This is a genomic window from Stieleria varia (assembly GCF_038443385.1).
GTDB classification, from domain to species: Bacteria; Planctomycetota; Planctomycetia; order Pirellulales; family Pirellulaceae; genus Stieleria; species Stieleria varia.
Window position 1 is genome coordinate 1,268,774 of the sequence record NZ_CP151726.1, and the last position, 115,343, is coordinate 1,384,116.

Sequence of the window (115,343 nt, forward strand, 5' to 3'; positions counted from 1 at the left end):
GCGTAGCTTGGGGGGCCCCACTGGCCGGTTGCGATCTGCAGGAATCGTCCTGCCGGCGTACCATCGGGCAGCCTTTGAGCGATCAGCCAGCCTGCGCGAACACCTCCGTTGTCCATCCCATGGTGCAATTCCGGGGAGGGTCGAGGATGCGTTTCCGCAGTCACTAGCAACGACAGCTCTTCGGAAGGGTTCGAAAATGGCCATTCGGGCCGGCCACCATCAGCGGGATCGCTGCCCGGCGGGTCGTTGCGACCGTGAAACGCGTGAATAATGGGCCCAATACTCGGTTTACCTAACATGGGGCGTTCCTCCAGAATGCTTTGACGGGAATGCTTTGACAGGAATGTTTTGACAGGGGCGTGTCAGCCGTGCGGTGAGGATCGGGGGAGGTGGTGACACGTTTGGTCAAACAGTCGAAAAAGCCCCATTTATTCGAGGAATAGCGGATTCCGCGTGATCGGCTGTCGAGGTCCTCAATTCGCGTCCGGACCGAGATTTCGGCGTGTACAACGCCCGAGGAGACTCGTTCTGAGAGTGTGGACCCGGTTCCTGAAGGAACGAAAGCTTGAAATCCAAGCGTTTTTGGGTCGATAGGTTATGATGAGTGGACGGAAAAATGACTTGCTTCGTCCACGCTGTTTCGATTCGTTCCTGGAATTTCCGCCTTATGACCAGCATGCTTGCCCCTACGACCTACCGCCCCCAGCTTTGGACCCGGCTTTGGAGTCTGAGATTCCCGATCGCCGTGATGGCACTGACGCTGATGCTGTCGGTGAATGGGGTGACGCGACTGAGTGCTGCGGACACTGCTGTTCCCCCGCAAGTCATCTCCATCAACGAGTCCATCGAGCAGAATTGGACGGACTATCAAATCACGCCCGCGCCGGAGGCGGACGATGCGACTTGGTGCCGTCGCGTGCACTTGGACGTGATCGGTCGGATTCCGACGTTGGAGGAGATGGAGGAGTTCATGTCCGATCGCAGTAGTGACAAGCGAGCAAAGCTGGTCGACAAACTGCTGCATGACGATCGATACACCGAAGAGTACGCCGGTCACTGGGCGACCGTTTGGGCCAACCTATTGATCGGGCGCAGCGGTGGAAATGATCGCCGCGATCTGACTAGTCGTGACGGGATGATGAAGTATCTGCGTGACACGTTTGCGTCGAACAAGCCGTACAACAAGATGGTGTTCGACTTGGTGACCGCCGAGGGTGCGTCGGAGCCCGGCAAACCGGGTTTCAACGGCGCGGTGAATTTCTTGATCGGAAAGGTCAACGAAGAGAAAGGTGTTTTGGCGGCCAGCAGTACGTCTCGGATCTTTTTGGGTCAGCAGGTGCAGTGCACGCAGTGCCACAACCACCCCTTTAATGATTGGAAACAGCAAAAGTTTTGGGAGTTCAATTCGTTCTTTCGTCAAACCCGAGCGCTACGTCGCTTTGGTCCCGGTGGCGGACGTGACATCGATTTCGCTGAGTTGGTGAGCGAAGACTTTGCGGGCGAAGCAGGCGATCCCGAAAACGCATTGGTTTACTACGAGATGCGAAACGGTCTCGTGCGAACCGCCTACCCGGTGTTCACCGACGGCACCGCGATTGGGCCGAGCGGCTTTGTCAGCGATGTCAATCGGCGTCAAGAACTGGGACGTTTGATGATGGAGAGCACGGACTTGGACAAGATGGCTGTGAATCGTTTCTGGTCCATGTTCATGGGTTATGGTTTCACCAAACCGATCGATGACATGGGGCCACACAATCCATCGTCCCATCCGGAGTTGCTTGAGAAGCTTGCCAGCGATTTCAGGGCGAGCAGCTACAACGTCAAGGATTTGATCACATGGATCACCCTGAGTCGTCCCTATGGACTGGCCGCTGTCTTGGGTGGTGGAAACAAGGTCGATGATCCATCCATCGGCGAGACCCCCAAGTTCTCGCGATTCTATCTGCGTCAGATGAGTGCCGAACAGCTCTATCAGTCGCTCGTGGCGTCCACTGATGCAACATCCGCCGGAACCTATGAGCAGCAAGAAGAACAGCGGCGCAAGTGGCTGCAACAGTTTGTCGTCGCGTTTGGCACAGACGAAGGCGACGAAGCGACAACGTTTGACGGATCGATTCCGCAAGCATTGATGTTGTTCAACGGGGAATTGACCGGTCGGGCGACCAGCATCGAAAAAGGCAGCTTTATCGACCGCCTGTCGCAGACCGGTAAATCACCGCGAGATCGACTGAACAGCTTGTTCATGGCCGGATTGGCACGTCGGCCGACCAAGGGCGAAATGTCGATGGCCAGCAAGCTGATGGTCGCGAGAAAGAACAATGAGAAGGAGATGCTACAGGATCTGTGGTGGGCAATTCTCAACAGTAATGAATTCATCATGCAGCATTAGTCGAGTTCATTCGGGCCGCACCATGCGTTCTAACGCTAGAGGTGGCTGGGTGTTCACGGCCAACGCTTTTCAACTAACACGCTTTTCACTTTCGAACGATAGGCTTTCAACATGATTTCGACTTGGAAAACTCCTGACGGAATGACACGCCGCCATTTCATGAACCACCTCGCCGGCTCTGCAGCAACGGTTTCCGCTGCGATGACCCTCGGTGGAGCGATTTCTGCCAACGCGGCTGAAATGAAGAAAAACCGCAAGTCGGCGATCATGTTGTGGATGGGAGGCGGTCCGCCAACCATCGATATTTGGGATTTAAAACCCGGCGCAGCAACCGGTGGTCCCTTTCAGCCGATCTCCACCACCGGAAACATGCAAATCAGCGAACACATGCCTTTGACGGCTCAACAGATGCACAATCTGTCGATCGTTCGCAGCATGTCAACTCGCGAAGCCGACCACAACCGCGGTCGCTACTACATGCATACGGGATTCGTTCCCAACCCGAACATCACTCACCCTAGCTACGGCGCGACGATTGCCCACGAGTTGATCGATCAACGACCCGAGCTGGAAATTCCTCCGTTCGTAACGATCGGAGGCGCGGGTGCCGGACCTGGATTCCTGGGTATGGCTTGGTCGCCTTTTGCTGTGACCAGCAACGGTCGCATCCGCAACTTGAACATGAGCATCGAAGACGCTCGACTGAAACAACGCATGTACGCGTTGCAAGAGATCGAAGGCGGCTTTGCCAACCGCACCAAAGACCTGCCCGCTAGCGAGCATGCCAAGGTTCTCAAGAAGACGTTTGACTTGATGACCAGCGAACAGATGAAAGCGTTCAAGGTCGAAACGGAAGACCAAAAGACGAAGGAACGATACGGCGAAAACGGCTTCGGCCAAGGTTGCTTGTTGGCTCGCCGCTTGGTGGAAGCCGGAGTGCCGTTCATCGAAGTCGACTTGGGCGGCTGGGACTTGCACAACAATGTGCACGCCACGCTCAAGGACACCAAGTTGCCGCAACTGGACCAAGCGATGAGCGCCCTGGTAGAGGACCTGGAACAACGTGAGCTGATCAAAGACACCGCGATCATTTGGATGGGCGAGTTCGGTCGCACACCTCGCATCAACCAGAACAGCGGACGCGATCACTGGGCACGCTCCTGGTCATGCGTCGTCGGTGGTGCAGGAATCAAAGGCGGCTTGGCCGTCGGTGAAACAAGCTCCGACGGAACGGCGGTTGAGTCCGAGCCCTTCAGCAGCGAAGACCTGATGACGACGGTTTGCCAAGGATTGGGGATCTCGTCGGAAAAAGTTTATAAGAGCAAGAACGGTCGTCCGATGAAGATCGCCGGGGGCGGAAAGGTCATCACTGAGCTGGTGGCATAAACTCGGTGGCCAAGGGCCAGACGGGTGAGGACTCGATTGGCGAGCCGAACCAAACATCGTCCTACCAAGTTGCCTCTGATTCCACATCGGCAGAATCCCGTTCCGCCGCTGTCCGAATCAGGCAGACGGAGGCGACTGGTTTTGGCGATACCCTGTCTGAGCCTCAGCCAGTTTTGGAACAAGAATTGACGGAAGAGACAAACACGCTCGATGCGGGTGAATTGATTCGCAAACACCAGCGCGGCGTGTGGCGCTATCTGCGTATGCTCGGCTGTGATGCCGCGACCGCAGACGATTTGACGCAGGACACTTTCCTGCGGATCTTGAAACACAAGGACTTCGTACAGCACAACGATGCAGCAACCGCTGGCTATCTGCGTCGCACCGCGTACAACCTTGTTGTTTCTCAACATCGAAAACAGGGACGAGTGCAAACGGTAGCCGAGCCTGCCGTTTTGGATGAAATCTGGAACTTTTGGGCAGGAAAGGACCTCACCGGTGATGCCGCGATCGACGCGCTCTCGGTGTGTCTGTCTCGACTCACCCCAAGGGCACAAATGGCATTGAAGATGCGATTTGGGTCAGAAGCCAGTCGACTGGAAATCGGTGAAGCACTGGGGATCAGCGATCACGGGGCACGCAATCTGATGCAGCGAGCCAAACAACAACTCCGCGATTGCGTGGAAGAAACGCTGCGAAATCTGAAGTGAACATGAATAACAATGAATTGACACCCGAATTCGAACAGGCTCTCGATGCCTTGCTCGCCGAAGTGGTGCCGGACGAAAGCGGCCGCTGTACCACGCCGCCGGACCTCTCCGCGGCCATTCTGGCTCGGTTGTCACAACGAGTTTCTCCCGAACAGCAACGCTCTGCTGAGGTGTTGAAAGCCTCGGAGTCTCGAAAGCCCGTGGTCGCTGTTGCCACTCGCGAGAATCGTTCCGAGTCAACCCGACGCTGGTCTCCTTGGGCAATTGCCGCTTTGGTCGTCGCCGCGTGCGCAGCCGCCGTCATCGTATTGGATCCATTTGAATTGTCCCCGTCAGGTCCTACGACTCCTGAATCGATGGCGAGCAATACAACGCAGAATTCTGATGACTTGGTAATGGGCCGAGATCCGGCAATCGAGTTGCCTACGCAAACGGATCGTCAATTGGTCGCCAACGGAAACGCGGCGATTGATGATGAAAAAAACACGGGGCTCGACGACGAAGCAAACTCGCCCACACGGCCAAGACGTCAGCCGGTTGTGATCGCTCCTCAGTGGTCACCCATCGTTCAGAACGAAGGTTCACAAGAATCCGGCGAACAGCCACGCAGCCTGACTGCCCAACCGGTCACCTTGGTCTCGACGAAACTGGCCAGTACCCAGCAAAGCTACTGGGAGGCCGTTGGAGTTCAACCGACCACTCCGCTGACAGCCCAACAGTGGGCCGAGCGTTTGGAGCAGTCACTCGGGATCCAAGTCAGCCAAGCGTCATTCGACGATTTGGAAAAGCTGCAAGCGGATCTCTCGGGTCCAACGGTCTCGCGTGAAATCGCCAAGCGTCTGCTGACTCAGATCACACGTGGTGGCTTGGCATCTTTGTCCAGTGAGTCACGTGAGCTGCTGATCGATCAGTTGTCAAAGGCCTTGCAAGGTAAGTCGTCCGTGGACGCATTGCTGGTGCGATGGATGACCGGCAGCGATGCGGATGTTTCAAAGGAATCATCAGACGATCCCCAAGTAACGGCGACGGACGCTTTTTATCGTGCCATGAGCGCCGGCGGCAAATCAGCATTGGTCGAAAAGCTGGCTCATTTCACGATGGGTGTCGACTTGCGTTGCACGCGGTGCCATGACGAGCTGGTCGGCAGCGAAGGCAAGCAAGATGATTACTGGGCATTTGCAGGATTTATCGAAGACGGAGTGGTTCGCGGCCAGACGCAGTGGACCGTCTCCTCCAAGCCGGCTTCCAAGCCAAAGTTTTTTGCACTGCCTGATGGCCGTCAGCGTCTTGCTAAACCTGCGGTTCCAACAGCTTGGATGTCTGCCTCCGGCGAAACGGAGCACTCCCCCGCCGACCTCAAAGAATGGGCCAACCTCAAACAATGGAGCAGTGATCTGGCCGGATCATCAACCCTCGCCCACGGGATGGTTGATTCGCTATGGCAATTGGTTCACGGTCGCCCGCTGCGTGCATCGCTGGTGCAACCGGGCAGTGCTCCAGTGGACGATTCACTCACGCAATTGCATTCCGAGCTTGCTGAAGACTTGCGGGCAAGCGGTTTTGACGTTGCTCGCACCCTCGCCTTGATCCTGCAGTCTCCCATGTCCCGTTTGTCGGTTCCCGACGCGTTGCAGCCAGAGAACGCTTTGGTGGTCAGCGAGAGCGATCACAAAGCCGCTCTGGACAAGGTTCATGCCTTTGCCGCCACGCAGCCTGTTCAAGCAGCCATGCCGTCCAAGCAACGTGTCGATCTTGCGATGCGACGCGTCGGCGGGCGATTGGACGCCATGCAAAGCTCACGAGTTCTGGCGCAACCAGCCAGCGATGGCAGCGTCAAGTCCTCGGGCGATCGCGACGACGCCAGGTCAACACCTCTGGTCAGCGGGTTCCCCGAGCGTGTCGAATCGATGCCGGTGCACTGGCTGAAATCGATCGACGACTACGACTCCCAAGTCGAGCACTTGGCGTATCTGTCCGGACGTGATCAAGTGCCCGGTGAGTTCAAAGACACGATCGTAGCGTTGAGGCAACAGGAAACCGATCGCAGCCTGACTTTGCATCGCGTCTGGTGGTTACTGCAACGCTGAGTGCGCCCGCCGCTAGCCTGGATTATTCACGCGACTCATTAGGGTCTGGGTTGTTCAGGCGAATGCGAGGGTGAGGGCTGTCTGCGCAAGTCAATGGTTGGGAATGGCAAAACGCTAGGCGGGGCACGCTATCGACTTGGAAAGTCGAGCGACAATTGTCGTTCGACTTTCCAAGTCGAAAACGAACACCACCATCCGCCCAAACACAAACCTGGGCTAGGTTTGCGGGCACACGACCACTTTCATTTGTTCCGGGTCGCCTTCATAGAGTCGTTTGAACCACTCCGGTGAATCGGCCAGTGAAATCTTTGCCGTGATCAATGGTTCGACATTGATGACACCGCGGGCCATCAAGTCGATGCACTGGGGATACTCGCCGTTGCACCCGCAAGTGCCTTGCAGAGAGATTTCCCGGGTCACAACCGACTGCAGTGGCAATTCGATCTTGGGCGAAACATTGCCCACCAACGTCACGTGGCCGCCTTTGCGGACCGATTCGATCGCCGTGACGATGGTCGGCGTCGCACCAACGACTTCCAGAGCCACGTTGGCGCCTTTGCCATCGGTCAGATCTCGAACGGCTTGCGCGACATCGCATTGGTCACCACGCAGGATATGATCGGCGCCGAGTTCTTTGGCGACACCCAATCGCTTGTCGTTCAGATCGACGGCGATGATTTGTGTGGCACCTGCGGCTCGAGCGGCTTGTAGCGTGAGCAGCCCGATCATCCCGGCGCCCACGACGACGGCGGTGTCGCCGAGTTTGATCGGAGTGACATTGACCGCGTGCACGGCGACCGAAACGGCTTCCACCAACGCTGCGTGCTCAAACGCCAACGTGTCTGGAATCCGATAGACAATTCGGCGTGGCACGCTGATGCGTTCGGCAAACGCACCGTGGCGTCGGTACTCGCCACACGAAACGCCCAGGACCATCCGATTGTCACAGAGGTTTCCGTTTCCTTCGCGGCAAAAGTCGCAGCGACCACAGGAAACCATCGAGTCAAAGGTGACACGATCACCGGGTTGCAGATCGGTCACGTTGTCGCCGGTGGAAACGACCACTCCCGCGGCTTCGTGCCCCATCACCAATGGCGGGATTCGACGTCCGGTACTGCCGTCATAGCCGTGAATGTCACTGCCACAAATCCCACACGCTTGGACTTGAACCAAGACGTCGTCCGCGCCGACTTCCGGCTCCGCGACATCGGTGACTTCCATGGTCTTGTATTCAGTCAGCAACAGGGCCTTCATTGCAAATCTCTTGTGGGGGGCTATCGATTGAGGGACGTAAATCGGCTAAACAGAATCAGAATCGTATTCGCCAGGATCTGAAAGTGTAACACCGGTGGTTTGATTTTGGATGACGAAGAAACTTTGACAGCGTATCACGAGGCGGGACACGCCGTGATCGGCTACGCGCTGGGGGCAACGATCGAGTCGATTCAATTGGGCGGCGAGGCCGATGAGTGGCTGCCCGAGCGATTCGGCGACTGTCGCATCAATTGGGGCCGCGTCGATGCGTCGAGTGATTGGCAACGCCAACGCGAGATCCTGACGATTCTGGCCGGCCCGGCAGCGGAGATGCTCTACTGTGGGGAGAACTTGCACCCCGCCGCCTTTGCTCCCTGGCAACACGACTGGCAACTGGCTTGGCAAATCAGCAAATCCCTGGTCCGCGACCCGATCGGCCGAACCCACGCCCTAGAATCGTGTGTGCTGTGGCTCCACAATCGCCTGGGGACTCAGCCCTGCTGGGCAGCGGTCGCCGCTGTCGCGGATGAATTGTTGGCCCACGAGTATCTCGACCAAGAGCAATTGGCCGACACCCTTAGTTTCTGGATCTGAGTGTTGAAAACTGCGGAAAAGCCTGGTCGACCAACGCTCTCGTTGCGAAAAAAGCTCGCTTTCACCTGCGGCGTCACCTTGGCGTTCTTTTGCATTCTTGAGATAGGCTTGGCAGCAATCGGGTTTCGTGAGCCGGCTACGGTACGCGATCCCCTGGTCGGTTTCTCCGGTCACGTCCCCCTGATGATCCCATCGCAAGACGACCAGGGGCGTCCCGTCATGCGAACGGCACCGGGCAAGCTGACTTGGTTCAACGACCAGCATTTTTTTCTCCCTAAACCACCCGACGTCAAACGCGTGGTCTGCCTCGGAGGCTCAACAACGTACGGCCGTCCCTTTGATGACCACATCTCATTTTCCAACTGGCTGCGGCAGTTGCTGCCGGTGACCGATTCGGATCATCGCTGGGAAGTCATCAATGCGGGCGGCATCAGCTACGCAAGCTATCGCGTGGCTGCGGTGATGGAAGAACTGGCCGAGTATCAACCCGATCTCTACATCGTCTACACCGGACAAAATGAGTTTCTGGAGCAACGCACCTATGCGGGATTGATGAATGCCTCGCAATGGTCTCGCGACAGCCGAGCGTGGATTCAATCGACCCGAACGTGGGGATTGGCGTCCAGCATTGCGAGAGCTTTTCACGACGAGAGTTCCCAGCATGATGCAAGTGGCGACGCGAGCGAAGAATTGCCCGCGGAGGTCGACGAAAGACTCAATCACACCATCGGCCCGCAAGACTATGAGCGTGACGATGCTTGGCACGACAAGGTTTGCCAAGACTACCAGTGGAATCTGCAACGCATGATCGAAATCGCCCGCGCCGCCGACGTGCCGATCGTTTTCGTCATGCCGACGTCCAATGAACTGGACTGTTCGCCCTTCAAGAGCGAGCCGAGCAACGACTTGTCGTCCGGTTTGCAAGTCCAACTCAAGGAAGCTGTTGCGCTCAGTCAGCAATCAGTCGATGCCCGGCAATGGCAGGAAGCATTGGATTCATCACGTCTGGCATTGGAACTGGACGACCGAAATCCCGATGCGTGCTTTCTGGCCGGAATTGCCCTGCATCATTTGGGGCGTCAAGACGAGGCGCTTGCTTCGTTGACCGCCGCAGTGGACAACGACATCTGCCCCCTTCGTGCAACGTCACGACTGCGCGGCATTCTCCGCGAGGTCACACAGCGATACCAAGTTCCCCTGGTAGACTTTGAACGACGGCTTCGACAGACCAGCCAGGACCAATGGGGGCACCCTTGCTTGGGCAGCCGATACTTCTTGGATCATGTTCATCCTGATCCGGCGACCCATCGACGACTTGCAGGATGGATTCTGGAGAGCCTCATTGAAAACTCTTTGGTTCGAGGTGAGTTACCGTCGCAGGAGGACATCGATTCGATCGATGAGCGGATTCAAGCGGAGATCGATACCACCGCCAGGGCCGTTTCGTATCGAAATCTGGCCAAGGTCTTGCATTGGTCGGGAAAATTCCGAGAAGCGTTGCCACGGGCCAGAGATGCCGTTGCCGACATGCCGGATGATTTGGAGAGCCGATACATCGCGGCAAACTGTCTGCAAGAGCTTGGGCAATGGGATGAAGCGGTCCAGGAGTACGACGCACTGTTCGCCCGTGGTGACTTCGATCGAGCCGTCTTGCCGTTCGGAGAGTTGCTCTACCAACGTGGCGAAATGGTGGCAGCCAAAGCTTATGTGATGCAGGCAAGCGTGGTGACTCAAGGCGTGACGCGCGCGCGGGCGTTTTTCTTCCTGGGCAGAATCCATCAGAATCTGGGCGAGAACGAATTTGCGATCGAATCACTCCGCAAATCGGATGAACTGTATCCCAACCATTTGCCGACGCTGCTTGCACTGGCCGGCGTGTTGATGGATTCGAGCCAGTTCAAAGATGCGCTGGCTGTCGTCTCAACTGCCGCTGAGCAGAACCCCGATAGCTTTGAAGCTCATTGGATGCAGGGCCGAATCCACATCGCCCTGGGAGAGACGTCCAAGGCTGCCGCAGCGCTGCGGATCGCCGATCAAATTCGACCGGGCGATCCTGAAATCCAGCAAACGCTGGAGCTGTTGAACTAGAACCGCTGAGTCAACTGATCGTCGGCCAGCAGCGACAGAAGATCATCGTCGTCGTCTTCAGTGGACTGTTCCAAGGCAGCCAACGTCACTCCTGCCGTGGCACGATTTGCCGGACCGTCGACACTGACCAGGGGACTGGTGCGACTGAGGTCCGCAAACACTCCGTCGACTTCAGCGGTCTCCGATTCAACGGGATTGGATGTTGTTACCAGTTCACCGGCCAACAGTGCCTGCTTTCGCTGCTCACGCAAGTAGTTGATCACTTGCAACGCATCGAGAGCCGACGTGCGGTTGTCTCCGTTGACGTCGGTGTACATCACAGCGATCGGTGCACTTTCGCCTTCGAACGATGGTGCTGCCAACTGATTGACCACCGTCAACGCGTCCAACGGAGTCACGTTGCCGTCACCGTTGACGTCTGGTGGCAAAGCTCGGTTGGTGAGCGGTGCGGTGCTGGGGACCAATCGAATGTTGATCAAGTCGTATCGGATATCTTCCACCTCCACTGGCTCATCCCGACCCGAAAGCAAGGTGTCCTGGAATGGGAAGGCATCGGCCGGACCGCCGACAACCTGTGTCGTGGTGACCTGTGCAACCGCCGAGGCGTCAAAGTAAAGCGTTGCCAGGAGGTTTCGAACGGGAGCCACCGTTTCCGGATCGGAAAGCTGCGATCCGAATTCATCAATGATTCCTAAGCGGCCGGCGGTACCGACACCGGAACTGCGATCGAAGGTGGATCCAAAGATGACGTCGAAATCGTATCGAGCATCACTGTCGATGTCGCTGGGCAAGATCACATCGGAGTCATACAAAACATCCAAGAATGCCGCGAACACGTATTCTTGACTGACGGTTCGCAAGTCTTCCGCATAGATCTGGACACCGAATCGGGAACCACTGGTCACCGAATAGGCTCCGCCGGTCAACGCGATCGGGTTGTTGTTCCCGTCCACGACCTCAAAATCCAACGCGACCAAATCGACATCGCCCGCATCAGCACCAATTTGCATGGTGACTTCTGCGGTGCTGCGTACACCATCGTCGGTGACGATCACATAACTGAACCGCTCAAATCCTTGCGTGCCGATGAACGGCGTGTACTCGATGAAGTCATCGTTGAAATTGAGCGGGCTGCCGTTGTCGTTGATGTCGACCGTTCCCAAAGTAGGCGCCGTCGCCAAACCGAACTCGCGGATGATGCCGGTGGATCCCAGGTTGTCGTTTGCCAACACGTCCAAGATGGCAGGATCGTTGTTGAAATCTAGGATCGGGTTACCGTTGGAGTCCACTCCTGTCGGGAACGAATCGTCGATGGCGGCGGTGAAGTTGTCGGACTCAGGTGTGATCGTCAATTCGGTTCGACCGAGCCGCAAGAACTGTGGCGTCAAGGCGACGTTCTGACCCAGCAAGATCGTCTCACTGGTGATGTTGTCTGCCGGGTCGCCCGTGAACACGGCCACACCTGGCGAAACCGCTTCCATCGTGACCGTGAACAATTCCGTCGGGCCGCTGTGGTTCGTCAATTGATTGCCGACGGAAATCGGCTGAACCGCTCCGACCTCATCCAAAATGCCAGGGATCGCTGAACTGCCGCCGGAGAACCCGCTGTTTTCAAACAACTCGCCGAATGTGATGTCGAATGGGAAATCTGGATTGTTGTCGGTATCCATCGTTGCCACCAATTCATCGGTGTACAACAGATCCAAGAACGCCGACGCGACGCCTTCGGGACTATTAAACGGTGGCGGATTGTCTTCGTCGTATCGCAAGTCATCCACGAACACGCGGACGTTGAACTTCTGACCGACCTGAACATTCGTGATCGGCTGATTGTTCAACGTGTCAAAAATGCCGATGGAGAATTCCACCATGTCATCATCGCGTGAACCGGGCAACATGTTGACCGTGACGGTCGCCATGCTGTTCTGGCCCAGTTCGTCGGAGATGTTGTACATGAACTGCTCGGTCCCGGTGAATCCAGGAGCCGGGGTGTACCGCAGAGTTTGTCCGCCGCCGTCGATCGTCACCCGACCGCCTTGATTGCCGCCGCTGACACTCGTGATTCGAATGCCGCCTGCAACACTGGGAACGTCATTGTCCAGCACGTTCAACGCACGATTGCTGGATCCCTGTGGAATTTCGAATGTGTCGTCCAGTGCAATCGGGATAGCAGACTGGAACGTTACATTGACCACCACGGTCGCAGTCACAGGGTTATTGAATTCATCACGAACGATGTTGCCGCTGCCATCGCGAACGGTGTACAGGAAGGCGTCACGACCGACGAAGTTGTTTCGCGGGGTGTAGAGGACCGAACGACCGTCCCCGGCAATTGAAACTTGACCGTCCGTGCCCTCAAGCCCCAACTGAGCAATGGTCAATTGATTTTGAGGCGTCTCAAAGTCGTTTGCCAGGACAAAGAATTGATTCGATTGGGTGTTTCGCGAGACGGTAAAGAAGTCGTCGTTGATCAATTCAGCAGCGTTCTGAATCGTGTAGACGTAATCTTCGACTTCTCCGTCATCCGCATCGCCGCCGATCCCAAGATTCTGCGACGTGCTGTAACGGAAGCGAGCATAAGTCGTTCCCACGACCGCGTCCTCTGGCACCGAAACGGTCAAGCTTTGGGTGCCGGTTCCCAGCAACCGATTGGTGAAGACGCGTTCGCCCGGATCGCTGAAGTCGCCGTCTCCGTTGAAGTCGAACCAGCCTTGCAGGTACGCTCCGACACCGGAGTCATTTCGCGTTGTGAATTCAAACGTTGCATCATCGCCCGGTCCCAGAGGAGACAACTGACGCACGCCGTCTTCGTCCGCTGTTCCGGTCGCGTCATCGCCGTCGGCGTTGACCGTGGGCTGGCCGTTGACTTCGCGGTCGATATTGGCACCCAAGCCAAGTCCCGGCGTGATCCCGTGACTCGGACCGCCATCTGCGGCCAGCGTCAGGTAACTCTCCGGAGCATCGCCCCAGTCGCGTGAGGGCAAGTTGCCGAAGTTGTAATTGTCTGTCAGTGCGATCCCGTTGTACGTGACCACGTGTTCAAAACCAGCGGCTGCATTGGGGAACGTCTGGATGAAGCCCGCCGTCACCACTTCACGAATCGTGTAGGTGCCCGGTCCAGGGAAGTTCAACGAGTAGGTACCGTCTGCTGCGGTGATGCTCGACGGCTCGCCAAGGTCGGGGCGGTTGTCATTGTCCAAGTCCAAGTAGATGTAAACGCCACCGATGCCGGTTTCATTGGCATCGAACAAGCCATTGCCGTTGTTGTCGGCGAACTTCGTTCCCGTCGCATCCGCAATCACTTGCGTGAATCCGAACTCGATCACACCGTCTGCGTCGGCGGCTGCGTCACGAACCACTGGCGTGCTGGCGATGAATTGTGCCGGAGTCACCGCGTAAACATTGACCGCGCCGGTTGCGACCGCCAACGAAAAGCTGCCGTCGGCTGCCGTCACGTCCGTCGGGTCAGTGGGGTCTTGGATGCCGTTGTTGTTCGCGTCAGCGAACACCGTCACGCCCGCCAGTCCCGGATCGTTGAAGGCACGATTGCCGTCGCGGTTGATGTCGTTGAAAACACGTCCACCAATCGACGTGCCCACCCTTCCGGTCGACAGCACGTGCGACAGTGCGGCGGGAACACGCTCGACGCCAAAGAAGCTTCCTTCAGTAGGACTGAATCGATCGTCCACGAACATAGGAACAATGTCATCGGACGAACCAAAAATCCCGTCCGGACCGACACCCTGCGAGTAATCGACAAGGCGTTGCGACCCTTCGTCAATCAAGTTGTCCGTCAGATTATTGCCGTCGGTGTGCCAGATTCCAAATGAGTGTGCCAGTTCGTGTGTGATCGTTCCAGCATACTGTTGTGCAATCGAATCCTGAACGGTTGCCGAAGGAGAGATAGGGTAAGCGTTGCCGGTCGTCGTGTGGGGTTCAATCACCGCCAGAACGACCTCGTTCATGTTGAAGTTACCGACGTCGATCGACTGGGAAATGCCGAACGCACCCGTTCCGATTTCTGAATCAAGCCCCATGAACACGCGGGTGACGATAGGATTATTGAAACCTGGATCCGCATGGTCGCGGCTGTTCAGAATCGTGACGCCATATTGACCGGGAATACCGGTCGCGTCGTAATCGCCATTGGTCCCATTGTCCGCGATCGATTGCATCTGCTGTTCGATCTCGGCCAACATAAAGTCGATGAAACCATTGGGCACATCTGGAGTTGGGTTCACAAAGCCCAATGCAGCGAGGTTCTCGTTGAGGCTGGAGAATCGCACGACACCCGCTGGCAGCACGCCCGGATTGAAGATGCTGGTCGGATAGACTCCTCCGTCAAAATCCAAGTAGACGATCTGCTGCACTCCGATCGGAAGCTGCTCGCTGATCGGTCGATAGGCTCGCAGACCGACGGTGTAGTTGGATGTCGTCGTGCTGGGCGCCAAGTACAGGTAATAACGTCCATCTTCCGGTACAACTTGGGCACCGACTGCATTGCCCAAAGTCTGCAGTGGGGACCCATTCCCATAAAACGTTCCCATGGTCGGATCGGTCGGATCGACCAACGCCGTGTTGACGTCCGTTCCGAACCAAATCCCGCCATTCTCATACATCACCGTCAGGTTGGCACCGGAGCCCAAAACGGCGAGGTCCAGAATGTCCCCAGCTCTTAAGTCGAATGCGTAGACATCAATGTCGGTCTGGATATTGAAGTTCGCACCGACGACCAAGCCCATGCTGCCGGTGAGATCGATCGTATCCTCCTGATTCGCTCCCGTTCCCAGTGGCAGAAGCTGCGCTGTCTGGAACGTGTCATTGACGCCGCGAACACCAGCAGCCTCGTTGTCGAGGAACACGGCAGCGGGAACCGTCCCGATATTGCGGGGAATTCTTGCATCGAAAATCGTCGGATCGATCAAGGAACTCGCATCGAGCATCTGACGATCTTCCAAGCTTTGTATCGTCAACTGACGACGACGCTGCCTGTCCTGTTTCTTTCTCTCAGCCGACATCTTGCGGCGCGTGTTCGATTCCGAATCAGTGCGTTTGATCATCGAGGGTCTCTACCAAACGGGCAGGCTGTTGGCCGGGGAGCCAGGGGATTTCGCGTTTTCTATGCTTCTACAAGTGACATCGTCGCGGTCGCCGATCGACATTCATTTTGGCCACGTCGATGATGCACTCATCGGTACCATCGGCCAAAATCGTCGAAAAACGTTGTAAATCGGGAACCGCCCGCCCAATCCGAAGGTTGGGGATCTGCGTAGGATATTGCGAATGGACAAGTTACGACTGCGATTCTAATTGGACCCCTCATGGTGTCAACGAAACGCGGATTCTGAGACGCTTTGTTCAAGTCAAAGTTCCCCAGCACCCCTTCGAATCCCTCCCAATCCACCGAAAACCCCCTCTACGGAGCCGTTTCAACTGCGGCGCCGGGATCAATCTTCAATCGGCCGTGTATCGTTGGTTCCCCAGTCAGGGCCGCTATGGCCTTTGTCAGTCGGTCGATTTCGGCGGAACATTTCATCGAGCTTTTTCTTCGCCAGTTCACTGCTGCTCAGATCCTCTGAGGAACGCTGATCCTCTGAGGAACGCTGATCCTCTGAGGAACGCTGCAGGTCATCGCCCTCGCCGGGCCGCCCAGCACCTCGCCGAAGTTCCACCGCCAGCTCGTCGGACAATTCAGGAGTGCGCTCGATTTTCGCCGCGGTCCTTTCGAGGTCATATTCGATGCGGCGAAACGTCAGATGGTTCCCATTCAGGATCACATAGCTGGCACGCGGGTCACCATCGCGTGGCTTACCGACCGAACCAACGTTGATCAAGTGCTTGCCCGGCCCAAGGGAATATTCATACTCCACTTCCTCCGGCGATCTGTATTCCAGTTCCTCCGTGAAGATACCAGGAATACCGGTGTGCCCCATGAAGCAAATCCTTTTGGTCGTCTGAAAGCATCGCTCTACTTTCCGTTGATTATAGATATCCTCAGGCCATACGTATTCGTTCGTCGGGTCTCGCGGAGAGGCATGCACGAACAAGATGTCGCCAAAGGAGAGTTTTCGAGGCATCTCCCCAAAGAAATCCCATCGAGAGTGTTGGAGCGTCGTCTCCACTTGCTCGTTTTCCATCATTGCTCGCGTCCAAAACGTGGCCTGCCGGCATATCGGGTCGAAGCCATCGGGATCGAACAGAGTCCCCTGTTCAAAGTCTCCCAGGACATGGGCATCAAACGTCATCGCCACAGCAATGCATTCACCAGGGTTGGGGCCGACACCGACGCTGTCGCCCAAGCAACAGATTTGCTGAATGCCGCGGGCTCGGATATCCGTGAGCACCGCGTCGAGCGCTTCGAGATTGCCATGAATATCGCTGAGGATGGCGACCGGCTGCGCTAGGTCAATCTTGTTGCCGCCGCGAAGCGATACGCTGACACCATTGACGGACGCTTGGTGTTTGGTCGATCCCAGCAGAATACGGATTGCCGTATCCAGCTCGACACCGGTGAATTGTTCCGAGATGACCGCTTTGGACTCCTTGGCGGATGATTCGATCGACACGCCGTGGATCGATTCGAGTTGCCGAAGTGCGTCTCCGAGAGTTGTCTCGTTTGTTTGAGACATGACCCGAGAACGGAATCGTTCCGCCCCGCCATCGGGTTCGTCCCATTCAAAAGCGATGAATCCTTCCAGGCTCGGAACCGCTTTGATGGGACCGTCGTGGTAACGCTTTAACAGAGCGACCATGCTCGCGATCGCAGGACTCGAACTGGAGGCTAGCTTGCGAATGATGGACGAGTGTTCTACGGTCTTAGGCGGCGGGGCTTCTCCGTCGGGAAGGAACAAGCGAGTCGACTCCAGGGCCGGAAGATCGATAGGATCGAATTCCGACGCCAGGATCAGGAGGTAGATCAGGATGGCAGAAAAGTTGTCGATTTCCAGGGATAGGGTCGTGTGTCGGTCTCGTTCTGGATGTTGATATTGATCGACACCACGTTCCACGGTTGGTAGGCCCTCCAGGCTAGGAACGTACATGCTGTCGTAATCGATCAGCTTCAATTCGCTTTCGGGCGTCACGATAATGTTCATTGGTTGCAGATCACCGTGCGCGATCTGCTTTTCCCTCAGATCGCCCATGAGCCGACGCCACCGTTCAGCCATCAGTGTGCACGCTTCGGAACCGGCTGTGGTCTCAAATTGAGACAGAAGCCATCGGTCGAGTGTCTTTCCTTCAACCCAATCCAGAACCATGACAGGAGATCTGCGTCCGTCGGCCAGACGTAGTCCCTGCTCCAGAAACTGAAAGTCGACCAAGCCGTCTGGTCGGGATACTTCGTTGAAGTGACGAGTGATTCGCTTGTAACGTTCGGGCAACTCGTTGCGTTGATGAGTAAAGAAACGGAGCGTGATGAGCCGCCCATCGGCATGCCGAGCCTTGAACACTACTGAAAACGACCCGTGGTGCCCGATGGGCTTGCCAGAATCGCTCTTTTCCAGCAGCTCGCATTGCAACGCAGGTTCATCGCCGAACGCTGACTCTAGGTCCTGCAATGCGTCCGAGATGTCACTCATGTCTGCCCATTTTTGCTGCCCACCGTCGGACTCCGCTGACGACGAATGTTTCATCAGCGTTTGTGGCGCCGGCAAGACAACATCGCCCACGATCAGTGGTTTGGACTTTGAGCTGAGTGTGTCAAAGAATCGAGCAGCCAATGCGGTCCGTCCTTGGCGTAGCTCGCTGATCCCGGCCGAGTAGATGACGATGTCTTCCTGCGATTGCAGCGGTTCAGACAATTCCTGAGCGATTTCGGCAACGGCCACGATCTCGTCTCCGGGAGATTGCAGATCGGTTGCCAGTGCACTGGCCAATTGCCGAGCCGCCTCGGCCGGATCGATGTACGCTAGCGCCGTCCAGCGTTGAGCGAGCAAGAAACTGCGAAACTCACGATCGCACTTGACGGTCCATTGTTGATCGACAAAACCGAGCATCAGCGCTGCGATGGACTCCAAACGCGTCTTGCCAAACTCCGCATCGTTGCGAAGCTCAAAGATCAGCAGCTCGCGAATCGATGATCTCATCTGAAAAAAACCACCTCCCACATCGCGACACAGTGGCGATAGCAATAGGTCTGATTCCGCCACGCGTGGCAACGAGTGGAGAAAGTTGTGGCGTATCAAATGCAGCAGTTCGGGGGTCAGCCCGAGCGGGACGGCCGCATGCATGCACAGCGAAACGGTGTCCTCGCCGAATCGGCGTGAGAACGAGAGCACCTCATCCAATGCACTTTCTCGATCGTCCTCGGACGCGAGATCCAATCCTGGAGTCATGTGATGCTACGCCCCCTCAGCACGTTCATCGCATCGTAAAGCTCCATTCGTTCCAGGGAAAACATCTTCACACCGGCCGCTGCGGAAATCGATTCTGCTGTGCTGAACTCCCAGCGAACCGTTGGAACGGGATTGATCCATGCCACACGGGCGCGGTGGCTGTAGCTGCGGACAAACGCGATCGAATCATCGACCCGAATGCGATCAAATCCACCTCTCGCGGCTCCCGCATCGGACACCACCATGATGCCGGTGCCAGGCAACCTGCGGACGATGTCCTGCAGATCAACCGGCGCGGTGAGCGATCGATCCTGAAAAACGAAATCCGTTGGCGTATCGCTAAAGAACAGAACAGTGACCGAGGCGAGCCCGCTTTGACGCGCGGCCTGGACCAACTCATTGGTCCACATCCGAAACGGAGTCATCGATTCGCTCTGGTCCATCAGGATGACGATGTTGGCCAGATTGCGGCGACGCGGAACCAGGATCGGTTGTAGAAAGACTCCATCACGATGAATTTGCCTGATCGTCTTAGGGATGTCTGCCTCGGTCGATGGTCCCACACGCGCCATTCGACGAAAATAACGCCAAGATCGTTTCGCGTGACGACGAAAAATCGGCACTTCCCCAGCGAGGTCGATAAACGCGGTTCGCGGCTGAACCGGATTTTGCGGAGCCTTGACGGGTTTGGTCGCCACCTGATCGGTGCTGGGCAACGCATTGAGTGATACCTGTTGCTCAACGGCCGGCTCGTTGGATGCCTTGGGAGCAGCTGACGACTGAGGAGACGAAGGTTGCCGCTGGCGGTTTCTGGAACGGTTCTCAGGCGTCGGATCAGAGGCTCTCTGTTGTCGCATCTGCGCGATCGTTTCGGAAGTCAATCTTGCCGGCAATGTGACATGCAACGCTTTTTCGATGGCACGTTGTTCTTCCCTGCTGCTTCCCCACAGAGCTTGACATGCCAGGATCAGGTCGTCGCGCGAGCCGACTTCGCACGTCGTCGCCAGGAGCCGCAGACCGTCGAGGAACTCGGCGACACCGATCTCGAGATTTCGAACCCTCAGTTCCAGGAAGACCGACAAGAGCGGGTGTGATCCGACCGTCTGACCCGCAATGCCCGCTGACCGTTGAGAGATTTGTTCAGGCATCACGATCACGTTGCATGGATTGCAGGTCCGCTTGATGCTTAAAGAGCAATTCAAAGTGGGGGATGCTGCTAAGGTGTTGATCGGCGCGCAGTTCCTCCACGGGAACATCCCAGTGATGCAGGATATGAACCCAGTCCAATAACTCGCTGGTCCCGGGCTCTTTTCGAAACTGGCCGGCGTCGCGAATCTTTTCAAAACACGCTACGGCCGATCGGATCAGTCCCTGCGCGACATCGAGTTGCTGAGTATGGGTCTCCAGAATCTGTGTCAACTGATCGGCGTCGGGGAAGTCGATGTAGTGAAACAGGCACCGTCTCAGAAACGCGTTGGGCAACTCTTTTTCGTCGTTGCTGGTGATGATCACGATCGGCGGAACGGTCGCTTGATAACTGCGGGCGAAACCTTGGGCCGCCGCATCAGCTTCATCCAATTCTTCGATGGTAAATGCCATCTGGTCGAGTTCTCGCAACAGATCGTTGGGGAAATCGATGTCTGCTTTGTCGATTTCATCGATCAACAGAACGGCCGGCTTGCCGCATTGCAGGGCTTCACCCAGCGGTCCAAATCTCAAATACGGCACGATCGACTGGGCTTGAGGGTTGTTGGTCTGAGCGTCTTGCAGACGCCGCAGGGCATCAATGCTGTACAAGCCGTCCTTGGCTTGCGAGGTCGACTTGACGTACCAGTCGTATTTGGGGATGCCCAGTTCGTGGCTGACGGCGGAGGCCAGTTCCGTTTTTCCGCAGCCTGGAGGTCCTTTGACCAACAGCGGTCGACCGAGCACCATCGCCATGTTCACGACCTTGACGAGTCGCTCATTGGCCAAATAGGGATAGCGATGCTGAGCAGAACCGGCGGGCCCGATGCCATCGCCGCTGAATCTGCTTGGAAATCCGTTTTCTGTCATGTGATCTTTACTCTCGGGGTCTCAAATACTTTGAATGGTCCAAAGGCTGGGGTCTGCCAGACGCTCACGCACAAATGTTCGTCGCCCCTCTGTTTCTTCGGTCAACGCCAATGCGATTTCGTAGGCGTCTTCCTCGCTCTTGAACCTCCGCAACCACGTGGCGATTTCACTCGTCGTCAAAGGTGTCAGGATAGGCAGCTCGATCAGTTTTCCTGGATCCAGTGTTTCTTCGTCGCCCGGCACCGGAGGCTCTTGGAGCAAGGTTTTCCAGGGCTCACCGCTCGACTCTTTGTGCTCCAGTCCGATCAACGTCAAGAGCCGTCGTTTGTGTCGGCCGTGTAGTTGTCGGATCAGCGGTTGCAACATGTTCTGAACAAACCCATCCAGAGACCCCGCAAATCGCTGCACCATCTGAACTTCCAACAGCACGTCCACCGAGTCCAGCACCTTGGAAAGATGAAACGCGACCGTTTCGATGTTGTTGCAGTCGTCAACCGCCAGCTCGCGTCCGATCAGGGAGCACACTGCCGCACAATGGTCCTCCCGCCAAGCCACACCCAACGGCACGCGGACTCGTCGAATGGTTCGTGTCACCTGACTGAGTCGATGCCAAATTCGTTCCATCAGATCTTGATGTCCGTAGCCGACTCGACCATGAATCAGCCATGCGGTTTGCTTGGCGACATGCGGCGATGCGATCAACTCAAGGCTTTGCTCGAAGGCAAAAAACTGCCTCGAACATCCCAAGAACATGTACTCCGACGGATTCGGTCCTCTCGCGTTGCGGCGATCAGCGGCCACCATCGCGCGCAAGCCGCCCCCCTGCCAGGAACGCACCGTGTCAATCGCTCGGGACACCAAATGCCCGGGGTCCTTGAACTCGAGGCATCCAAGGGATTCTCTACGAACACGATCTAAGAATTGCTTTTGCTCGTTCGCTTCGCGTTCCGATTGACTGCCAGCTCGTCTTCTCAATTCGTCAGCAAACTTGGTCGTGGCGTTGGGCACAAACACCGCCAGCGTCTTGCCCGTCTCATTGGCCCAGTCGTATTCGGCTTCCGTGATCGAGCGCCGTGTCGGCTCCAGGACACTGGGCACCCATCCTCGCCGGTATCCAAACAGGCCCAGGAAGTGTGTGCTTTGAACGCAAATCATTTGGTAGCACAGATCCACCACCGACTGTTCGTCATCGTCCGAGTCCATCACCCAGTGATCCATCTCGACAGCCGATGCGTTGTCGCGAACCACGTTGAGCACCCACTCGCGACAATCCTGATCCATGTCGCCCCGCGTGCTGCTCAAGAACACTTTTACCTGCATCGTCACTGCTTCGATTGAAAGACATTCCCGAGGACGGTGATCAGCCCTCAACACATATTCTACGATAATCAATCGGTCGCATTTGGTGATGTCACGGAGAATTCTGCAAGCTGGACTTCCGGTGCTCCCATGCCTATCAATCATTGTTGATCTCAAGGAACAATTTGGGACGGTACACTTTGTCAATTCGCTGACCAAGTGCTCAGGTCCCATCTGAGACTTCACGTAGCAGCGTCTCTCGGAATGTGAAATGTATTGCTGACGTCTTTGATTACCCAGCTGTAAGGGTACTGATTCGTGAGAGCGAAATTGGATCCCGCAAGGGATCGCAGAAGGTAGCCACGGGTCGCCGAAGGCGCACCCGTGGTGCGCGACGACCATGTTGATTCGACCCCGCAGGGTGTCGCAGACTACTCGGAACCTGGGCTCCGACCGCCTTCGGGGTCGGTTCTCGCGAGACCGAATCGACCGGCGATGATCGCTGCGCTCTATCGCCGGCTACCGTCTGAGACCGCCTCACGGTCATTTGCAGCAACAATTTTTTTCACATTCCCCGAGACGCTCACCTCAGCGAGCAGCCCGCGATGGTGTCCAGGCTTCAGCCGCTCAGCACCACACTCATCACCACACCTTAAATCCATTGCCCCCCTTCTCCCCAAACCCTGGCGAGCCTGCAGCGAGCCAGGATCTGGGGGAGAAGGGCTGGGCACGAAACCCAATACGCCACGTCACGTAGAAGCATCTCTCCGAGACGCTAACCCCAACGAGCGCAGCGAGGTAACCAACCGTCCCGCGCCACCCAGTTCCAATCTACAGGCAAGAAGAATCGAAGGCAGGAAGACAACGATCCTGGGGACACGGCACTTTGCCATGTCGACCAAACGTATCGCTTGATGTTGTCCATGGAACATGAAAACTTCCTCTGCGCGTGACCGCCCCCAGCTGCGTAAGCAGCGACAGCATAAAGCGTGGGGCGTCAGCCCCACGTCCGACCGACAATCACCCCATCAAGCTGCGGAGGCAGCGACAGATACTGCTGAATTCGGTAGATGGGACTCCCTCCAGGTCCGATTCGGGCATCCTGAGATTGCCCTCCGGCATTGCCATCCGCTCCGGAACACTCGCTTGCACTTCACTCTGCTCCGCGTTCCGCTCATTGAGTCGATCCAGCGGACTGACCACTTTCTTTTCAGGGTCATTCAAGCAGTGCAGGTAGATCATCGTGGTGCTGATGTCCTCATGCAAATGGTGATGATGCATCCTGCGGTCACGCGGATTTCGCGAATGCCGGTAATGCACCGATCTTCCCACCACGGCTCCCTTACTCCCACGGATCTTGGCGAGCTTCCAGCGAGTCAGGATCTGGGGGAGAAGGGCTGGGGATGAGGGGGCACGAACCCCATCACACACTTCACGTAGCAGCGTCTCTTGGGACGGCAGGTGCTATTTTCGTTTCAGAGGGACCTAATCGATTCCGTCCCGAAGGGACATGACAAAATAGAGCGCAGCGTCGCCCTGGGTAACAGTGCGTCATTACCTCACCAAGCCCCGAAGTGGGCGTTGCCATCCTTGTCACCGGCTGTCCGCAGCCCGAAAGAATCCTTAGCCAATTGCCGAGCGTCGTGCCCCATCCCCAAACCTCCCAAACCAAGTCATCGCACCAGAGAAGTGTCTCGATCCGCCAAGAAATGGGGAGAGACCGGATCTTCAAAACCATTTGGCGGGGAATCTCCCCACCAGAACTTGCCATCGGCGCTCGATGTGGGGATAATCCAGAAAAGCCCCGCAAGACTTTGCGGCAAATATCCCCCATCCCTGTTCTTGTCCCCGTATCATGCGGTGATAAACAAGTTCTGTCGTCGCAGTGTTCGATGGTCGCATCGAATCAACCTGATCAACGAATCCAACGAGTTGGATGATCTTGGGGCCGACAATCTTACGTTGATTTCGGCGAAGCGATCTCTCGCTGATCTGTTGCGAGGTCGATTCAGTACTCGATCATTTGACGCCATTGGATCGCGTGTGACGGTCCGGCTTCGGCATTCGACTTCGGCCACATCGTCGGCGGGGCAGAATCAGGAGCGGAATCCAAGACTCGATTTGCACTGACGTCTCAGCGGACGATACAATCCATCGGTCGCATCCGCGCGGATCGGTTCCGCCATCGGAAGACGAAAGAACCATGCGATGGTACGGAGCGTCGGTGGTCAGCAATTTGACATGGATGCCCATCTCCCGACGCCCGCACATCGCGGGCGTTCCACGAGTTCGCATCACATGAAAACAGTCCGCTGGATCGTGGTCGCAGCTGGGGGTGCCCTCCTTCTCGCTTGGATGTCCGGAGTTGTTGGGTTTCACTACACACGTGTAGTTGACGACGAGCCGCTGCAAAATCCAGTCGAAGTAATCGGAGTTGTTGAAAACCAACTCTACCTTTCAGACTTGCGAGTTATCAAACTTCAGACCGGCTCGCACGAGCAGCTGCTGGAAGCAATCACTCAGTCTGCCTACCAAGTTGATATTCAGGGAACTGAGCCGTATGTTACCCTATACGCCCGCACGAACCGCTGGGTTTGCGGCACACCTTGGGCTCAACCGATTCGAATTCCACTTATACCCGAGACGGTCTACCGAAATCGCCGTGAGATGATAGGGTATGGCGAGTTCGTTGAGCAAAAGTGAGTGCTTGCTGCATAGCTTCGACACTTACTCGCCCCAGCTTGATTTCTGCAACGCGGAACAATCGGATGCACGACGAGTCGCCGAGTCGTGGTTATTGAAATGGAGGATCGCTCGCGGCGACCGCGTGATCCGTGCCGTTACCCGACAGGACTAGTCATGAACATTCGAGCTGGAATACTCGTTGTCCTTCAGTTGATTGCCACGGTCACTACCGGGGATGACGTTACTCCACTGGACATTGGGAGCGAGTCCAGGGACGGAATATTGCGATATAGCGGTCCATTTAGCAACGACTTCCCTGGATCGGAATTGCAATTCGAACTCTCTTTCGGTCATGCCGAATTTTCGACTCGGAATGTCTTTTTCTTGGCAAGCGATTTTCAGCGTCACCCATTTTGGATTGACGTCGACGGACTTGAGAAACTATCTGCACTGGAGAAGGTTGTGGCTGCCTACAGTGCAGGGAAGAGAACGCCACCACCGGAAGTATTGAAGAGTCTAAACGGTTCATTTGCTGTATTTGCGTTCCGCACTACTTCCGGAACCGTAGGTAAGATGTGGCCGGGAGCTTCTTGGGTTTTAGTTGTAAAATCAGCTGAACCTGATGCAGCAAAAGTCTTACTGGATCGCATAGATGATGATCGTCCGCCTGAAGCAAGGGTATTCAAGTCAATTAAGAAACTTGATTCGTCAATGCACCCACTGGGCGGATAAGCAAGGCATGAACACGGAGTCGCCGATCACGTGTTTTCGAATGGACCATTTACCTCGGCGCCCCGGTTATGCCCAACGTTGAACTTAATCGGGTCTCTGTTGGTTGAGTTTGTGAAGAGTCTGGCAGTGGATTGCTGATCGTTCTTCGGGGCAATTGACGGCTATCTTCTATGACCGACTTCGCGGTCGGGGGAGTCGTGTTGTATGAACGGCGTCTTTGCTGTGCTGATGCTGATGGGTTGGGCGATGGTTTTCGGTTGTGTCGGCGGATTCGCCTACGCCTGCGGCTGTGCGTTAAACGAGATTGGCGGATGGCGGCGTGACTGCTCGCTGCGCTCGTTGGGGTAGCGTCTCGGAGAGACGCTGCTACGTGCTAGCCGGTCAGTCGATTCACCACCGGCACGGCCGATGGAGTCTGTTCCATCGTTGCCAGAGTGCGTGTACTGCGGGAGCATCGAGCTAAGCTTGCTGCGTGAGACGCCCAAGCCGACATGGAAAGAGCTGTTCTGGCGGGAGAGTGAGACGTGTCCGGAGTGGTACGCGGAGCGTCAGCGGGAGTCGCACCGCGAGTTCTGGACGGCCCACTACGGTTCGGATGATTACGACTGGTACCTGGAAACGCAGGTAGAAGTCGCAAAGGAAACGGGGCCGGAACCGGCAAAAGCGATGCAGATGTACCTGCCTGGTTTGACACCGGGAGTGTCGTTTGAGATAGAATCTTTTTGAGGCGGATTGGACGCTCCGATCCAAGTCCTACGGGACGTCAACCTCCGACAAAGCTCAACGCCCGATCTATGCATGCACGTCCTGTGCCTGCATAGATCGCAATTCGTTCAATTCGTTACCCGACTGAACTTATGCTCTCTCTGCGTTTCGCCTTGATTGCCGTCGCGTACACTGCCCTCTCGGTTGCGGCGATGAATCTGCAAACGCGCCCTTGGGTATCAGGGCTTTCGCTCGCGACGACGCTTTACATTCTTTATGGCTTTGCAGCCGCCATCCTCGGCCCAGTTATTGGCCGCCCTTTCTGGATCGGCTTCACTGCCTTTGCGTTCGGCTGGTTCTACTTGCACCACGGGCATCCGGGACGTGAATTCTATTCAGCACCCGCCACCGCTACGGAATACCTCGCAGGCCCGGATGACGTATACTTTGACCGGAGTTCGTACGAAGACCCAAATTACGATGGCTATTCCGGTGCGACATACCCTGAACGTCGCCGCACAGCAAACCGAAAGCGTTTGCGATACATTGCTAATTGCATCGCGTCCGTCACTTTTGGCGTTGCTGGTGGCATGTTAGGCGTTTCGCTTGATCGGCGGCGTCGACTCGGTCACGCACTTCAAGAGGGCGGGTAACCATGCCAATCGGGATAGGGGCCCGGTTGCCCGGGACCCCTCCCACAACACCTAGCATGCGGGTCCGCACTAGATCGATGAATACAGTGCGTTTCGCCTCAAGGATGCAAGCGATAGCCAGCACTCTTCAAGAATAAACAAGCCCTCAGCGGCCAGATACTCGTTGGATAAAGCTCACTGGACACCTGACGTCGTGGAAAGACGCTCTGCCTGCCAACCAACACGAGCCCTTGCCGCTCATCGCAAAGCCACGAGCGACACGATAAGACACGCCCAACGACATCAGTTTCTTCAGACGGGTCTTCGATTTCCGCCACTGTTTCCAGTAACAGGCGCGTACCCGACGGCCTGCGTTGATCAGTTTTGGGGCATTTGTCCAAGTTGGTGAACGTTGTCTTCATTTGATCCAACGCGAAGTACCCTAACCAGCCCCGTGCGTAGGATGCGAAAGCCTTGTAACGCAATTCCATCGAGACGCCTCGGTTTCTACTTAAGATCTCCGAGGCACGCTCTTTGAATGCCTTCAGCTTCTTACCACTGACCCGTATTTGGCCGCCGTAGCCACGAAACTCATAGCCCACGTACTCAAGCCCATCCGTTTTGCGGATGTTGCTCTTGTCGTGGTTGACGGTCAACTTCAATCGGTCGGTCAAGAAGCGTTCAACGCTCGCGTACACACGTTGCGACGCCGCTTCCGTCTTCGTGAAAATCACGAAGTCGTCCGCATAGCTGTTACCATTCGTTCGATTTGACCAGACTCCAACCGGCCTCGTGCCGGTGGTGAATCCGACTGACTGGCTACGACACCGCAGGCCAATCGAACCCCATCTCCCCACTGGCCTCGTGCCAGTGGCAACGGGATGAACGCGACTTGAGATGGCCAGTGATCGTCCTGCTTCCACCGGCACGAGTCCGGAGGGGAGCCAAGAGAATCGACCGCTTCTTTGTAGCACATCAGTCTTGCTTCCACCGGGCCAAGCCCGGGTGCAGAGCGTGGAAGCAAGTCATTCGTGAGGACTGTCCCCATTCGTTCCAACTCTTCCCAGAGGGAGAGTTGTTGCGTTGGGTCGTCTTGGCGTGAATGCGTCTGGAGACGAATTGCGTTGAACCTTGTCCGAATCAGCGGGATTGCCCCTATGACCCGGACGGTTCTCGGCGGCTATCCAGCTTGACGCTCGAATTCGCAGGCTTCCTCCCCACGGTTTGTCACCTTGTGCGCAGTTGCCGGGCATCTTGGAGACAGGGCCGTGCATTATCATCCGCCCAAAGGATTAGAGTATTGGAAACGGAAGGCCGATGCGATCGAACCAGGAATGACTGAATTCGCATTGCGGCGTCACATTCCACAAACCACTTGCTTGACGAATTCATCTCAATAAATGTGGAACTCTCGAAAGTTCTTTCACTCAGAATCTTGTCATGACCGACCGCATTCGCATTGACAAAATGCGGTTCAGTGGCGAGAACGAACCGTGACATACACGTGCGGACTGGCAAGGTTTGATTGACGCGCGGAGGGCGATCCCGCTTGGGCAACTGGCAGCCACAGGGTAGTAAAGAGTGTTGCAGCGGCCTGGGTTCTTGAGGCTTATCGTGCTTTTTGAGGCATGCATGCTTTCTTTGCTGGGATGCGGTGCAGTCCTCTGCGACCGCCTTTGGGGTCGGTCGGTGTGGAGCTGACCGTCGGTGCGCTGTCGCGACCGACGGCTATCGTCTTTGACTGGCTTCGCGGTGAGGTTAGCAGACGTTGCTTCATTGCTTGTACAATAATGCCTGTACAATACTGGTCACTGAAAACCGGGCTGGTCACTGAAATGTCGGCTTGTACCACGTCTCCTATCATGCTGCCGTGAAAACTGCCTTGCTCATTGTCATTCAGCTTGTTGGCTTGGGTGCTTCATCTCTTTTTGCCCAAGACCGCGGAGCGCACGAAAGTGTTCCTTGGATCGCCCCGATGAGCGAGTTGCCAAGCGAGACCGGTGAGCATGCTCTGATTCTCTTGCTGTTGACTGACGATGCCAACCAAGAACAAACGCTCGAGCCTGCGTGGAAGTCGGCGTGGTGTGGTTTGGCCATCGAGGACACGGTTGCCAAACTTTTGAAGCGGCGTCCCGATCTGAAAGACCGCTTTGTGATCCAGCATGCCCGACTGGGGTTGACCACCGAACTGATCGGCGGTCTCGCTCCGCCCCCGGGGCGGCGCGTGTTGCTGGTGATGCTGGACAGGGAACATCGGCTGTTGGGATTTACTCTCGGTGTTCCGGAACTAGAAACGCTGCACGCATTGGTCGAGGATGCCGAGGAAGTATCACAGCAGATCTCGCTCTCAACTCGTCAAGGAAGTGAAAACGTTTTGCCGATGGATCCCGCAACGGCGCTGACAGAACTGCTGATGGACCGCGCGAATTCTCGCTTGAACCGCAGTTGGCAAACCGCATTGGCGAGTGCCAAGCAAACGCTCAAGAATCCGTTTGGAGCGGAGCCGGAACCCATCGAGGATGAGGACAATGCAAAACCGGGCGAACAATCGTTCAAACGAAAACACTTGTCCGATGTCGTCTCTTTCTTTCGTCCCGTCTACCAAATCGACCTGACGTTGCGGTTTGGTCCCAGCGTTACTGCCGAACCCGTCCGCCAGATTCAAGTCGAACAGCATACTGAAACCGCCCAACTGTTCTGCGATTCCTTGCTGCCTTTTCTTGCCGGGGCGGACATGAACGCACTGTTCGTCGATTTTGCTTCGGTCATGTGGAGTCAGCCCGTCGTGACCAAAGAATCCGACACTGAGGATTGGGGAACATGGTGGATGGAACAACCTGAGGGAGAAATGGTGGTCATCACGATCGTTCCTGATCTGGGAATGCAGAAAAAAGCTTTACTTGCCGATTCCGCGACCGCTACATTGAAGGGTCGGGGAATCGGCTGGACGGAATTGCAAAAACTGTTAGAGCAGGACGGATCATTTCAGAGCATTTCGATCAGTGGTTTGGCAACATTGTTGCGAGACCAAAACTTAGCACCCATTCAGCTGACCGTACCCTCCTTTGCACGATACTTGGTTTTCAAAGACAAAACGGCTGAGCCGGTGGTGATTCGCGAGGGCGACTTGCCCGCAAAACATTTCACGCGAATCAAACGCTGGCAACGCACCGAGCCTCCACTTCAACGGGAAATCCCATGAAATTCTCCGTGACTACTGTCACTTGCTCGGTCTTCGTCGCTCTGACCCTAACAATGGCAGGGTCCGCAATGTCCGTTTCACCAGACGCCGTTGCATCGGGAAAATTGCTCTTTGAAAAGCAATGGACATCTGGGAATCCATCATTGGGCCATGATGGATTGGGGCCTCTCTTCAACGCCGCATCTTGCGCCGACTGTCATCATCAAGGGGGAACGGGAGGTTCGGGTGACGCGACCCGCAATGCGGTCACCGTCGGAATCGAGAAACTGCGAATCACCGGCGGTCCGATAGACGATGATGTGATCAGCAACATGGTGAAACTGTTTCATCCAGGTTTCATTCAGCCAGACGGTTTGATGGTGAACACGCTTGCTCTGCATCATCACGGCGGAACACCTAGCTTTCAACAAGCACGAGAGCTATTTCTCTCAGCATCCGACGCGGTGTACTCCAACAATGGCGGACCAGCCGATGCGCCCGAAGTCCGCATGGCTGTGATGAATCCGATTCACTTTAAACAAGAGATGGGAGGGTTCGCCCTTGAAGTCAACGCAAGAGTATTCTCGCGAAACACGCCGGCATTGTTTGGGTCAGGTCTGATCGATCAAGTGCCGGACAAATTGCTCAAGAGTCAAGTCAACGCGCAGAAACGCCATCCTGAGATCAGCGGTCGCTTGGCGACGCTGCCCGATGGTCGAATCGGCAAGTTTGGTTGGCGCGGGAACATTGCCACGTTGTTGGATTTCAATGACCAAGCGTGCGCGGCAGAGCTGGGATTGAAGACGAAACGAAAGGAACAACCGCTCGATCCGACGTTGCCCCATTATCGCAATCCAACGGTGGACATCGATGACAACGGAATTCGCTCCTTGACTGCGTTTGTCTCCGCCCTTCCCACGCCGACTCGCATGATTCCGCGCGAGTCAGAGCATCAAGCAAACGCACTCAGGGGAGAGCAACAGTTTGCCGCCGTCGGCTGCGCGATCTGCCACGTACCGCAGATGGGCCCGGCGCAGGGAATCTATTCTGATCTCTTGTTGCACGACATGGGGCCGTATCTGTACGACTTGAATCACGCCGAACCAGAAATCATTCGCATCACTCCAGTCACCGAGGTCATTCAAGCAAGCTCGTTCGCAGAAGTGTCGACTGCGACCGGTTCCTACGGCGGCCAAACCACCGCCATCACGCTCAGTACTGAAACAAGAACGACGCGAACGCCATCACGACCTCGCGAGTTCCTGTTCGTCGCTCCCAGTTCGATAAGCGAAAGCATGAGAATCGTGCCATTGGGTACTAAGAAACTTTCTGACGACGCCAATGATCCCGTCCTGCAAAAGCATGCCAGAATTCATCTACAACCGACCCTTTTCAACCAAGAATGGCGGACACCTCCATTGTGGGGACTAAGAGATTCAGCACCCTACATGCATGACGGACGCGCCGAGACGGTGCTGGAAGCCATCGCGATGCACGATGGCGAAGCTGCGGGCACACGCGATCGATTCCTCAGCCTACCTTTGCCCGATCGACAAGCCATCCTGGCGTTTTTGGACACCTTCGTCGCTCAAGCCCCAAACCCGATTGACAACTAAACCGCTAGTGCTGCGGGAACGAATTAATGTGGCTTGAAGATTCCCTAACCCGATGCGTCAGCGAGGGATAACGGGAAAATCCCTCGCTGACGCGTCGGGTTATGAATTCTCCAGGCTAGTGCATCGTCCGGTCTTGATTTTGGGGTTAGCCGTTTTGGTGATAGCCACGGTTGTGTCACGAAAACCGTGGCTATCGCCAAAACGGCTCATCTACCGAACCCACGTTCCAAGACTGGACGATGCACTAGCCTCCAGTATGGTCGGAACACGTTGTGGCTGAGAATAGCCAGCATGGGCAAAAAGATGCTTGGGCAAAAAGATACAGGACCAGAATGGTTTCGCACTACCGACAGGCGTCCAACCTGTTTTTTTCAGCAAGGCTGCAAGTTTCACATCGATCATTCTATCCGTTACTGAACTTCCATCGCTCCGGTCAATTCAACCGGTCAATCCAACCGGTCAATCCAACCCCGCAGACGCCTCATTGATTGGCAACGCTTTTTGGCGTTTGTTGAATGCCTTGAGCAAAGGTGATGGGAGTGGTTCCAGACGTCCGTCATGGTAGCTTGGATGAGACGGTCCTTGATTCTTCGATTCTTCAAGCAGCGTCTATTCCCCGTCATCTCTTATTCCGTCTGTTCACTGATCCTGGACATCTCGGTGCAGCCATTGGGCGACTTGGGGTGCCCAGTAAGTCAGCACGCCGTCGGCACCGGCGCGTTTGAACGCCAGCAGGCTTTCCAGCACCGTCGCTTCCTTGTCCAACCAACCTCGCTCGGCCGCCGCGGCCAGCATCGCGTACTCACCGCTGACTTGGTAGGCAAACGTGGGGACACCGAACGTGGACTTCACTCGTGCGACGATGTCCAAGTAGGGCATCCCGGGTTTGACCATCACACTATCGGCACCTTCCGCTAGATCCAACGCGACCTCGTGCAACGCTTCATCGGTCTGCGACGGCGACTGTTGATAAGTCTTCTTGCTGGCACCGGCGAGATTCCCCTTGCTGCCCACTGCATCGCGAAACGGCCCGTAGAACGCACTGGCGTATTTGGCCGCGTACGACATGATGTGGACGTTGGTATGTCCGTTGGATTCCAAAGCTTGGCGGATCGCACCGATCCGCCCGTCCATCATGTCACTGGGTGCAATGATGTCGCATCCCGCATCGGCTTGCACCACCGCTTGTTGTTTCAGGACCTCTACCGTTTCATCATTGACCACATCCCCATCACGAACGATTCCGTCGTGGCCGTGAATGCTGTAGGGATCCAAGGCAACATCGCAGATGACCCCCAGCGAGTCGCCCACGGCGGCTTTGATCTTACGCACGGTACGGCAAACCAAGTTTTGGGGATTGACCGCTTCGCGGGCTTCCTCTGTTTTCAATTCGGCCGGTGTCGCGGGAAAAATAGCGATCGCTGGAATGCCCCAACCGCACGCTTGCTCGGCCGCCCGACAAACACCATCGACGCTCAGTCGCTGCACTCCCGGCAGGCTCTCCACGTCGATCGGTTGTTGACCGTCATGTACGAACAACGGCCAAATCAGATCGTTCACGCCCAACGCGTGTTCGGCGACCAATCGCCTCGACCAATCGTGCCGACGAATCCGACGCATTCGAGTCATCGGGTACGGCGATCTGGCAAAGTCAAACATTTCAAAGGATTCCGGATGCTTGCGGTTTGGTTGGTGTTGGCCAGGAAGCGACGTCGACACAGTGAATTGGGGTGCCAAAAAGCCAAACTGACGCGGTTCAACGAACCGCGTCATCCTACGGAAGATTAAAAAACAGCGACAGACGGCGTCGGTGGGCACCTGATCACGCGACGCCTCATGGTAAACTATGCCGCACCGCCAATCCGTATTCCCTCCCCACATTACCACTCCCACGGATACGATGAATCGAGTCTCGACGACGCACCTGTCCTTTCCCTTCGTTTTTTTCCTGACTTTGCTGATCAGCCCTTTTGCCGGAAGTGTGCTAGGTGCAGAAACGGAGAAAACGCCGATCAAGACGCTCATTATCGATGGGCAGAACAATCACAAGTGGCAGACCACGACGCCACTGATTCAGCAAACGTTGGTCGGCACCGGGTTGTTTCAAGTCGATGTGGCAACAACCCCCGGCAAAGGTGGCGACATGAATTCATTTGCCCCGAACTTCGCGGACTACGACCTCGTTGTTTCCAACTACAACGGCGAACCCTGGAGCGAGGAAACGCAAGCGGCCTTTGAGCAGTTCGTCGCCGAGGGAGGCGGTTTCGTTTGTGTTCACGCAGCCGACAACGCTTTCTCGAATTGGCGGGCGTACAACCGCATGATCGGTCTGGGAGGTTGGGGTGGCCGAAATGAAAAGAGCGGTCCCTACGTTCGTTGGAACGATGACAAGAAAACGTTTGTGCGAAACACCGAACCAGGTCGCGGCGGTTCTCACGGCAAACGCACGCCGTTCATGATCGTCGTTCGAGACAGCCAGCATCCGATCACGGCCGGTTTGCCAAGTTCGTGGATGCAAACGGAAGACGAATTGTACGCACTACTACGAGGTCCTGCGGAGAACATGCATGTGCTGGCCACCGCGCAGAGCGACACATCGACCGGCGGCAGTGGAAACCACGAACCCATCCTGATGACGATTCAATATGGCGGCGGCCGATGTTTTCACACCACCCTGGGCCACGATGTAACGGCCATGCAAGGGCTCGCGTTTCAGGTCTCTCTCGCTCGTGGAGCCGAATGGGCGGCCACGGGCACCGTGACTCAAGGCCCGGTCAGCGAATCGATGCTCACCAGCGAAACACCCGCCGTGCGAGACCCCGCAGCACCGGCATCCTCCAGTGAGCCATCGGACGACGATACAGCGGATGCCGACGCACAAACAGATGTCCCCGGCGACGAGAAAATCCCCGACATCACCGCCGCTGGTTGGACGCCACTGTTCAACAGCACGGACCTCACCGGTTGGACACAAAAGAACGGCACGGCAACCTTTCGAGTCCAAGACGGCGTGATCGTCGGAAAGACCGCGATCGGTAGCCCGAATTCCTTTCTATGCACGGAAAAAAACTTCGGCGATTTTGAGTTGACCTTTGAGGTCAAAGTCGACGAGGGACTCAACAGTGGCGTGCAGATTCGTTCACAGAGCAAACCCGATTACAAGTCCGGCCGCGTTCACGGTCCGCAAGTGGAAATCGAAAACGCACCTGGGGAATCGGGGTATCTCTACAGCGAGGGCACGGGGCGAAACTGGATCACAAAAGAGCATCCTGTGCTGGATGCGTTTCGCAACGGCCAATGGAATCGTTACACCGTCCGAGCCCGTGGAACTCGTTTACAAACTTGGGTCAACGATGTCCCCATTGCCGACATTCGCGACCCAGACTCCAGCCTGAGCGGTTTCCTGGGTCTACAGGTCCATGGCATCAAAGAAGGTGAGGGCCCCTACGAAGTCCGTTGGCGTGACCTGCGTGTCCGTGAATTGAAATCGCAGCCCTGAGTGGAGACGACCGAGTGGTAGTAGCGACTTGGTTTGCGTTGAAAGTGGGCGTTACAATTTGATACATCAGCCGGAACGCGATAGCGTTCGGTTCCAGCGTCCATGCGAAAGAACCGGACGCTATCGCGTGGCGGCTAATTTGGTCAGACTGGTTTCGGCACCAATCCGCGCAAGCCGTTTCGTGCAAACGCATTGCGAAGACTATCGTGAGTTGCGTGAATATTCCGGGTGCTAGCACACTCCGGTTGATGCGAATCCGGCCTAGATACTAGCGAACCCTGTCTGCGGAAAGTAACGTTCATATGTGTGGGATCACAGGCAGTGTTTGGCGGCGCGATGAACTAGCGATTGGCGAAAGCCAGTTGCAGCGAATGACCGATGCGATCACGCATCGCGGACCGGATGAACACGGGCAATGGTTGTGCCCCAATCATCGTGATGCTTACGGCCAAAATGTCGGTATCGCACTCGGTTTCCGTCGTCTTTCGATCATCGATGTACAAGGAGCCCACCAGCCGTTATCCAGTGAAAACGGCAATGTCCGTGTGGTCTTCAATGGTGAGATCTACAACTACCAGACTCTGCGCCGTCGCTTGGAAGGCACCGGGCACCAATTCACGACCTCTGGCGACGGTGAGTCGATCGTCCACCTCTACGAAGACATCGGGACGGATTGTTTCGCACAGCTCAACGGCATGTTTGCGATCGCCATTTGGGACGCGAAACGAAATCGTTTGGTTCTGGCCCGTGACCGAATCGGGCAAAAACCGCTCTTCTACGCCGCGACCAGTGACCGCATTGTTTTTGGCAGCGAACTGAAATCGTTGCACGCCGTCCCCGGTGTTTGCAATGAAATCGATCCGGGTGCCATCGACGAGTTCCTGACGTACCAGTACATCCCGCACCCGGGGACCATTTGGAAAGGCGTTCGCAAGCTCTCTCCAGGTCACTTCTTGATCTACCAGGACGGGAAAGTCACTGTTGAGCGATACTGGGATTTTGACCCCGCGTATGAAAAAGAAATCTCTGCCGCCCAAGCACGCGAACGTCTTTCGGAACTGCTCACCGACTCCGTTCGATTGCGTCTGCAAAGCGACGTGCCGCTGGGATCATTTTTGTCGGGCGGCATCGATTCTTCATTGATCACCGCCATCGCACAATCACTGCGTGACGAACCCGTTCGCACATTCAGCATCGGATTCCCCGTCGCGGATTTTGATGAAACGGCCTACGCCGCGAAAGTCGCCTCACACTTGGGGACCGAGCATCAACGGTTCGAGGTGCAACCGCATGGCGTTGAGATCATCGACAAATTGGTGTGGCACTACGACGAACCGTTTGGTGATTCCTCAGCCGTTCCGACTTGGTATCTGTCCGAACTGACGCGAAAGCAGGTGACCGTGGCATTGTCGGGCGACGGTGGGGATGAATTGTTTGCCGGCTACGAACGCTATCGCGCCCTTTGGCTCAGCCAGCGAATGCAACGTTGGTTTCCCGTTCACAAGATCCCGGGGGCGAGCCTCTTGCAGCGTTTGCCGGACAGCAACAAACGGCGTTCGATCATTCGACGCGGGAAACGATTCCTTGAAGCAATGGGAGAGACCGCGCCACGACGCTACATGAATTGGCTACAGATTTTTCCCGAGTCTTTGCGTGCAGATTTGTACACGGACGAATTCGTGCAAACCTTGCCGGGCGACGATCCATTTGATTTCTTGCAATCCGCTTGGGCACGTTCCAACAAACGAGATGACGTCACCCGAGCCAGCATCTCCGACATCCTGACTTACTTGCCATGTGACCTGTGTACCAAAGTGGACATCGCATCAATGGCTCACGGACTGGAGGTTCGCCAACCGATGCTGGATCATCGAGTGGTGGAGTTCGCCGCATCATTGCCTGTGCATCACAAATTCCGTGGCAAACGTGGCAAGTTGATCCTGCAAGATACCTTCGGGTCGATGATCCCTTCATCCATTTTCACTCGCAAAAAGATGGGATTTGGCATCCCGATTGCGAATTGGTTTCGGAGCGAACTCAAGCCGATGGTGCACGACACGTTGCTTGCCGACGATGCAAAGATTTCGCCGTTCCTGCGGATCGACGCGGTTCGCGAGATGGTCCGTCAACATGAACAAAGCGAGCAGAACCACGGCTATCGTTTGTGGAACCTGCTCATTCTGGAAAAGTGGCTTCGTCACTGGACGTGACCTACGAGCGGCTCTTGGCTTGAAAATTCGCGATGGCCGAGTTGAGATGCTCGATGAACAGCTCACGGTCTTTGGGCGAAACCAAATGAAATCGCGAAGGCGTACTGACTTTCACTCGCCGTAGCGAGAGGGCGGGACCGCTGAGCCAACTGCCCGACAATTCGACCGATTGAATCTTTTCGAATGGGACACGATAGAACAGGATGCCACAGCGAATCGTCAACGAGTCCGACAGAATCGTGTAGCGACAAGGCACCGTAAACATCCCCGTTAATAGGATGGACCCCGTCCCGACGAACAAGACCGTGATCGCGTCTTGCGTCTTACCTTGTGAAAGCAGAAGGCCTGCCGAACCGAGACAAATCAACGGTGCAGCCAACAAGACCGGCCAGACCCACCAGTCCACTGCCGACTCATAAACTTGATTGGTCCGATGGTTCGTTTGGGTCACGTTCAAACCGGCTGGTCAGGAGTGCTCGTGATGGTCGGACGAATGTCGTCTTCGTCATCTCCCCCGTCGTTGCTCAGCTCGGCGACTGCCTCTGCCATCGCGGTTGCAAAGTCTGTGATTTCTTCTCGCTGTGCATCGGTGATGCTCATGTGGCGAAAGATCGGCGATTCGTTCTTCTGAACATTGCCATCTTTGACGGTCAGTGTGATACCGATCGCAGACAAAAAGTCGTTGCTCTCGCATGTCGGACACTCCGCCATTCGCAACTCGACGTAGCTGGACGTGTTGTGTGTTGAAATCTGCAATTTCTTTAACGCGTCCAAATTCCCCATGCGAACTTGCTGCCACGCGGGGTCAGCCGTCGAAACGGGCAGCACCGCCAGTTCCTGAGTCTCATCCGTCCAGCGATTGCAGATTTCGCAGAACGGACGATCGCCGTATGCCGCGGAGCGAGCGACCCATGCCGTCCCGAAGATGACGGCCGCCTCGAACAACCAAATCGCAACGGCACCGAATCCGCTCACCGCGTTGCCGCCGTTGCCCATTCCCCACAATCCTTGGGTGTAAATGAATTCCATCCAACCGAGGATCATTTGAGGCAGGAAACCCACGATCGCCGCTACGATCACATCAGAGTTGAACCCTTCGTCCATCGAGATCACCAACGCCGGGTGAACCGCCCACGCGGAATAGTAGCTGACGAAAGCGAACGCCAGCCCCATCAGCATGACGACCAAGTTGTTTCGGAACTTGAGCTGATACGCAAGCCAACCGGCGATCGCTCCCAGTGCCCCACCGTACAACAACGTGATCAGCCCCCGCAGCTTGATGAACGGCAGATAGACAACGGCGGCGGAGTACACGACGCCCATCAAGATGGCCAGCGGGACCAAGATGCATGCGGCAAGGACCATCGAGCCGACGGGCACTTTCCCGCTGTGCTTGTACAGGACAGGAGCACTCAACGGGTTGACCGATGGGGACGCGACGGGAGCCGTGTAGGGGTTCTCGAAGGAGTCACTCATGCAATCGGTCCTAGATTAGAAAAGTGCTGGAGAAGAAAGGGGTGCCTTTGCCCGACTATATCCGACGCAAAACCTCGGCGGGGTGTGGGCGCATAAAAAAACGTGCGAACGTTGATATGCACTCATGATTTGCTGCGCTAAATCTTAGGGTAGCGAAACTCGTCAAGAGTTCCGGCCGTCAGCAGAAAGCGGCGAAAGTCACGCACGACTTTCGCTATGGCCGCACCCCATAATCCTGAACTGTCAAAAAGCGAGGGTTGTGGACTCGGTTTGCGCAAGGTTTTTCTTGCTTCCGCCGGTCTTGCTCTGGGCTTGCTCTGGGCTTGTCCCAGGCAAGCCCTGGGCTGTTCAAAATCTGGCGTTGACATTGATTTTTCAGTCCATATTTTTGTCCCATGCATCGCAATCAGAGTGAGCCTCAGGCGCTAGCCGTGGGCCGGCACCACAATCCGCCTCAGGCCCACGGCTAGCGTCTGAGGCTCACTGGGGGCCACCAGCTGCGTCGGGAGAGGTGACAGAAACTTGCGGAGCGCCATAGTGCCACAACACCAACCCTTTGATCAGCCCAGGCTCATCCCAAAAACAAGACTGGGCGAGTGCCTTAAAGTTCCAGGAACAATCGTGCGGGGTCTTCGATCACTTCTTTGATGGTTTTCAAGAATCCCACAGCTTCGCGGCCGTCCACGATTCGGTGATCGTAAGTCAACGCGACGTACATCATCGGCCGGATCTCGACTTTGCCGTCGATCGCGACCGGGCGATCTTGGATGCTGTGCAAACCAAGGATGCCGCTTTGTGGCGGGTTGACGATGGGTGTGCTCAACAGTGATCCGTAGATACCACCGTTGCTGATGGTGAACGTGCCGCCGATCAGGTCTTCGGGTTGCAGACGGTTCTCGCCTGCTTGCTGAGCGAAGTCACCGATCGACCATTCGACTTCGGCAAACGACATCCGTTCGACGTTTCGCAAGATCGGAACGACGAGCCCTTTGCCACCACCGATCGCGATCCCGATGTCCTGATAGTTGCGAAAGATCGCGTTGTCTTCACGAATCTCGGCGTTCACCGCTGGATAACGACGCAGCGCCTCCACGGAGGCTTTGGCAAAGAACGACATGAAGCCCAACTTGACGCCATGCTTCTTGAGAAACGCGTCCTTGTATTTTTGACGAATCTCCATGACGGGTTTCATGTCGATTTCATTGAACGTCGTCAACAACGCGGCGTTCTGCTGAGCTTGAACCAAGCGAGCGGCGATCGTTCGACGCAGCATGCTCAGCGGCTTGACTTCCTCACTGCGGTGCGGCGGGTCGCTGGTGACCAAGGAGGTTGGTCGCGGCGGCCCACTGGGCTTTGCAGGAGCAGCGGCAGCAGGTTTTGGAGCCGTGAGCCCGGCGGCGGCAGGGGCGGAGGGCGCCGACTTGCTCAAGTGAGCCTCGACATCTTCCTTCAACAGCCGTCCTCCTGGGCCCGTCGCTTTGATGTCCCCAGCATTGAGGCCGTACTCGGTCAACAAACGCTGGGCGGCGGGCATGATGATGGACGCGCCGGCGGATGAAGATGCACCGGTGGAAGATGCACCGGATGCAGTAGCGCCACTTGAGGGGCTGGATTCGGCCGGTGCCGAGCCGGCAGTCTCACCACCGTCACCGCCACCGGGACTCGGGGCGACTCGGATCTTGGCGATGACTTCGCCGACCTTGGCAAACTCCTCGGATTGCTTGGTGATGCTCTCCAAGAATCCGTCGGCGGGCGAAGGCAATTGAACGGACGCCTTTTCGGTTTCAATTTCCAGCAGGTCTTCCCCCGACGCGACCCAGTCGCCTTCGGATTTCAACCACGTTCCCAGTTGGACTTCCGTGATCGACTCACCCACGGTGGGAATCTCAACGTTGACTTCTTTGCTCACGATCCAGGCTTTTCAGAAAGGCGAAATAAGTGGGAATTCGGCATCTCCGGCAAAGTGCACCGGCAGTGCACCGTTTCTTTACACCGGTTCTGTGCCGATAGGATACGACGCAAGGGTAGGAATCGGCAATTCCGGCAAGGCCTTCGTGAGAGGAATCGTCCCGGATTTTAACTTCTCCGCAGCACGGGGTCGTAACGACGATTCAAGTCATCCGGTCGGTCATCGCCGCCAGAGCCGCAAAATGGGCCAATGAACTGTCTTTCGGCGATTGGTCGGATCGATCTCTAGAGGATGACCCCCGAAGCTCTTTTTTTGACTCAGGATTCCATCTTTAAAACCTCATGGGTGACGAAACACGCTCCAGTCGTCTACCGAGCACTCTGATCGTGCTTGCGCTCGTCGGTGGCGGGTTCTATTTCCTCAGTCGCTATCAAGTCACCGGACTGGACGCGATCTCGGTCCGACCTCGCGCCAACGTGCAAGATGCGGATCACAACGACGACGGCTACGGCAACCCCTTGGGGGATTCGACCATGTTTGTGGGGATCACCCGCGAACCGGGCCTGGACTCGTTCGACAATCCCTTCGACGCACCGTTGATTCGCAACGACGCCGTACTGGCCGATCTGGCACCCTCTGCCGCTGACGAACTGGTCACGTCCCGCATCCGACGCATTCGGAATCTGCGAATCGGCTCATGGGCTCTTAACGGATTCGGCCCGTCTAAACTCAATAACGACCTCGCCCGCCGAAACATTGTCCGCATCGCACACCAATTCGACGTGCTGGCATTGCAAGAAATCAGCACCCCGGAACGCGACATCATCCCTCGCTTGGTCGATACTCTCAACGAAGGCGGCCGAAGTTACGAATACGTGCTGGGTGAAACGACGGGACCGCACGGCTATCCGGAGCAACTGGCGATTCTTTTCGACACGGAAACGGTCCGCGTCGATCGCACCCAGGTCTACAGCGTTGCCGATCCCGGCGGAAACATGACCTACGCGCCCTTGGTCGCTTGGTTTCGTGCGGCACGCCCCAAGCCGCAAAACGCTTGGACGTTCAGTATCGTCAATGTCCACATCAACTTGCAGCGTGCCGGCGCAGAGGTTGCCCTGATGCCAGGGCTGTTTCAATCGGTTCGGTCCGACGGACGCGGCGAAGACGACGTGGTGATGCTCGGGCTGCTACAAGCGGACGATCGGTACATGATTCCGCAAATCATGGGCGACAACATGGTCGCTTCGGTTCGCAGCGTACCGACGGATATCTTTGGCCGACATCAGACGGGCAACGTCTTGATCGATCCCGTACCCACGAGCGAGTACCTCGGACGCGGCGGCGCGTTGGATTTCTTGCGAAATTACAACCTCAGCATCTCCGAAGCCGAAACGGTCAGCAGCCAGCTGCCCGTCTTTGCCGAATTCTCGGCAATCGAAGGCGGCGAGCTTTAGCCGCTCTCCCAATGCGTGTATCCTTGGGAGTACGCTCAGGCGAGTCGTTGACGGCTCCGCCAAGCTTTTCTGCAGAAAACGATCTGTCCAGAAAAATGTCTTCTCCCAAGAGATCCTGTGAACATGACTCTTCGCCTCTTTCTGGCACTCGCGGTGCCTTGCATTGCCCTGCTGAAAAGCGTCGGGCTCCACGCCCAAGCTCCGATCACAACCAGCGATTTGGTCTTCGGTGATCGGGGCGGCGTCATCGCTGTGGAAGCCGAACATTTCGTTCGTCAAGAAATGACGGACACGCGGGCGTTCTATCTCACACACCAGGAACTCACGCCTGAGATCTCGCCCGATGGTGATCCCAACCATGTCGCCGGTGCCAGCGGGGGAGCCTACCTGGAAATCCTGCCCGACACGCGTCGTACTCACGACGATCGCCTGATCAAGGGAACAAACTTCGCCCCCGAACCGGGCAAGATGGCAGTCGTCAGCTACCAAGTCGACGTGCCAGCGGCAGGTCGCTATTACGTTTGGGTGCGCGCCCACTCCACCGGCGGCGAAGACAACGGGCTGCATGTCGGACTCGATGGCCAATGGCCCGAGTCCGGACAACGACTGCAGTGGTGCGAGGGCAAAAAGACTTGGCGATGGGAAAGCAAGCAGCGCACCGAAGCAGAGCATTGCGGCGAGCCGTACAAGATTTTCTTGGACATTGATTCTCCAGGCCGACACGTGGTTTCCTTCTCGATGCGCGAAGACGGTTTCGAGTTCGACAAGTGGTTGATGACAACCAATCGTGACTTTCCCCGTCCAACCGGCTTGGGACCGGAACCTGTGGTGCTTGCCGGCACAGCCCCCAAAGCATTCAAGTTTGTCCAAGCATTAGCTGCCACGCCCTCAGACTCGACCGATGCGTCCCAGCAAGCCAGCCAATCACCGCTCCGACAACCACGACAAGCCGATGGTGAGGGAACCGTCACGATCACAGGTACACTGCAACAGTGGCACAAGATCACACTGACGATCGATGGACCGTTCGCCCACGAGCAAGACAACGCTCCGAACCCTTTCCTGGATCGACGCCTGACGGTCACCTTTCGACACAGCGACGGAACTCAGTACAACATTCCCGGCTTCTTTGCCGCCGACGGCGATGCCGCCAACAGCGGTGCCGAGGCGGGAACAAAATGGCAAGCACGCTTTGCCCCCGATCGCACCGGTAAGTGGACGTACAAAGTCAACTTCGTCTCAGGCGACGATGTTGCGATCAAGTTGGATGCAGCCGGCACCCCGATCGAATCCTGCAACGGCAAGTCCGGCGAGTTCCAGGTCACAGCCAGCAACGCACCGCCGATGAGCCTGCGTGCGCAAGGTCGTTTGCAGTACGTCGGCCAGCGATACCTGCAACACGCCACCAGCAAACGGTACTTCCTCAAAGCCGGAGCCGACGCGCCCGAGACGCTGCTCGGCTACGCTGATTTCGACAACACGGTCGCAGGCAAACCGAGCAAGGTTCCGCTGAAAACGTGGGCTCCTCACCTCAAAGACTGGCGAGATGGCGATCCCACTTGGCGCAACGGCAAGGGAAAGGGACTGATCGGCGCAGTCAACTACTTGGCCGACAAAGGCTGCAATGCGTTCTCGTTCTTGACGTACAACGCCGGCGGCGATGGTGACAACGTCTGGCCTTTCGTACAACGCAATGACAAGCTTCACTACGACTGCAGCAAACTGGATCAGTGGGGCGTCGTGTTTGATCATGGCACGGATCGCGACATGTACCTGCACTTCAAAATGCAAGAGACCGAAAACGACGACAACCGAAGCGGCAAAAAAAACGCCGGCCTTGTCCCCGAAAGCTTGGACGGCGGAGACCTGGGAACGCAACGAAAACTTTATTGCCGAGAGTTGGTCGCACGTTTTGGTCACAACCTGGCTCTCAACTGGAACCTCGGCGAAGAAAACACGCAGACGACCAAGCAACAAACCGCAATGATCGATTACATCGCAGCGCTCGATGCGTATGACCACAACATCGTCATTCATACGTTCCCCGATCAACAGGCTAAAGTCTACGAACCGCTGCTGGGGAACAAGTCAAAATTGACCGGCGTCTCTCTGCAGAACAGCGGTATTCATGACACCCATCACCAGACCGTACATTGGGTCACTCAGTCCATCCAAGCCGGCAAACCTTGGATCGTCGCGTTTGACGAGTCAGGGACCGCTGCACACGGCCAATGCCCGGACATCGGCTACGAAGGATACGATGGACACGACCGCGCCGGCAAAATGACTTACACACCTGACGAAGTTCGCCGGCAAACGTTGTGGGGTACGCTGATGGGCGGCGGCGCCGGCGTCGAGTACTACTTTGGCTACCAATACGCCCAAAATGATCTGGTCTGCGAAGACTGGCGTTCGCGTGACAAAAGCTGGGACTACTGTCGCATCGCGTTGGACTTCTTTCGCCAAGCAGAACTGCCGCTGGAAAAGATGTTGCCCGCCGACGAGCTGATCGGCAATCCCGATCATGACAACACCAAGTATTGCCTCGCTCTGCCAGGTGAATGCTATTTGGTTTACTTGGCGACTGTTTCAGAAACGACGTTGGATCTCTCGGGATCAAACGCCCAGTACGCCGTCTCGGTTCTCAACCCGCGAACGGGCGAAGTCAGCGAACATCCGACAACAAAGTCGGTGACCGGAGGTGCAACCGTAACACTCAACAACACCGACGGATCCCAGAATGACTGTTTGCTGATTCTGCGCAAACGCTAATGGGTTCCAGTAGACGAAGTGAGTGCTGGCTAAGTTGTATTGCGACCTGCAATGGTGAGCGGCAAGAAGCTAGTGGTCTGGGACAACTTATTTTTAGGGTAGTGGATCTTGTTAAAGATCCTGTAGCTTATTTTTAGGGTAGTGGATCTTGTTAAAGATCCTGTAGCGGTGGGATCTTTGGCAAGATCCACTACGTTAAACCCTAACTTTTAGCTGTTCCAGACCACTAGTGCATGCCCGCAGTGCGCTAGAGAGCGTCCCACTTAAAACGCAGCGGGATCAAAGTATTTAGCGGGAATTTGCCTTCAATCCCAAACACCTCAACGTAACTCTAAGCGGATGACACAACCATCCGAAGCGGGACGCGGCGTTCTCCCTTTGACAGCGTCCCAATTGCCCTCGCGGTAGGATTACCAAGTTGTTGCGATCGGTGGTGGTCCAACGCCAACTGAATTCAGAACTGAAATCAATTGCGAAAGGTATTTTGTGAAGAATACAACACGTGTCGCCGCAGTCTGTCTTGTGCTTGCACCAATATTCCTGCCAGCGATTCAAACTACCAATGCTTGCAGTCGAGCGGTGTACTTTGGCAAGGCGGGGCAGACGGTGACGGGTCGAACCATGGACTGGCGGGAAGACATGCAATCCAACCTGTGGATCTTCCCCCGTGGCATGCAGCGGGACGGAGGCATGGGAGAGCAAGGGTTTGCTTGGACGAGCCAGTACGGCAGCGTCGTCGCTTCGATCTACGAAGGCGGGACGTCAGACGGCATGAATGAGAAAGGGCTGGTCGCCAATCTTTTATTCTTGGTCGAAAGCGAATACCCAGATCCCAACAAAGATCCGCGTCCAAAGATGTCCATTGCTGCTTGGACACAATATGTGCTGGACAGCTTCGCGACCGTGGAAGAAGCCGTCGATGAAATGAGCAAAGAACCGTTCTGTATCGTTGGCGTCGTGGCTCCCAACGGCGTGGCAGGTACGATCCATTTGTCCATTTCCGACCCATCCGGTGATTCGGCAATTTTCGAGTACATCAATGGCAAGCTCGTTATCCACCATGGCAGACAGTACCAAGTGATGACCAACTCGCCGATTTACGATCAGCAGTTGGCGCTCAATGAATACTGGCAGCAGATTGGCGGAACCGTGATGCTGCCGGGCACAAACCGAGCCGCCGATCGTTTTGCCAGAGCAAGCTTTTACATCAACGCGACCACGCAATCAGCCGACCCGCGTGAGGCGACCGCGGCAGTCTTCAGCGTGATGCGAAACGTAAGCGTACCGCGAGGGATCAGCACGCCCGACCAGCCGAACATTTCCTCAACCATCTGGCGCACGGTCGCCGATCAGAAGAACCTCGTTTACTTCTTTGAAGATACCGCCAGTCCCAGTCTCCTGTGGGTTGATCTGAAACAAATCAATTTTGAAGCGAGCTCAGGAGTACGCAAACTGCAACTCCATGGAAACCCTGGCCTGGGAGGCAATCAGACGGACAACTTCAAAGCCTCGGCTCCGTTCATGTTCCTGGCACCGGAATAAGTGCCCGGGGGACGCCAGAAACGCTCAAGCCTCTCGTACGTGTGCTTGGGTGGGGCAGGTTTGCAACCTGCCGTTGATTCGCAGCGGCAGACAGTTGGACTTTGTGTTGTGATCGGCCAGCAAAGGATTTGAATCTGACGGTTCATTCGCAAAGATGTATTCAAGCTTGGGGTTGCGGCACTACATCACTTTCAGGCATTTGGCACACGATTCCGAATGATCTTGGTGGTGGGGTCCCCCGGCATGATCGTGTCACACCACATTTCATTCTCGAACACATAGCGGACTTGGATCGCAACTGCTTCTTGGGCGGCGAACGAGTCTCTTGCTTCCGCCAATGTCACGGTGGCATCGGTCCGAGCCGACTTAAGCTGCACGTGCTGCACATCAGATCCGTCACGCAAGTCGTCAAACAACTGCAAGACCTGATCGGCCGACCATTCGGCTTGCAGGATCTCGCTGATATCGTCATTCATCATCGCGAACCTCGGAGGAAACTTGTTGGTAGAAGATTGTCAGGGGAGGATTCACGGTGGGGGGCTCTTCAAAATTTTCTACCAATTCCTTCCGCCGGCAAGTGATGGGCATGCGGGCGACGTTGAGACGATTTGGTAGAAGATTGTCGGGGTAGAAGATTGCAGGGGTAGGAGATTGCAGGAGTAGAAGATTGTCGGGGGAGGATGCACGGTGGGGGGCTCTTCAAAATTTTCTACCCGCAATTTTCTACCCGCAATTTTCTACCCGCAATTTTCTACCCGCAATTTTCTACCCGTCATTTTCTACCCGTCATTTTCTACCCGTCATTTTCTACCCGTCATTTTCTACCCGTCATTTTCTACCCGTCATTTTCTACCCGTCATTTTCTACCCGTCATTTTCTACCCGTCATTTTCTACCCTTTCTTGCTCGGCCGCTCAAAGGCGGGCATCAGCAGGATGGCGTTTTCGGGTGCCGGACATACGTAGCGGCATACTCCGCATCCGGTGCAGGTGTCTTCGATGACGATCGGCTTGCCTTGAGTGACTTCAATGGCGCCCTCGACGGGGCAACGTTCGCTGCACACGGTGCAAGTGGTGTGGTGATGAGCCAAGCATAGGTGCTCAATCACACGGGCGGTGCCCATGATCGGCGGGATCGTGTCGATCAGCACACCAGGCTTGCACGATGCGATGCAAGGAAAGTCTTCGCACATCATGCACGCGGAAGTGTCGGCTTCGATGACAGGCGTGCCGGCGATATTTCCGAGTCGATCGGGTGCTTGGACAATCGCGTCATAAGGGCACGCGGTGAGGCAGTCGCCACATCGGGTGCATCCGGTGAGGAATTGAAATTCGTCGATCGCTCCCGGCGGACGATGCACAGGGATGGTTCGCGATACCGATCGGTTGCCAAGATCAGTCGGCGGCACCGGGTCGATATTGATGCCACCGATGCTGCGTGGTGGCTGCGTCGCTGGCTCTGGTTGGTGCGGTTTGGGTAGCCGAGTGACCAACGGTACAAACCGGTCCGACGGAATCAGTCGCCAGAAACGTCCTTGGAGTAGATCGCGGCGGCTTTGATTGGCGCGAGCGGGGCGGAATAGAAGCGTCCAGAGAAAAGCGGGAAGCCAAAGAGCAGCAAAGGCGATTCGCTTGATCGCCGACGACTTCGTCCTGGCAGTACGGTCGTCCTCCTCTGCATCACTCCGGCTCTCGCGACTTTGCGTCAAATTTCTCTCCGGCTATTTTGTAACGACATCCAGTGGTGGCAGCATCGGCACAGATTCCGGACCGTACCATTCCGCTTCGGGCATTTGGTCCAGCGTTGCAGAGGGGGCGTGGCATTGGGTGCAGTTGGTTCGCCACGGGTGCGTTGATTCCATTCCGGCCCATCCGTTGGGTCCGCCGTGACACGCGTTACAGTTCTCGCGCATCCACTGTGAGTGTGGGATTGTCGGCGGTGCTCCCTGGTACGCTCGCTTGCCTGCTTTCGGTGCCGGCAGTCCGACAAAACTCGATTCGACCGATGTGCCAGCGTCTTGGAACGGTGCCGGCGGCATCGGTGCGTGACACTGAGTGCAATTGCCCAGGAACGGGTGAGACATCACGCTGGCTTTTAAGCCCGCCATCTGCACGCCGCTACCATGACAAGCGTAACAAGCTGCGTCTGTCGTGTTTTCAATCGGGTGCGGAATGATCGGCGGAGCACCGTTGAAGGCGCGACGCGACGCCCGAAGTTTGCCGGACGCTTCTTTCTCCGATTTGCTCGGCTCGATTTTGGCGTAGAGATCGTACTGCGGCTGCGACAACGATTGCCGCTGGGCTTGCCAGGCCTTCGTCGGACCCATCGGTGTTTCGGCAATGTCGGCGTACGACACCGCGGGGATAAGCTTCGGATTTTCCTCGATCTTTTCATTGTCGAATTTCGCGACGAGCGCCGGTTCATGCAAACCGTCAGGTTGCGGCACACCGTCCATGATGCCGACAAAGAAACCGACCACCGCGATGGCGATGATGCAGGAAAAAAAGATCGGTGCAAGTCGTCGCATCATGACGGCGCCTCGGCCAGTTTCTTCACGCGCGCGGCGCATTTCTTGTAGTCCGGCTGTTTAGAAAACGGATCGTGAGCGTCCAGCGTGCAGTTGTTGATCAGCTTCGTTTCGTCAAAAAAGGGAACGAAGATTGTTCCGCGTGGTGGGCGACCACGACCATCGATCCAGACCGGCAACTCGCATTTCCCGCGACGTGACTCGACGATCACCCGTTCGCCTTGGCGGATATTGGCTGCCTTGGCGTCTTCCGGATTCATTTCGAGATAGGCCGTCGGCATCGCCCGAGAGAGTTGTGAAACGCGTCGCGTCATCGTGCCGCTATGCCAATGCTCCAGCACGCGACCGGTACACAGCCACATCGGAAACTCCTCATCAGGCATCTCCGGTGGCGGAGCATATTCGTGGAACCAAATCTGGGCGCGGCCGTCGTTGGTCGAGGAATGATAGAAATCGAACTCTTGTCCCGCGGTGACAAACGGATCGTCAAACCCCGAGAACCGGAATTTGGTTTCTCGCCACGATCCGTCATCTTGCTCAACGACCGGCCAACGCAACCCGCGTGCTTTCACGTATTCATCGTACGGCGCGAGGTTCTTATGCTTCATCGTCGTGAATTGACGGTACTCCTCAAACAGATGCTTATCGACGTTGGTATCGTAGTAATGATCAAACTCCCAAATGGGAATTTCTTCCCCGGCTTCGTTCTTCACCGCGAAGATGAACTCGCCGTCCTTGTCTTTCATCCCTTCGTAGCCCATCTCGAACAACTTATGCGCGATCGCGATCGTCATCCAGCAATCATCGCGAGCCTCACCGGGCGGATCGACCATTTTGAACCATTGCTGCGTTCGCCGTTCACTGTTGCCATACACGCCGTTCTTTTCCACCCACATCGCCGCAGGCAAAATCAAATCGGCCAAAACAGTCGTCGCGGTCGGGTACACATCGCTGACGATTAGAAATTTATCTTCGAGACCTTGCTTGTCGTTGAACAACGCGTTCAAGTTCGGCAGCGTCTGGCCGGGGTTGGTGACTTGCACGAACATCGTCGTGATGTCCCCGCCCTGGGATGTCGGTTTCGTGAACTGCTCGAACATCTTCACCGTGTGATATCCGGGGGTGGCGTTGATGCTGCCGGGCGACAAGTTCCAGAACCCTTCGCATTGCTCGCGGTGCTCTGGATTGGCAACAACACGACCACCAGGCAACGCGTGCGCAAGCGTGCCAACTTCGCGAACCGTGCCGCACGCCGAAGGTTGACCGGTCAGGCTGGTCGGCGCGTCGCCGGGCCGACCGAAATGGCCCGATAGCAAGTGAACACCATGAACCAACGAATTGATCGCGGTGCCCATTGTGTGTTGATTCATCCCCATGCACCACAGCGATGTGATGCGGATGTCGTGGTTACCGAACAAGTCAGCCAGCATTCGGATCTGATCCGCAGGCACGCCCGACAGTTCTTCGACCCGTTCCGGCGTGTACTTGGCGATGCGTTTGCGAAACTCTGCTTCGCTGATCTGTTCGCCCTGCAGCGTCGGCGTCAGTTCTTCGGCGCCGCGGAAGTTACAGTGTTTCTCGACGAATGACTTGTCGTAGTTGTTGTTCTCGATGAGTAAATGCATGATGCCCAGCGAGATTGCCACGTCGCCGTGCGGCTTCATTTCCAGATAATCGTTGGCCGCATCGGTTGTGCGTGTTTTCCGAGTGCCGATGTCGATAATGCGAACCGTCTCGCCGCGCGATCGCCGGTCGGTAACGCGCGAGAACAACACCGGGTGCATTTCAGCCGGGTTATTACCCCAGGTGATCAGCACGTCACACTCGTCGAGATCTTGATAGCAACCGGCCGGTTCGTCGACTCCGTAGGTTGCCAAGAAACCGGTCACGGCCGACGCCATGCAGAGTCGTGCGTTGGGGTCGATGTGATTATTGCCCAGGCCGCCCTTCATAAACTTTTGAGCAGCATAGCCTTCGGGGATCGTCCATTGCCCGCTGCCATAAAATGCGAATGTCTGAGGGGAATCAAAGATACGTTTGGCGATCGTTTCGATCGCTTCGTCCCATTCAATTTCCGTCAGCTTGCCGTCTTTGCGGAGCAGCGGATTGGTCAGGCGGTCTTTGCCATAAAGGATGCCGCCGACGTGATAGCCTTTGACGCACAACAATCCCTTATTGACGTCGGCGGCCTTGTCACCGGCAATCGCAACGACGCGTCCATCTTCCACGCCGACTTGCACGTGGCAACCGGTCCCGCAGAAACGACACGGCGCCTTGTTCCACGTCATGCCTTCACCCGTCGGCAAATCGTCAACGGCTTGGTCGGCGTGAACCACCGGCAACGATGTGTTGCCCGCGACCATCGAACCGGCCGCCGCCATCGCGGCTGACTTCAAGAAACTGCGACGTTTGGCATCCATTATTCTAGATTCCTGATTGATTCTCGTTCTGCGGTTTCGTTATCCTCGTCAAATGCGACCATGGCAACCGCTAAGTCGATCACTCCAGGTAACTCTCGGACCATATTCCATATTTGTTGGTCGCGGCGTTTGTCGGCCGAGTCGACAACGATCGCTAGTTTGCTGCCGCTAGCATTTCCGATTTCGATTTCGGGCACTTCGTGCAGAGATTCTATCGCCGCGGAATGCTCCTCAACTTGCGAGGCGAACGTGATGACCAAGCCGCTAATAGGCACGGTGGCTGCTCTTTTAAAAGTGGCGGGAAGATGCAAAAGTGAGGTTTCGCTAACCTATACGTGAGTGTATACATTAAGTCTCGTCCGTGGAACCTCATTTGGGACAGAAATTCATGCCGCGAACCGCCAGTATGCTCTTTGCCAGTGTGGTGTGCTTGGCCGTTGCGATGATTTTCGTCGTCGTCGGACGAGGCAACACGCGAGACGATTCTCGCTCGCGCCGTGTCGGTGCGGATCAACGTGACGGTGCGGATCAAATCGCAAGCAATGCGCCGACGGCGGTTGCCGCGGAGGCTTCTGCCGATCAGAACACTGCGGCGAATACTGCGGCGAATACCGGCGGTTCAAGACACCCCATCATCATTCGCAAACCCACCGGCCCACCGCGGATCGAGCTGGCCGGGATGGACCCGCAAGGTCGAACCGGCAGCGTCGCTTGTTCGACCTGCCATGCCGTCCGCAAACCAAACTCGGAAAACGTGTCGGCCGCGACGCTGGACGAATTTCACCAAGGCATGACGTTCAATCACGGCAAGATCGCCTGCTATGCCTGCCACAACCCCGACGACGCCGACACCTTGCGTTTAGCCGACGGACAGTCGATCGCGTATGAAAATGTGATGACGCTGTGTTCGCAGTGCCATAGCAAACAGGCCGAGTCGTTTGCCCATGGTGCGCACGGCGGCATGAACGGGCATTGGGATCTCACTCGCGGTCCACAAATGAAGAACAATTGCATCGACTGTCACGATCCCCACTCACCGACTTATCCCAGGATGGTCGTCGGCTTCAAACCCAAAGACCGCTTTAACGCCCCGCTTAGCCATCACCACGACCACCAAGGAGCGGAATCGCATGACGACCACTGAGAACGCTCGCAAACCATCACTACCGATCGTCGAGAACTTCACGCGACGTGCGGCTGTGAAAGGCGGCTTCGCAACACTCGGCGCTGCCGCGTTTGTGGCCGCCGTGTCGCCGCTGCGGCAAGCCGCCGAGGACAAGTCGGCGGCGGAGTTCATGCAGCAGCACTACACCGAGCTGTCGCCCCAGCAAAAGGCCGATGTGATCGCTCGATTGGAAGCCGAAGCGAAAGAGAACTACGGCGCAGACGTAACGATCGCCGACGACCGACCGATCCCTGGAACGAAATTTGTCTACGCGATCAACCTGAGTGTTTGCAACGGCAACGGCAAATGCGTTGAAGCTTGCCACAAAGAAAACAACCATGACCGCGACACCAACCAGTCGTATATCCGCGTGCTTGAAATGCCCAAGGGCACGATGGACATGGAAAAAGGCAACACGACTTACACCGGAGCCGTCCCTCAAGACGACAAGTTCTACTTGCCTGTTCAGTGCCAGCAATGCGACGAGCCACCGTGCGTTGACGTTTGCCCGGTGAAGGCGACGTGGAAGGAAGAGGATGGCATCGTCGTCGTGGACTACAACTGGTGCATCGGATGCCGGTATTGCGAAGCCGCTTGCCCCTATCACGCGCGTCGCTTCAACTGGAAAAAGCCAGAAGTGCCGGCCGACGAAGTCAATCCGGACCAGAGCTACTTGAGCAACCGTATCCGCCCGGTCGGTGTCGTCGAAAAGTGCACCTACTGCCTGCACCGAACTCGACGTGGCAAATTGCCCGCTTGCCTGGAAGCCTGCCCCACCGGCGCTCGCGTGTTCGGCAACATCCTCGATAAAGATTCCAACATCCGCTGGATCCTGGAAAACAAACGCGTTTACATCCTAAAGGAAGAACTCGGCACGAAACCGGCGTTCTTTTATTACTTCGATTGACGAAAGTGAGCCGACGGCGTTAGCCCGAATCATTCATGCGCCGCAACGCGATAGCGTCCGGTTCCCGAATATAGGGGTGAGAACCGGACGCTATCGCGTGGCGGCTGATATGCGCAGACTGCTTTCGTGCCAATCCGCGCAAGCCGTTTCACGCAAACGTGTTGCGATGACCGTAGTGAGTCGCGTGAATAATCCGGGCTAGCGGGCCGTTCTTTTCAATCTCCCCAACTACCCTCGGTTCGCGCCGTCGGCTCTAAAATAACATGAGCAGCATCACCACAACGCCACAGCCTAACGAGCCCAACGGAAAACAGTCGCACATCACCAGCTACCCGAAATTCATCGGGCGATCGTTGTGGTTGGCGACCGAAGGATCGTTTGCGTTCTACGCATGGATGACGATGTTGACCGCATTGTTCCTGGTCGGCGCAAACGCTTGGGCCAACCAAGTCGCGGGCGGAATGATTGCCACCAACATGACCGATCAAGTTTCGTGGGGACTCTACATCGCCAACTTCACCTTCATGGTCGGATTAGCGGCAGGCGGCGTCATGATGGTGATTCCGGCGTACCTGTATCACGACCGCAAGATGCACGATGTCGTCATCATTGGCGAACTGCTTGCCATTGCCGCCATCGTGATGTGCCTGATGTTCGTTGTCGCCGATCTCGGACGGCCCGATCGGTTCTGGCACATGCTGCCCATCGTCGGCAAATTCAACTGGCCGATCTCGATGTTGACCTGGGACGTGATCGTGCTCAACGGTTACCTGCTGTTGAATCTGCACATTTGCGGCTATCTGCTGTACATGCGATTTCTCGGTCGCAAGCCCAATCCGACGTGGTACATCCCGTTCGTGATGCTGTCCATTGTTTGGGCGATCTCGATTCACACCGTCACCGCGTTTCTTTACTGCGGCCTGGGCGGCCGACCGTTTTGGAACACGGCACTTCTTGCACCACGTTTCCTTGCATCCGCGTTTGTCTCCGGTCCCGCGTTCATCATCGTGTCGATGGTTCTGATCAAACGGTTGACCGGCGTGGGCGGACTCGACCAGCCGATCGCCACGCTCACCAAGATCATCCGCGTCACGATCCTGATCAATCTGTTGATGGTCGCCTCAGAACTGTTCACCGAATTCTACACCGGTGGATCGCACGTCAGCGCCGCGAAGTATCTGTTCTTTGGCTTGCACGGCAAAACCGCACTCGTCCCGTGGACCTGGACCGCGATCGGGCTGAATGTCACGGCGGCGTTGCTGTTCTTGTGGCCGGGGCTGTTGAGATTGCGCTGGCGGCCGTTGCTCGTCACCGCTTGTTTGATGGCGTTCGTCGGTGCTTGGATCGAAAAAGGTATGGGGCTAATCATTCCAGGATTCGTCCCTAGCACGCTGCACGAGATCGTCGAGTATGTCCCCAGCCAACTCGAATGGAAAGTCACGGTGGGAATCTGGGCGTTCGGGCTTATGGTATTCACCGTCGCCCTCAAAACTGCTCTCCCAACATTAAAGCATCCCGCTGAACACTGACCCCTGAGCACTGACTACTTTCGATGCAACCGGGTACGCCGACGCCCGAGAGCGAACTGCCGGATAGTGTTACGATGACTACTGTTAAGACAATTACTTGACTCGCTTCGCTGCACCCGACATGAAGGTTACCCAGTCTCCATTTGCGTCAAGCATCCTCGATGTCATCGAGATCTCATCAGCCGATTTGAACTCGTAGATGTCTTGAAACTTCGTCAGCTTGCCATCGCCCATGAAGTTTGGTCCGTCAGCTTCGAGTGTTAACACCTTTCCGGTCGCATCGACGTTGCCTGTGTACTGCCACATGAAGGCCGTCGCCGAATCAACCCACGTTCCGACATACTTCTGCTTCCCTTCGTCATAGCCGATCGTCTGAACCCCAGTCATCGGGTCACCGGACCATTCGCCCTTCATTTCATTGAGCACCCAGAATCCACCGAGCTTGCGTGAGGTCAATGTTCCAGTGCATTGCATCGGTGGCTGGTCCGGGGCCATGGTTGCTTTTGACTCGGTCGTCCATTCTCCGACGAACTTCACAAGCCACTCGTGCTCTTGAGTCGGCTTTGGCATGGCAGGGGACTCTTGCCCGCAAGCCGGTTCGTGGAAGCACACGAGGCTCAGAATCAGGGTCGTCAACACAAGAGTTTTCATGTTCAGTCTCGCCAAATTGAAAAGGGTACGAATGCTCGATCTAGCCCGGATTATTCATAACCCAACGCGTAAGCGAGGGATACTCGGTAAATCCCTCGCTTACGCGTCGGGTGATGAAAAACAATCTGCTTTTCCCAACGATGTCACAACTCATTGTCAAGAATCTGTTTGCGCTAAAATCAATCATCGGCATGAATAATCCGGGCTAGCAGTTGTCGATTAGGTAGCCACTCAATCGACATCAAGAGCTTCGATTTTATCGTGGAGTTTGGCCGGCAACTGAGTCGGAAGTTGTGCTTGGCACTGCGGCGTAATCCGGATGGTAGCGACTCCTGCGCCTTCGGCTGCGGGTCAAACGATCCGAAGACTCCTGCGCCTTCGGCTGCGGGTCAAACGATCCGAAGACCAACGCAGTGGTCTTTCGGGAGGTATCCGCGACCGCGAAGGCGGTCGCAGAGAACTCGTCGTAATACACCGCTTGAGCAAAGCAATCGTAGGTCATGCTGTGCATGACGAAATCCGGTACGCCCGTTTTCACGCTTGGTTACCTGGATTTGGGAAAACTCATGCCGAGATCCGCTGCGGCCGTGTTGTGGCACAGAGCAGACTGCGAGGGCAAAAAGATGTCGGATCAGAAATTGCTCAGGGACCACATCGATCAGAGTGAATCACATCACCGTTGAGGCAAGACGGTGGGAGGGAATTCTGGCGAATCCCACTACGCGGGTAGGGTTAGCGTCTCGGAGAGACGCTGCTACGTGGTGGGCTGCTACGTGCTGCCTGCTATCGGATCACGCCGGAGGTGGCGCTGAGTGTTTGCGAGTTGGACACCGCGTTGCCCAGGTGTTTGAAGTCCTTGAATTGCCAATGCACCTTTTTGTCTCGATCGATTTCGATCAGTTGCGGATTGTCTTCGCCCGCGTGACAATTTCCGATCACGATGTGCCCGTTGGGGTGGACTTCTAAAGTCGTCACCCAAGCCAACGTGATGCCGTCGAGATCGTTTTGATGAACTTGCCACACGATCTCCTTAGCCGGTGTGACTTCTAAAATGCTGTGGCCGTTGCCCGTGCCGATCAATGTGTTGCCGTTGGGCAATCGCAGGGCGCTAAAAACGGCGTCTCCGAATGCTTCTGGGCCATGGCCGCCTTGGGCCGGTTTGCCGAACATCGGGACATCGTATTCCCAAGTGATCTTGCCGTCGTGGTCATACTCGCGGACCACTCCGTCGCCTTCTTGTGCCACCAAGTAACCGCCATCGGCCAAAGGACGAACCAGACGTGTGTCGCGGTGGGGGTGGGGGTGATCGCGTTTGAGCGTGATGCTGTGGTGAACCTTGCCGTCTCGGTCGATCTCATAGATCTTTCCTTCGCCGCTGAGGGCGACCATCACTTGACCGTTTGGCAGCGGAGCGATCGAGTGAAGTTCGACGGCGGATTCGGTCGCCAGCGACTTGGAATCGAACGACCAAACTCGCTCTTTCTTTTGCAGGTCGATCTCGACCACGCGTGTGCCTTCATGCGTCAGCAAGTTCCCATTGGGCAGCACGTGCATGTCGTGCGGTGCGCCGCCGATCTCCATCTCCCAATCAAGGCTGCCGTTTTCATCAAAGCGAAACAGCTTGCGTCCTTGGTTGGCGATGAAAGCATGCTCGGCCGACGCGGGCGATGCGGCGAAACAAAAGGCAAAGAGGAGGATAGAGATGGAAAGACACGTGACGCTTCGTTTCATCGGTGCAAGCTCGAATGGCATAAGGGAGCGGGAAATGGATTTCCCCCCGATGATACTCGATCTACCAGTTTGGGCGTGGCGGTTTGGGCGTGTCAGTTTGGGCGTGCGGATTGAAAAGGACGTCACGCCTGGATTTTCATCCGCCGCAGGTCTAGGGGAGCACGCTGACGCGGTTTTCGACGCTGCTGACGCCGGGCTCCAAACGCATCAGCAATTCGCTCATTCGGCGGTCTTTCTCGGTTCGAACGGCTCCCGTCAAAACCGCCGTGCGTCCGTTCATGGAGACGTTCACGTTTCGTAGCGCCGGGGCTTTAGTGACCGTAGAAAGCCGCGTCGAAACGGTGGCTTGGACCTCCGCTGGTGGGAGTGGCTCCACGTCCACTGCCGAACGAAGGCGTACGCGAACAGCGGGTTTGCTGGTCGATGCACCTTGATTGAGTCCGCCAAACAGGCCGCCGAACAAGCCCCCCAGGCCTCCTCCTCCACCGCCGAAGCCGGCTCCCCCGCCAGCACCACCGCCGCCGCCCGACTCGGCTCCGATACCGAAGCCGGTTTCGGTGGCCGCACCAACGGTGTCGCCACGCTCGAGCGTGAAGGCGCTCCTGTCGGCTTCCACTGGTCCCAGCGAAATGGTGGTCGCATCGCCGACGCCAACGGTCCCAGATCCCGAGGTGTCTCCGTTTTGTGCCGACGCAGAGGAGCCCCAGCAAAGCACGACGGCCAGTGACAGAAGAGCGAAAGAGTATCGTTGGTGATCGAAATTCATGGAAATCGCCCGTTTTTCTGCTAGCAAGAACGTGAATGGGTGAGGAACGCGTGTCAGTATCAGTTTAACCCGTTGGCAAAGAAAACGTTCCGAAATCGATCCTTGCGGCATCGACGGATGCCAAGATCCCGGTCGGTGGGGCGAATCATGCCGAGAATTCGGTTCCAGCGACAAAAACTAAGCCTGATGCCGTAGAGCATCCAGCCGGTGAACGGGTTAACCTATCGGTCGGAGTCAATGACACCTTCCCCACAGCATGATCGAACAATGAATCTCATCCTCACGCGCATCCATCAAACGCGACTCGCCCCACGCATTGCGACCCGTGTCGCTTGGTTATTGCTGCCGATCATTCTCTGCCTCGTCGTCGTGTCGTCGCCGGAGGCCCGTGCCCAGGACGACGCGAGCAAGAAAAACGAGACGTCGATGCCGGGTGCGCCACGTTTGTTGCCCGAGGATGCGATGTTTTATATCCGCCTGGACAGTGCGGATGATTTGCGAGAGGACTCCAAGAAATCTTCCATCGGACTGATGATCAACGATCCGCAGATGCGTCCGTTGGTGCAAGATGTCTATTCGACCGCCCGCGATCTGTTTGCGATGGTCAGCGACAAAGTCGGTGTGTCACTTGACGAACTGCTCGCCATCCCCAGCGGCCAAGTCGCCGTGGCGGTGATCCCCGCGATCCCACCGGACGAGGAGTCGCGTGAGTTGTACGAGCAAGAAAACCAAGTCGACGATTCATCCGAAGCGGCGGCGCGTAAAGAACGTCGCCGACGTCGTGAAGCCTACGGGTTCGCGACGGTGATCATGATTGATGCGGGCAAGAACGTGGACAAGTTGCTGGCGATTGTCGATCGCATCGAAAACCAAGTCGTCACCAACGATGGCTATGTCCGGCGACGCACCGTGGTCGACAAGACGGACGTGATCCGGTTACTGCCTCCGCGTCAGGGCCGACCTGAGATCGAATACTTTGAGCGTGAAGGAACCGTCGTCTTTGGTTTTGGGCATCGAACCGCACAAGACGTCTTGGAACATTGGCGTGGCAAGAGTGACCAAACCACGTTGGCCGAGAACGCTCGGTTCGGAACACTGATGTCGCGTTGCCTGGGTAGTGAAGAGACACGCCCCCAGATCACTTTCTTTGTCGATCCCCACGCGATCATCGACCGCATCATCAAACGTAGCGGCAGCATGACGGCGGGATTCGTGTGGCCGGTGATCCAAGACCTTGGCGCGTCACGCGTCGCCGGTATTGCGGGCAGCTCATTCCGAGGCGGCGAAGTGTTTGAGGGGATTTCGCATATCCATCTTCGCATCGAGCCTCCACGCGACGGAGTGCTGGGGTTGTTGCGGCCCGAGACCGGCGACACCACGCCGCCCAAATGGGTTCCTTCGGACGTCAGTGGATACACGACGCTTAACTGGGATATCGAGCAAGCCTACGAAAACTTCGGCAAAGTTCTTGACAATTTCCAAGGCGAGGACTCACTCAAACGTTTGGCCGAAGACCCGTTGGAAAAATCCACCACGATCAACTTGCGTGAAGACCTGTTCAAGAATTTGACCGGACGTTTGGTCCATACGACATGGATGGAACCACCGGTTCGCTTGAACAGCCAAGTCAGCGTGAACGCGTTGGAGCTCAAGGACTCGACGGCTGCGAAGGCGGTGATGGCGGAGTTTCGCAAAAAACGCCCCAACGATTTGACTCCGGAGACCATCGCCGGCAACGTGGTTTACTTTGGCAATCGCGCCCGACGTGGAAATCTGCCCGAGAATTTCAGGCAGCCTGAGCCCTGCATGATGTTCTTGGGCAAGTGGCTGATCACGTCGGACAGTCGCAAATTCATGGAACGCGTCGCGTTGGCGGATGCCGGCAACCTGCCCCGTTTGTCCAACGTCGCCGAGTACGACCTTGTCGCCGGTGAACTGGGCAGCAAACTCGATGGCGAAAAGCCCTTCATGCTTTCGTTCTTTCGTGGCGCGGATTCACTGCGATTGTTCTACGAGCTGGCTCAAGCTCCCAATACACGTCAGATGTTGCGTCGCGCTGGAGAAAACAATGTCGTGGCCAAGACATTTGCAGACATGATCGAGCGAAATGAGTTTCCGCCGTTCTCTGAGTTTGAAAAATATTTTGCGCCCACGGGGGCGTTCGCTTATGACGAACCCGACGGCATCCACATCGGCATGTTCAGTTTGCGTGGGGATGCTGCGAAGTGACACGACGCAGAGCGAGTTGTTTTTGGCAATCGGTCAACAGCGATTGAAAGATCTGAAACGAATCGTCGGCCATCAGCTTTTCGTCGACCAGTTCGCGAACGGCTTCGTGACGCATGGCGATCAACTCGTTTTCAATCGCGTCCAGGCGATGCGTCTCACCGGAGTTCAGTTCGGTGAGCAAGCCGTCCAAACGGACATAGTAGCGATCGACCCGATTCTTTTTGCGCACCGATAGCCACTTGTTCAAACCGGCGACCAGACCGCAAAAGGCCAGGATCAGCGACAGCAGAAACGCCATCGGTTCGCTGTAGCGTTCCAGGAAACTGGGGCGTAGACGTTGAAAGTACGCCATCGCGCCGTAGTGGATCGGAAACTGCACGTCGTCGGAATCAAACTGCTCGGAAATGTCACGCGCCTCATGATGCTGACGCATGATCACGGCGCGTTGGGTGACGATCGATTCGACGATGGTGCGAGCCACCGCGTCGGGTAGATCCCCGCGGCAGATCAGCGTGGATCGCAAAGCAAACGTTTCGCAGGGCGATTCGGGTAAACCATGGCGATCGTCATGCACAGGGTACACGTGGCGGGGAATGATGAAACGCTCGACATAAGGATTCATCACGGCAAATCCATCCACCTCGTTTCCTTCGCCGGACGACGCAAGTGAAACGTATCGCACGTTGCCCCGACCGACCAAATCGACCACCGATTGATTGGTCACGGCGGTCATGATCAAAGCCGCGTCGAGCGTACCGACATCCAATTTCACGCTGCACTGGGCGATGCCTTCGTAAACCGGAATGTAGTCGTTCTGGGATTCACGCAGTCCAAAGTGGTCCAGCAGGGCACGCACGATCTGTTGATTGCCACTGTTTTGTTGCCCTACACCGACTCGCTTGCCTCGCAAATCGTAAACGCTCTGGATGTCGGACGATTTGGGGACCAAGAAGTGGCAAACGGCGCGATGCAGGGGCAGCAGTGTCTGAACATCGGGTGCCGGAGCGGTATCGTTCTGAACGATCGCCAAGTCGACTTCGCCGCGTCCCAGGCGATCCATGTTGTCGATGCTGCCCTGGCTGTCCTGGGTCAGCGAAATCGTGATCTCGGGATGAGTTTGATGAACGATCTGAGCGATCCCCAGGCCGAGGGAATGAAACGCGCCTTCGGTCGGTCCGGTGGCCAATTTCAGCTCGACGGGGGCGGGATTGCGTTGGCCCAACCACAACCACATGGCCGCGGCGGCACCAAGGCAAAACACTAAAACAAAGGTGAGCGAAAATCGTCCTGACATCACTTGTCATCAAATCCGTTGCGGTGAGAAAGCGTCGGGGCCGCCGACCAGTGGGCGATGATCGTAATCGGTGACCAACCAACGTCCGTCGGTTTGCTTTTCAAAGGTCAAGATCACGCGTCGGGGGACACGGACATTTTGAAGGCCGCCGGACTTCATGCTGGCCGTGACCGAAGCGTCCAAGTCGACCGTGGCCGTGGGAGGAAAGCTTCCCTCCAGCATTTGGATTTGCACGTTACGCACGTTGACGCGACTGAAATCGTACCTCGGCAATTCCTGTTCCGCACGCGTCCGGACGGCCGGGTCGCTGATGATTTGTACTGCCGTCGCCGCATCGTTGGCTTGCACCGCCGCGGCCGTCTCATCGATCGCGGTCAAAATCTTTTCTCGATCGGTCTGAATGTTCGCAGCGATCAACCAGACCACGGGAATCAGCAGGCCGCAAACCAAGGCAGCGATCCCGGCGCGTTTGTCGCCCGATTGCAGGTAGCCGTATCCGATCATGGCCGCTGTCACTGCGAGCAAGATCGAGAGCATGAGGGGTTGTTCGGCAAGAAAAGTCATCATCGCGAGTCCTCCCGTTGAAATCGTAGGTGCGTAGAAAAGAGACACCGCATCCTGCACAATCCACGATAGCAGGAAATCAGGTCGCGCTGGCGGGCTGTGGCAACCATGCCGCCGATCCAGGGCGAATTGCCAAACCGTGCAATATCAGTGCAAAATTGCGGCAAAAACCCAGTGAAATCAACCGCCTGTTGGATTCCACGCGAGTGGGAGTTGTCAGGGGGTAGCCTACCGCATAGGCTTTTCCGCTTGCTCTGGATCGGGCGGTGCTCGGAACCGCTCTCTCCAGGGTCTTTTTTTGCCTCAATCCAAAGGTTGTCCTGTGGGGACGGATTGTGGCGTTTCGCAATCCAGGAGTCGGACGGGTGTCGGGAACTTGCGTGATCGGGCTGCAGTGGGGAGATGAGGCCAAAGGTAAATTGGTCGACCTGCTCGCGCCCCAATTTGATCTGGTGATTCGCTACCAAGGCGGTGCCAACGCCGGACACACGGTGGTTTCCGGTGACGAAACCTACAAGCTGCACCATATCCCCAGCGGGATCCTGCACAGCGCGACACAAAATGTCATCACGCCCGGCGTCGTCATCAATCCGGAAACCATGATCGGCGAGATCGACGGTTTGATCCAACGTGGGATCACCTGCGAGAATCTCCGCATCAGCGAACGGGCACACCTCGTGATGCCTTGGCACATCGCCGAAGACCGTCAGATTAACGCGACCCAATTGCGTGGCGAGTCGATTGGTACGACCAATCGTGGCATCGGTCCGTGTTACCGTGACAAAGTCGGACGTACGCACGCGATCCGCATGACGGACTTGGTGCAACCGCAACGCGACGAACGTATTCGCACCGTGGCCGAGCAGAAGGTCGAGCTGCTAAAAAACCTCGGTGCATCCGAAGACGAACTTCGCAGCATCGCACCCGATGTCGTGGTGGAAACCGCCACGCGATGGGCCGAGCGTTTGTCGCCGATGATCGCCGACACGACGGAGTTCCTGTTGTCGGCTGCCGAGAGCGACAAAAAGATGTTGTTCGAAGGCGCCCAGGGCGCTTTGCTGGACATCGACCACGGCACATATCCGTTCGTCACCAGCAGCAATAGCAGCGGCGTCGGCGTGTGCGCCGGTGCCGGCGTTCCTCCTCGCTGGATCAACACGGTTCTGGGTGTGTGCAAAGCCTACAGCACTCGCGTCGGTGGCGGTCCGTTTGTGACCGAACTGGATGACGAAATCGGCAATCGCATTCGAACGCTGGGCAACGAATTCGGAACCACGACCGGACGTCCGAGAAGATGCGGTTGGTTCGACGCGGTTGCGGTTCGTTACACCGCACGACTGAGCGGCGTGACGCGATTGGCGTTGATGATGATGGACGTCTTGGCCCATTTGGACGAGCTAAAAATTTGCGTCGCCTATGAATTGGACGGCCAACGCGTCACACACTTCCCCAGCCATGCCGATCAACTGCGTCGCTGCAAACCGATCTACGAAACCATTCCCGGTTGGAAACAGCCTGTTGATGACGCTCGCCATGTCAGTGATTTTCCCGAAGGTGCCATGGCCTACGTTCGCCGTATCGAAGAGTTGGTCGGGGTGCCCGTCGGTATCCTGTCGGTCGGTCCGGACCGTGTGCAAACGATTTTGACCGAGCAAGCTGACGAGCTGCATTTGCAACCGATTGCCTGATGACGTTTTCTGAGAGGCATTCGGTCCCCCGTAAAGAATCACGTTCTTAGCGTCCTGTAGTGCTTAGGAAAATGTCGACCCAGCCAAACCCTGATTCCGAATTGCTGCCGCCCGGGACCACATTGCCTCGGCACATCGCAATCATCATGGATGGCAACGGTCGCTGGGCTCAGGGACGCGGCTTGCCTCGAATCGAAGGTCACCGGCAAGGCGTCAACACCGTACGCATGGTCAGCGAAACCAGCACCGCGCTGGGTGTGGAGGCACTGACGTTGTACTGTCTGTCGAGTGAAAATTGGAAACGACCTGCGACAGAACTCGAGTTCCTGATGCAGTTGCTGCAACAGTACCTGGTGGAGGAACGCCAGTTGATCATGGATCAGGGGCTTCGCCTGAAAGTGATCGGGCGTCGTGACCGGTTGCCCGACGCCGTCTTGGACGAAATGAATCAAACCATCCGTCTCTCGGCAGACAACACGGGTACGCAACTGGTCTTGGCGATCGACTACGGCGGTCGCGACGAAATCACGACCGCCGTCCGCAAGATCGCTGGGCGATTGCGTGACGGCGAGATCGGGGAATCCGATATCACGGAAGCGTTTGTTGCGGAGAACCTGTACACGGCCGGATTGCCTGAGATCGACTTGATGATTCGCACGGGCGGTGACATGCGGGTCAGCAATTTCTTGCTTTGGCAATTGAGTTACGCCGAGCTGTGGGTCACCGATCGTTGTTGGCCCGAGTTCAGTAAAGAAAACTTCCTCGGCGCGATCTCTGACTTTTCTGTACGACAACGCCGCTTCGGCGGGCTCACTGTGAACGAGTGATCCATGACATACTGGCGATCCCTTCCTATCTCATTGACCAACACTCGCTGAGCGAAACACGCCTTGCTGCATCAACGATTGAAATCGGCCGCCGTGCTGCTGACCGTCGCCGTCACCTTGCTCGTCTTGGACGCAAAATGGTCAGTGGGGATTGACGGCGTTTGGCTGATGCCGCTGTTGATGTTCTTTGCGATTGGAACGGCATGGGAGCTCTCAACCATCCTGCTCAACGGTGGCCCTGCAGGTGAACCGGGTGTGCGTCGCGGTGTCGCCGTGATCGGCGCAACCATGGTTTCACTTTCCGCTGGCGTTCCAATGCTGTGGCCTGCGATGGGCTCCAGCTATCCGGTGGATTGCCCGGTGGGGCGACTGGGGTGGATTGTCTTGGCAACCGCCGCGGCAATCGCGTTGGCGTTCCTGGCCGAGATGCGTCATTACGGCAAATCGCCAATCGCAGTGGCCGACGACAACCACGAGTCCGATCGGTCGTCAGAAAAAAAACAAGTTTCCTTCGCGACAGGCGACACAATTCGGCGCACCTGTGCCGCGGTGTTTGTGTCCGTCTATGTCGGCGTGCCGATGGCAATGCTGGTGGCGACCCGCACCATGCACCCGGGCGGATGGGGTTTGGCGGCGTTGATCACCACGATCGCCGTGACCAAGAGCACCGACGTGGGCGCCTATTTCGTGGGCCGCTTGTTGGGACGCAACAAGCTGATCCCGCGTTTGAGCCCCGGCAAGACTCGGGAAGGGGCGGTCGGTGGAATCGTAACCGCCACGATCGTTGCATTTGCTTGCTTGAAATGGCTTTTTCCCGCCCTGACCGACCAAGCCGCCGCGGTGGGGGCGACAAGCCCTCTCGCCTCCCCGATTTGGGGGGCGGTCGTTTTGGGTCCTGCTTTGGCAGTGTCCGGGATGATCGGCGATTTAGCAGAATCTCTGTTCAAGCGAGATGGTGGCGTCAAAGATAGCGGATCGCTTCTCCCAGGAATGGGGGGCGTGTGGGATGTGACGGATTCGTTAATTGCAGCGAGTATCCCAGCATTCTTTTGCTTTGCCAGCGGCGTGGGGAGTTAAAAAAACAGCCCCAGAGATCGCTGCACTACCCCAATCGGGAATGTATAGACCGTCGGAACCGTATAGGATGACGACAACGGATTCATTAGCACCAGGCTCCACTGAATGACCGAAGCCACAATATCGATCACCAATCCGGACGAACTGCTCAAGCTTTTCGGGCCCCGGGACCAGCATCTCCGCAAACTCCGCCAACTGTTTGATGTCACCATCACCCAGCGAAATGGACGTGTGCGAATCGTCGGTGACGAAACCGAAGTCCAGCGAGCCACGAGGACGCTGGAACGATTGCGTCACCTGTCTCGCAAACGTGAATCGATCAGCGCCGAAGACGTTGCCGATGCGGCGACGGAGGAGGGTGCTGTGATCAACGGTTCCTCACGCCTGCCCGATCGTGCCGATGCCATCGACATCCATCACGCGGGCCGCAAGATCAAGCCACGTACGCAGGGCCAAGCCGAGTACGTCAAATCGATCCGCAAGTACGATTTGACCTTTGCCACCGGCCCGGCCGGATGTGGTAAGACTTACCTGGCGGTCGCCACTGCCGTGGAAGCCATGAAGGCGGGTGAGATTCGCAAGATCGTCTTGGTCCGTCCCGCCGTGGAAGCCGGTGAGAGTCTTGGTTTCCTGCCCGGTGACTTGCGTGCCAAGCTCAATCCGTACCTGCGTCCGTTGCTGGACGCGTTGGGTGAGATGATCAATTACGATCAAGCACGCGAGTTGATGGAGCAAGACGTCATCGAAGTCATCCCGTTGGCCTACATGCGTGGTCGCACCTTGAACGATGCCTTCGTGATCCTGGACGAAGCCCAGAACACGACGGTCGCGCAGATGAAGATGTTCCTGACTCGGATGGGCGAGCGCAGCAAGATGGTGGTCAGCGGCGACGTCACCCAGCAGGATTTGCCTCGCGGCGTGACCAGTGGCTTGAAAGACGCCCTGCGACGACTCGGGCACTTGAAAGACATCGGTGTTGTGCGTTTGCAAGCGTCGGACATCGTCCGCCATCAATTGGTCCAAAAAATTGTCGAGGCCTACGAGGCTTCGGAGGAATCCAGTCACGAGGGAACGCCCCGTGCCCACACCAATGGCTCCAAAGAGGACCCCATGGATCGATAAGAGGTCTCTGACGTCGCGTTAGCATTCTTGCTATGACCAATGCCGATGTCCGGGGCTATGATCCGTCACCATGAGCGGTGGAAAAACACACAAACGAACCAGCCAAGAACGAATCGAGTCGTTGGGAATCCCCAAGCCTCGATTCATTCAGTGGTGGAAATCCAGCGACAAGGCAGATTGGTCGATGCGAATCGGCATCGCTGTCGTTGCCGCGATCACCTTGCTGGTGGCTTGCCAGACTTGGCGGCCCTCCTTTGCGTTTCGCAGCGGCGCGATTCCGACACGGAACTTGATCGCCCGCGTGACGTTTGATGTGGAGGACCGTACCCAGACGGAAGAGCTGAAACTGAAACGGATTCGGGAAGGTGCGATGGTCTATCGCAATCGCCCCCAACCGTTGGAGCAGTTGCGTGCGACGCTCAAGAATGAATTGTTCAAGGTCTTGGCGGCATCGTCGTTTGACGACATGACCGTTGAACAAAAGTCGGCCTTCAGCGAATTCTACATGGGCGATGAAACCGCTCAGCCGGGCGAGCTGCCTTCGGATCGATTTCGCATGCTGAAATCGGTGTTGTCGACCGACGAAAAATTGGACAACGTCGAGTTCGCGTTCAACATGCTGTCGGCCGACAAAGGACCATTCCACTATGGTTTGCTCCGAGCGCCCCAGCACAAACCGGAAGAAGGAAGTCAGCAGCAGATCCAGGTCTACAGCACATCCGACACTCCGGAAGACGCCCGGTACGTCAACGTCGAATCGGTGCAAATCGCATTGATGGACTCGCGAGTCAAGAAAGCTCTCGCAGATCACTTTCGCTCGCGATTCGACAAGATCGATGACAAGGAAGCCGTCCAAAACGTGGCGGGCATGATCAGCGATTGGATCGTCAAGCGTCTGCCCCAGCACGAGACGCTGGTTTACGACATTCCCAGCAGTAACATCGAACGGACCAAGCTGGCCGCCACGGTGGAGCCGGTGATGCAAAAGTTCTATGCCGGGCGAACCGAACTGGCGTTTGGTGGCAAACCGCTGGGTGAAAGCGAGCTGTCGTTGCTACGCAGTGAATATGACCACTGGGTCGCCAGCATGAGTTGGGGCGACCGCTTGATTCGCGTTTCGGCTTACGCCGGAATGATCGCTGCGTTGTACTTGCTGTGCGGCAGCTACATCTTCTTTGTCGACGACCGCAGATTGCTGAGGGATCGCTTGCGATTGTCTCAATTGCTGTTGCTGATCGTCGCAACCATTGCGTTTTGCTTTTACGCCGCGAGCGATCAGTATCGGAGTGAATTGGCACCCTTGGTCGTCGCGTCGATCGTGACCGCCGTGGTGTACGGTCGGGAACTGGCGTTGCTGTTGATGGCGGCGGTCTGCATCAGTGTGACGCTGTTCTTGGGCGAGACCCTTGCGCACCTCGTCATGTTGGCAGCGGCGGCAACCAGCAGCACCTTGTTGGTCGGCCGCATCCGTTCCAGGACTCACCTGCTGTATGTCGGTGGTGTTTCCGCCGCGATCACGGTGTTGACGGTGGTCGGTGTCGGAATCGTCACCGGCGAAACCATGTCGGCGGCGCAACTGGGTGATGACGTCGTCAATCGCGCCCCGACGTTTTACTTGGTGCTCAGCGGTCTGATCCGTGAAGCGTTGTGGGCGGGCGTGTTCATCGCCGTGGCCGCATCCGCGTTGACGCCCGCTCTGCCGATCGTCGAAAAAGTATTCGGCGTGCAAACCGACCTCAGCTTGATGGAGCTTGGCGACGCCAGTCACCCGCTGTTGAGACGTTTGGCCCAACGCGCACCGGGAACCTACAACCACTCGATCAATGTCGCGTCGATCGCCGAGGCAGCCGCGGACTCGATCGGTGCAAACGGCTTGCTGGTCCGCGTCGGAGCGTATTTCCACGACATCGGCAAGATGTTCAAACCGGAGTACTTCATCGAGAACCAAGCCTCCGGGATCAATCAGCACGACACGTTGCAACCCGCGATGAGCACGCTGGTGATCATCGCCCACGTCAAGGACGGTGCGGATCTGGCTCGCAATCACAAGCTGCCGGTGCCGATCATCGATCTGATCATGCAGCACCACGGCACCACGCTGGTGGAATACTTTTATCGTGAAGCAGCCCGACGGAGCGAAGAAGACCCCAACGGGGAGTCGGTCAGTGACAAGGATTTCCGCTACCCCGGTCCCAAGCCGCAGACTTTAGAAGCGGCCGTGATGATGCTGGCCGACACGGTCGAGAGCGCCAGTCGAACGCTGGTAGATCCGACACCCGCCCGCATTCAGAGTCTTGTCGATTCCATTGCACAAAAGAAAATGGCGGATGGTCAATTTGATGAGTGCGGACTAACGTTCCGACAACTCGGCTCCGTCCGCCAAAGTTTGGTTAAGTCCCTTACCGCTATTTATCACGCTCGTGTCAAATACCCCGGACAACAGTCCGCGTGATCGGGAGTCGTCCGACAGCGGCGCTCCCGATGAACGTGACTTAGACATCGACCCTTTCGGGTCTGAATTGACGGTCGAAATCCGTCATGATTCACAAATCGCTCCACTCTGCGACGACCAGCGGATCAAAACTGCCGTCCAGGTCGCCGCCGCCAGCCGTGGCTTCACAAAAGGCGATATCGGTGTTCGTTTGACCAGCGACGCGACGATCCGCGAAATCAATGCGCAATTCCTGCAACATGATTACGCGACCGATGTGATCAGCTTTGGTTACGAAGCCGAATCCGAATATCTATCGGGTGAACTCGTGGTCAGCGTCGACACCGCCGCCCGTGTTTCGGCCACCATGGGGCAATCCACGATTGCGTCCGACGGTGCCGATTGGCCGCCCGATGCGGAATTGATTCTGTACATCGTCCATGGTGTCCTGCACATCACGGGGATGGATGACCAGGATCCCGAGAGCCGCAGCGAAATGCGTCGCTCCGAGCTGAGCGTTTTGACTCAACTCGGTTTGAATCACGTCGCGCGATTTGGCGCTGACATGCATCCGACCCTCGACGCGTCGGAGGTGAGTTCGTGACGGACGCTTGGTTATGGACGATGGCTTCGATCAGTGGATTCGCACTCAGCAGCATCGGTGGACTGGGCAGCGAACTGCTCGATCGATTCGCAGGCAGATCATTGGAAGCCTACTGTCGCTTGAAACGACACCGTGAGCGATTCGGTAGCGTACTGGATCACCAAGATGCGGTGATCGACGGCAGCGAATACTTGAGGATGATCGGTACGGTTGTCTTTTTGATCGCGGGAACCTCGGCGCTGTTTGCCCAAGATGTTCCACCGGATGCCGCCCGATTGTTGTCTTGGGGAGTGATCGCGGTGATTCTGATGATGACCACACACGCTTGGTTGCCCGCTGCGGTCACGCGGTTTGCCTCGGCGCCGATCCTGTATCACACATGGCCGTTTTGGCGTTCCCTGGCGACCATCATGCGTCCGTTGGAGGTGCCCGGTGCCGTGATCGAGACGCTCACCCGTCGGTTGGCGGGCAAACTGGAACATGAGGACGAAGAAGAAGAGTTGCTGGAAGACGAAATCCGCACGATGGTCGCCGCGGGAACTCGCGACGGTTACTTCGGCCCCGGAATTCGTGAAATGATCCAAGGAGTGATGGATCTCAACGAAGATGACGTCGGGCACATCATGACTCCGCGTGGAGACGTCGACGCCATCGAAGCCTCCGCGACTTGGAGCGAAATTCTGGCTGCCGTCGTCGAATCCGGTCGCACCCGCTTGCCGGTCTACGAACAAACCCTCGACAACGTCATCGGTGTGCTCTACGTCAAGGACTTGCTGCCCTATCTGGCCAACGGCACCACGCCGACGCAAACCATCCACGAACTGATGCGAAACGCGTGGACGGTTCCGGTCGATCGCAGCGTCGAGTTGTTGCTACGTGAGTTCTTGCACAGCCGTAGTCACATGGCAATCGTACTGGACGAGTTTCAACAGACCGCCGGTGTGGTCACGATCGAAGACGCCTTGGAAGAGATCGTCGGCGAGATCGTCGACGAGTCCGACGAGGAAGAAGAAGTCGAATTCACCGTCGTCGATGACCATACCGCCGAAGTCAGCGGGCGAGTGATGATCGATGATTTGAACGAGCGGCTGGGCTGGGATTTTCCCGAAAGCGACGACTACGAAACGGTTGCCGGGTACGTGCTCAATACACTCGGAGCGATTCCCGATGAAGGCCAGCGGCTCCGCATCGGCGACGCGGAGATTGAAATCCTGGTCGCCAGCACAAGAAAGATCGGCTTGATGCGAATCCACTATCAGCCCCACCGCGATCAGTCCCAGCGTGATCAACTCGCCGGTTAGGACTGAACGGAAAAGATACCAATACCAGCACGAAGCGCAAGCGAGTGAATAAAACACCATGAATCACTCGCTTGCGCGTCGTGCTGGTATCAATCCTCAACTCGCGGTTTAGGCTCTAGCCGGCTAATTCAGCCTGATTCTCTTGTCGCATGCCGGAAACTCGACGGGGCCGACTTGACTCCTCTATACTGCCGTCATGAACATCAAACCTTGCCAGCCGATTCTGGTCTTTCTCGCCTGTCTTCATGTCACGTTACTCGGGTGCGGGACGCCAGAAGCCACGCAGACCGCCCCGGTGGTTGACCCGGCTATCGACGCGAATGCGTCCTCCGGCCCGGTCACCTTCTCGTTCGAGTCACCCGACTCAGTTCGGGAATGGGTTGTTGATGACGTCGTCGATGGTTCGACGCTCGAAACGGTGATGAGAACGATCCAGATGCCACAGATCGAGATCTCCGGCAGCGGCCCCACCGCGTTCGTCAACTCGATCGACGGGATCATGACGTCGGGGGACAAGGGCTGGACCTTCAAGATCGATGACGAGTTTGCCAACCAGGGAATCGGCGCAACCGTGCTGCATCCGCCCACCAAAGTCACTTGGACCTTCGGCAGTCTCGAGGCACCATGATGGCGGAGAACAGCGAAGCCGACGAGTTCTTGATTCGCCAAATCCGACAAGGTGATTCTGACGCATGGCAGGCCTTGATCGATCGGTACGAAGGCCGATTGTTGGCGTACACCGATAGCCGGATCCGCAATCGAGCGGCCAGCGAAGACATCGTGCAAGAAGCGTTTGTCGGTTTCCTGATCAGTTTACCCAACTATGACGGCTCACGACCGCTGGAGAGCTATTTGTTTTCCATCTGCGCCTACAAACTGACGGACCATCTGCGCCGCGAGGGCCGTCGTCCCTCGATTCAAATGCACGGTCGTAGCAGCTCCCACGGAGGCGATATCGAGCCCGCCGCTTCGCAACGAATGGCCAGCTCGATCGCCCGCAGTGTCGAGCGTAAGCAGATCGAAGCGGATGCGGTCAGGTCAGCGATCGCCGAACAGATCGATCGTTGGAAACGTAGCGACAACTGGGAAAAACTGCGTACCATCGAATTGCTCTACGTCGCCGGAGTCAACAACAAGACGGCCGCGGAACAACTGGGCCTGACCGAACAGCAAGTGGCGAACTACAAGAGTGACTTTCAAATCCGGCTCAAGTCGATCATCAAACGGATGGAACTGGACGAAGATGTCTTTCCCGAATTGGCCGATTGATCAAAAACGGTGCCAGACACCCTTCGCTGGGACACGCACGTGAAGTCACGCCGCGTACTGGATCGATTGCAGATGGATCGTCCGTTGGCTTATGCATTGGCCGAGCGTGTTTGGCAGATCGTCTCCGGGCCGCTGACCATCTGGCTGCTGATCCGAGAACTCTCCGAGTCATCCACCGGCGTTTACTATGGTGTCGGCAGCGTTCTGGGGATTCAAAACCTCTTCGAACTGGGGTTGCTGAATGTCCTGATCGGACACGCCGGTCACGCCAGTGCCGCGTTGCAGCGATCGAAAGCTGACTCCGATGCCGGTTCAATATCGTCCGCCCGCCAAAGGATGAAAATTCTCATCGACGCCTCTGGACGGTGGTTCGCCATCGCCGCATTGGTCTTCGCCGCAGCTTCACTCGCGATCGGTTGGTACACCTTCACTCGAACGGAAAAGGCGACGACCGTTTCGTCGTCGACCGAGTGGCTGGGACCTCTGCTGGCCGTCGTACCGCTGTCGGCGTGGATCGTTGCCCTGTCGCCGCGTTTGGCGATTCTGGAAGGCAGCGGGTTTCGCGAACTGATCTACAAGTTTCGATTCTATCAACGGCTCTGCGGCAGCTTTGTCATGTGGACCGCGTTGTTGTGCGGCTTGGGCGTCTGGTCGCTCGTGCTTTCCACACTGGTGCAACTGTTGTGGACGATCTACATCCCCATGTTTCATTGCCGGGGATTCTTTCGCGAGTATCAAATGTTCGATTCGGCCGAGGCAATCGAGAGCCAAGCCGAGTTTTCTTGGATCAAAGACGTTGTGCCGGCCCAGTGGCGTGCGGCGCTGGTCAGCATGGCTCATCACTTCGCCACCCAGTACTTTGTCATCATTGTGCTGATGTTCCAGACGCGCAGCGCCGCGGGGCGACTGGGGATGACGTTGACAGTGACGGCGGCCATTCAAGCCGTCGCGTTGGCTTGGGTGCAAACCAAATTCGCGGTCATTTCGGATCACCACGGCGCCGGACGACGTGATGAAGCGGGCACGCTGTGGCGACGCACAGCCATCGTGTCCACATCATTACTGGTGCTGGGCCTGGGGTCTTTGATAAGTCTGATTGCGATGCTGCCGTTGGTGGAACAAGCCATCGCCTGGGCCGGGTTGCGACCGCTGGTTCTGGTCACACGATTCATCACGCCTCTTCAGTGCTTTGTGCTGTCCGTGGGATGTATCGCATCTCATCTCGTGGGGCTGCAAGGATTCTACGTGTTGGCGCGCAAGGCCAATCCGCTGGTGGTGCCCATGATGATTGGGTCCCTCAGCGCGACTGCGGCCGTTTGGATCGGAGGAGCGACCTTCGGCACCTCCGGCATGTTGATCGGCTACGCCGCAACCATGGCTTTGATCGCGCTGCCTGTACACACTTTCGCGTATTGGAAGTTTCGTCAACGTTGACGGGGAAACGGTTCTAGCAAGTATGCTAGGAGATCTCGGAATTCTTGCGTGGTCATGGTGTCCACCAAACCATCAGGCATGATCGACTGAGTGGACGGACGCATCGCTTCGATTTCACTCACTTGGAAGGATTCGATCTCGCCTTTCGCATTGATGATCGAGCGCGTGCCCTGACCATGGCGGTGATAGATGCCCGATGCGACGCGACCATCCACGGTCATGATGGTCATCGGCATGAAACCGGGATCGACATCTTTGCTCGGCTGCAAGATCGACTGCACCAAGCGACGACGTGTCAACGCGATTCGACCATCCACGCGAACAAGGCTCGGCCCGATCGCTTGACCTCGTCCATCGATGCGGTGACATCGCGCACACCCAGGGCCTTTGGGATGAAAGAACACGCGTTGGCCGGCACTCGCATCCGCAGGGCCGTCAAGCACGGTGAGCCACTGATCGAGATCCGTCACAGACGGGCGACTGGGCTGCTCGGTTCTTAACGTCTTGGCTACCAATTCGGAAATCGCCGCGTTACTTTTGCCAAGCTCTCGCAATTCGCCGCTTTGCGTCTCGTTCAACGTGGCGTCTCGCAGCCCGATGACGGCTTGAGCAACGATCGCTGCCTCTGGGTCGCTCGTCAGACGCATCAGTAACTGATGCTGCTGAGGGTTGGATGCGTCCAGCCCGATCACCGCTTCCGCCCGTACGTCTATCCGGCGTGACCTGTCCAGCGCAATCGATTCGAGTAGCGACGTGGCGGCGTCGCCGCTGAGTTCGCGCAAACGCACGACCGCATCGATCTGAACGCCAATCTCCTCGTGCTCGCAAAGACGTGACAACGTGTCGAACGACAAGGACCGATTCCCCTCGGGCAGAAAACGCAATACCTGTTGCAACACGAGTGGCGAGACGCTGGGATTGCTCAAGAGCGAATCGGCGTACTGAAAGGAGTCGGCAGCCGCCATCCACCAATCGCCGGACTTGTTCTTGCCCCATTGTTCCATCACGCCGTCGAGCTGAGCGATCGCAGCCAAGTACGCTGCAAACAACTCGGGCGTCGTTGCATGCGTTGCCAAGTCATCCACCAAGCGATCATGAAACGACTCGATCTGTTCGCGACCGATCCACTCCACCGCGGCGAAGCGAACATCGGGGTTGCGATCACTCAACGCACGTGTCAGCACTTGATCCCGGGCGACTGGATCGATCGGCATCTGACTCACTGGACCGCGAAGCAACAAGACGGCCGCCAAACGAACCTCGTCTTTGTCGTCGCCTGTCAACGCGATAAATCGCTTAAGGGAAACGGATTGGCCGAGCCCCTTGCGGGCCGCTTGGACCAAGTACGGATCGTTGCTCGAAAGACTCCCAATGAAGAGAGACTCGGCATCTGGATCTGAAATACGACGCATCGCTGCGGCACGAACGGACGGTTCTGGATCGCTTTGGGCGACCTGGGTCAACGAAAACAGCTCATCGGGCAATGTGCGGGCCGCTTGTTCGCGAATGGCGGTGAACGGGTCGTTGAGTACTTTCTTGGCGATGGAGTCCGTCACGGAGCCGGCATGGATCAACGCCGATAGGGCGACGGAGCGAACGCGAGGATCGTTGTCGTCAAGTGCCTCGGTCAACTTTGCCAAACCCGCCTCACCGTTGCCGGCCAACTGCCGGGCTACCTCTTCACGAATCGTCCGATCCGAGTTGTGAAGCGTCCGATCCGTAGATCGCTCCATCGGTTGCTTGGCCCGGACATGCCAAATGCGTCCTTTGCCGTGCAACGGATACGAGCGATCCGCCCAGTCACCGATGTAGAGTGAACCGTCGGGAGCTACCGCGATTCCCGCTGGCCGAAAATGCTCCCCGCCAGCGATCACGGCTTGGCTGGTGGTTTGAAAGTCCGCGCCGTTTCGCTCCAAGTGATAGCGATCAATGCGATGTTCGCCCCAACTGGCAACCAGCAGATCGCCTCGATAGTCCGCAGGCAAGTGATCGGACTCGTAAGCCACGATGCCGGTGGGGGATTCACCGGTCGACGAAGTCATCGGTAGGGTCCCGGGAACTTCGCCGTCCACCGCTATGAACGGTTCCAATGTTTGACGTCGGTATCCATAGTCGCCACCCTCCACGATAGAAAGAAAGCGACACGGGGGACGGTTTCCAGGATCGTTGTCGCCTAAAAACATTCGTCCGTAGACATCAAAACACAAGTGAAACGGATTCCAGAATCCGATGGCCACACGTTGCAGTCCCGAGCCGTCTTCGTTGCAGCGAAACACGCCGCCCGAACCCAAGTCTGCTGCAAGCCTCGTGTCACTGGCGATCAGCGTGCCGTTCTCGCCCATGTTCTCACCGAGCCCGAAATACACCTTTCCGTCAAAGTCAAAAGCAAAGCCGGAGATTCCGTTGTGTGGATAATCCGAAGTTGTTTCGAATTGAACCAAGTCCTGGCGTTCGTCAGAACGTCCGTCACCGTCGAGGTCTCGAATGCGAAAGACAAGATTTCGCGTCGCGACATAGACCCAACCATTGCGGTGAGCGGCAATGTTCATGGTCTGAGTGGTCCCACTGAAGAACGTTTCGATGCGGTCCGCACGCCCGTCCCCGTCGGTGTCTTCCAACAGACGAATTCGATCCGTCTCTGGACCATCGTAATCCTCGGGTCGAAAGTGCGTGTGGCTTTCCACCACCAACACTCGGCCTTGGCTGTCGACCGTCAACCCTGTGACGGTGACGACATCGGGTTCGCTGGCGAACAGTTCAATCGTCAGGCGATCGTCCAATGCTAAAGGCAACTCAGGCGAATCAGCGTGAGTCACCGACGGAACCACGCAGAAGCCTGCCAACAGCAGTACAATCCAACGCGACATCGTGACTGTCCGGTGAATGAAAGAGAGAGAATGCTGCATGGTTCATTTCCCTGGATGATTAGCTGAACAGAAATCTCAGACGACCGGAAAAACGCCATGATAGTCCAGTCCGTGGAGTCGCGGGTGACGCCCTAACCGCTACGAAGAGATCTCATTCAAAACGGTTTCATTGTCGAGCGTCCCTATCAATACCGGATGCTGCTGCTGTTGCGTCGCCCGCTTGGTGCGTGAGTAGACGTAGTCATACAAATCTCGCAAATAGACTGGTTTCATTTGATTGGGACCCGTTTGATCGCGAGCAGCTTTTCCCTTCAAACCTTCGATCATGAAATGGCTGAAGATGCCCTGACGTCGACTCGGCGATTCGATCGATTTCTCCAAGGGCGAAGCGGAGAATAAACAAGACAAACCTCCTTTGCCGACCGTCTGAGACTTGGAAATGTCGAACCCGATGGCTCCACAATAGCACGAGTCAAAAACGATCAAGCACTCCACTCCACGATGGATCGTCGACGCCAACGCATTGATCAGCAACTTGGACGAAATGCCCGTTCCCAACAGATTTTGCGGGTCAGCGTCGTAGGGCATGAAAAAGAAATCGTTGTATTTGACGACCCCGTGAGTGGCCACAAAAAACAGCAGCAGATCCCCCGGCTCGGCATGCGTCATCATGAAGTTCAACTGAGTGAGCACATTGCGTCGCGTGGCGTCTTGCTCCAGTAGCAGCATGGTGACTGCGGAAGGCCTGGTATCGAACGCCTCGGATAACCCTTTCGCGTCTTTGCAGCAGTAGTTCAAATCGGGGACGATCTCGTTTCGATAGTCATCGACTCCCACGAACAACCCGAATGCAGCGCGAGGGGTTTGGTGTTCTGTATCCATGGCTTGTCATGTGGCCGGCTTCAGGGAGGGTTGGCGGATTGAGGCATGATTGACGGGAGTTCAACTCATCCCGAGTTCAGCAGACCTGTCTCGTTGGGTAGCGTGCCAATCAGGATGGGATGCTGTTTGTTGCTGGAATCGGATTGAGTGTGTTTGTAGACGTGGTCGTAGAGATTTCGCAACGTGATGATGCCGTTGCCGTCCACGTCAGCGCTGCCGCGTAGTCCTTCCACCAAGTGATACGAAAAATTTCCGTGGCTCAGTCGCTCGGATTCGTAGCAGTCCTCCGTAGGTGAAGCCGAGAAAAAACACGATATCCCGCCACCATTCTTGGATTGTGATTTTGAGATATCAAAACCAATTGCCCCGCTATGGCTGGTGTCAAAAATCAGCAACACCTTGACGCCTTGATCGGCCACCGACCCCATGGTGTTGATCAACAGCTTGGACGAAACGCCAGTGGCCAAAAGGTTTTCACCGTCTCCGTCGTAAGGCAGAAAAAACAAATCGTTGTGCCGAACGATACCAATGGTTGAGACGAACAGGACCAGCAGGTCGCCGGAACAAGCTCGATTCATGAGTTGGCTCAAGTTTCCCAGCACATTTTCGCCGGTCGCCATCTCACCGCACAGCAAGATGACATCATCATTCTGCTCGTGAAACACTTTGTGGAGCGACGTCGCATCGTCACTGCAGTAACTTGCGCCCACAACACCATTTTCAAAATCCTCCACGCCGACAAACAATCCGCGAACGCGAAGTGCACTTGAGTCTGATGATTCGAAACTCAGGGCCATGTTGTAGATTCAAAATCGTGAGTGGAACTCAGTCGCAAAGACTACCATACGGCGATGCCAAGGAACTTCGCGGTCCGCGCCCGCTACACCGCTCGTCTAGTTCCCATTCAAAAAGTCTTGATATCTTGAGCGTCATAGCTCACGACGTTTGGTGTTGTCACGCTCTGAAACGGGACTAAACCGCGGGTTTCGCCGCGTCTGCTGGAGCCGTCTCTTGCGGCGTCTCGCTGGGGGCAGTCTGCAGTGAACGGATGAAGTTGATCAGGTGCCACACGTCGACTTCCTCGAACTGGCCGGGGACGAACGTGGCGGCCGGCATCGGTGTGCCCTCGATGCCTTGAGTGATCCGTCGGTACAGGTCCTCTGCGGACTCGCCACCTCGATAGACGCCGGCGGCAAAGTCTCTTGGCAACGCATTCTTAGGCGGCAATGCACCGCGAGCGATCAGTGGAACCAACGAATCGTACTCCGTCGGCTTCAGGCCGGCGCGAACCGTCCAGTCCTTGGTCCAGTCGTCGAAATCATCTTTTTGGCCGTCACCGCGTCCTTTCTCGCCGTGGCACTTGCTACACGAAGCGATCTTGCCCACAAAGATTTCTTGACCACGTTTGATCGATGCCGCAAGCGCCTCGGCTTGATCGCCTTGCTGCATCTCCACGAACTGTTCGTAGTTGTCAGCTACCGGAATGCCTTCGGGTTTCTCGGGCACTTCGACCACGTCGTCTTCCGCATCCAACCAATCCTCGACGATCGGAGCAAGCAAATCTTCGTTGATGATTGCTAACGACTCCTCGTAGTTTTCAAACTCTCGAAGTTTCTTCTCGGCTTCGTACTTCTTGCGTTGATCTGCGGTCAACGCATCGACACCTTTTTCTTCGTCTTCGACAATGTCGTAGATCTCGTCCAACTCAGGATCATCACGTTCGGGTGAATCAAGGGCTTCGGTCAGTTCCTTGCTCTTGGCCTGGGTCATCGACTCCGCGTATTGTGTGTCAAGAATTCGGTCGCCATCCGCGAGATCCAATTCATTGACCGCATCGTCGATCATGGCACGTTCCAACTCACCGCGGATCGACAAATAGATCACGTAGTCGACCAGAGCTTGGATCTTCGGCTCATCCAACTCCGGGATTTTCTTCATCGCCGTGCCGTCAATTCCCTCGCGGATCGCGCGGGCCAAATCCTCCCGAGTCGGCTTGGAACCTCGCTTGGTCGATTTGAACTTGAACGTCCCCATTCGATAGTCGCGTGGGTACGGCGTGATGATTGCCGCCGTTTCGCCACGCCCGTTTCCCGTGACCCCGTGACAGGTGGCGCAGTGTTGCCGGTACAGCCCGTGACCCTCGGATTCAGGACCCGCGGCCATCTGCAAATTATCCATCGAGACCACTTCACTGAGGTCTGGATCGCTCGTGATGAATTCTGGTATTTTCGGTTCATCAGGCGTGCCAAAGAATTCATGGACCACCCATGTCGCGTCCTTGGAGACCTGATCCATGTCGATCCCATCCTTGATCTCGTATTTCATCGCTTGCACGACGTTGGGCTCAAAGACGGCGGGACGCATCTCGGGTTCGCGGTTGCAACCCGCAACCACGACGAGCGAAAAGGTTGCAGACAGGAATGCGGTGACTTTGCTTCGTTGGGACGAGTTCATATTTCGGCGAAAGGCTAGATGCACTGAATGTGAGAGGTGCGCCCGAGAGCGACGCATTTCATAAGTCTAATGGTAACGCAACCATCACAAAAACCTGTGCGCCATTTCGTCGCCCCCCACCGTCTCAAAATCTGCCCCCTTTCAGGCGGCAGCCTTTGCGGCGGCGATCGCGGCGTCGATTCGCTGACACACTCTTTCTTTACCGAGAATCGCCAGCGTTTCAAACATCCCAAATCCGGCGGGCTGGCCGGTCGTGGCCACTCGCAGGGCGTGAATGATCTGACCGATCCCGACGCCCGCCGTTTCGCAAAACGATTTCAGCAGAGTTTCGGCAGATTGTGGGTCAAAATCGCACGCCCCAGCGACTTGATCCCGAAATCCCGCCAGCAGCTCGCAAGCGTCCTCTGGCTTGACGATTCGTTTCTGAAACGCCTTTTCGTCGTAGCTCACCTCGTCGGCGAAACAGTATTCATAGTCGATGATGTCGCCCGCCATCTTCAGCCGGTCCCCAGCGGCGTCGACCACGGCCGCCAAAGTCCGCTCGGCGGCCTGTTGGTCGGCGAATCCAGGCTGTTGCATGAATCCGGCCGCTTGGGCAAACGGCAGGGTCCGCTGCAGACGGGCTTCGGGGCTCAGCGCCGCGAAATCATCCGCTTGGAATGACAGCAGTTTTTGCGGATCGAACGACGCGGGCGATTTGTTGACGCGGCCGATCGTAAACAACTCGATCATCTCATCCACCGTGAACTTCTCGCGTTCACCGTCGAGCGACCAGCCCAGCAGCAGCAAGTAGTTGAGGATGGATTCCGGCGTGAACCCGATTTCTCGATAGAAGTCCACAATGACCGGGTTAAACGTATCGGCTTCGGTCGCAATCGAACAACGCTCGGCGATCCGCCGGCCGTGGGCGAGCAGGTCGGCAAAGTCCTTGTTCTTTTCGTACTGAGCCAACTTGCGTTTGCTGAGCTTGGCGGTGCTGGCCGGAGCGGCTACGTAGGGCAAGTGTCCGTATTGTGGACGGGCGTACCCGAGCGACTCAAGAATAAAAATTTGTCGCGCCGTGTTGGGCAAGTGTTCTTCGCTGCGGATCACGTGAGTGATTTCAAAGTCATGGTCGTCAACGACGCTGGCCAAGTGATACAGGCAACTGCCGTCGCCACGCTGGATCACGTGGTCCTGTTCGGTCGCCCAGTCGACGACGACTTCGCCGCGGACCAAATCCTGAATCACGCACTTGCCTTCGCGTGGCATCTTCAGTCGAACGACATGGCTCCGCCCTTCGGCTTCGAACGCGGCGGCTTGTTCATCCGTCTCGGCCATCCAAGCACGGTCGTAGATGAACGGCTTCCCCGCCTTTTGAGCCGCATCACGTTGGGCGCTGAATTCTTCGGCAGTCGAGTAGTCGCGATAGGCATGCCCGCTGGCCAGCAACTGAGCCGCAGCGGCTTGATAGCGATCTCCGCGTTGGGATTGGTAGTAAGGCCCGTGCGGTCCACCCACTTCCGGCCCCTCATCCCACTGCATGCCCAGCCAGCGAAATCCGGCCAAGATCGGCTCAATCGCTTCGGCGACATTGCGGCCGGCATCGGTGTCATCGATCCGCAAAATGAACTGTCCACCGGTTTGGCGAGCCATCAACCAGTTGAACAACGCCGTACGAACACCACCGATATGCAGATAACCGGTCGGACTGGGGGCAAAGCGGGTGCGAATCATGGGGATCGGTGCGTGAGGGGAGTTGTCGTCGTTAGCAGAGGTCAATAATCAAGGATCAAGGCGAAAACGTCCAGTGGCCTGCGTCCGCAGAGGCTTTCTCCCAAGCATCATCAAAGGCAACCCCGTAGTGGGATTCGCCAGAATTCCTCGCCCCTATCTGCAACTTGCTGATCCGCCACCACCGAAACGTACGTTCCAAGTGACGAGGAGGTTCTGTTGCGTTTATATTGAAATCCACTTCGCAGAGCCGTCCGTAATCGTGTTTTCTGCCGCTCAGTCCAAAGCGTCGCCCTCCTTCGCCGGGCGGGCTGAATCGGCAGCGCGAAGGAAGCATAGGAAATGCCAAACCATGACTCAAAGCACTCATGAAGAATCCAGCCCCTTTCATTCGGCAGTGCCCTCGCTGTACAGCGGTGACGTTCTCGACGCCGGTGAATACCTGCGTCGGTACAGAGCGGCTCCTGAATGCATCGACGCAGAGCGGATCAATGGGAAGGTTTTTTTGATGTCTCCGCTTCGAGCCACCAGTCACGCAGAACCGCATGCCCTGCTTTCGGCGTGGTTGGTGATGTACTCCGCAGGGCACGCCGATCTTCGTGTCTTTGACAATGCGACAACGAGGCTGGATGAAAACAACGATCCGCAGCCGGATCTTGTGTTGATGCGCACCGGTGGACAGGCTCAGTTGGTGGACGACTACATCGTTGGCTCACCCGAAATGATCATTGAGATTGCCGGGTCATCCGCGAGCTACGACTTTGGCGAAAAACGCGATATCTACGAAACGGCGGGTGTGCAAGAGTACCTTGTCTACGAAACCGCCGAAGGCCGGATCGCATGGTGGGTCAACCGCGAAGGCCGCTTCGTCGAAATCCAGCCGATCAACGGGATCTACCGAAGCCCAACATTCCCTGGACTTCATCTGAATGCCGATGCGATTCGAACAGCCAACGCAAATCAGCTGTTGCAATGCCTCCGCGACGCAATGAACGTCGAGTAACAGACTTGCGAAGAACATTTTTTTAACCTTCCTGCTCGTCCTATTGTTGTGACTCGATCGCATCGCAGGAGACAAAAAGGATGATTTGGCGACTCCGCGCTGTTAGGATGCACGCTCAGGCACTCGGCTTTTCTTCTTTTCTACGAGGTGCGTCATGGTTTGTGTGCGATCCTGCCATCGATCGGTTCTGCCGGCGTTCTGTATGCTGTTGATCAGTAGTGTTTTTCCTGGACTCCCCAGTCGGCATGCCAGGGCGTGTGATTGGGATAGCGAAACGCTGCTGGAGGAACGCTCGCGGTTTCCCACCGCTCTGGAGATCATCCTCGGCAAGTTTCCTCGACACACCAAAGAGTACTACCAGTGGCGTCTGGAGGATCGGCAACGGAAACTCCAACAACAGCCGCTGGACGATCGCCTGCTAGATGACATCGCGGTTTCGTACGAGAAACTCGCGCGCTACGACGATGCGATTCAGGTCGCGAACGAGCAACTGCAAAGGAATCCAGATCGCTATGAGTCCCTCGCCAACCTCGGCACTTTTTTGATTCACGACGGACGCTTGGCCGAAGGATTGCCGTACATCGAGAAGGCGATCGAAGTGAATCCGGATGCGCACTTCGGACGAGAAAAATATCAGGTGATCTTAGTCAAGTACGTGCTTTCACACTCGGCCGACGACGGGATCATGTTACCGTTGTCGAAAATCTCACTGGATAAAAAATCGTATAGTCGTCCATTCGAGTTCGTTGAATTCTTGAACAAGGAATTGAACAAGGAATTGAACAAGGAACTCGGGACCACTGAGGAACAAGGTCTGTCATCCGACGAATTACAAAAAGCTCTCAAAGGGGTTCTGGGGATGATGCGATTCTCTCGGCATGACTCGCCAATCTTGCTGGAGGTGCTCGCTGAGTTGGAAGCAACGATGGGCGCAGAGCAACTCGCGTTTCGCGCTTATCTCAGCGCGGCACAACACGTCGATGATCCACAAGCCCGTCGAGTCTACGAGCAACTCGCCAGCCATGTGATCTGGTGGAAGCTCGCTTCATTTCGAGGAACCGGTCATACCGAGTTGACGGAGAAGCAGCTGGTTGAGGACTTTCACACCGAGCAAGTCGATGCCGAGGAGTGGTTCGCGCGGCTTGCCGAAGACGAGCGGCGATGGATCGCCGCAGGCGTGCCGGTGGACGAACGCTTCAATGAACGGTATCGCGAGATGCCCGAAGCAATCGTGACTGACCCGAAAGCTGCTGATGTTTCGCCGACGCACGAGGGCGGGGCTGCGCGAGCATTCTTTGCACGCATGTTCGTCGTTACTCTTCTTGCCAGCGGCATTCTGGCGACTCTTGTTTGGTTTGGGCTCCGCACCCGACGTGGTGCGAAACCTCTGTTTGACCCGTAGCCGATAGGCGCAGGCGGCGTTTGACTTTGCGGGGCAGTCCGTTTGGCAGTGGCTCCTGCGCCTTCGGCTGCGGGTCAAACGACCCAGCGGACCTGACGCAAAAAATGAAAAAATCCGCGCCCCGATCTCTGATCGCTCTAGCCCGGTAAGTATCGGCCGAAGAATGACTCCGAACTTTCATCGCTTTTGCGACTGCCGTGAACCTTGAGTTTTGGGGAGGGCTCTCTTCCGACAGAAAGTAGAGACGAGTAGGGAAGAAATGGCGAATCCCCGCGTTCTCTGAGTAGGTGTTGGCGTTGACTGGTTTTTGATGCGGCCGGTGTCCTCGGTCGGGTGGTCCGAGGCTATTTGTTGAACTTTGTTTTTCGAAGGGTTTCCTATGAGCAAAATGGAACAGTTTGAAGCGTATCTGATGCGAGAGGAGCTGAAGTACACGCGAGACGACGAGCGAGAGGCCTTCTTGCTCAGTTTCGGTGGTGATCACGGAAGCTATCGGGAGATCATCCGTATCGACGACAACGTCTTGCAGTCGTTTGTCGGGATGTCGGTGAAGGTTCCCGAGGGCAGTCGTATCGACATCGCCGTGGCGGTGGCACGAGCCAACTACGGCATGAAGATCGGTAAGTTCGAGTTGGACATGAACGACGGCGAGCTGCGATACCACATCGCGGTTCCCGTGGACGGTGATCTGCCAAGCGACAACGTGCTGGACCGATTGGTTCACATCGGCATCGCCATGGCCGACCGCTACATGCCGGCCTTCTTGGCCGTGATCTACGGCAACGAACCCGCCAAGGATGCGATCGCCTTGGTCGAGCAAACTGCGTAGCGCCGAGAGGCCAACCGCTGAAGATGATTCGTAGGTCCGCCGCAGAGCAAACTCTGCGGCGGTTTTCTTTGAGATAAGCACGTACGTCAGGCTTTCTAGCCTGACATTCACAAACACGCATGTCAGGCTAGAAAGCCTGATGTACTTTCGCTTGGGACAACGTGAGCAATGACAGCTCAGGACGACAGTTGATTCGCATCAGGTGCACACCACCGAGACCGCGCGTGACGTGCAATGTCGTCGGTGGCTTGTAGAAGTCGCCCGATGCGTAGCGAGAGCCATGAAAGCTGGGGCTGAGAATCGGGCCGATCAGCGGCAAGCGTCCTTGGCCGCCGTGCGTATGACCGGCCAACATCAATCCCACCGCGTTGCGTCTGGCCCACCCGAGTTGATCGGGGCTGTGGCTGAGCAACAGCCGAAACGAGTCGTCCGGTGGTGGCAAATCCGGTCTTTCAAACCAAGGAAACTCGTTGCCGATCAGCGAGACAGGGATCCCACCAATCATTCGCCGCACGGCTTGCGATCCCAAATCAATCCAGCCGGCGCGATCCATCGCGTCGCGTGTCTGTCGCGAGTCGACCACGCGAGTGTCGTGATTGCCCAAGATGTAGTAGCAGCCGTCATGCGCGTTGGCGGGATGAAAGATGTCAACCAACCAGTCGATGCACGGTTGTTTGTCGATGATGTCGCCGGTCAAGGCAATCAAGTCCGGCTTCCAGAGCGTGGCACGTTGCATCGCGTGTTTGACAAAATCGGGATGAATGTCCCCGGTCAAGTGAACGTCCGAGACGTGCGCGATGCGATAACCGACAAGTTCATCAGGCAATCCAACGACCGGCAACGAAATCTCTTCGATGGAAAGCTCCAGCAGTTGATTCAATGGCAGCTTGGATTCGAGCTTTGCTTTGCCGCTCAACGCCAACGGTCGTCGCACGGCCACCTGCACATCGACGACTTCGATCTTTCGCGGTGCGTCGACCCACTCCAGTCGAAAGATCGGTCGCCACATCAACCAAGGGATGCCCAACACCAGCCAAATGATGCAACACAGTGTCACATAACCCCTGGCCCAGAGTGATAAACTGGACCATGTCCCGCCGTGGATCAGCAGATCCAAAATCACCTGTCCTTGAAAAACACAGAACAGGATCGGGATGGCGATCGTGGTCAGCAAAAAGAACTTCACGATCGATTTGATCACGACTCTCGGCCAACCGAATCCGTTGATTCGATTGTAGATGCCGATGTGCAACCCCGCGTGCCCGATCAAAGCCACCAACCAAACGATCCACCAGCTCAACGCACTCATGTCTCGTCCTTGGATGCATGACCCAAAGCCTTGGGACGCATCAGGTATGTGAGGGAAAGCTGGCGATTGAGTGAAAATCGCGACCATTCACCAGGGCCGTCCTGCGACGGCCAATCAAACACGGCAACTGCCGCCGTGGGCATCTCGATCGATTGGCCGGACAGTTGACTGACGATCGAACTCATCCCTGGATTGTGGGCAACAATCATCAGGGATCGCGCCCCGCAGTGGTCGGACCGAATCGTCGCTGCGATCTGCTCCGGGATTGCCAAATAGAGTGCATCCGTGAAGGAAACGGTGGGAGCCGTGTTCAGCTTACTCGACCAGCACTCCAATAACGCGGCCACGGTCTGCTGGGTGCGTGTCGAGGAAGACGACAGAATGACATCCGGGAACAGTCCGTTGGTCGCCATCCAACCGGCCATTGCCGGGGCGTCACGATTTCCCCGAGCATTGAGTGGTCGCTCGTGATCGCTGAGCTTGTGATCGCCCCAGTCGCTCTTGGCATGCCGCATCACAATGAGCTGCAGCGGACGGTCTTGGGAGGGCTGCTCGTCAGTCATCGGTGATGGTTGGGTTGAGAGAATCCGTTCGTCGCAGCATACGCTTACAAATCAAACTCGTCGAGCGAATCGAGCAGGTGATCCAATTGATCCTTGGGTTTTCGATTCAAATCGGCTTGGCGTTTTTTGAGCTGTTCGTCAATTCCGATGGCATCACGTCCGGCCAACAACAGTTGCTCGTCACGCTCTCGCGCCGCCGTTGCGATCGCATCGTCACCCGTATCGGGAGCGCCAAACAACTTTGACAAATCGATCTTAAAGCCTTCTTCGCCTTCGATCTCCGCACCGGCGATCGCGGGCGCCTTGTGCTGAGGAAAGATGATCGCGTTCTCGGGGCACACACGACTGCAAGCAGGACATCCTTTGCGACAGTTGTCGGGTTGTTCGACCAGAATCGTTTCTGCACCGTCGACACCGTAAACACCGAACAAACAAAAATCGATGCACTCCATGCAATTGGTGCAGCGATTGAAATCGATCACCGGGTACCAACGACGTGACGTCGTCTCGTCGACTTGCAAGATCTGACCGCCGATGATCGGCAAGCTGCCCGCGACACCGCCTGATGAACTGTTTGAGTCAGCTACCGGAGGTTGCTCGGGTTGGCCGGCGGGTTGAATGAGCCTCTGGATCTCGCCAATGTAGACGCCTTGGTCGTCAGAGACCTTGAGGTCCAAACAGTGGACATCGCGTTTGGGTCGCGGAAACAGATCCGAGACCCGCTCGATCTCGGTGTCACCGTCAGCCCCTTCCGCGACACTGGACACATCCCCATCTGCCTCATCCGCGTCTGCTTCGTCACCGATCTGGGGCGGCACGAATTGCCCCCGGATGTTGTTTCGGTCCAGTACCCAGTGCGCCGCTCGGGGAAAGATCCACGAGACGACGATCAGGTTGCCGTCAAACTGTGCCAGCGTTTGCAGCGACTCGCCGCCTTTGGGCAAATCGTACAGGTGTGGCACCACCACGACGTTGACGCCAGGCATCTGAGCCGCTGCGTCGGCGATCGCTTGCTCCAATCCCCTCTTAGCCGGATTTCGTGATTGACCACGAGAGACCACCACCGTCCATCCGGATTTCTGTCCAGCGGTCGGCTGAGCCAACGCGCCGGTGGAGGACCGAGCTTCGGTCGACGAATCGGAACGCGTTTCGAGTACAGCCGGTTCTCGAAGAGCCGGTTCTCGAAGAGACTGGGGGTTGGGTGAAATCATTACCAGTTGAGTGGTTCTTGCCAGGTTTTCTTTGCGACCACGAGATCGACGTCCAACACCGATCCTCCGCCAAAATTCGCGGTCAATTGAGTGGACGCGGTCATTGTACCCACTCTGGCGACCGGAACACGCAATTCACCCAACAGACTTTCAAAGGCGCCGGCGTTTTGCGGTGTCGTTTCGACGAGAAATCTGGTGTTGGACTCGCTGAACAGCAGTTCCGGGGCGGACAAACCGGTTTGGGCGATCCCGGCGACCGCGTCAAGGTCCAGCGTCATCCCCAAGCCGCCGGCCATCGCCATCTCGGTCGCCGCCGCCGCCAAACCGCCTTCGCTCAAGTCATGGCAGGACCGGACGAGCGAATTCTGGATGGCGCGGTGAACAGCGGCAAAGGTCGCCTTGGCACGCTCGGGGTCCACGGCGGGCACGTTGCCCCCTGAAAGTCCTCGGACGAGTGCAAAGTGCGACCCGCCCAACTCGGCTTTCGTCTCACCCACCAAGAAAACCATGTTGCCTGCCGCTTTCGCGTCCATCGTGACGGCTTTGGAAACGTCGTCGATCTGCCCCATCGCACTGATCAACAGGCTCGGTGGGATCGCAATGGTCTGCTTGTCACCACTGGCGTCGTGGTAGCTGAACTCGTTGTTCAAACTGTCTTTGCCGCTGACGAACGGAGTCCCCAACGCGACGGCGAGGTCCTGGCAAGCGATCGCGGCGCGGACGAGCGACCCGAGTGTTTCGGCGCGATCGGTGTAGCCCCAGCAGAAGTTATCCAGGATCGCGATCTTTGACGGATCGGCTCCGACGGCCACCGCATTCCTCATGGCTTCGTCGATCGCGGAGGTCGCCATGTGATAGGTGTCAAAATCGCCGAAGTGTGGGTTCATTCCACAGGAGATCACCAATCCGCGATTACTGGTCAACAGCGGTCGGATCACCGCAGCATCACCTGGTCCGTCACATTGCGGTCCGACAAGCGGTTTGACCACGCTGCCGCCTTGGACTTCGTGATCATATTGGCGAATCACCCAATGCTTGCTGGCAACGTTGAGGCTGCCCATGATGCCCAACAATGTTTGACTGTTTTGATCACAACTGAGTGCCGGCACGTTCAGCGGTTGTTGTTTCGGCGGGTTGTAAACCGCGTCGCGGATCACCGGTGGACGTCCGTCGTGCAAAAATTCCATCGACAGATCGCCCACGGTTTCGCCGTGATAGGTCAACAGCAAGCGTCCGGTGGGTGCAAAGCGACCCAGTACGGCGACTTCCACGCCTTCGCTTTCGCACAACTGACGCAGCTCATCCCATTTTTCTTGTGGGACGGCGAGCACCATTCGCTCTTGTGCTTCCGAAATCCAAATTTCGGTGTACGAAAGTCCGTCGTATTTCAGCGGTGCCTTGTCCAACCAGACTTCCGCCCCGACGCCTTCGCCCATCTCGCCCACGGCGCTGGAGAAACCGCCGGCGCCGCAATCGGTGACCGCGTGGTACAAGCCCCTGTCGCGCGCTTGCAGCAACACATCAAGTACCATTTTTTCCGTGATGGCGTTGCCGATCTGAACGGCACCGCCAGAAAGTGATTCGGATTCGCTGGTCAGTTCAGCGGAACTGAACGTCGCGCCGTGAATGCCGTCTCGTCCGGTTCGTCCGCCCATGGCGACGATCAAATCCTCTGCGTGAACTTTCTTGTCTTCCATCCCGACCGGAATCATGCCAACGTTGCCACAGTAGACCAGCGGGTTGCCCAGGTAACGCTTGTCGAAATACACCGCGCCATTGACCGTGGGGATCCCCATTCGGTTGCCGTAGTCGCGAACACCCGAGACGACGCCTTTCATGACGCGACGCGGATGCAAAACGCCGGGCGGCAATTCGTCCGCGGGTGTGTCCGGTGGCGCGAAACAGAACACATCGGTGTTGCACACGGGTTTGGCACCCATGCCGGTTCCCATCGGGTCGCGGATCACGCCGCCGATGCCCGTGTTGGCACCCCCGTACGGTTCCAACGCCGAAGGGTGATTGTGCGTTTCGACTTTGAAACACGCGTGGTACTGATCATCAAAAGTCACCACGCCCGCGTTGTCTTTGAACACACTGACGCACCAGTCGTCTTCGCCAAGCGTTTTGCGAATCGATTGCGTGGCGGCAAAGATCGTTTCCTTGAGCATGTTGTCGTACTGGCGTTCGTCAGCATTGGGCGTCCCACTTGCGTCCACGCCACGATAGTGAATCCGACCGGCCAAGGTCTTGTGGCTGCAGTGTTCCGACCATGTCTGTGCAACCGATTCCAGCTCGATGTCGGTCGGGTCGCGTCCGATGGAGAGGAAGTGGTCGCGGATGGTCTGCATCTCGACCAGCGTCAGATAGAGCTGGCCTTCACGGGAAAGTCTTTCCAAGGCCACGTCGTCCAGATCACGAATCGGAACGGTGATCAATTCAAAGTCGTACGCGGCGCCGACATCGAGCTGATCCATGTTCAACGCCCCGGTGACGACTTGCTCGATCGAGTCGTTCGACAAAGCGCGTCGACAAATCGTTTGGAATGATTCATCGTCCAGATCGCTGATCCAGTACTTTCGCATCGTCCGAACGGCTTGGACATCGAATCCGATATCCCGCGCGGCGCTGATCGTGCTGGCCGCCACCGGGTCCATCACCCCCGGCTTTGGCAACACGTTGACCAAACGGACTTGATCGCTGGCGATCGATGGCGGCGGGGCGTTGAGTATTTCTTGGCCGGCGATGGCGACGACCGACCGCTCGGTGACCGAGTCGCTGAGCAGGGTTTCCGCCAACTGAGTGGCCTGCTCGATGCCAAAGTCGCCTTGGACCAAAAAACCTCTCGCGAACACGACCGACACATCGTCCCCGAGCCCCAGCTCGTGGATTTCTTCGCTGGTGCGTGCACCGTCTCGGTCAACTTGGTTCTCGGCCGGGTAGATATCGATTTGCCAGAGCGGCATGGTTCAGATTCCTGCGGTGGACTGGTGGGTCAACAGGCCGGCAATCTTAGCGAACCGGCGGCGTTTGACGAACCAGTGGCGATTTTCCACGTAGCCGCGTCTCTCCGAGACGCGAAACTTCGAGCCTCGGAGAGGCTCGGCTACGTGATTTGGAGAGAACTCACAGCGAATTCACCAGGCCGTTGGCAGGCCGGGGTTTCCGGGATAGCCACCGCCGCCGCAGCTTGGGGGAGGGCAAACCGGGGGTTGTGGCGGAAACACGGGCGGATAAACCGGAGGCGTGTAAGGCGGAATGTACGGAGGACAGACGGGCGGTTTGGGATGGCAAATCGGCGGGTGTCCGGGTGGATTCCAGTTCGGGGGCGGCGTGGGCAGCCATTGCTGGCCTCCGCCGCCGCCTCCGACACCTTGCCAGCCTCCGGGAAAGCCGGCCTCTGCGGTGGCGGAAGCGACGAACATCAGGGTGAAAGCAAATACGGTAAGAGCAGCAAGGCGTTTCATCGTTGGGGTCCATGAAAGAAAGGGTTCAGTGTGGTTTTCGTTAGCCACACGTACCTGCGTCGGAACTGCAAAAACCCCTCAACCGTTTTCCAGAAATACTTTGGACACCCTGGTCGATGCACCCCAACAAGCGTCCGCCTGCTTGTCGCATTTGTCTGATTGATGTGTCCGAAACGCAACTGAAAAGAGATGTGTCACGCGAAGACGCGAAGGCGCGAAGAACATAGGCCACCTTCGCGCCTTCGCGACTTCGCGTGAGCCCATCACCAATCCGGCGAGCGACTGAGTCAGGGGACTCTCACTCCAGGAAAACTTGTGACGCGACTGTCGGTCGCATTTGTCTGATTGATGTGTCCGAAATGCAATCGGAAACAGATGTGTCACGCGAAGACGCGAAGGCGCGAAGAACATAGGCCACCTTCGCGCCTTCGCGACTTCGCGTGAGCCCATCAGCGATCCGGCGAGCGACTGAGTCAGGGGACTCTCATTCCAGGAAAACTTGTGACGCGACTGTCGGTCGCATTTGTCTGATTGATGTGTCCGAAATGCAATCGGAAACAGATGTGTCACGCGAAGACGCGAAGGCGCGAAGAACATAGGCCACCTTCGCGCCTTCGCGACTTCGCGTGAGCCCATCACCAATCCGGCGAGCGACTGAGTCAGGGGACTCTCATTCCAGGAAAACTTGTGACGCGACTGTCGGTCGCATTTGTCTGATTGATGTGTCCGAAATGCAACTGAAAAGAGATGTGTCACGCGAAGGCGCGAAGAACATAGGCCACCTTCGCGCCTTCGCGACTTCGCGTGAGCCCATCACCAATCCGGCGAGCGACTGAGTCAGGGGACTCTCACTCCAGGAAAACTTGTGACGCGACTGTCGGTCGCATTTGTCTGATTGATGTGTCCGAAATGCAACTGAAAAGAGATGTGTCACGCGAAGGCGCGAAGGCGCGAAGAACATAGGCCACCTTCGCGCCTTCGCGACTTCGCGTGAGCCCATCACCAATCCGGCGAGCGACTGAGTCAGGGGACTCTCACTCCAGGAAAACTTGTGACGCGACTGTCGGTCGCATTTGTCTGATTGATGTGTCCGAAACGCAACTGAAAAGAAATGTGTCACGCGAAGACGCGAAGGCGCGAAAAACATAGGCCACCTTCGCGCCTTCGCGTCTTCGCGTGAGCCCATCAGCGATCCGGCGAGCGACTGAGTCAGGGGACTCTCATTCCAGGAAAACTTGTGACGCGTCTGCTTGTCGCATTTGTCTGATTGATGTGTCCGAAACGCAATCGGAAAGAGATGTGTCACGCGAAGACGCGAAGAAATTAGGCACCTTCGCGCCTTCGCGTGAGCCTATTACCAATCCGCCGTGAGACCTCCTCAGTAGACACGAGAAGGATTGTCACATGGTCTGTTGCGGATCTATCGATTGGAATTGATTCCAATCAAGGTTTCTGGAAATCGCTTTCTCCATTCCAGTCGTATAGAATCTCTCGCATTTCAGGTTCCTGAAACCTTCGTCCAACGTAAAAAGGCCATCTGTTATGACTGAGAACGAAATCGGAAAGATCATCGTCGACTGCGCTTACAAAGTTCATGTCACACTGGGACCGGGATTGCTTGAGACGGTTTACGAAGTCGCCTTGCTTCACGAAATCCGAAAACACAATTTGCGTGCCGAACGACAGATTCCCATTCCTATCGTGTACGACAACATCGCATTCGACGAAGGATTCCGAGCAGACATCATTGTCGAAGATTTGGTCATCATTGAATTGAAGTCGGTGGAGGCGATCCTTAGAGTTCACAAGAAGCAATTGCTTACCTATCTTCGCCTCGCCGACAAAAGACTCGGATATCTGATCAACTTTGGTGACGAATTGATCAAGGATGGAATCTCACGGATCTCCAACGGTGCGGAGGACTGGGGCACGCGAAGTCGCTAATCGATCAGCAACCGACTGGGCGACTCACCAGGCCGTTGGCAGGCCGGGGTTTCCGGGATAGCCACCGCCGCCGCAGCTTGGGGGAGGGCAAACCGGGGGGTGTGGCGGAAACACGGGCGGATAAACCGGAGGCGTGTAAGGCGGAATGTACGGAGGACAGACGGGCGGTTTGGGATGGCAAATCGGCGGGTGTCCGGGTGGATTCCAGTTCGGGGGCGGCGTGGGCAGCCATTGCTGGCCTCCGCCGCCGCCTCCGACACCTTGCCAGCCTCCGGGAAAGCCGGCCTCTGCGGTGGCGGAAGCGACGAACATCAGGGTGAAAGCAAATACGGTAAGAGCAGCAAGGCGTTTCATCGTTGGGGTCCTTGTCAGGAGGTAAGTGTGGTTATCGTTAGCCACACGTACCTGCGTCGGAACTGCAAAAACCCCTCAACCGTTTTCCAGAAAAATCTTTCTCGCCGCGGCTCTAACGCTGAGTCGCGGACCGAGCCCTCAGCGACATCTGTTCAGAGATCCGTGTTCGATCGGGTAAAAACCAATGTTGTGGAAAAACTAAACATTTCGTATTTTGCGTGATTGAATCCACAGGGATGTGCCCCAAAATCATGAAATATGACTCTCGCCCAGCCGCCGGCCATTCGTTGGCCATTTCCCAGCGTGGTGCGTTCACGGTCCTGGAACTGCTGGTGACCATCGCCGTCATCAGCATCTTGGTCGCCCTTGTCTTACCCGCGTTGGGTGCTGCTCGCGAAACCACCCGACGCATTCAATGCACCGATCATATGCGTGAGATCGGACTGGCGATGCAAAACCATCATGCCGCTAAGAGGACTTTACCGGTCGGCTGGACGATTGAACCGAGCGGCTCATCTGCATACGGCTGGGCTGTGCCTCTGCTGCCCTACCTGGAACAAAGCTCACTGGCAAACCGAATCGACATGAGCCTGCCTCTGGATGAGGCACGCAACGATCATGCCCGATCAACTGCACTGACGGTCATGCTATGCCCGTCTGACATCACCGAACCGATGTTCACTCTGTATCGAGATGGCGAGCACGAAGACGAGAACGAAACGTCACGTGGGTTGCCGCTGCAACAGCTGTCGACTGCAATGACGCCCGCGTTGATGACGCTACCCACGGTAAACTATGTCGGCATTTTCGGCACCATCGAGTCCGACGACGACATTCCGGCACCGGTTGGCGATGGAGCGTTTATCGAGAATCGTCCTGTGCGGTTTCGCGATTTCGCCCGCGGCACCTCGAACACGATCATCGTCGGCGAACGCACGATGGCTCAGGTGCCGTCCACTTGGATCGGCATCAGCCTCGCGGGCGAGGACGCGGCAGCCCGCTTGGTCGGTTCGGCCCTGCAAGGCATCAACCATCCGCTCGCCGACGAATGCGATCACTCAAGTCGCCATCCAGGTGGAGCCAATTTTCTTTGGGGCGATGGTCACGTTTCATTTGTGACCGAAAATGTCGATCTGCAGGTATATCATCGCTGGGCCAAACTCAGAGACAACTGAAGAGCCTTGCAACTCCGCAAGTACGAAACACGCTCCGACCTACTATTGCACACCACCATGCCACGATCCAAGAAACGCTATGAATTGACCAAGTGTGAAGCCGAAGTCATGGACGTGGTCTGGGAACGAGGGACATTGACCGTCAATGACGTCTTGGAAGCGATTGACCGTGATCTTGCATACACCACCGTCATGACGACGTTGAGGATCCTGGAAACAAAGAAGATCGTTCGTCGTGGCAAGAAAGTTGGCCGCGCGTACAGCTACAGCGCCAGGGTTTCTCGCGAACAAGTCCGCGAAGGCATGGTCAAGTCATTGGCAGATCAGTTGTTCGGAGGCTCTGTTCGATCACTCGTTTTGAATCTTCTCGAATCCGATGTCGTTTCGGCGGAAGACATCGAGGCGGTCAAAAAGGCCGCAGCCAAGCTCGGGGATAAGTGATGGACGCTCGCTTGGCCTTCGAAGTCGCCAGCACGCTGTGCTTGCATGTCACGGTCGTGATCGCAGTCGCGTTCATGCTTCAACACTGGATCAATGATGCCCGTTGGGGATGTCGGCTTTGGACCACGTGCTTCATTTCCGTCATTGGACTGGTGGCAGGCGCACTCCTGCTGCCTCATCGCCGACTGTTCCATTTCCCCATCGACATGTCTCGCGAATCGCTGCTCAGCGTTGCTGTATGGCAAAGCCGCATCATCGCCGCACTCGCGATCATCTGGGTAACCGGCGTCGCCGTGTCGATCCTCAGGCGATGCTCACTTTGCGTGCACCTGCTGCGATTTCTGAAACTGGAATGCTACCCGTTGGAGACCGCAAGCTTGCTGAGTCAAGTCGGAATCTCCGCTGCAGATTACCCGACGTTGTCGATCCTGACATCGAAAAGAATCCAGGGACCCTTCTGCTGGCAATTGCATCGGCCGTTGATCGTGTTGCCGGAATTCCTGGTCGAAGATCGGAACAACGACAATACGATGCTTCAACATGTGCTACTGCATGAACTGGAGCACCTACGCACCCAGCACCCGATCCAGCACTTTTTGCAGGGCATTTGCTCAACATTGCTCTGGTTTCATCCACTCGTGTGGTCGGCCGCACGAGATGCAGGGCTGACTCGCGAGTATCTGTGCGATGAAGTTGCTGCAAAGACGGCAGGGAAATTTGGTGCCTACCTGCGAACATTGGCGGATGTGGCCGAACGTTGCGGGACGGTTTCGTGTACCGAAGTCTCGAAAAGCACACTCGCGTTCGGCAATCAGCCGAGCGCATTGATTCGCCGCAGCAATCGATTGGTGCAGTTGGCTGAGGGCGATCCGCCAGCTTCTGGCTTGCGGTCGATCGTCGCAGTCTCGGTTCTGGTACTGTGTGCGATCGCGATTCAGCAAGTCTGGCTGCCGACCAACGCGATGGCCTCGCAACGAAGCCGCTGGTCGCCGTGGCCGACGTGGACCGCAAACGCACTGCACCAGTTCGATGTCAATGTTCGCGACTTTGAATCCTTCGAAGATCGCGTTCAGATGCACGAACTGCTCTATCAAGACGATTGAGTCCACGTCAAAGATTCTTTTCCGCCGGGCACTCTGCTCGGTTCCGATGTGGCGAACGGTTCAGCATCACACGTCTCCTGACCTAGTGCTCAAAGTTTGGTGTTGTGTCTTTTTGGGTTTGCGCAAGTTTATGTCCCTACTGCCGGCACAGCTGGTGGCCCCAGTGAGCCTCAGGCGCTAGCCGTGGGCCTGAGGCGGATTGTGGTGCCGGCCCACGGCTAGCGTCTGAGGCTCACTTTGATTGCGATGCATGGAACGAAAACATGGACCGAAAAAACAATGTCAACCCCAAACTTTGAGCAGTCCAGCACTAGCCCGTTCTACTAATCTCTTAATAGTTGCTATTGCGAGGATCGCATTGAACAAAGTAGCTTTCGGTCACAACGAACTACTAAATCCACCGTAGCATTGGGATGCATGGATGCACGATGTACAAACCGCCGACAACGTTCGCAGTAGCGACGCGGCAGAACTCATTCCCGCAAGTCAACGGCCCAGCATTTCGCTGATCTTGCCGGCATACAATGAAGCCGACGTGATTGCAGAAGCGCTCGGCGAAGCGATTGTGGCGTTATCGCAAGTCTGCACGGCGTATGAAGTCATCGTGGTCGATGACGGCAGCAGCGATGAGACGGCGGCGATCGTCCACCACGCTGCGTCAACGAACCCACAAATACGCCTGATTCAGCACTCGTCCAATCAAGGCTACGGTGCGGCAATTCGATCGGGATTTGCCGCGGCCGAAAAGGATTTGCTGGTTTTTACCGATGCGGATTGTCAGTTTGATTTGACAGAACTGGATCGTTTCGTGCTGCTCTCGGAGAGCTACGACATCGTCTGCGGGTATCGCATCGACCGCAAAGACACGCCACTTCGGTGCCTCTACTCCAAGGTCTACAACCTACTGGTACGTGCGTTTTTGGGCACGGATGTTCGTGACGTGGACTGCGCTCTCAAGATGCTCCATCGCGATTTGGCTCAGAAACTGCAAATTCGGGGCGATGGTTTTCTGGTCAATTCCGAAATCCTGACCCAATCACGACAACGCGGTCACAGTGTCGTCGAAGTCGGCGTTTCGCATCGTCCTCGTTTGCTGGGCGAAAGCACGGTATCGGTCCGGCACATTCCGACCGTCATGTCCTCGCTCTTGCGGTATTGGTGGAACGACGTGCAGTTTCCGAGCGCCCAGCCCGACCGGAATCCAGAGGCGGATTTGGAACCGAAGCCCCAGCACGAAGCTACCGGCGCCCTTGCTCCCTTTCGATTCGGGCGGGTGAGTGATCGTTGGCTTTCCTTCGGTCTGCTCTTAGTTGCCGCGATCTTTATGCTAACCAATCTTGGTTATCCGCTGATCGACCGTGACGAGACCCGCTACGCTGAAATTCCGCGTGAGATGCTCGCGACGGACAATTGGGTGGTGCCTCAATTGAACTTTCAAACCTACTATGACAAACCGCCGTTGGTGTACTGGTTGTGTGCGATCAGCTATCAACTGTTCGGTGTCGGCGAAGTTTCCGCGAGGCTCGTGCCTGCTTTGGCGGCACTAGCGACCCTTGCGGTGACGATGTTCTTTGGATCGCGTCTGTTCGGCAGCAGAATCAGCTTGCTCACCGGTATCGTCCTGTCACTGTCGGTCGGTTTCGCCTTTACCAGCCGCTATCTGTTGCTGGACGGTGTGCTTGCGTTGTTTGTGACGCTGTCTCTGTTTACGGCCTACGAAGCGATTCGTGCTTCACGGCTACGGATTGGCTGGTGGGTCGCGTCTGGCATTTTCGCCGGGCTTGGATTTCTCACCAAAGGACCGATCGCTGTGGTACTTTGGCTGCCACCGGTCGTTGCGATGGCGTGGCTGTCCGAATCTCACGCACGGCTTCGATGGTGGCACTATGGAATCGTCGGTGGTGTCGCCACGATCATTGCCGCGCCTTGGTTCTATATGGTGCACCAACAAGACTCCGATTTTTTGATTGAATTTTTCTACCGTCACAACGTCGCTCGGTTCGCGGGCGAGTTCCATGCAAAACCATTCTGGTTCTTTGTGCCGGTACTGCTTGTCGCTGGTCACCCCTGGTCGTTCCTCACGATCCCGTACGCTCGGTTCCTGTTCGGGCGTGGCGAAGCGGTTCGCAGTCGCAGGTCGCCCGCCATTGGCTTCCTGATGCTGTGGAGCGCTTGGTGTTTTACTTTTTTTTCGATGTCGAGTTGCAAACTGCCGACCTACCTGCTGCCTGCCGCCCCGGCGATGGCCTTGATGATCGGGCACTATCTCAACGAGATACTCCGCGACTCGGGAAACTCGATCGACCATTTTTTCGCTCCATTCTGGTCCGCCAGGATGGCAACCACCGCCACATGCATCGCCGGTGTGGGATTTGTGTTCTTCGTCATCATCTCAAGCGGTCAGGGTACGATCACGCTCTTTGCCTGGGCATTGCTGTGGGCCGTACTGCTGGGGACTGCACTGCTGACAACTTCCCGCGTCTGGTTGACAGACCGATATCGAGCCCACATCACCTGGGGAACCTCCACGGGAGTAGCGTTTCTATTCGCCCTGATGGTGATGCACCACATGGTTCCTGCCTACAGCCGCTCGCAAACGATTCTCGGCGACACCTCACCGCTGGTCGAGCAACTTGCCCAAGAAACTCAACCCGCTATCGCGACGATCGCACACGAGTTTTCCGAAGTGCCCTACTATCTAAACCGACAGAACATTGCCCACTTTCACCAGATCCACGATGACGGCATCGATCGGTTCGTAGCCGAGAACCCGACCTGCATGCTCGTCATCGATTCACGAATCGGTTTTCAGACGCTGCAAGAACAACTGCCCTCCGGTAGCCGGATCACGCAACTTTCGGAACGTGGATCAGCGAAGATTTATCAAGTGAAGTCACCTGGCTCCGCACCCCAGATCGCACAAAGGGACACGTTGTCACGATGACTCGGGCAAGGCGGCGGTCTAGTCGTGGTGTCCGTGAGCCACTTCTTTGAAGTCGCCGGAGTAAGGTGTACCATCGATCACGCCCGCAATCGTACCGGCATACTCCTGAACCACCCCGAGTTTTTCGTGATTGCCAACAAAGCGAGATGCTTTGCCCTCAGGGTCGCCATCTTGAGGCGACGCCATCAACGTGACTTGCATCACCGGATCGCTGATACTCAGATCGATTGATTCCGCGTCGATCGGAACCGGCGATTTCTCGTCAGCACCGAGGATATAAACGGTGCCTTCTTGTTTGTCGTGATCGACGGTGAACTCGACGTGATACTTTCCGCCGCCCCAGTCGGCGACGGTGCCATCGTGTGGGCCTGTGCCGTGACCTTCTGTGCCGTGACCTTCTGTGCCGTGACCTTCTGCACCGTGACCATCGTGGGACGCGTGTTCGGTGTCATCGACGTGTTTGGTGCCATCGGCGGGGACGTGCTCGCCTTGTGTATTTTCGGCTGGTGCCTCGGGAGACGATGCGGTTGTCGCGCTTTTAGGTGTGCCTTCTTTGCAACCGACAAAACTGAGCAGACATGCTGTGAGAAAAAGGGTGCAGATTGAAAGTGACCGTTTCATGATGGTTTCCTGTGAAAGTGTTGAAATGATTGTTCACTGAGTTCGAGTGTTTTTTCTGGGATCTCGATACCCACTTTGCTTCTTCTGTTGATTGGCTTAATTCATTCCAAATTCGTCCTCCACGGTTTCGAGTTTCGCGAGTCGAGCCGCGTCCTTGCCACTGAACTGCCAGAACAGTCCTGGGTGAATCAGAAATTCACAAAACGTCGATGTGGTCAATCCGCCAAGAATGACCGTTGCAACGGGATACAGAACCTCTCGACCTGGCTCTTGCCCGCCCAACACGAGCGGGATCAATCCGATGCCGGCGGTCAGGGCGGTCATCAAAACGGGTGCGAGTCGTTCGAGGCTGCCACGCAACACCATCTCTTGAGTGAAGTCTTCGCCTTCCTCTTTCATGAGATGAAAATAGTGCGTGACCAGCAGAATTCCATTACGCACCGCGATGCCACCGAGCGAAATGAATCCGACAAGGCTGGCAACGGTCAGGCTCTGTTGTGTGACGACGAGTGCCATCACGCCACCGATGAATGCGGTGGGCAATGCGTTGAGGATTTGCAGGACGATACGGATCGACGGGAACAAGACCAACAAGACCACGAACATTCCCACCACCGATACGCCCGCCAGCACGACAATGAGTTGTGTTGCCCGCTGTTGGCTTTCGAACTGTCCTCCGAATTCGATAAAATACCCCACCGGCAATTCGACTCGATCGGTGATCCGTTGTTTGATATCTCCCACTGCGCCGCCTAAGTCTCGGCCTTCGGTGTTGCAGCGAATCACGATGCGACGTCGCGCGTTCTCACGCAGAATGGAATTCGGCCCGGTACCGACGCCCACGTCCGCTACCTCGCGAAGCTCTATTTGCCCACGATCAGGTTGGTCGTTGCGATCGGGCAGGTCGATGCGTAGCCGATCGAGATTGGCATAGTCGGTGCGGTACTCTTCTTCTAGTCGCACCAGCAGATCGAATCGGCGTTGCCCTTCGAGGACTTGTGAAACGACCTCGCCTTGCAGTGCGGTTTGCAAAACGTCGGCAACATACTCGCGTGTCAAACCATACAAAGCCAAGTCGTCTGCTCGAAGTTCGATGTGCAGTTCCGCGGTCTCTTGAATCGGCTCGACCACCGGGGGCGTGATCCCGGGAACGTCTTGAATCGCCATCTCGACTTGCTCGGCCACTCGCTGCAGCGTGTCTAAATCGTCACCGTGGACTTTGATCGCGATCTGAGCATAAACGCCCGAGATCATGTGGCTGATCAAGTGGGCAAGCGGTTGCTCGACTTCGATGTCTACGCCGGGAGCTTCATTGCTGATCCGTTCTCGCAACTGTGCAAGGAGCTGTTCTCGTTCGGTGGGCGATTCCGGATTCATGCTCAGAATGTATTCGCCGAAGTTGACCGGCGATGCGTGTTCGTCCATCTCTGCACGCCCGGTTCGCCGAACAAAGTGCAATATTTCGCCATCAGGGTTCTCATCGTTTTTTTGCATCGACAGAAATACCGCATCGATCGCCTTTGACACCTGATTGGATGCATCGAGTGATGAACCAGGAGGCAGCGTGACGTTGACTTGAACGCTCCCCTCGTCGAAGGGTGGCAAGAAATTCCTGCCCAACGATGACATCTGCCATGCCGCGACAGCAACTGCTAGCCAAGTCAAGATCAGTAGCGTTCGCGGCATCGCCATACTGAGTCGAATCAGGTAGGTCACGCTTTTCTTCAATCCATGCAGCAAGAATCCGTCGCCTGTGTGGTGAGTTGCCCGCGAGTTCGGCAGCAGGTAAAAGGAAAGTACCGGGGTCACGGTCATCGAGACGACGAACGACGAGAGGATGGACACGATGTAAGCAATGCCCAGTGGCGTGAACAATCGACCTTCCACGCCTGACAATGCGAACAACGGCATGAAGGATAAAATGACGACCGCGGTACCAAATACGATGGAGCTGCGAATTTCCTTGCTCGCCTCAAAAGTGATGGCGATGGCTGAACTACGTTGATCGACCGGCAACGAATTGTTCTGTTTCAGACGTCGAAAGATGTTTTCGACATCCACGATTGCGTCATCAACGAGCTCCCCCATGGCGACGGCGATTCCCCCCAGCGTCATGACGTTGATGGACAGCTCGGTACCGCTGATCCAACCCATGATGCGAAAGGTGAGTGTCGTCAGCACGAGCGACAATGGGATCGCAGTCAGCGTGATGAACGTGGTGCGAAAATTCAACAGGAACAGAAACAGGACGATGATGACCAGCACCGCACCGATCACTAACGCTTCGGCAACGTTGAAAATGCCGCGGTCGATGAAGTTTCGCAAACGAAACAGTTCTGAATTGACGATGATGTCCGCCGGCAGCGAGGCTTCCACCTCAGCAAACGCATCCGCGACCGCATCGCTCAGTTCGCGAGTGTCAACATGCGGTTGCTTGACCGTCGTGAACACAATCCCTGGTCGGCCGTTGACACTGCCGTCACCACGTTTGAATTGAGGACCTTCGGTCACGCGTGCGACTTGCTGCAACAGGACCGCGCGTTTGGTGTGATTGCCAACGGGAACCTTTTTCAGATCCTCAATCACGACTCGCGATGCCGGTCCAAGGCGACCAAGAACGCGAATCGGTCGTTCGGTTTCCCCGGTGACGGCAAATCCGCCGCTTGTATTGATGTTGCTTGCCCGCAACGCTCGTTCGACGTCTTGGACGGTGACTCCGTATTCAAGCAGGGCGGTCGGATCAATCAAGATTTGATACTGCTTGCGATCACCGCCGAGCATAAACACTTCCGCAACGCCAGTCACTTTTAGCAATCGTGGGCGAATGATCCAATCGGCAACGGTGCGCAGTTCGAGCTGCTGTTTTTCGACAGTGAAGAAATTTGCATCGTAGGACTTGCCGTCAATTTGAATGACCGCCTTACCAACCGGGTTGCCCTGCGATTGAGTGATGGTGGTGTCCGCCTGCCACTGAGTCTCCGTTGGTTGTATCTTCGTCCATGTTGAAAAATCATGGCGATCACCCGGCAACCACACACCGATTTGAAAGTCTCCGTCTTGGCCGACGACCATCTCGGCCATCATTTCTGTATTGCCGACTTGCGACAGCCTGCCTCCGCCGGGACCGTTTTGGCGATAGATACCCGCGACGATGATCTGACCCATGATCGACGAGGGGGGCGTCATCTGTGGGCGAACCCCGTCAGGCAAGTTGCCCTCCAGCGTCGACAACCTTTCTTGCACGGTTTGTCGGGCCGCACGGATTTCAGTTGACCAATCGAACTCGATGTAGATGACATTCAATCCGGCGGTCGATTGACTGCGAACGGCTTGCACCCCGCTGGCCCCCATCAAGGCGATTTCGATCGGCTGGGTCACCAGTGTTTCGACCTCTTCCGTCGCCAGTCCAGGAGCCTCCGTGATGATGACGACACGTGGTCGATCAAGGTCAGGGAAGACATCAATCGACATTTGAGCCGCCAAGTACGATCCGTAGATCAGCACAAACAGGCTGACAAAGACGACCAGCATCCGGTAGCGAAGCGAGAGCTTGATGATTGCGTCGAGCATGTTGAATCCTTTAGTGGGCTGCATGCACGGTGCCGTCGGCATGAACGTGGACACCTGGTTGCTCTCCGCTGGCTGATTGCGACTTCAACACCCGGTTGAGCGATGCCGCTGAGCTTTGTGCCAGGAAGGAGCCCGATGTGATGCTGCCATCGTTGGCGATGACGATTGACCGGCGATCCTCGTGCAGCACGTGAACTGGGATCTGTTTGAACAGGTCTCCGTTTTGTCGGAAAACGTAGGCTTCGGGGCCTTCCCGAACGACCGCTTCGGAAGGCAAGACGAACACGTCGTCGAATTTTTCAACCGGGACGTGAATACGCACTCGTTGGCCAGGTCGAAAACGCCAGACGAGAAAGGCACGCTCCGGCTCACCGTACAATCGCGACTGATTGGTTAGCGGAATAAAGAAATCAAACGTGCGACTGTTCGTGTCGATCGAATTGGACAGATGGCGAATGTTGAAGGTCTGCTCCAACTCTGGCCAGCGGCCCTCCTTGTCCTCAGCAAGCTTGTCCTCAGCAAACTCGTCCTCGGCAAACTCGACTTCGATGGGACGTTTTTCCTGCGCGGCCTGCTCAAGAAACGCGGCCTCGCGTTTGAAGGCATGCCCGACGACGTACAGCATTTGGTGATTGGCCAGATTTGCGAGCAACTGTCCGGCTTGAACTTGCTGTCCCAGTTCAACGGATAGTTCTTGCACCTCGTACGCAATCTCTTGACTGTCTACCGTTTCATTGACGAAGGTGACCTGCTCAATCGCTTGCAGGGAAATCCGTTTCGTAACGCTTGATAAATCGCGAACTGGTGGAGCGACGACATCGACGGTCGATACGAATTTCCCCGATTCAATTTGCTGAACTTGATCGGGCGTCAATCCACGAGTCAGCAGTTCCTGACGAGCCGCCTGGATCAACGTGTTTTGACGACTGATCTCACTTTGTAATTCGATGATCTTGGACCGCGAAATCGCGCCGGTGTTGACCGCGCCGGAGAGTCGATCGATCTCGGCTTGGATGATCACCTTTTCCTGGCGAGCTTTGAAAAGCTGAGTCTGGGTCGACTGCAGATACTCACTGAACAGTCGCAGCGTGAACAGCGGTTCGCCAGGCCGCATCGTGTCTCCAGGAAACGCGTGGATTGCGGTCACAACGCCGACCGCAGGCGATGTGACCCCCCGGTCAGATAGTCCCGGACGATCAGCGACTTCGCCAGGAATCACAACCGTACGCCAGTACGACTGAGGCCGGGCGGCTTTCGATGTCAACGACAGGTTCTTGCGAGCCTGCTCGCTGATTTCCAACACGGTCTGCTGCTGAACGGATTCTGCTGTCGGACGATCTGTGGGCGTTTCGGATGTCGCCTGTTGCGGGAAAAGTTGTGTGCGGAACGTCCAGCCCGCGAACAACACGGCCACCAGAATCGCAGGCCCCACCAACGACTTGGAAATTGAAAACAATCGGTTCATGAAACTATCTCGTCATCAGTCTGCGGTACAGCATCGACACAACGGATTTGCGAATGCGCACACAGAAACGCTGTGTCTATCAATGAAGGTTGGCGAAATCACCGAGAAAGAAATCTGGCGTTATGACGCCGAGATTCGGTGATGCGAGTCCGCTATAGCCGTAGCGAAGCGACAAGAAGATAGATCGGTAGCCCTACTGGTCGAACGGACACTTGATCCGAACGATTTATAAATCGTCGATCCGGCCGATCAGCATCGACCTCAACAAACGTGCAACTATTCTCGAAACTCAGTTGCCGGGCGATGGAAGCACGACCCAACACGCTGCTGGGCTGAACAACATAGATCGCGTCAGAGTCATGATCCGCTGGAGCCGACAAAAACGTGATCTCGGGCAATGGGCTGGTTCCGTCTACGTCCTGATGAACGTGTCGATGATCAACACCATGGTTGTGCCCATGATTCGACTTGTACCCATGATTCGCGTCAGCTCCGCCACTCGCATCGTGGCAGTGGTGACCATGCGTGTGCCCAGAAGACGTATGCCCAGAAGACATATGTAGATGGGGGCGAGCTGAGTGGTCTTCCGGTTCGAGCAAACCGCTACCGGCATGTGAATGAGGCAACGTTTGCCCCAGCACAAACAGCGGAATCAGCAGAATGGCGGGAAGTCGGTTCAAACAAATGACTCAAAGAGTTGGAAATCTGGACGATTGAAGTATAGGCGGTCGAATCTTGACAGCCTAGTCCGGATTGTTCATGCGACTCAATACGGTCATCGCAACACGTTTGCGTGAAAAGGCTTGCGCTGGACTGCTCAATGTTTGGGGTTGAACTTGTTTTTTCAGTCCATGTTTTTGTTCCATGCATCGCAATCAAAGTGAGCCTCAGGCGCTAGCCGTGGGCCGGCACCACAATCCGCCTCAGACCCACGGCTAGCTCCTGAGGCTCACCGGGGGCCACCGGCTGCGTCGGCAGTAGGGCCATAAACTTGTGCAAACCCAAAAGACACAACACCAACCTTTGAGCAGTCCAGGCCTGCGCTGGACTGGCACGAAAACAGTCCGCGCACATCAGCCGGGCTAGTAAAGACGAGAAAAATGGCTGGTGCGATCAACTGGGACAGCCGACGGCTCGTTCCATTTGGGCGAGAGTACTGGCGAGGGTGGCTTGGGTTCGGGCCACTTGGACTTGCAGGGCAAGGAGTTCGCGGTAGGTTGCGACCAGGTCGGTAAAGTCAGCTTTCTTGTTTTGATAGTCGGCCGTGCTGAGCGTGAGAGTTTGTTCGGTGCGGGGAATGAGTCGCGTTCGCAGGAGTTCGAGCTGTTCGACCGCGGCGTACGCGGCGGCGACTTGGCGGCGAAGCGTGCCACGGAGACGATCGCGTTCGGCTTCGCGGCGCAGCGCCGTGCTGCTGCGATTGTGGGCCGCTTCGCTGATCCCAGCGTTGATCTTGTCTCGCCAAATCGGCAGCGTCACCCCGAGAGAGAAGTTGATATTGTCATGACCGTTGGCGACGGGGCTGATCACATCATGATCGTCACTGACAATCGAGTAGCCCAAGCCAAGCTGAAAGTCGGGGTACTGCTGCAAACAAGCAAGCGACTCCTTGGCTCTGTCGCGGGCTATTTCAGCAGCGAGTCCCTGCAGCGTCGGGTTGCAATGCTCTGCTTGCGCGATCAGCAACTCGATTTGCGGAACCACTTCGTCAACGTTGAGATCGTCGGTCGTTGAGACCGTGTCGTTCACTGGCATTCGGACCAGGGCACCGAGATCGGCACGTGCCTGCTCGCGTTGCCGACGCAGCGTGATCAGTTGTTCGGCCAAGCGATCGCCTTCGAGTTCGGCGCGCAGCACATCCTGTTGGCTGCCGCCCGTCGTGTAGCGGGCTTGGGCAACGGTGATGAGGTCTTCCACCAACTCGGTGTTGTCATCGACGATTCGCACCAGTTCGGTGGCCAGCCAGAGTTCGTAGTACGCCAAGCGAACGGCCTCGACGATCTCACTTTCCTTTCGAGCGACCTCCGCCCGAGCGACTTGGACTTCACGGCATGCGACCTGCCCTCGAGCATCCAGCTTTTCTGGCCAAGGAACCTTTTGGCTGAGTGAGAACTGATGGCCGATGCGTCCGCCAGCGGTCTGCAGGGCTTGGTCGTGGATGGGCCAAAAGGTGTTGCCGACAATGGGGTCTTCGAGCGCTGTGGCTTGTGGAATCCGGTGGGACGCGGCAGCGACCTGTTGTCGAGCGGCGGCAATGGACGGGTGAGATGCCATGGCCGTGGCGATCAGATCGTCGAGCGTGACAGGGGCATCGGGGCTTTCGACATCTGGATCCGCTGTCTCAGCGATGGCTTCATCGAGCCGGTATCCCACCAGCATTGCGTCGGTGGAATCCTCGATGGCAATATCGTGCCCCGAAATCGGCTGAGCAGGTTTAGCCGTCGGACTGGGGGCAATCGAAACGGCCGCGTCCGGCGGAGGCAAAGCTGGCTTGGAGACAACGCAATCGCTAGCTGATCGGCAGCCGGACAGCGTGACCAACAGGGCGAGGAGAAACTTTTGCTTCCGTCGCGGCGGCGATTTTGCTGTTGTTTTTCGCCGCTGGCTCATTCGCGTCGCGCCTAAGGTCCCACTGGTAACAATCTTTACGCTTGAACTCTATTCGGCACCCAGTGATAATGCTGATACTCCATTTGGGGATGTTTCCTCCAGTCGTTACGAATGAACCTCACAATAATCCGCATCGCCGCTACCGCTTGCCTGATCGTCAGCACGACGATTCAGCCAATGGTTGCATTGGCGATGCTGGGAAACTGTGCGGATGAGGTTTGCGAGCAATCGCAGATGTGTCTCGGCTGTGGTTGTTGCGAGGTTCAGTCGTCGAGTGATCGCTGCTGTTGCTGCACTCCGGAAACCGAGCCCGCAAAGCAACCCATCAACGACGACGACCAATCGACCCAGGAAAGCAGCGTTGTTCTTGTCGCCGCAAGTCCTGAGGTATCGCGTTGCACGTGCGGCATCTCACCACCGCCGATGGACCGAACGACTCCCCGCGATCTGGTCGTTCGCGAACGATCGATTCGGCTGTCGATGTTGGATTTTGTCGTCTTGGACGATTCTCCAGCACCTGTAGAACGCCCCAGGGTGATCGACGATTCATTCGGCAGCCGTGCCGATTTCTCACAGCGTGTTCTCTGTGTTTGGCGGATTTAACGAATTTCGAGCGTGAGCGTGCGCGCTCATCTTAACGAAATTCAATGATTCCCAAACTCCTTTGACGGACCAAGTTCCGTCGTTTCCAGAGAGAACTTTCATGCGCTATTTTTTAACTTTCACTGCTCTGCTGCTCGTCTCGGCCACCTTCGTCGGTTGCTCTGAATCGCAAGATACGGCAACGGTGCCGCCGGTGACCGACCCTGCCGAAGCGACGCCTGTCAGCTTTGCCAACACCAAGTGCCCGATCATGGGCGGCAAGCCGACCAAAGAATTGACCGTCGAGTACGACGGCAAGACGATCGGTTTCTGTTGTGACGGATGCCCCGAGAAATGGGCGGAGCTGAGCGACGAAGTCAAGGCGGAAAAGTTCGCCAAGGTCGACGCTCATGCGGCGTCTGAGCAGGCGGAGTCGGCTCACGATGGCGAAGCACACGATCACTCGGCAGACGCCACCAAGTAGGTGGCTCTTTTTCCACACGGCCTGTGAAGCAAGACCGGCGACGGCGTCCCCTCGTGGGATGCGGTCGTCGGCTGCTTCGCTGGATGGAGTGAACCATGAGTGAAAACAATCCAAAGTCCAACTCTGCCCTGAAGTGGCTCGGCCGAACGGTCACGCACGCTTGTGTCTTGCTGGCAGTCTTTGTATTCGGCATCGCGTCGATCGGTTTGGCTCAGCGACTGGGCTGGATTCGTAGCGACAACCAAGTTGCAACGAGCGGCACCTCCGATTCAAACAACGGTGAGACGACCTATACGTGTCCGATGCACCCGCAGATTCGCCAAAACCAGCCTGGCAACTGCCCGATTTGTGCGATGAAGTTGGTGCAGGTTACTGATTCGACAAAGACGCCGACTGCCAAGAATGACGCGCATGCCAGCCACGGCGATGACCGCTACATCTGCCCGATGATGTGTACTCCGGCATCGAGCGAGCCGGGGCGATGCCCGGTTTGTGCGATGAGTTTGGTCAAGGCAACCGGCAACGGTCGTAGCGATGGGATGTCGGTTACCATCGAGCCTGCCGCGCGGCGTTTGATTGGCATTCAAACGGCAACCGCGGAACTCGGACCTGTCTCGCAAACCATTCGCACCATCGGCTCGGTCGACTACGACGAGAGCAAGCTGGCGACCATTTCCGCTTACGTCGGCGGTCGTATCGAAAAACTGTACGCGAACTATGTCGGTGTGCCGGTTGAAAAAGACGATGACCTTGCGTTGATCTACAGCCCCGATTTGTACTCGGCACAAGTGGAGTACCTGACGGCTCTGCAAGGCGGCGGACTGAAGCGGCTCGGTGGCTCAGCCGACATGAGTGAGCTCGCACAACAAAAACTGATCGAGCTCGGATTGACCGAAGACCAAGTGGCCGAACTTCGTTCGCGTGGGAAAGCCGAGAGCCGGATTCGCGTTCGCTCGCCGATCAAAGGAACCGTGATTGAGAAATTCGCCGTCGAAGGTGACTACATCAAAACGGGTGACAAGATTTACCGCATCGCCGATTTGTCGACCGTTTGGCTGATGCTCGATTTGTTTCCAGACGATGCCGCTCGCATTCGTTTCGGACAACAGGTCACGGCGGAGGTTTCGTCCCTTCCTGGAGAAGTATTCACGGGACGCGTCGCCTTCATCGACCCGACGGTGAACCCCAAGACTCGCACCGTTCAAATTCGCGTGGAGATGCTGAACCCGGACGCAAAGCTGAAACCGGGTGATTACGCCACTGCGAGAATTGACGTCCCGGCCATTCGCCAAGACAGAATCTATGACCCTCTGCTTGCCGGAAAATTCATAAGTCCGATGCACCCGCAGGTAATCCGCGATCAGCCGGGCGATTGCCCGATCTGCGGCATGGATTTGATTTCGACATCAACGCTCGGATACGCCAGCGAGCCGCTACCGAAACAGCTCGTCGTCACCGTTCCCCGCGATGCCGTGTTGATGACGGGCGAAAACAGCGTCGTTTATGTCGAGACCGAACCCGGGCGATTTGAAGTTCGCCGCGTGACGGTGGGGCCGATGACGGACGATCGTGCCGTCATCTTGGAAGGCATCTCGTCGGGCGAAACCGTTGCCACCAGCGGCAACTTTTTGATTGATTCGCAGATGCAACTTGCCGGGAATCCGTCCCTGATGGATCCAAGTAAAGCGGCCAGTTATCCGCCAGGACCACTCGTGCTGCCCGATAGCGAACCGATCGTCTTGTCCGGAGAAAGCGGCGACCAATTTGACCGCGCCTATGCCGCCTACTTCGAAATACAAAAAGCTCTGTCGGCAGATCAAAGTCCTCCACCGCGTGAATTGAAGACGCTTGATGAGTCGCTGGGCAGGCTCATCAAAATGGCCGACGTTCCCGACGAAGCACAAAGCCATTTACAAAGTGCCAAGCAATCGCTTTCTCGGATGCATGGTTCTCTGGAACAAATTCGCAAGCCCTTTCGACCATTGAGTCATTCGCTTCTCCGAGCAGCAACCATTGCTCGCGGTAAGGAGACGGCGGCAAAATTGGTTCACATGTACTGCCCGATGGTGCCCGGTGGCGGTGGCGATTGGATGCAATCCGGCGGCGAACTGGTCAATCCGTATTGGGGCAGTGAGATGCTCTCATGCGGGGAAATCGTCAGGGAGATGGGGAGACAAAAGGACGGGGAGACTCCAGATGCTTAACGCGATCATTCGCTTCTGCGTCAAAGAGCCCTGGCTGGTCGTGCTGTTGACAGTCGGCGTGACGGTTTTCGGTTGGATAAGCTACCGCCGAGTTCCGATTGATGCGATTCCAAACATCGGTGAAAACCAAGTCATCGTACTGACGCCTTGGCCTGGCCGGTCGCCCAAAGACATCGAAGACCAAGTCACCTATCCGCTGAGTGTTTCGCTGCTTGCGGTGCCTGGTGCCGAGTCGGTTCGCGGCAAAAGTATGTTCGGATACAGCTTCGTCCAAGTCACCTTCAAGGATAGCGTTGACTTTTACTGGGCACGCAGCCGTGTTTCAGAGCAACTCGGCACCGCCGCCTCTCAATTGCCCGAAGGAGTCGTCCCCCAACTCGGTCCCGATGCCACCGGGCTTGGCCAAGTATTCTATTACGTGTTGGTTCCGCCGAAGGACGGCATGAGCCTTGCCGATCTACGTAGCCTGCAAGATTTTGTCATCAAGTATGATTTGCAGGCCGTGGAAGGCGTCAGCGAAGTCGCTTCTATCGGCGGCTACGTTCGCCAATACCAAATCGAAGTCGACCCGGACAAACTTCGCTATCACGGCATCCCACTGGACCAGGTCGTGTCCGCGATCCGAGCCAGCAATCTGGATGTCGGAGCGAAGACCGTTGAAGCAGGCGGAATGGAGTACATCGTTCGCGGCAAGGGTTTTCTTGGCAGCGATGGTGCCACGGAAAAGACGATTCGCGACATCGAGCAGTCCGTCATCATGCAACGCGACGGCGTCCCGGTCCGTGTTCGCGACGTTGCAGGCGTGCAACTCGGTCCCGACTTTCGCCGCGGGGCGCTCGATTACAACGGAGCCGAAGCGGTCGGTGGCGTGGTGGTCATGCGATACGGCGAGAACCCTCGCGCGGTCATTGAGCGGGTGAAGGACAAGATTGCCCAGATCGAACCGTCCCTTGATGGCGTCAGGATCAAGGGCATCTATGATCGCACCGGACTGATCGATGAAACGGTCGCAACTCTTTCGACGGCACTGCGAGATGAGATCCTGATCACAGCGGTCGTCATTCTGCTTTTCTTGCTGCACATCCGCAGCAGTTTCATCGTCGCCGTCACGCTGCCGATTGCTGTACTGCTTTCATTTATCGCAATGAATGTGTTCGGCGTCGGTGCAAACATCATGTCGTTGGCTGGAATTGCTATTGCCATTGGAACGATGGTGGATATGGCGATCATCGTCAGCGAGAACATCTATCAACACTTGGCGGACTGGGAGTCGGGAAACACCACGGGCGAAACTGACGGTGAATCGGCAACAGACGCTTCCGCCCCAGATTCCCTCCAGGCCAATTTTCCGCGTTCACGCAGCGAGGTCATTTACGAAGCGGCTGCGGAGGTTGCACCGGCTGTCGTCACCGCCGTCACCACAACCATCGTCAGCTTTCTGCCCGTGTTCTTTTTGACCGGCCGCGACTACAAGCTGTTCGCACCGTTGGCGATGACCAAGACGTTCGCGATCTCGGCGGCGTTGATCGCAGCGGTGACGATCGTCCCCACGCTATGCCAATTGATGCTCCGCAGTGCAAACCATCGAAAGCGAACCGCTTTGGTGGCAGCGATTGCGGCATCCGCTTTGTTCAGCCTGACCGCTTTGTTTATCTGGGGACATCATGTCGTCGAGGAGTTTGGGCTGCCGCTGTGGGCGGTGACTGCGACGACGGCGCTGCTGGGCGCGGCCGCAGGTTGGATGCTGACTCGCGAACGTGTGCGACCGATGGACGAGAACATCGTCAGTCGTTTCATCGTCTGGGTTTATCGTCCAACGCTGTCGTTTTTCTTACGGCACAAACTGGCGTTCATGGCTTTGCCGTCATTGATTGTGATATTGGGACTCGGCGGATGGTTCGGACTTCCGTCAGTTGTCGCTCCGTTTGAGCGAGCGGCAGAGAAGCTTGGTGTTCGGCCCAACGAATTGCCAGGCTACGTTGACCTAAAGCACACTTTCACCGGGCTTCAATCCGACGATTGGATCGCGTTGGATGAAGGCAGTTGGTTCTACATGCCAACGCTTTACCCGGCGGCAAGTTTCAGCCAGTCCATGCAAATGCTGCAAACACAGGACGCGTTGATCGGACAGATCCCCGAAGTCAGCGACGTACTGGGCAAGATCGGTCGGATTGATTCGGCCCTTGACCCAGCGCCCGCCGCCATGATCGAAACCTACGTCATGCTGAAACCACGTCAGCAGTGGCGTCCGGGTGTCACGGCCCGTGACATCTGGGATCAAATCAACCGCGTCGCAACGCTACCGGGAGTGACGCCCGCGTCACCGTTGCAACCCATCGAAGGTCGCGTCGTGATGTTGCAAAGCGGTATCAAGGCGCCGATGGCAATTCGCATTTACGGAGACGACTTGCAGACACTCGCCGACGCAGCGTTGCAAGTTTCCGAGCATCTCCGGCAATCACCCTACGTCAATGCGGGGACGGTCAATCCCGATATTGTGCTCGGCAAGCCCTACATCGAATTCACCGTTGATCGTGAGGCGGCTTCGCGTTACGGCATGTCAGCTCAGATGGTCAACCAAGTCATTGAGACCGCACTGGGCGGGATGAACTTGATCCATACCGTCGAAGGACGAGAGCGCTATCCCGTTCGCTTGCGTTACAACCGCGATCTGCGGGAACGAGTCGAACAGCTCGATCGCTTGCCCGTCGTCACGCACAGCGGAGCCGTCGTGCCGCTGGGCGAGTTGGCGAAGTTGGAGACGACGTGGGGACCGGGCGCGATCAATAGTGAGAACGCTCGCTTGATCGCTCACGTGTCTTTCACGTCCAACGGTGCGACCGGTGATTTGGAATCCATCGCCGCCATCGAACAATCCCTGCTCGAGGCTCAGTCGCTGCCGGCCAGTGATCCCAATCGCCTTGCGCTACCACCCGGCTATTCGCTCGAAGCCGTTGGCAGTTTCCGCAATCAGATCGAAGCCAACCGGCGGTTGATCTGGTTGGTGCCGTTGGTGATTGTCATCAATCTGCTGGTCATCTATCTGCAATTTCGTCACATCCCGATCACGCTGGCCGTGTTCGCCGGGATCCCTGTCGCGTTCGGCGGCGGCATGATCTTGCTGGCCATCTACGGAGCCGAAATGAACACCGCGATTTGGGTCGGGTTCATTGCCCTGTTCGGTATCGCGGTTGATGACGGCGTGGTGATCGCAACCTATCTCGATCAAGTCTTTACGAAACGACGACTGAACACCATTGCTGATATACGAGCCGCGACAATTGAGGCGGGTGTCAGGCGAATTCGACCTTGCCTGATGACAACGGCAACCACCCTGGTCGCACTCGTCCCCGTGCTGATGGCGACCGGCCGGGGGGCCGATGTCGCCCGCGCGATGGCGTTGCCGGTGTTCGGTGGAATGGCCGTGGAAGTGATCACGCTGTTCGTTGTCCCCGTCGTCTACTGCGGCTTCAAAGAATTCAAAATGAATCTCGGCCTAGCGGATCACCACTGGAAAGGCACCGAAGATACGCCTCATCAATGGACAGCGTAGTGGGTTTCTCCAGAAATCCTTTGTAGTTGGAATTCTGGCGAATCCCATTGCAAGCTGCGCAAGCAAAGCGATCTTAGGTTTTAGGTGTCCAACGTGGCGCACAGCGAGAGCGTCGCGACGCCGTAGAACGTGTACTCCACGTCAGCAGTGTGGTCCAATGCAAAACCCGTGAATCCTCCGCCGGGTGACTGCATCGACTCGGCGTAGCGGCGGATCGCCCGTACGTCGACTTGATCAGCCGCGTTCAGATCTACCAGAGTGATCAATCCGGTGCATGAACTGAGCAAGTCGGCGAAGGGAATTCGTGTGTTGGCCGACAAGCCGCCTTCGTCGGACTGCATCTCCGCCAAAAACTCAATCGTGGTCGCGTAACGACTCGGGTCCAAGATGCCCATCGTCTTGATCGTGCCGATCGCTGCGGCTGTGGGGTTCACGCCCGCACGCTTGGCCGCA

The 115,343-nt window shown here is 56.6% G+C and carries 86 protein-coding genes (2 of these 86 running past the window's edge); 45 read left to right on the forward strand and 41 right to left on the reverse strand.

What is annotated here, in order from left to right:
* Positions 1-299 carry the 5' portion of a hypothetical protein gene (locus tag Pla52nx_RS04410; RefSeq protein ID WP_146520044.1) on the reverse strand. It extends 103 nt beyond the left edge of the window, so only the first 299 of its 402 coding nucleotides appear in the window; its start codon is at positions 297-299; the stop codon falls past the left edge of the window.
* A 449-nt stretch (positions 300-748) separates the two neighbouring features.
* Here Pla52nx_RS04410 and Pla52nx_RS04415 point away from each other — a divergent pair, with 449 nt between their 5' ends.
* From Pla52nx_RS04415 to Pla52nx_RS04430, 4 genes are all read left to right on the forward strand, one after another.
* Complete coding sequence (locus Pla52nx_RS04415; protein ID WP_231742020.1) at positions 749-2,389, forward strand: DUF1549 domain-containing protein; 1,641 nt, start codon at positions 749-751, stop codon at positions 2,387-2,389.
* A 141-nt stretch (positions 2,390-2,530) separates the two neighbouring features.
* A complete protein-coding gene (locus tag Pla52nx_RS04420; protein WP_146520468.1) occupies positions 2,531-3,775 on the forward strand; it encodes a DUF1501 domain-containing protein in 1,245 nt (414 codons plus the stop codon).
* 185 nt (positions 3,776-3,960) lie between these two features.
* Positions 3,961-4,485, forward strand: a complete 525-nt coding sequence (locus Pla52nx_RS04425) for an RNA polymerase sigma factor (RefSeq protein ID WP_231741969.1) — start codon at positions 3,961-3,963, stop codon at positions 4,483-4,485.
* Positions 4,486-4,487: 2 nt separating this feature from the next.
* Positions 4,488-6,572, forward strand: coding sequence for a hypothetical protein (locus Pla52nx_RS04430; protein ID WP_146520043.1), 2,085 nt, complete (start codon positions 4,488-4,490; stop codon positions 6,570-6,572).
* A gap of 216 nt (positions 6,573-6,788) precedes the next feature.
* Here the strand turns inward: Pla52nx_RS04430 and Pla52nx_RS04435 are convergent, their stop codons facing one another.
* Complete coding sequence (locus Pla52nx_RS04435; RefSeq protein WP_146520042.1) at positions 6,789-7,826, reverse strand: galactitol-1-phosphate 5-dehydrogenase; 1,038 nt, start codon at positions 7,824-7,826, stop codon at positions 6,789-6,791.
* A 105-nt stretch (positions 7,827-7,931) separates the two neighbouring features.
* Between Pla52nx_RS04435 and Pla52nx_RS04440 the strand changes: the two genes are divergently transcribed.
* Both Pla52nx_RS04440 and Pla52nx_RS04445 read left to right on the forward strand, forming a co-directional pair.
* Positions 7,932-8,420: a cell division protein FtsH gene (locus tag Pla52nx_RS04440; RefSeq protein WP_146520041.1), complete on the forward strand. Its 489-nt coding sequence runs from the start codon at positions 7,932-7,934 to the stop codon at positions 8,418-8,420.
* Between the two features lie 3 nt (positions 8,421-8,423).
* Positions 8,424-10,508 (forward strand): tetratricopeptide repeat protein, encoded by a 2,085-nt coding sequence (locus tag Pla52nx_RS04445; protein ID WP_146520040.1) that lies wholly within the window; start codon positions 8,424-8,426, stop codon positions 10,506-10,508.
* Here Pla52nx_RS04445 and Pla52nx_RS04450 read toward each other — a convergent pair.
* The 6 genes from Pla52nx_RS04450 to Pla52nx_RS04475 all read right to left on the reverse strand — a co-directional run bounded on the left by Pla52nx_RS04450 (position 10,505) and on the right by Pla52nx_RS04475 (position 23,476).
* Complete coding sequence (locus Pla52nx_RS04450; protein WP_146520039.1) at positions 10,505-15,568, reverse strand: Ig-like domain-containing protein; 5,064 nt, start codon at positions 15,566-15,568, stop codon at positions 10,505-10,507. The genes Pla52nx_RS04445 and Pla52nx_RS04450 overlap by 4 nt on opposite strands.
* A gap of 387 nt (positions 15,569-15,955) precedes the next feature.
* A complete protein-coding gene (locus Pla52nx_RS04455) occupies positions 15,956-18,841 on the reverse strand; it encodes a metallophosphoesterase family protein (protein ID WP_146520038.1) in 2,886 nt (961 codons plus the stop codon).
* The gene (locus tag Pla52nx_RS04460) at positions 18,838-19,989 is read right to left on the reverse strand and encodes a VWA domain-containing protein (RefSeq protein WP_231741968.1); all 1,152 of its coding nucleotides are present in this window, start codon (positions 19,987-19,989) and stop codon (positions 18,838-18,840) included. The genes Pla52nx_RS04455 and Pla52nx_RS04460 overlap by 4 nt, the downstream gene beginning before the upstream one ends.
* The gene (locus Pla52nx_RS04465) at positions 19,982-20,896 is read right to left on the reverse strand and encodes an AAA family ATPase (RefSeq protein ID WP_146520036.1); all 915 of its coding nucleotides are present in this window, start codon (positions 20,894-20,896) and stop codon (positions 19,982-19,984) included. The genes Pla52nx_RS04460 and Pla52nx_RS04465 overlap by 8 nt, the downstream gene beginning before the upstream one ends.
* A 21-nt stretch (positions 20,897-20,917) precedes the next feature.
* Positions 20,918-22,216, reverse strand: coding sequence for a DUF4062 domain-containing protein (locus Pla52nx_RS04470; protein ID WP_197454576.1), 1,299 nt, complete (start codon positions 22,214-22,216; stop codon positions 20,918-20,920).
* Positions 22,217-23,215: 999 nt separating this feature from the next.
* A complete protein-coding gene (locus Pla52nx_RS04475) occupies positions 23,216-23,476 on the reverse strand; it encodes a hypothetical protein (RefSeq protein ID WP_146520034.1) in 261 nt (86 codons plus the stop codon).
* Between the two features lie 561 nt (positions 23,477-24,037).
* Between Pla52nx_RS04475 and Pla52nx_RS04480 the strand changes: the two genes are divergently transcribed.
* From Pla52nx_RS04480 to Pla52nx_RS04500, 5 genes are all read left to right on the forward strand, one after another.
* Positions 24,038-24,325, forward strand: a complete 288-nt coding sequence (locus tag Pla52nx_RS04480; RefSeq protein ID WP_342190333.1) for a hypothetical protein — start codon at positions 24,038-24,040, stop codon at positions 24,323-24,325.
* Positions 24,326-24,493: 168 nt separating this feature from the next.
* Complete coding sequence (locus tag Pla52nx_RS04485; RefSeq protein ID WP_146520033.1) at positions 24,494-24,898, forward strand: hypothetical protein; 405 nt, start codon at positions 24,494-24,496, stop codon at positions 24,896-24,898.
* 156 nt (positions 24,899-25,054) lie between these two features.
* Positions 25,055-25,612: a hypothetical protein gene (locus Pla52nx_RS04490; RefSeq protein ID WP_146520032.1), complete on the forward strand. Its 558-nt coding sequence runs from the start codon at positions 25,055-25,057 to the stop codon at positions 25,610-25,612.
* 408 nt (positions 25,613-26,020) lie between these two features.
* Entirely contained in the window at positions 26,021-26,338 is a 318-nt protein-coding gene (locus Pla52nx_RS04495; RefSeq protein WP_146520031.1) for a hypothetical protein, read from the forward strand.
* A gap of 131 nt (positions 26,339-26,469) precedes the next feature.
* The gene (locus Pla52nx_RS04500) at positions 26,470-26,970 is read left to right on the forward strand and encodes a hypothetical protein (RefSeq protein ID WP_146520030.1); all 501 of its coding nucleotides are present in this window, start codon (positions 26,470-26,472) and stop codon (positions 26,968-26,970) included.
* 98 nt (positions 26,971-27,068) lie between these two features.
* Here the strand turns inward: Pla52nx_RS04500 and Pla52nx_RS04505 are convergent, their stop codons facing one another.
* Both Pla52nx_RS04505 and Pla52nx_RS04510 read right to left on the reverse strand, forming a co-directional pair.
* Positions 27,069-27,923, reverse strand: coding sequence for a group II intron maturase-specific domain-containing protein (locus Pla52nx_RS04505; RefSeq protein WP_342190334.1), 855 nt, complete (start codon positions 27,921-27,923; stop codon positions 27,069-27,071).
* A gap of 635 nt (positions 27,924-28,558) precedes the next feature.
* Positions 28,559-28,726, reverse strand: a complete 168-nt coding sequence (locus Pla52nx_RS04510) for a hypothetical protein (protein WP_231741966.1) — start codon at positions 28,724-28,726, stop codon at positions 28,559-28,561.
* A 198-nt stretch (positions 28,727-28,924) separates the two neighbouring features.
* On the opposite strand from Pla52nx_RS04510, the gene Pla52nx_RS04515 reads away from it, so the two are divergent.
* Positions 28,925-30,151 carry a hypothetical protein gene (locus Pla52nx_RS04515; RefSeq protein WP_197454574.1) on the forward strand — a complete coding sequence of 409 codons (1,227 nt, stop codon included), beginning with the start codon at positions 28,925-28,927 and terminating at the stop codon, positions 30,149-30,151.
* A gap of 68 nt (positions 30,152-30,219) precedes the next feature.
* A complete protein-coding gene (locus Pla52nx_RS04520) occupies positions 30,220-31,746 on the forward strand; it encodes a di-heme oxidoredictase family protein (RefSeq protein ID WP_231741965.1) in 1,527 nt (508 codons plus the stop codon).
* 639 nt (positions 31,747-32,385) lie between these two features.
* Here the strand turns inward: Pla52nx_RS04520 and hemB are convergent.
* The gene (hemB, locus tag Pla52nx_RS04525; RefSeq protein WP_231741964.1) at positions 32,386-33,405 is read right to left on the reverse strand and encodes a porphobilinogen synthase; all 1,020 of its coding nucleotides are present in this window, start codon (positions 33,403-33,405) and stop codon (positions 32,386-32,388) included.
* A gap of 241 nt (positions 33,406-33,646) precedes the next feature.
* Between hemB and Pla52nx_RS04530 the strand changes: the two genes are divergently transcribed.
* Positions 33,647-35,245 (forward strand): family 16 glycoside hydrolase, encoded by a 1,599-nt coding sequence (locus Pla52nx_RS04530; protein WP_146520027.1) that lies wholly within the window; start codon positions 33,647-33,649, stop codon positions 35,243-35,245.
* A gap of 302 nt (positions 35,246-35,547) precedes the next feature.
* A complete protein-coding gene (gene asnB / locus Pla52nx_RS04535) occupies positions 35,548-37,455 on the forward strand; it encodes an asparagine synthase (glutamine-hydrolyzing) (protein ID WP_146520026.1) in 1,908 nt (635 codons plus the stop codon).
* Between the two features lies 1 nt (position 37,456).
* Here asnB and Pla52nx_RS04540 read toward each other — a convergent pair whose 3' ends face one another.
* The 3 genes from Pla52nx_RS04540 to odhB all read right to left on the reverse strand — a co-directional run bounded on the left by Pla52nx_RS04540 (position 37,457) and on the right by odhB (position 40,840).
* Positions 37,457-37,906, reverse strand: coding sequence for a PH domain-containing protein (locus tag Pla52nx_RS04540; RefSeq protein WP_146520025.1), 450 nt, complete (start codon positions 37,904-37,906; stop codon positions 37,457-37,459).
* A 2-nt stretch (positions 37,907-37,908) separates the two neighbouring features.
* Positions 37,909-38,931, reverse strand: coding sequence for a hypothetical protein (locus tag Pla52nx_RS04545; protein WP_146520024.1), 1,023 nt, complete (start codon positions 38,929-38,931; stop codon positions 37,909-37,911).
* A 601-nt stretch (positions 38,932-39,532) separates the two neighbouring features.
* A complete protein-coding gene (gene odhB / locus Pla52nx_RS04550) occupies positions 39,533-40,840 on the reverse strand; it encodes a 2-oxoglutarate dehydrogenase complex dihydrolipoyllysine-residue succinyltransferase (protein WP_146520023.1) in 1,308 nt (435 codons plus the stop codon).
* Between the two features lie 341 nt (positions 40,841-41,181).
* On the opposite strand from odhB, the gene Pla52nx_RS04555 reads away from it, so the two are divergent.
* From Pla52nx_RS04555 to Pla52nx_RS04565, 3 genes are all read left to right on the forward strand, one after another.
* The gene (locus Pla52nx_RS04555; RefSeq protein ID WP_146520022.1) at positions 41,182-42,294 is read left to right on the forward strand and encodes a deoxyribonuclease I; all 1,113 of its coding nucleotides are present in this window, start codon (positions 41,182-41,184) and stop codon (positions 42,292-42,294) included.
* Positions 42,295-42,417: 123 nt separating this feature from the next.
* On the forward strand, positions 42,418-45,066 hold the full coding sequence (locus Pla52nx_RS04560) for a DUF5060 domain-containing protein (protein ID WP_146520021.1): 2,649 nt from the start codon (positions 42,418-42,420) through the stop codon (positions 45,064-45,066).
* Between the two features lie 486 nt (positions 45,067-45,552).
* Positions 45,553-46,608: a linear amide C-N hydrolase gene (locus Pla52nx_RS04565; RefSeq protein WP_146520020.1), complete on the forward strand. Its 1,056-nt coding sequence runs from the start codon at positions 45,553-45,555 to the stop codon at positions 46,606-46,608.
* 191 nt (positions 46,609-46,799) lie between these two features.
* On the opposite strand, the gene Pla52nx_RS04570 is transcribed toward Pla52nx_RS04565, so the two are convergent.
* The 5 genes from Pla52nx_RS04570 to Pla52nx_RS04590 form a co-directional block, all read right to left on the reverse strand.
* A complete protein-coding gene (locus Pla52nx_RS04570) occupies positions 46,800-47,087 on the reverse strand; it encodes a hypothetical protein (protein WP_231741963.1) in 288 nt (95 codons plus the stop codon).
* Between the two features lie 412 nt (positions 47,088-47,499).
* On the reverse strand, positions 47,500-48,315 hold the full coding sequence (locus tag Pla52nx_RS04575; RefSeq protein WP_231741962.1) for a 4Fe-4S dicluster domain-containing protein: 816 nt from the start codon (positions 48,313-48,315) through the stop codon (positions 47,500-47,502).
* Positions 48,316-48,327: 12 nt separating this feature from the next.
* Positions 48,328-49,137 (reverse strand): nitrate reductase cytochrome c-type subunit, encoded by an 810-nt coding sequence (locus Pla52nx_RS04580; RefSeq protein ID WP_231741961.1) that lies wholly within the window; start codon positions 49,135-49,137, stop codon positions 48,328-48,330.
* Complete coding sequence (locus tag Pla52nx_RS04585; RefSeq protein ID WP_197454573.1) at positions 49,134-51,554, reverse strand: molybdopterin-dependent oxidoreductase; 2,421 nt, start codon at positions 51,552-51,554, stop codon at positions 49,134-49,136. The genes Pla52nx_RS04580 and Pla52nx_RS04585 overlap by 4 nt, the downstream gene beginning before the upstream one ends.
* Positions 51,554-51,829: a chaperone NapD gene (locus Pla52nx_RS04590; protein ID WP_146520018.1), complete on the reverse strand. Its 276-nt coding sequence runs from the start codon at positions 51,827-51,829 to the stop codon at positions 51,554-51,556. The genes Pla52nx_RS04585 and Pla52nx_RS04590 overlap by 1 nt, the downstream gene beginning before the upstream one ends.
* Positions 51,830-51,942: 113 nt before the next feature.
* Here Pla52nx_RS04590 and Pla52nx_RS04595 point away from each other — a divergent pair, with 113 nt between their 5' ends.
* The 3 genes from Pla52nx_RS04595 (at position 51,943) to dsrP (ending at position 55,155) form a co-directional block, all read left to right on the forward strand.
* Positions 51,943-52,698 (forward strand): cytochrome c3 family protein, encoded by a 756-nt coding sequence (locus Pla52nx_RS04595; RefSeq protein WP_146520017.1) that lies wholly within the window; start codon positions 51,943-51,945, stop codon positions 52,696-52,698.
* Positions 52,685-53,626 (forward strand): 4Fe-4S dicluster domain-containing protein, encoded by a 942-nt coding sequence (locus tag Pla52nx_RS04600; protein ID WP_146520016.1) that lies wholly within the window; start codon positions 52,685-52,687, stop codon positions 53,624-53,626. Before Pla52nx_RS04595 ends, Pla52nx_RS04600 begins: the two co-directional genes overlap by 14 nt.
* Before the next feature lie 263 nt (positions 53,627-53,889).
* Complete coding sequence (gene dsrP / locus Pla52nx_RS04605) at positions 53,890-55,155, forward strand: sulfate reduction electron transfer complex DsrMKJOP subunit DsrP (RefSeq protein ID WP_146520015.1); 1,266 nt, start codon at positions 53,890-53,892, stop codon at positions 55,153-55,155.
* Between the two features lie 93 nt (positions 55,156-55,248).
* Here dsrP and Pla52nx_RS04610 read toward each other — a convergent pair whose 3' ends face one another.
* From Pla52nx_RS04610 to Pla52nx_RS04625, 4 genes are all read right to left on the reverse strand, one after another.
* A complete protein-coding gene (locus Pla52nx_RS04610) occupies positions 55,249-55,725 on the reverse strand; it encodes a DUF1579 domain-containing protein (protein ID WP_342190335.1) in 477 nt (158 codons plus the stop codon).
* A gap of 337 nt (positions 55,726-56,062) precedes the next feature.
* Positions 56,063-56,344, reverse strand: a complete 282-nt coding sequence (locus tag Pla52nx_RS04615) for a hypothetical protein (protein ID WP_146520013.1) — start codon at positions 56,342-56,344, stop codon at positions 56,063-56,065.
* 245 nt (positions 56,345-56,589) lie between these two features.
* On the reverse strand, positions 56,590-57,537 hold the full coding sequence (locus tag Pla52nx_RS04620; RefSeq protein ID WP_197454572.1) for a PQQ-binding-like beta-propeller repeat protein: 948 nt from the start codon (positions 57,535-57,537) through the stop codon (positions 56,590-56,592).
* Positions 57,538-57,688: 151 nt separating this feature from the next.
* Positions 57,689-58,303 carry a BON domain-containing protein gene (locus Pla52nx_RS04625; RefSeq protein WP_231741960.1) on the reverse strand — a complete coding sequence of 205 codons (615 nt, stop codon included), beginning with the start codon at positions 58,301-58,303 and terminating at the stop codon, positions 57,689-57,691.
* 267 nt (positions 58,304-58,570) lie between these two features.
* Here Pla52nx_RS04625 and Pla52nx_RS04630 point away from each other — a divergent pair, with 267 nt between their 5' ends.
* Complete coding sequence (locus Pla52nx_RS04630; RefSeq protein WP_146520011.1) at positions 58,571-60,532, forward strand: hypothetical protein; 1,962 nt, start codon at positions 58,571-58,573, stop codon at positions 60,530-60,532.
* Here Pla52nx_RS04630 and Pla52nx_RS04635 read toward each other — a convergent pair.
* Both Pla52nx_RS04635 and Pla52nx_RS04640 read right to left on the reverse strand, forming a co-directional pair.
* Complete coding sequence (locus Pla52nx_RS04635; protein ID WP_146520010.1) at positions 60,504-61,826, reverse strand: TAXI family TRAP transporter solute-binding subunit; 1,323 nt, start codon at positions 61,824-61,826, stop codon at positions 60,504-60,506. The genes Pla52nx_RS04630 and Pla52nx_RS04635 overlap by 29 nt on opposite strands.
* 9 nt (positions 61,827-61,835) lie before the next feature.
* Positions 61,836-62,393, reverse strand: a complete 558-nt coding sequence (locus Pla52nx_RS04640) for a hypothetical protein (protein WP_146520009.1) — start codon at positions 62,391-62,393, stop codon at positions 61,836-61,838.
* Between the two features lie 362 nt (positions 62,394-62,755).
* On the opposite strand from Pla52nx_RS04640, the gene Pla52nx_RS04645 reads away from it, so the two are divergent.
* The 10 genes from Pla52nx_RS04645 (at position 62,756) to Pla52nx_RS04690 (ending at position 74,143) form a co-directional block, all read left to right on the forward strand.
* Positions 62,756-64,078, forward strand: a complete 1,323-nt coding sequence (locus Pla52nx_RS04645; RefSeq protein WP_197454645.1) for an adenylosuccinate synthase — start codon at positions 62,756-62,758, stop codon at positions 64,076-64,078.
* Positions 64,079-64,149: 71 nt separating this feature from the next.
* Complete coding sequence (gene uppS, locus Pla52nx_RS04650; RefSeq protein ID WP_146520008.1) at positions 64,150-64,905, forward strand: polyprenyl diphosphate synthase; 756 nt, start codon at positions 64,150-64,152, stop codon at positions 64,903-64,905.
* Positions 64,906-64,968: 63 nt separating this feature from the next.
* Positions 64,969-65,982, forward strand: a complete 1,014-nt coding sequence (locus tag Pla52nx_RS04655) for a phosphatidate cytidylyltransferase (protein WP_146520007.1) — start codon at positions 64,969-64,971, stop codon at positions 65,980-65,982.
* A gap of 105 nt (positions 65,983-66,087) precedes the next feature.
* Positions 66,088-67,104 carry a PhoH family protein gene (locus Pla52nx_RS04660; RefSeq protein WP_146520006.1) on the forward strand — a complete coding sequence of 339 codons (1,017 nt, stop codon included), beginning with the start codon at positions 66,088-66,090 and terminating at the stop codon, positions 67,102-67,104.
* Positions 67,105-67,174: 70 nt separating this feature from the next.
* Positions 67,175-69,556, forward strand: a complete 2,382-nt coding sequence (locus Pla52nx_RS04665) for an HD family phosphohydrolase (RefSeq protein ID WP_146520005.1) — start codon at positions 67,175-67,177, stop codon at positions 69,554-69,556.
* Positions 69,525-70,139 carry an rRNA maturation RNase YbeY gene (gene ybeY / locus Pla52nx_RS04670; RefSeq protein ID WP_197454571.1) on the forward strand — a complete coding sequence of 205 codons (615 nt, stop codon included), beginning with the start codon at positions 69,525-69,527 and terminating at the stop codon, positions 70,137-70,139. The genes Pla52nx_RS04665 and ybeY overlap by 32 nt, the downstream gene beginning before the upstream one ends.
* Positions 70,136-71,440 carry a hemolysin family protein gene (locus Pla52nx_RS04675; protein WP_231741959.1) on the forward strand — a complete coding sequence of 435 codons (1,305 nt, stop codon included), beginning with the start codon at positions 70,136-70,138 and terminating at the stop codon, positions 71,438-71,440. The genes ybeY and Pla52nx_RS04675 overlap by 4 nt, the downstream gene beginning before the upstream one ends.
* A 196-nt stretch (positions 71,441-71,636) precedes the next feature.
* Positions 71,637-72,068, forward strand: a complete 432-nt coding sequence (locus Pla52nx_RS04680; RefSeq protein ID WP_146520003.1) for a DUF4430 domain-containing protein — start codon at positions 71,637-71,639, stop codon at positions 72,066-72,068.
* On the forward strand, positions 72,068-72,709 hold the full coding sequence (locus Pla52nx_RS04685) for an RNA polymerase sigma factor (RefSeq protein ID WP_146520002.1): 642 nt from the start codon (positions 72,068-72,070) through the stop codon (positions 72,707-72,709). Before Pla52nx_RS04680 ends, Pla52nx_RS04685 begins: the two co-directional genes overlap by 1 nt.
* A gap of 9 nt (positions 72,710-72,718) precedes the next feature.
* Positions 72,719-74,143, forward strand: a complete 1,425-nt coding sequence (locus Pla52nx_RS04690) for a hypothetical protein (protein ID WP_146520001.1) — start codon at positions 72,719-72,721, stop codon at positions 74,141-74,143.
* Here the strand turns inward: Pla52nx_RS04690 and Pla52nx_RS04695 are convergent.
* The 5 genes from Pla52nx_RS04695 to gltX form a co-directional block, all read right to left on the reverse strand.
* Complete coding sequence (locus Pla52nx_RS04695; protein WP_146520000.1) at positions 74,134-77,049, reverse strand: PVC-type heme-binding CxxCH protein; 2,916 nt, start codon at positions 77,047-77,049, stop codon at positions 74,134-74,136. The genes Pla52nx_RS04690 and Pla52nx_RS04695 overlap by 10 nt on opposite strands.
* A 99-nt stretch (positions 77,050-77,148) precedes the next feature.
* Positions 77,149-77,892 (reverse strand): caspase family protein, encoded by a 744-nt coding sequence (locus tag Pla52nx_RS04700; RefSeq protein WP_146519999.1) that lies wholly within the window; start codon positions 77,890-77,892, stop codon positions 77,149-77,151.
* A gap of 65 nt (positions 77,893-77,957) precedes the next feature.
* On the reverse strand, positions 77,958-78,689 hold the full coding sequence (locus Pla52nx_RS04705) for a caspase family protein (protein WP_146519998.1): 732 nt from the start codon (positions 78,687-78,689) through the stop codon (positions 77,958-77,960).
* Positions 78,690-78,864: 175 nt separating this feature from the next.
* Positions 78,865-80,346, reverse strand: a complete 1,482-nt coding sequence (locus tag Pla52nx_RS04710) for a cytochrome c (protein WP_146519997.1) — start codon at positions 80,344-80,346, stop codon at positions 78,865-78,867.
* A gap of 141 nt (positions 80,347-80,487) precedes the next feature.
* Positions 80,488-82,062: a glutamate--tRNA ligase gene (gene gltX, locus Pla52nx_RS04715; protein ID WP_146519996.1), complete on the reverse strand. Its 1,575-nt coding sequence runs from the start codon at positions 82,060-82,062 to the stop codon at positions 80,488-80,490.
* A gap of 349 nt (positions 82,063-82,411) precedes the next feature.
* Here gltX and Pla52nx_RS04720 point away from each other — a divergent pair, with 349 nt between their 5' ends.
* From Pla52nx_RS04720 to Pla52nx_RS04730, 3 genes are all read left to right on the forward strand, one after another.
* The gene (locus Pla52nx_RS04720) at positions 82,412-83,062 is read left to right on the forward strand and encodes a Uma2 family endonuclease (RefSeq protein ID WP_146519995.1); all 651 of its coding nucleotides are present in this window, start codon (positions 82,412-82,414) and stop codon (positions 83,060-83,062) included.
* A 154-nt stretch (positions 83,063-83,216) separates the two neighbouring features.
* Positions 83,217-84,464, forward strand: a complete 1,248-nt coding sequence (locus Pla52nx_RS04725) for a hypothetical protein (RefSeq protein ID WP_146519994.1) — start codon at positions 83,217-83,219, stop codon at positions 84,462-84,464.
* Between the two features lie 379 nt (positions 84,465-84,843).
* Positions 84,844-85,293 carry a YbjN domain-containing protein gene (locus Pla52nx_RS04730; protein WP_146519993.1) on the forward strand — a complete coding sequence of 150 codons (450 nt, stop codon included), beginning with the start codon at positions 84,844-84,846 and terminating at the stop codon, positions 85,291-85,293.
* Positions 85,294-85,420: 127 nt separating this feature from the next.
* Here Pla52nx_RS04730 and Pla52nx_RS04735 read toward each other — a convergent pair whose 3' ends face one another.
* The 5 genes from Pla52nx_RS04735 to Pla52nx_RS04755 all read right to left on the reverse strand — a co-directional run bounded on the left by Pla52nx_RS04735 (position 85,421) and on the right by Pla52nx_RS04755 (position 91,840).
* On the reverse strand, positions 85,421-86,602 hold the full coding sequence (locus tag Pla52nx_RS04735; protein ID WP_146519992.1) for a metallophosphoesterase: 1,182 nt from the start codon (positions 86,600-86,602) through the stop codon (positions 85,421-85,423).
* Positions 86,599-87,165 carry a SixA phosphatase family protein gene (locus Pla52nx_RS04740; protein ID WP_146519991.1) on the reverse strand — a complete coding sequence of 189 codons (567 nt, stop codon included), beginning with the start codon at positions 87,163-87,165 and terminating at the stop codon, positions 86,599-86,601. Before Pla52nx_RS04740 ends, Pla52nx_RS04735 begins: the two co-directional genes overlap by 4 nt.
* Before the next feature lie 44 nt (positions 87,166-87,209).
* Positions 87,210-88,376, reverse strand: a complete 1,167-nt coding sequence (locus Pla52nx_RS04745; RefSeq protein ID WP_231741957.1) for an ATP-binding protein — start codon at positions 88,374-88,376, stop codon at positions 87,210-87,212.
* A complete protein-coding gene (purL, locus tag Pla52nx_RS04750; RefSeq protein ID WP_146519990.1) occupies positions 88,376-91,339 on the reverse strand; it encodes a phosphoribosylformylglycinamidine synthase subunit PurL in 2,964 nt (987 codons plus the stop codon). Before purL ends, Pla52nx_RS04745 begins: the two co-directional genes overlap by 1 nt.
* 171 nt (positions 91,340-91,510) lie before the next feature.
* A complete protein-coding gene (locus Pla52nx_RS04755) occupies positions 91,511-91,840 on the reverse strand; it encodes a hypothetical protein (protein ID WP_146519989.1) in 330 nt (109 codons plus the stop codon).
* 1,542 nt (positions 91,841-93,382) lie between these two features.
* Between Pla52nx_RS04755 and Pla52nx_RS04760 the strand changes: the two genes are divergently transcribed.
* Positions 93,383-93,784 (forward strand): GxxExxY protein, encoded by a 402-nt coding sequence (locus Pla52nx_RS04760; RefSeq protein ID WP_146519988.1) that lies wholly within the window; start codon positions 93,383-93,385, stop codon positions 93,782-93,784.
* A 24-nt stretch (positions 93,785-93,808) separates the two neighbouring features.
* Here the strand turns inward: Pla52nx_RS04760 and Pla52nx_RS04765 are convergent, their stop codons facing one another.
* The gene (locus Pla52nx_RS04765) at positions 93,809-94,138 is read right to left on the reverse strand and encodes a hypothetical protein (RefSeq protein WP_146519987.1); all 330 of its coding nucleotides are present in this window, start codon (positions 94,136-94,138) and stop codon (positions 93,809-93,811) included.
* Positions 94,139-94,389: 251 nt separating this feature from the next.
* Here Pla52nx_RS04765 and Pla52nx_RS04770 point away from each other — a divergent pair, with 251 nt between their 5' ends.
* From Pla52nx_RS04770 to Pla52nx_RS04785, 4 genes are all read left to right on the forward strand, one after another.
* Positions 94,390-95,313 carry a DUF1559 domain-containing protein gene (locus Pla52nx_RS04770; protein ID WP_197454570.1) on the forward strand — a complete coding sequence of 308 codons (924 nt, stop codon included), beginning with the start codon at positions 94,390-94,392 and terminating at the stop codon, positions 95,311-95,313.
* Positions 95,314-95,370: 57 nt separating this feature from the next.
* Positions 95,371-95,754, forward strand: coding sequence for a BlaI/MecI/CopY family transcriptional regulator (locus Pla52nx_RS04775; RefSeq protein WP_146519985.1), 384 nt, complete (start codon positions 95,371-95,373; stop codon positions 95,752-95,754).
* On the forward strand, positions 95,754-96,857 hold the full coding sequence (locus Pla52nx_RS04780) for a M56 family metallopeptidase (protein WP_146519984.1): 1,104 nt from the start codon (positions 95,754-95,756) through the stop codon (positions 96,855-96,857). The genes Pla52nx_RS04775 and Pla52nx_RS04780 overlap by 1 nt, the downstream gene beginning before the upstream one ends.
* A gap of 421 nt (positions 96,858-97,278) precedes the next feature.
* Positions 97,279-99,801 (forward strand): glycosyltransferase, encoded by a 2,523-nt coding sequence (locus Pla52nx_RS04785; protein WP_146519983.1) that lies wholly within the window; start codon positions 97,279-97,281, stop codon positions 99,799-99,801.
* A gap of 18 nt (positions 99,802-99,819) precedes the next feature.
* On the opposite strand, the gene Pla52nx_RS04790 is transcribed toward Pla52nx_RS04785, so the two are convergent.
* From Pla52nx_RS04790 to Pla52nx_RS04800, 3 genes are all read right to left on the reverse strand, one after another.
* Positions 99,820-100,422: a hypothetical protein gene (locus Pla52nx_RS04790; protein WP_146519982.1), complete on the reverse strand. Its 603-nt coding sequence runs from the start codon at positions 100,420-100,422 to the stop codon at positions 99,820-99,822.
* Between the two features lie 96 nt (positions 100,423-100,518).
* Entirely contained in the window at positions 100,519-103,992 is a 3,474-nt protein-coding gene (locus Pla52nx_RS04795; protein ID WP_146519981.1) for an efflux RND transporter permease subunit, read from the reverse strand.
* Between the two features lie 10 nt (positions 103,993-104,002).
* Positions 104,003-105,457 (reverse strand): efflux RND transporter periplasmic adaptor subunit, encoded by a 1,455-nt coding sequence (locus tag Pla52nx_RS04800; protein WP_146519980.1) that lies wholly within the window; start codon positions 105,455-105,457, stop codon positions 104,003-104,005.
* Here Pla52nx_RS04800 and Pla52nx_RS04805 point away from each other — a divergent pair.
* Positions 105,456-105,599: a hypothetical protein gene (locus Pla52nx_RS04805; RefSeq protein ID WP_197454569.1), complete on the forward strand. Its 144-nt coding sequence runs from the start codon at positions 105,456-105,458 to the stop codon at positions 105,597-105,599. The two genes, Pla52nx_RS04800 and Pla52nx_RS04805, sit on opposite strands and share 2 nt — an antisense overlap.
* Before the next feature lie 971 nt (positions 105,600-106,570).
* Here the strand turns inward: Pla52nx_RS04805 and Pla52nx_RS04810 are convergent.
* Positions 106,571-108,067: a TolC family protein gene (locus Pla52nx_RS04810; RefSeq protein WP_146519979.1), complete on the reverse strand. Its 1,497-nt coding sequence runs from the start codon at positions 108,065-108,067 to the stop codon at positions 106,571-106,573.
* A gap of 111 nt (positions 108,068-108,178) precedes the next feature.
* Between Pla52nx_RS04810 and Pla52nx_RS04815 the strand changes: the two genes are divergently transcribed.
* The 4 genes from Pla52nx_RS04815 (at position 108,179) to Pla52nx_RS04830 (ending at position 114,890) form a co-directional block, all read left to right on the forward strand.
* Positions 108,179-108,670, forward strand: coding sequence for a hypothetical protein (locus Pla52nx_RS04815; RefSeq protein WP_197454568.1), 492 nt, complete (start codon positions 108,179-108,181; stop codon positions 108,668-108,670).
* Between the two features lie 100 nt (positions 108,671-108,770).
* On the forward strand, positions 108,771-109,133 hold the full coding sequence (locus Pla52nx_RS04820) for a hypothetical protein (RefSeq protein ID WP_231741955.1): 363 nt from the start codon (positions 108,771-108,773) through the stop codon (positions 109,131-109,133).
* Between the two features lie 95 nt (positions 109,134-109,228).
* Positions 109,229-111,337: an efflux RND transporter periplasmic adaptor subunit gene (locus Pla52nx_RS04825; protein ID WP_197454567.1), complete on the forward strand. Its 2,109-nt coding sequence runs from the start codon at positions 109,229-109,231 to the stop codon at positions 111,335-111,337.
* A complete protein-coding gene (locus tag Pla52nx_RS04830; protein WP_146519977.1) occupies positions 111,330-114,890 on the forward strand; it encodes an efflux RND transporter permease subunit in 3,561 nt (1,186 codons plus the stop codon). Before Pla52nx_RS04825 ends, Pla52nx_RS04830 begins: the two co-directional genes overlap by 8 nt.
* An 80-nt stretch (positions 114,891-114,970) precedes the next feature.
* Here the strand turns inward: Pla52nx_RS04830 and Pla52nx_RS04835 are convergent, their stop codons facing one another.
* Positions 114,971-115,343: the end of a prenyltransferase/squalene oxidase repeat-containing protein gene (locus tag Pla52nx_RS04835; protein ID WP_231741954.1), read on the reverse strand. 557 nt of this gene lie beyond the right edge of the window; only the last 373 of its 930 coding nucleotides appear in the window; the start codon falls outside the window, past its right edge; it ends in the stop codon at positions 114,971-114,973.

Coding starts and splice junctions, on each gene's coding strand:
- Pla52nx_RS04415 (WP_231742020.1), top strand. CDS start 749: ATGGCACTGACGCTGATGCTGTCGGTGAATGGGGTGACGCGACTGAGT.
- Pla52nx_RS04420 (WP_146520468.1), top strand. CDS start 2,531: ATGACACGCCGCCATTTCATGAACCACCTCGCCGGCTCTGCAGCAACG.
- Pla52nx_RS04430 (WP_146520043.1), top strand. CDS start 4,488: ATGAATAACAATGAATTGACACCCGAATTCGAACAGGCTCTCGATGCC.
- Pla52nx_RS04435 (WP_146520042.1), bottom strand. CDS start 7,826: ATGAAGGCCCTGTTGCTGACTGAATACAAGACCATGGAAGTCACCGAT.
- Pla52nx_RS04450 (WP_146520039.1), bottom strand. CDS start 15,568: ATGATCAAACGCACTGATTCGGAATCGAACACGCGCCGCAAGATGTCG.
- Pla52nx_RS04455 (WP_146520038.1), bottom strand. CDS start 18,841: ATGACTCCAGGATTGGATCTCGCGTCCGAGGACGATCGAGAAAGTGCA.
- Pla52nx_RS04460 (WP_231741968.1), bottom strand. CDS start 19,989: ATGCCTGAACAAATCTCTCAACGGTCAGCGGGCATTGCGGGTCAGACG.
- Pla52nx_RS04465 (WP_146520036.1), bottom strand. CDS start 20,896: ATGACAGAAAACGGATTTCCAAGCAGATTCAGCGGCGATGGCATCGGG.
- Pla52nx_RS04470 (WP_197454576.1), bottom strand. CDS start 22,216: ATGCAGGTAAAAGTGTTCTTGAGCAGCACGCGGGGCGACATGGATCAG.
- Pla52nx_RS04475 (WP_146520034.1), bottom strand. CDS start 23,476: ATGCATCATCACCATTTGCATGAGGACATCAGCACCACGATGATCTAC.
- Pla52nx_RS04485 (WP_146520033.1), top strand. CDS start 24,494: ATGAAAACAGTCCGCTGGATCGTGGTCGCAGCTGGGGGTGCCCTCCTT.
- Pla52nx_RS04490 (WP_146520032.1), top strand. CDS start 25,055: ATGAACATTCGAGCTGGAATACTCGTTGTCCTTCAGTTGATTGCCACG.
- Pla52nx_RS04495 (WP_146520031.1), top strand. CDS start 26,021: ATGGAGTCTGTTCCATCGTTGCCAGAGTGCGTGTACTGCGGGAGCATC.
- Pla52nx_RS04500 (WP_146520030.1), top strand. CDS start 26,470: ATGCTCTCTCTGCGTTTCGCCTTGATTGCCGTCGCGTACACTGCCCTC.
- Pla52nx_RS04510 (WP_231741966.1), bottom strand. CDS start 28,726: ATGAAGCAACGTCTGCTAACCTCACCGCGAAGCCAGTCAAAGACGATA.
- Pla52nx_RS04515 (WP_197454574.1), top strand. CDS start 28,925: ATGAGCGAGTTGCCAAGCGAGACCGGTGAGCATGCTCTGATTCTCTTG.
- Pla52nx_RS04520 (WP_231741965.1), top strand. CDS start 30,220: ATGTCCGTTTCACCAGACGCCGTTGCATCGGGAAAATTGCTCTTTGAA.
- hemB (WP_231741964.1), bottom strand. CDS start 33,405: ATGTTTGACTTTGCCAGATCGCCGTACCCGATGACTCGAATGCGTCGG.
- Pla52nx_RS04530 (WP_146520027.1), top strand. CDS start 33,647: ATGAATCGAGTCTCGACGACGCACCTGTCCTTTCCCTTCGTTTTTTTC.
- asnB (WP_146520026.1), top strand. CDS start 35,548: ATGTGTGGGATCACAGGCAGTGTTTGGCGGCGCGATGAACTAGCGATT.
- Pla52nx_RS04545 (WP_146520024.1), bottom strand. CDS start 38,931: ATGAGTGACTCCTTCGAGAACCCCTACACGGCTCCCGTCGCGTCCCCA.
- Pla52nx_RS04555 (WP_146520022.1), top strand. CDS start 41,182: ATGGGTGACGAAACACGCTCCAGTCGTCTACCGAGCACTCTGATCGTG.
- Pla52nx_RS04560 (WP_146520021.1), top strand. CDS start 42,418: ATGACTCTTCGCCTCTTTCTGGCACTCGCGGTGCCTTGCATTGCCCTG.
- Pla52nx_RS04570 (WP_231741963.1), bottom strand. CDS start 47,087: ATGATGAATGACGATATCAGCGAGATCCTGCAAGCCGAATGGTCGGCC.
- Pla52nx_RS04580 (WP_231741961.1), bottom strand. CDS start 49,137: ATGATGCGACGACTTGCACCGATCTTTTTTTCCTGCATCATCGCCATC.
- Pla52nx_RS04585 (WP_197454573.1), bottom strand. CDS start 51,554: ATGGATGCCAAACGTCGCAGTTTCTTGAAGTCAGCCGCGATGGCGGCG.
- Pla52nx_RS04595 (WP_146520017.1), top strand. CDS start 51,943: ATGCCGCGAACCGCCAGTATGCTCTTTGCCAGTGTGGTGTGCTTGGCC.
- Pla52nx_RS04600 (WP_146520016.1), top strand. CDS start 52,685: ATGACGACCACTGAGAACGCTCGCAAACCATCACTACCGATCGTCGAG.
- dsrP (WP_146520015.1), top strand. CDS start 53,890: ATGAGCAGCATCACCACAACGCCACAGCCTAACGAGCCCAACGGAAAA.
- Pla52nx_RS04610 (WP_342190335.1), bottom strand. CDS start 55,725: ATGCCAAAGCCGACTCAAGAGCACGAGTGGCTTGTGAAGTTCGTCGGA.
- Pla52nx_RS04620 (WP_197454572.1), bottom strand. CDS start 57,537: ATGAAACGAAGCGTCACGTGTCTTTCCATCTCTATCCTCCTCTTTGCC.
- Pla52nx_RS04625 (WP_231741960.1), bottom strand. CDS start 58,303: ATGAATTTCGATCACCAACGATACTCTTTCGCTCTTCTGTCACTGGCC.
- Pla52nx_RS04630 (WP_146520011.1), top strand. CDS start 58,571: ATGAATCTCATCCTCACGCGCATCCATCAAACGCGACTCGCCCCACGC.
- Pla52nx_RS04635 (WP_146520010.1), bottom strand. CDS start 61,826: ATGTCAGGACGATTTTCGCTCACCTTTGTTTTAGTGTTTTGCCTTGGT.
- Pla52nx_RS04640 (WP_146520009.1), bottom strand. CDS start 62,393: ATGATGACTTTTCTTGCCGAACAACCCCTCATGCTCTCGATCTTGCTC.
- uppS (WP_146520008.1), top strand. CDS start 64,150: ATGTCGACCCAGCCAAACCCTGATTCCGAATTGCTGCCGCCCGGGACC.
- Pla52nx_RS04660 (WP_146520006.1), top strand. CDS start 66,088: ATGACCGAAGCCACAATATCGATCACCAATCCGGACGAACTGCTCAAG.
- Pla52nx_RS04665 (WP_146520005.1), top strand. CDS start 67,175: ATGAGCGGTGGAAAAACACACAAACGAACCAGCCAAGAACGAATCGAG.
- Pla52nx_RS04680 (WP_146520003.1), top strand. CDS start 71,637: ATGAACATCAAACCTTGCCAGCCGATTCTGGTCTTTCTCGCCTGTCTT.
- Pla52nx_RS04685 (WP_146520002.1), top strand. CDS start 72,068: ATGGCGGAGAACAGCGAAGCCGACGAGTTCTTGATTCGCCAAATCCGA.
- Pla52nx_RS04695 (WP_146520000.1), bottom strand. CDS start 77,049: ATGCAGCATTCTCTCTCTTTCATTCACCGGACAGTCACGATGTCGCGT.
- Pla52nx_RS04700 (WP_146519999.1), bottom strand. CDS start 77,892: ATGGATACAGAACACCAAACCCCTCGCGCTGCATTCGGGTTGTTCGTG.
- Pla52nx_RS04705 (WP_146519998.1), bottom strand. CDS start 78,689: ATGGCCCTGAGTTTCGAATCATCAGACTCAAGTGCACTTCGCGTTCGC.
- Pla52nx_RS04710 (WP_146519997.1), bottom strand. CDS start 80,346: ATGAACTCGTCCCAACGAAGCAAAGTCACCGCATTCCTGTCTGCAACC.
- gltX (WP_146519996.1), bottom strand. CDS start 82,062: ATGATTCGCACCCGCTTTGCCCCCAGTCCGACCGGTTATCTGCATATC.
- Pla52nx_RS04720 (WP_146519995.1), top strand. CDS start 82,412: ATGACTCAAAGCACTCATGAAGAATCCAGCCCCTTTCATTCGGCAGTG.
- Pla52nx_RS04725 (WP_146519994.1), top strand. CDS start 83,217: ATGGTTTGTGTGCGATCCTGCCATCGATCGGTTCTGCCGGCGTTCTGT.
- Pla52nx_RS04730 (WP_146519993.1), top strand. CDS start 84,844: ATGAGCAAAATGGAACAGTTTGAAGCGTATCTGATGCGAGAGGAGCTG.
- Pla52nx_RS04735 (WP_146519992.1), bottom strand. CDS start 86,602: ATGAGTGCGTTGAGCTGGTGGATCGTTTGGTTGGTGGCTTTGATCGGG.
- Pla52nx_RS04740 (WP_146519991.1), bottom strand. CDS start 87,165: ATGACTGACGAGCAGCCCTCCCAAGACCGTCCGCTGCAGCTCATTGTG.
- Pla52nx_RS04745 (WP_231741957.1), bottom strand. CDS start 88,376: ATGATTTCACCCAACCCCCAGTCTCTTCGAGAACCGGCTCTTCGAGAA.
- purL (WP_146519990.1), bottom strand. CDS start 91,339: ATGCCGCTCTGGCAAATCGATATCTACCCGGCCGAGAACCAAGTTGAC.
- Pla52nx_RS04755 (WP_146519989.1), bottom strand. CDS start 91,840: ATGAAACGCCTTGCTGCTCTTACCGTATTTGCTTTCACCCTGATGTTC.
- Pla52nx_RS04760 (WP_146519988.1), top strand. CDS start 93,383: ATGACTGAGAACGAAATCGGAAAGATCATCGTCGACTGCGCTTACAAA.
- Pla52nx_RS04765 (WP_146519987.1), bottom strand. CDS start 94,138: ATGAAACGCCTTGCTGCTCTTACCGTATTTGCTTTCACCCTGATGTTC.
- Pla52nx_RS04770 (WP_197454570.1), top strand. CDS start 94,390: ATGAAATATGACTCTCGCCCAGCCGCCGGCCATTCGTTGGCCATTTCC.
- Pla52nx_RS04775 (WP_146519985.1), top strand. CDS start 95,371: ATGCCACGATCCAAGAAACGCTATGAATTGACCAAGTGTGAAGCCGAA.
- Pla52nx_RS04780 (WP_146519984.1), top strand. CDS start 95,754: ATGGACGCTCGCTTGGCCTTCGAAGTCGCCAGCACGCTGTGCTTGCAT.
- Pla52nx_RS04785 (WP_146519983.1), top strand. CDS start 97,279: ATGCACGATGTACAAACCGCCGACAACGTTCGCAGTAGCGACGCGGCA.
- Pla52nx_RS04790 (WP_146519982.1), bottom strand. CDS start 100,422: ATGAAACGGTCACTTTCAATCTGCACCCTTTTTCTCACAGCATGTCTG.
- Pla52nx_RS04795 (WP_146519981.1), bottom strand. CDS start 103,992: ATGCTCGACGCAATCATCAAGCTCTCGCTTCGCTACCGGATGCTGGTC.
- Pla52nx_RS04805 (WP_197454569.1), top strand. CDS start 105,456: ATGAAACTATCTCGTCATCAGTCTGCGGTACAGCATCGACACAACGGA.
- Pla52nx_RS04800 (WP_146519980.1), bottom strand. CDS start 105,457: ATGAACCGATTGTTTTCAATTTCCAAGTCGTTGGTGGGGCCTGCGATT.
- Pla52nx_RS04810 (WP_146519979.1), bottom strand. CDS start 108,067: ATGAGCCAGCGGCGAAAAACAACAGCAAAATCGCCGCCGCGACGGAAG.
- Pla52nx_RS04815 (WP_197454568.1), top strand. CDS start 108,179: ATGAACCTCACAATAATCCGCATCGCCGCTACCGCTTGCCTGATCGTC.
- Pla52nx_RS04820 (WP_231741955.1), top strand. CDS start 108,771: ATGCGCTATTTTTTAACTTTCACTGCTCTGCTGCTCGTCTCGGCCACC.
- Pla52nx_RS04825 (WP_197454567.1), top strand. CDS start 109,229: ATGAGTGAAAACAATCCAAAGTCCAACTCTGCCCTGAAGTGGCTCGGC.
- Pla52nx_RS04830 (WP_146519977.1), top strand. CDS start 111,330: ATGCTTAACGCGATCATTCGCTTCTGCGTCAAAGAGCCCTGGCTGGTC.